This window comes from Desulfuromonas versatilis (genome assembly GCF_019704135.1).
GTDB classification, from domain to species: Bacteria; Desulfobacterota; Desulfuromonadia; order Desulfuromonadales; family NIT-T3; genus Desulfuromonas_A; species Desulfuromonas_A versatilis.
In genome coordinates, this window is record NZ_AP024355.1 from 3,424,818 (window position 1) to 3,538,603 (window position 113,786).

Sequence of the window (113,786 nt, forward strand, 5' to 3'; positions counted from 1 at the left end):
CCGCCGCCTTTGCCGGGGGAATCCGCGCGGTGATGCAGGGGACCATGCTCGAATTCAGTCTCGAGTACCCCTGCCACAGTCCGGTGCGCCCCTGCTGGTTCATGGGCCGGGTAACCCGCTTCTCGGATCAGGGGCCGATGCGCATCGTGGTGGCCCACGACAACGTCACCGAGTTGATGCAGGCCGAAAAGGCCATCCAGCAGCTGGCCTATTACGACCTGCTGACCGGCCTGCCCAACCGCCTGCTGCTGCAGGACCGCCTCGGCCAGGCGTTGGCCCAGGCCAAGCGCGAGCGGGAGATGCTGGCGGTTCTGTTCCTGGATCTCGACCGCTTCAAAATCATCAACGACACCCTCGGCCACGCGGCCGGCGACCGGCTGCTGAAAACCGTTGCCGAGCGGCTCAATGCCTGCGTCCGCAAAAGCGACACCGTGGCTCGCTTGGGGGGGGACGAGTTCGTGGTCATCCTGCCGGCGGTGGGGCACACCGAGGACCCCACGCTGATCGCCGAGAAGATTCTTCACACCCTCTCGCGCCCCTTCCACCTGGAGGGGCAGAAACTCTTCACCTCGACCAGCATCGGCATCGCCATGTATCCGGCCGACGGCCCCGATGCCGAGGCCCTGGTCAAAAATGCCGACCTGGCCATGTACCAGGCCAAGGAGGAGGGGCGCAACACCTTCCGCTTCTTCTCCGCCGAGCTCAACGACCGGGCCATGAGCCGGCTCTCCATGGAAACGGCCCTGCGCCGGTCCCTGGAGCGGGGTGAACTCGAGCTGCGCTTCCAGGAGCAGACCGACCTGAAGAGCGGCCGGGTCTGCGGGGTCGAGGCGCTGCTGCGCTGGCGACACCCGGAGCTGGGGCTGCTCACCCCGGCGGAGTTTCTCCCCCTGGCCGAGGAGACCGGGCAGATCATCGTCATCGGCGAGTGGGTGTTGTGCGCCGCCTGCAACATCGCCCTGTCCTGGCAGCGCTCCGGGCTGCCGCCGGTCCGCATCACCGTCAACATTTCCTCCCGGCAACTGCGTCACTACAACCTGGCCCAGGCCGTCGCCAGAATCCTCGAGGAGACCGGCCTCGATCCACACTGGCTGGAGCTTGAGCTGACCGAAGACGTGCTCATGCAGAGCGGCGCCGAGGCCCTTGAGCGAATCCGCCACCTCAAAGCCAACGGAGTCGGGCTGGCCATCGACGACTTCGGCACCGGCTTCTCCTCCCTCAATCTGCTGAAGAAAGCTCCCGTGGATCGCCTGAAGATCGACCATTCCTTCATCGCCGAGCTGGTATCCGGACCGGCCGACACCATGGTGGTCCGCACCATCATCGACATGGCCCACAACCTCGGCATGAAGGTCATCGCCGAAGGGGTCGAAACCGAGGAGCAGCGCGACTTTCTCATCGGCCACGGCTGCGACGAGGTACAGGGGTTTCATTTCCACCGCCCGGTCACCGAAACCGAGTTCCGCAAGCTGCTTGAATCCGGAGCACTCCCCCAGGGCAGGCCGTCCTGAATTCCCTCCGCACCCCCCAGGCAATTCTCACCACCCGCTCGCCGAGCTCGCTGAAGGACACGAAGGGCACGAAGAAGAGAAAAAAGCCTTTGGTTTCGAATTTCTCTTCGTGTCCTTCGTGCCCTTCGTGGTGAACCTTCTCAGGGTCATCCCCGGTCAAAGGGGAGAGCATTTTATCCGAATCAGAACAGCTCTTCGCGGTAATCGGGAATTTCGGCGTACCAGGCGGGATGGCGGCGGGCCTGGCCGATGGCGGTTGCGACTTCGTCGATGAGCCGCTGGCGGTCCTTGGGGTAGCTGCCGGCCAGGTTGAGGAAGTTGGAGACGTGGTTGGAGCGCAGGATGGTTTTCTGCGGGGCGAGATGGCTGACCATCTCCAGCGCCTCTTCGAGAATGTCGCCGCGGCTCAGGGGGGTGATGCTGCGCAGAAAATCGTCGTTGTGGCGCATGAACAGGGTGAGCAGCGAGAAATACTCGGGGGAGAGTTCGCTGATCCAGGCGGCGGTGGCGCGGGCGTGCTCCAGGCTGCGCTCCCGCCCGCCCAGGCCGAGGATGGCGGTGACCGAAAGCTTCATGCCCGCCTGCCGGGCCTTCCGGCAGAGCTCCAGCATCCGCTGCGGGGAAAAACCCTTGTTGACCGCTTCCAGGGTAACCGGATCGGCGCTCTCCAGGCCGAAATAGAGGATGCGCAGTTTCTTCTCGCGCAGCGCGGCAAGCTCCTCGGCGTTCTTGGTGGTCAGGCTGTTGGGCGAGGCGTAGACGCCGATGCGGGTCAGGTTGGGGAAGGTCGCGGCCAGGGCCTCGAGGATCTGTATCAGCCCGGCCTGGGGATAGACCAGGGCGTCGCCGTCGGCGAGAAACACCCGCTGCACGTAGGAGCGGTGGTGCTGCGGCACCGACGCGATCTCCCGCAGGATCTCGGCGACGGGGCGCACCCGGAACCGTTTGCCTTTATACATGCCGCAGAAGGTGCAGTGGTTCTGCGAGCAGCCGATGGTGATCTGGAAAATCAGGCTCTGCGCCTCGCTCGGCGGGCGGAACAGCGGTTCGTCGTAATCGAAATAGTAGTACATGGGAACCCTGCTTGTTGATGGTGTCTCCTTACTCCTTACTCCTCACTCCTCACCCGTCCTCTCCCAGCCGCTCGATGGCCCGCAGGTGCATGCGCGCCTCTTCGGCCAGCTCCTGCGATTTTGCCACATCCAACGCGGCGAGAAAATACTGGTAGGCGCTGGGGATGCAGCGCGGTTTGTGGATCAGCGCCTTGCCGGCGCCGAGAAACGCGCGGTCGAGCATGGGCGAGCGGGGGCGTTCGGCGATAAAGCGGCGGAACACCGCCAGGGCCCGGTCGTAGCCCCCGGCGCTCACCAGGTATTCACCGATGGCCAGCACCGCCTCATCCCCGACCTGCAGCCGTTCGGCCCGCTCGGGCAGGCTCTCGTAGAGAGCCGCGGCGCGGGGCAGCTCGCCGAGGCCCAGCAGGCGGGTGATGCGCCCGCCGAGCGAAGGCTCCTCGCCGTTTCCCCCCTCGCCCGCCTGGCCGCGAAATGCGGCCTGCGAGCGCCTGCGCTCCAGCAATCCCGGGGCCCGCTCCAGGGCCCAGGCCAGCCCCAGCCCACCGAAAAAACCGCCGATATGGGCGCCGTGGGCGACCCCGCTGCCGCCGCCCTGGGTGAGCAGAAAGGGGATGAGATTGTCCACCACCAGGTAAAAGCCGAGCACCATGCGGGCCGGGACCAGGAAGGTGTTCATCAGGATCGGGAACAGGAACACGAACACCTTCACGCGGTTGCGGGGGAACCAGATGAAATAGCAGCCGAGCACCCCGGAGATCGCCCCGGAAGCGCCCACCAGGGGGATGTTGGAGCCGGGGACGAACAGGGAAAAGAACAGGGTCGCGACGATCCCCGCTCCCAGGTAGGCCAGCAGGTAGTTGAGACGGCCGAGGCGGTGTTCGACGTTGTCGCCGAAGATACCCAGGAACAGCATATTGCCTGCCAGGTGCAGCCACCCGCCGTGGAGGAACAGGGAGGTGAACAGGGTCAGCAGCGAGGGGTCGGCGGGTCGGTAGCCGTAGCGGAACACCGCCAGGTCATAAGCCGAAACATGCTCGAGCACCGCATCCACGGGGATCGCGCCCCGCGCCCCCAGGGCGCGCAGGTATTCGAGCAGCAGCGGATCCGACAGGTCCGGCCGGGACATCATCATCGGCAGCGAGACGAGCAGAAAAACCGCGACGTTGACACCGATCAGCAGGTAGTTCAGCCAGGGGGTGCCGCGCGGATTGGGGGTGTCGCCGACTGGCAGGAGCATCTGAAGACCCTTTCGGTGGCCCCGGTACCCGGGCCGAATGACATTGGTGCCGCCGGAGCATCTTAGCACAGTCGGCCGGGTGGCTCACCCCGGATTGGGGAAATTAACAAGATCTTGCCTTTTGACCGCCATCTTAGTATTCTCCAGCGGATTGGAGGAACCCCCTTGAACCTGCTTTATTTCCTCGACCTGGTGGGGACAGCGGCCTTCGCCGCCTCGGGTGCCTGGGCCGCCGTGCGCAACCGCATGGACCTGTTCGGCGTGCTAGTGCTGGGCCTGGTGACGGCCACCGGCGGCGGAACCCTCCGCGATCTGCTGCTGGGCGACACCCCGCCCTTCTGCCTCAAGGACGAAAACTACCTCTACATCTCCTTCGGGGTGGCGCTGGCGGTATTCTTTCTGCACCCCTGGCTAAAAGCCCTGGCCCATCCGCTGCTCTATTTCGACGCCGTCGGCCTGGGTACTTTCGTAGTCATCGGCACCGGCAAGGCGCTCAGCTTTCACATGGGATTTCTGGGGGCGGTGATGATGGGAGTGATGACCGCCACCGCCGGCGGCATGGTGCGGGACGTGCTTTCCAACCAGGTGCCGCTGATCCTGCGCCGGGAGATCTACGCCTCGGCCTGCCTGGCCGGCGCCGCGCTGCTGGTGCTGCTTGACAAGACCCCCCTGCCCCAGCCGCTGGCCGCCCTGGCTGCGGCCCTGGTGGTGATCGCCCTGCGGCTGCTGGCCATCCGCTACAACTGGGCATTGCCGCGAGCCAGGGGCTGATCCTGGAGCGGGAAGAACAAACCACGGAGGATTGATCAGATGCATATCGTACGACTGCAAGGCACCAGCAAGACCTACCGGGTCGGAAAGGTTCTCTGCCTGGCCCGCAACTACAGCGAACACATCCGCGAACTGGGCAACGAGGTTCCGGAGAAGGCGGTGTTTTTCATCAAGCCGGCTACCAGCCTCATCGGCAACGGTGAACAGATCGTCATCCCCGCCTATTCCTCCGACTGTCACCATGAAGTGGAGCTGGCGGTGCTGATCAGCAAATTCGGCAAGAACATCCCGGCGGCCGAGGCCATGACCCACGTTGCCGGCTACGGCGTCGCCCTGGACATGACCCTGCGCGACGTGCAGTCCCAGCTCAAGGCCAAGGGGCTGCCCTGGGAGATTGCCAAGGGGTTCGATACTTCCTGCCCCCTGTCGGACTTCGTCCCCACGGCAAAAATCCCCGACCCGCACTCCCTGGCGATCTCCCTCAGCGTCAATGGCGAGCTGCGCCAGGACTCCACCACGGAGTTCATGATGCGCAGGATTCCGGAGATCATCGAGGAGGTATCGACGATTTTCTCCCTGGAGGAAGGGGACATCATCCTGACCGGCACCCCCGCCGGCGTCGGGCCCGTGCGCAGCGGCGACCGCCTGTGCGCGGCGATCAAAGGCGTGGGGACTCTGGAGGTGAGCGTCCAGTGAACAAGAGGGTCGTACTGATCGGACCCGGGAGGCTGGGCCAGGCAATCGGCAGACTGCTGGCCGAGGCCGGCTACGATATCCGGGCGGTCATCAGCCGGGACCAGGGCCGGGCGGTGGAGGCGGCCCGCTTCATCGGCTTCCGCCATGCGGCCACCACCGAGCTCGCCCGGGCCGCGGAGGGTGAGCTGGTATTGATCGCCCTGCCCGACGACCAGATCGGCGAGATGGCCGCGACCCTGCGCCGCGGCGGCCACCTGGCCGCCGGATCGGTACTGGTCCACTTCAGCGGCCTGCACCCGGCCTCGATCATGCTCGGCGAGCAGGGACCGCCTCTCGGGGCCCTGGCCATCCACCCCCTGCAGACCTTTGCCGACGCGGTGATGGGGGTAAGAAACCTCCCCGGCAGCCCCTGCTCGGTGGAAGGGGCGGCTGAGTTGCTGCCTTTGGCCGAGCAGTTCGTCGAGGACCTGGGCGGAACCCCCTTTCGCATTGCCGCCGAATGCAAACCCCTGTACCACGCGGCGGCCTGTTTCACCTCCAACTACCTGGTCAGCCTGGTCGCCGCCGCCTGCGAAATGCTCTGCGGCTGCGGACTGGAAAAAGCCGAGGCGACCCGCCTGTTGCTGCCCCTGCTGACTGGTACCTGCCACAACCTTTCGGTCCTCGGCCCGGAGCAGGCCCTCACCGGCCCCATCGCCCGCGGCGACCAGCGCACCGTCGGCAAGCACCTGCAGGCCCTCGGACAGATGCCCGCGGATCTGGGCGAGATCTACCGGGTTCTGGGCAGAAAAACCGTGGAGGTCGCCCAGCGCAAAGGGACCATCGATCCGCAGAAGGCAGCGGACCTGCTGAAGTTGCTCGCGGACCAATAGAAAAGGGGCGCCGCCGCGCCCCCTTGTTCACTCCTCACTCCTCACTCCTCACTGGCCATTTCAGCCAGATACTCCTTGCGCAGCCGATTGGTCAGATGGTGGGCCAGCCGGGTGGGCTCGGGCATGCGGTAGCGCCCGCAGCATTCCAGGGTCAGCTGCGCCGCGGTATCGATATCCACCAGGTGTCCAGGCGAAATGAACAGGGGCTTGACCCTGTCGCGGGTAGTCAGCACCACCCCCACCTGCTCGCCGCCCAGTTGCAGGGGCTGCCGGTCGCCGCGGGCCGGGCCGGGGGGCTCATACTCGCCGCACAGTCGGCTCTTGGCGCAGCCGACCGTCGGCAGCCCGAGCCAGAGCCCGAGATGACTGGCGACGCCCAGGCGCCGGGGATGGGCGATCCCCTGGCCGTCCACCAGGATGGCATCCGGAACCCTGTTCAGGTTCCGAAACGCCTCGATCACCACGGGGAGTTCGCGAAAGGAAAGGAACCCGGGCACATAGGGGAATTCCACCCGACCCCGGGCCGAGGCCTCCTCCACCACCCTCAGGCCCGGTCGTTCCAGCACCACCACCCCGGCGAAAAACAGCTCGCCGTGGGGCTGGTAGGAAACATCGACCCCGGCCACCAGCCGCACCGGCTGCGGGAGGCGGTTGACCAGCGTCACTTCGGCCGCCAGCTGCCGCTGCAGGGCTGCGGCTTCGGGGTAGGTCATGGACCAGTTGTGCAGGCAGGGTATTACCATCTGGGTTTCCGGAAGGCCGGGCCTTCCGGTCTCCAGGGCGGCGCACGACAAGTCACTGCTCACTTCCCGGGGGTTTTGCCTCCCGGAGCCGCATCGGGCTTTTCCTTGGCCGCCGGTTTCCCTGGCGATTCAGGATTGGAGCCTTTTTTCCCCTGGGTCTTCAATCTGCTTCGCAAGCGCTTTTCGCGGCGTTGCCTTCTTCGTTTGAGCTCCCTCCGCCGTTCGCTGATTGACATTGGCAACCTCCGGTAGCAGAAATGGTAGCAAACTGTATAGATTCTAACCCGAATCGGCTGGCTGGCAAATCGCCCAGGGGGAAAAGCCCGCTTTTATCCCCCCGCCCTCAGGTCTTGCAGCGCAGCAGCTTTTCCCCGGACTCGAACAGCACTTCGATCTTGTTGGCGCCGACAATCGCGCGAACGAATCCCAGTCCGAAGGCCGGGTGCTGCATGAGATCGCCGGAACGGAAGCTGCCGTTCATGTCATAGGGCCGGGCTTTTTCCGGATCGGCCCCGGCGCTCAGCTCCTGCCACTGGTTCCGGCCGGCGGAGCGAGCCGAGGAACGCGGGGCCCGAGGCGCCGCCGCCCCCCGCGCGGGACGTTCCACTTTTTCCTTCGCCGGTTTGGGTGCATGGTAGTTGTGAATCCCCTGGCAGGTGTTGCATTGCACGCGAACCACGCGCTCCTCGACCATGGCCACGATCGTGTGATTGGTCAGGTCCCGACAGCGGGTACATTTGGCGTCGATGAAATCGCCTGCGGACAGTCTTTTTTTGTTCATGAAAAATCCCCTTTTGACGCGAAAAGGCCACAGGAGAAACATCCCTGTGGCCATGTTCCGCTTTGTAGAGCGGCGATTTATATCATCAACCCCGGCGACTGTCAAGCGCCCAGGGCGGCCCCACTTCGCCGGTTCGGCCAAGCATTCGAAACTGCTGGCGGAGCGGCGAAAGGCGCTCAGTTCACGCGGTTTTGGGGCTGGCCGTCGAGATAGGCCTGCAGGTTCTCGACGGCGGTCAGCAGCAGCCTTTCCCGCGCGGCCCGGGTGGCCCAGGCGATGTGCGGGGTGATGAAGCAGTTGCGGGCGCTCAGCAGGGGGTTGTCCGCCGGCGGCGGCTCGCCGCACAGCACATCCAGGCCGGCTCCGGCGATTTTCTCACGGTTCAGCGCCTCGGCCAGGGCCGCCTCGTCCACCAGGGGGCCGCGGCCGGTGTTGATCAGAAAGGCGCCCGGCTTCATCGAAGCCAGCCGCGAGGCGTTGACCAGCCCTTCGGTCGCCGGGGTGAGGGGGCAATGGAGGCTGATCACGTCGCTCTCGCCGAACAGCCGCTCCAGCTCGACGAATTCGATCTGCGGATCGGCAACCTGCGCGCGGTATTTCTCCGGGTGGCCGGTATGCACCAGCACCCGCATGCCGAAAGCCCGGGCCAGCTGTGCTACCTGCCGGCCGATGGTGCCGAAACCGACCACCCCCATGGCCAGCCCGTCCAGCTCCACCAGCGGCCGGTCCCAGAAGCAGAAATCGGGACTGCGGCTCCAGGCGCCGTAACGCACCAGCCGGGCGTGGTGTCCAACCTGCTGGGTCATCTCCAGCAGCAGGGCGAAGACCATCTGCGCCACCGAGCGGGTGCCGTAGCCGGGCACGTTGGTGACCGTGATCCCCCGCTCCCCGGCCGCCTTGACGTCCACCACGTTGTAGCCGGTGGCGAGCACCCCGATGTACTGCAAATCCGGCAGCGCCTCGATGGCCGAGCGGTCGAGGACCGTCTTGTTGGTCAGCAGCACCTGCGCCCCCGCGGCGCGCGCCATGAGCTGCTCCCCGGGAGTTCGCTCATGCACCACCAGCTCCCCCAGCCCCTGCAAGCCATCCCAGCTCAGGTCGCCGGGATTCAAGGCATAGCCATCCAGCACCACGATTTTCATGAAGTCCTCCCTGTCGATACGCTGCGGCCTCGGACGCCAGACCCAACGCAAAAAGGATAGCAAACGGTAACTATTCAGCAATACTGCCTCAAGGTGCCGCCTGGGTGAGCTCCCGCCCCCTCGAGGGGGGGAAGATAAAAAACAACGGCCCCCGGCGGACGTTTTCGCCGGGGGCCGCATTCAGCACTGCGTAAAAAAGACTACTTTGTCAACTCGTCCTGAATCGCCGCGTGGGCGGCGGCCAGCCGGGCGATAGGCACCCGGTAGGGGGAGCAGGAAACGTAGTCGAGCCCGATCTTGTGGCAGAAGATGACGCTGGAGGCCTCGCCGCCATGCTCGCCGCAGATGCCAAGCTTGATCTCCGGCCGGGTCTGGCGGCCCTTCTCGCACCCCATCTTCACCAGTTGGCCGACCCCGGCCTGGTCGAGGGCGACAAAGGGGTCGTTGGGATAGATCTCGCGCTCGACGTAATAGGGGAGGAATTTCCCGGCGTCGTCGCGCGAGAGCCCGTAGGTGGTCTGGGTCAGGTCGTTGGTGCCGAAGGAGAAGAACTCGGCCTCGCGGGCGATCTCGTCGGCGGTCAGCGCGGCCCGGGGCAGCTCGATCATGGTGCCGATCAGGTATTTCACCTCGACGCCGTAGCGGCCGATCACCTCGTCGGCAACGCGGATGGCACTGGCCTTGAGGATGCCCAGCTCCTTCACTTCGCCCACCAGAGGGATCATGATCTCGGGGACGATCTGGAAGCCCTCCTCCTTGATCAGCTCGCAGGCCGCTTCCATGATGGCCTGCACCTGCATGTCGTAGATCTCGGGGAAGGTGATGCCGAGCCGGCAGCCGCGATGGCCGAGCATCGGGTTAAACTCGTGCAGGAATTCGACCTTGTTCTTCAGGGTCGCGGCCTGAACGTTCATGACCTTGGAGAGTTCTTCGATCTCCTTGTCGGTGTGCGGCAGAAACTCGTGCAGCGGCGGGTCGAGCAGGCGGATGGTCACCGGCAGCCCCTTCATCTCGCGGAAGATGCCGATGAAGTCCCCCTTCTGCATGGGCAGGATCTTGCCCAGGGCGCGTTTGCGCCCTTCGAGGTCGGCGGCCAGGATCATCTCGCGCACCGCCATGATCCGCTCGCCCTCGAAGAACATGTGCTCGGTGCGGCACAGGCCTATCCCCTCGGCGCCGAACTGGCGGGCGACCTTGGAGTCGTGGGGGGTGTCGGCGTTGGTGCGCACCTTCATGCGGCGGTACTTGTCGACCCATTCCATGATCTGGCCGAAATCGCCGGTGAGCTCAGGCTGCACCGTGGGGACCGAGCCGAGCATGACTTCGCCGGTGGAGCCGTCGAGGGTGACGATATCCCCCTTGCTGACCACCACCCCGTTTCTGGCGGTGAAGCGCTGCCCGGCGTACTCCACCTTGATGTCGCCGCAGCCGGAGACGCAGCATTTGCCCATGCCGCGGGCGACCACCGCGGCGTGGGAGGTCATGCCGCCGCGGGCGGTGAGAATCCCCTGGGCGGCATGCATGCCGTGGATGTCCTCGGGGCTGGTCTCGACCCGCACCAGGATGACCTTGAGGCCGATCTTGGCGGCTTCCTCGGCCTCGTCGGCGGAGAACACCACCTCCCCGCAGGCGGCGCCGGGAGAAGCCGGCAGGCCCTTGGCGATGACGTTCTTGGGCGCCTTGGGATCCAGGGAGGGGTGCAGCAGCTGGTCGAGCTGCTCGGGGGCGACGCGCAGGACCGCCTCGCGGTCGCTGATCAGCCCTTCCTTGACCATGTCGACGGCAATCTTCATCGCCGCGCGGGCGGTGCGCTTGCCGTTGCGGGTCTGCAGCATGTAGAGCTTGCTCTTCTCGATGGTGAACTCGATGTCCTGCATGTCGCGGTAATGCCGCTCCAGGGTGTCCTGGATCTGCATCAGCTGGCCGTAGCAGGCGGGCATCACCTCTTCCATCGAGGGGAGCGAACCGTCGCCGCCGGCCTTGTTGATCGGCTGCGGGGTGCGGATGCCGGCCACCACGTCCTCGCCCTGGGCGTTGACCAGGAACTCGCCGAAGAAGACTTTTTCGCCGGTGGAGGGGTTGCGGGTGAAGGCGACTCCGGTGGCGCAGTCATCGCCCATGTTGCCGTAGACCATCGACTGGACGTTGACCGCGGTCCCCCACTCGGCGGGGATGTTGTTGAGCTTGCGGTAAGTGATGGCCCGCGGGTTCATCCAGGAGCCGAACACGGCACCGATTGCGCCCCAGAGCTGCTCCTGGGGATCTTCGGGAAACTCGCGGCCGAGCTCTTCCTTGACCCTGGTCTTGAACAGGCTCACCAGCTGCTTGAGATCGTCGGCGCTGAGCTCCGTGTCGTTCCTGACCCCGCGCTGCTCCTTCATGTGCTCGAGGATGTCCTCGAGGATGTCGCCGTCGAGGTTGAGCACCACGTTGGAGTACATCTGGATGAAGCGGCGGTAGGAGTCGTAGGCAAAGCGGGGATCGCCGCTCTTGGCAATGACCCCCTGGACCGTCTGGTCATTGAGGCCGAGGTTGAGCACCGTGTCCATCATGCCGGGCATCGAGGCCCGGGCCCCGGAACGGACCGAAACCAGCAGAGGGTTGCCCGAATCGCCGAACTTGCGGCCCATCAGCTCCTCGACCTGCCGGAGTTGCTCCGCGACCTGCCCCTTGAGTTCGGCCGGGTAGTTGCGGTTGTTCTTGTAGAACTCGGTGCAGACCTCGGTGGTGATGGTGAAACCCGGGGGCACCGGCAGCCCGATGGCGGTCATTTCCGCCAAATTGGCGCCCTTGCCGCCGAGCAGGTTCTTCATGTCCCCCTTGCCTTCGGCCTTGCCGTTGCCGAAGAAGTACACGTACTTCGTTGCCATCAACCTATCTCCTCCTCAATTGGTTAGCGGGACGGGGAGATCCCTCGCTCCCCGGCCACGGCAGCTTGCGCCCGCGATCAGGCGGCGACTCTGGAAAAGTCCGCAATCCCCTTGAACAAACGGGCCACCCCGGTCAGCAGGGCCAGGCGGTTGTTGCGCACCGCCTCGTCCTTGGCCATGACCATGACCCCATCAAAAAATGCATCGACCGGGCTGCGCAAGGTGGCGATGGCCCGCAGCGCCCCGCCGTAGTCACCGGCGGCGACCTTGCCGTCCACCTCGGCCCGCAGCTTGTGCAGCGCTTCGCTCAGCGCCCCCTCGCAGGGGTTTTCGAACAACCCGGCGTCGACTTTCGCGTCAACCCCGTCCTTGATGATGTTGACCACCCGCTTGAAGGAGACCGCCAGCGGCTCGAAGTCCTCGCGGCCCTTGAGGTCGGCCAGGGCCTTGACCCGCTCCTGGGCGTCCACGGGATCGTCGAAGGAGGCGGCCAGCACCGCATCCACCACGTCGCCGGGGTGCTCCTGGGTGAGCATGTTGACGAAGCGCAGGCGGATGAACTCGACCACGTCGGATTTGACCTCGGCGGCCGGGCGGGTCAGCTTGGGTTCGAGCAGCGCCACGCTGTTGTCCACCAGTTGCGGCAGCGAGATGCGGAAGCCGCGCGCGAGGATGATGTTGAGGATGCCGATGGCGCTGCGCCGCAGGGCGTAGGGGTCGGCGGTCCCGGTGGGGATCAGGCCGACGCCGAAGCAGCCGCAGATGGTGTCGATCTTGTCGGCGATGGAGACGAAGGCGCCGACGTTGTCCGAAGGCAGCTCGCCGCCGGCCTGCACCGGCAGGTAGTGCTCGTGAATCGCCTTGGCCACCCGGGGGTCCTCCCCCTCGAGGCGGGCGTACTCGCGCCCCATCACCCCCTGCAGTTCGGGGAACTCGTAGACCATGCCGGTCTCCAGATCGCACTTGGCCAGGATCGCGGCCCGCTCGGTCAGCGCCCTGGTGGCCGGGTCGAGCTGCTCGGCCAGCCCCACCGCAAGCTCGCGGAAGCGCATGACCTTTTCGTAGCTGGTCCCCAGCTTGGCCTGGTAGACCACGTTCTTGAGGGCCTCGAGACGGGTTCCCAGCTTGACCTTCTGGTCTTCCTTCCAGAAGAACATGGCATCCGAGAGCCGCGCGCGCAGCACCCGCTCGTTGCCGCGGGCCACCACCGCCAGGTCCTCGGCGCGGGTGTTGGAGATGGTGATGAAGCGCGGCAGCAGCCGGCCGTCGCCGTCGACCAGGGTGAAGTAGCGCTGGTGCTCGCGCATGGTGGTGATCAGCAGCTCCTCGGGCAGCTCCAGGTACTTGTCCTCGAAACCGCCGCAGACCGCCGTGGGGTCCTCGACCAGGCAGGCGACCTCGTCGAGCAGTTCGGGATCGGGGTTGAGCCGGCCGCCGGCCTGGCGGGCGGTCTCCTCGAGCTGCCGGGCGATCAGCGCCTTGCGCTCGGCGGGGTCGGGCATGACGAAATGCTTGGCGGCCGCTTCGAGATAATCGGCGAGGCCGCTGACGGCGAACTCGCCGGGGGCCATGAAGCGGTGCCCCCGCGAGAGGTTGCCGCTTTGCAGGTTGCCGTAGGCGAAGGGGACCACCTGGCCGCCGAACAGGGCGACGATCCAGTGGATCGGCCGGGCGAAACGGATGTCGAGGTCCTTCCAGCGCATCGACTTCTTGAAAGGAATGCTGGCGATCACCCGGGGCAGCAGTTCGGGGAGCAGCTCGGCGGAGGGGCGCCCCTCCTCGACCTTGGAGATAAACAGGTACTCGCCCTTGTCGGTCTGCATGCGCGAGAGCTCGGAAACCTCGACGCCGTTGGCGCGGGCGAAGCCGATGGCGGCCTTGGTGGGGTTGCCCTCGGCGTCGAAGGCGACCTTGACCGAGGGGCCCGAGAGGGTCAGCTCCTGGCGCTGCTGCTCGGCGGCGACATCGGCGACGGCGATGGCCAGGCGGCGCGGCGTCGCCAGGGTGCGGATGGCGCCGAAGCCGATGCGGGCGTTGTCGAACTCCTTGCGCACCAGGCGCTCGAGATCGCGCATGGCGACGGGCAGGAACCCGGCGGGGATCTCTTCGGTACCGATTTCGAGAAAAAGTTCAGAGGACATTGGTTCTCCAATTTCATGTAGGGGCGCCGTCCCGGTGTCCAGTCAGGCGATTCGGGCGAAATGGCCCGGGCGGGGATACCCCGCCCCTACGGATTATTTTTTCAGCAGCGGAAATCCCATCTTCTCGCGCTGGGCGACATACCCCTCGGCGCACAGCCGGGCCAGGTTGCGTACCCGGCCGATGTAGCCGGCCCGTTCGGTGACCGAGATGGCGCCGCGGGCGTCGAGCAGGTTGAAGGCGTGGGAACACTTGAGCACGAAATCGTAAGCGGGAAACACCAGCTGCTGCTCGCCGAGGCGGATGCACTCCTTTTCGTACATGTCGAAAAGCTGGAAGAGCATCGCGGTGTCGGCTTCCTCGAAGTTGTAGGTGGAGAACTCGACCTCGGTCTGGTGATGCACGTCACCGTACTTGACCCCCTTGACCCACTCGAGGTCGTAGACGTTGTCCACCCCCTGCAGGTACATGGCGATGCGCTCGCAACCGTAGGTGATCTCGCCGGAAACGGGCTTGAGGTCGATGCCGCCGGCCTGCTGGAAATAGGTAAACTGGGTGATCTCCATGCCGTCGAGCCAGACCTCCCAGCCCAATCCCCAGGCGCCCAGGGTCGGCGACTCCCAGTCGTCCTCGACGAAGCGGATGTCGTGCTGCGAGGGGTTGATGCCGAAGCTCCTGAGCGAATCGAGGTAGAGCTCCTGGATGTTCATCGGCGAGGGCTTGAGGATCACCTGGAACTGGTAGTAATGCTGCAGGCGGTTGGGGTTTTCCCCGTAGCGGCCGTCGGTGGGACGGCGGGAGGGTTCGATGTAGGCCACCTTCCAGGGCTCGGGCCCGAGCACGCGCAGGAAAGTGGCTGGATTGAAGGTTCCGGCGCCCTTCTCCATGTCGTAGGGCTGCTGGATGATGCATCCCTGCTTGGCCCAGTAGCTCTGCAGGGAAAGGATCAGTTCTTGAAATGTCACGATGCCTCCAGGGGGTTATGGGACGCGATGGCGGCCGTCCGAAAACGGGCCGCCATCGTATACAGTATACAAAGATTATAGAGGGCAAATGCTAACCCGTTTAATCGGCCTTGTCAAGTTGGACAAGTGGGAAAAAACAGATATTTAGCGAAGTTTAAGGACAGCTTCAGCATGGCAAAACTTCTTCCAGGAACGGCCGCGAGCGAAGCGCTCCCGGCAGGTGCAGGGCGAGGGCCTGCCCGAGGATCGCCCCGCCTTCGGCCAGGGTGCGGGGGCTGAACCGGAAGCCGGCGAAGCGGGTCGGTTCGACCTTGAGCGAGCGGGCCAGGGAGCCCAGGGTCCCCAGGGCGACCCGGTGGGGCGGGCCGGCCCCGGCGCACGGATCGCACAGGCTGCCGCCGCGGGAGGCGTCGAAGGCCACCAGCTCGCCGCCGAAGCCGCCGCCGCATTCGGAGCAGTGCAGCAGGTGGGGGACGTAGCCGGACATGGCCAGCACCCGCAGCTCCACCAGCAGGCGGGCCTCCCCACCCGCGCCGGCGGCGGCCAGGTGGTCGAGGCAGGCCTGCAGAAAATCGAAAACCTCCCGGTGCCCCTGCTGTTCGCCGAGCAGCACATCGACCAGTTCGCAACTGTAGCCCGCCAGGGCGAAGGCGGCCAGGTCGCCGCGCAGCCCCGCCCGCAGGTCGACCAGTTCGGCCTCCTTGAGCGAAACCAGCTCCCCGGAGCGCGGCGCGCTCCAGTGCAGGCGGACGCTGGCGAAGGGTTCCAGGGCCGCGCCGAAACGCCTGCGGCTCTTGCGGGCGCTGCGCGCAAACCCTTTGAGCCGCCCCGGCTCCGGGGTCAGGAAGGTGACGATACGATCGGCCTCGCCATAGTCGATATGGCGCAGGATAATGGCTTCGCTGGCGTGGATATGCACAATTACACCCGATGCGGGGGGCGTGATTCATCGCGCCCCGGACTTCATGAATGGTGCCCCTACTGTCTAATTCTCAGCGCAGCAGATTGAGGAACATGGTCGCGGTGCCGAAATAGATGAGAATCCCCGTGATGTCGTTGGCGGTCTGCACGAAGGGGGTGGAGGCGATGGCCGGGTCGACACCGAAACGCTTGAAGAAGGCCGGTGCCAGCACCCCCATGGTGGCCGCCACGGTCATGGCGGTGACCATGGCGAGGCCAACCACGATCCCCAGGTAGGGGTTGTGGTGCCAGCCGTAGGCCACCAGGCCGATGGTCACCCCACAGACCACGCCCATGATCAGCCCGACCCGCAGCTCCTTGAGAAACACCTGGCGCAGGGTGGAAAAGTCGATGCGCCCGGTGGCGAAGCCGCGCACCACGATGGTCGCCGACTGGCCGCCGACGTTGCCCCCCATGCCGGTGATGACCGGGATGAAGGAGATCAGCGCCATGACTTCCTTGAGGGTGACCTTGAACCGCCACATCAGGTAGCCGGTGATCACCCCGCCGAACAGGTTGGTGATCAGCCAGGGCAGGCGCAGCCGGGCGATCTTGAAGGATTTGAAGCCATAGAGCAGCTCTTCGTCGCTGGAGCCGGCCATCTTGTAGATATCCTCGGTCGCCTCCTCGCGCAGAACGTCGATGACGTCGTCGACGGTGATGATCCCCATCAGCTTGTTCCCCTCGTCGACGACGGGCACCGCCAGGATGTTGTACTTGGCCACCATGTGGGCGACCTCTTCCTGGTCCATGTCGGTGCGCACGCTGATCACGTCGCGGGTCATGATGTTCTTGAGCTTGGTCGAGGCGGGCACTGTCAGCAGCTGGCGCAGCGAGAGCACCCCGACCAGGTGGTTGTGCTCGTTGGTGACGTAGAGATAGAAGACCATCTCCACGTCCTCGGCCTCCTGCAGGGCCTGGATCGCCTGGCCGCAGGTCTGGTCCTCGTCCATGGCGAAGTACTCGGTGACCATGATGCCGCCGGCGGTGTCCTCGCCGTACTTGAGCAGCTCCTCGATCTCCTCCGAGTCCTCGTCCTGCATGATCTGCAGGACCTCTTCGGCCAGCTCCTCGGGCATGTTGCGGATGATGTCGACGGCGTCGTCGTAGGGCATCTCCTGGAGGACCTCGGTGATGGTCTCCTTGTCGATCTGCTCGAGCAGCGCCGCGCCGGTGCCGTGGTCGAGTTCGGAGAGGACGTAGGCCGCGGTCTCCGGGTCCTCGATGAGGTTGAACAGGATCCGCTGCTCCTTCAGGTCGAGGTAGCGGAACAGGTGGGCGACGTCGGCGGGGTGGGACTTGGCGACGACCTTGGTGAGGTTGGGGTAGGCGCCCCGGCGGATCAGCTTGCGGACCGTATCGAGCAGCATCTGAAGTTTTTGTTCCATGACGGCCCTCCCCGGTCCCGGTGGCGTGGTGCGTTAAACAGGGCACTGTACCACCCGCCGCGGCGGACTGTCAACGAACGCGGACCTGCCCCAAAACAGAAAACCCCCGGGGTCGCCGGGGGCGTTTTAATCTATTAGCTATATCCGGCAAGGTGTACCTTGCCCACCCATTCAAATTCGCGGGAGGATCGAATGGGCAGTCCCCCAAAAAGCAGGCTGTAAAACCACGAAGGACACGAAGCGCACGAAGAAAACCCTCTCGAGCTCAAGTCTTTTAAGCCCTTCTTCGTGCCCTTCGTGTCCTTCAGCGAGCAACGCGAGCGGGTGGTGATTAACCCATGCCCGGACCGGAAGATTTCATTGCCTCAAGCCGCCAGGCGCGCCTCGTACTTTTCCACCAGCTTGCGGTAGCGCTCGGTGAAATCGGCCGGCGCGGCGGCCTCGGCCCGGGCGTAGGCCTCGACCATGGCCGGGCGCATCTCTTCGGGGAGCACTTTTTCGGCCAGCGGGTAGAGGATGTTGTCCTCCTTGTCGATGTGGTCGCGCAGCAGGGCGGCATAGCCCCGGGCATTCTCGGCGATCACCCCGAGCTGGCCGGACTCGCCGTCGAGGGCTTTCTGCGCGGCCTCTTCGATGGCCCGCACATGGGCGCGCCCCTGGTCGTGGGCCATGAGCATGGCGGCCACCGGCGAGTTCTGCTCGGGCATGCCGTTTTTCACCAGGGCCTTGAACAGCACGTCCTCCTCCTTGGCGTGGTGGAAGCGGTCGGCGTAGTGGCGGATGAAGTCGACCCCGTCGAGGAAGAACTGCCAGTCGCGGAACTTCCCCTCTTCCATCAGCGCGGTGTTGCTCTCGAGCAGCGCGATCATGCGCAGGATCAGCTGGTGCTCCTCGACCATGACCTTGGTGACGTCGGTTTTCATACTCAGCTCCTCCTCTGGCCGTCGATGCCGATCACGGCGATCTCCAGGGGGATGTCCTTGCCGCTGGCGGCCACCGCCTGCTGGGCCATCATCGCCAGGCCGCGGCAGCAGGGGACTTCCATGATGGTCACGGTGACCGACTGGATGTCGTTCTGGCGCAGGATCGCGGCCAGCTTCTCCACGTAGTTGCTGGTGTCGTCCAGTTTGGGGCAGGCGTTGACCAAGGTGCGCCCCTTGATGAAGTCGCGATGGTACTCGGCGTAGGCGAAAGGTGCGCAGTCGGCGGCGATCAGCAGGTGCGCGTTCTGCAGCCAGGGCGCGCTGGGCGGCACCAGGTGCAGCTGGGTCGGCCACTGGCGCAGCTCCGACTGCAGGCGCCCTTCGGGGGCGGCGGCGGTTTCGGTTTTCTCCACGGTGCGGACCATCGATCCGGGACATCCACAGGCGAGGTTTTTCATGATCGTTCTCCTTTATAATCGGTGACTGGTAACTCGTGACTGGTGACTGGTAAAAGCTCTTTATCTATCAGGCTGCCGTTTGCAGGTAGGCGTTGATCTCTTCTTCGATCTTCTTTTCGATTTCGTCGCCCAGGGCGTGGATGGAGACCACGTCCTTGAGCAGGCAGATCCCCACGCCGCAGGTGACGCAGCCGATTTCGTAGTGGTTCAGGATTTCGCCGATGCGCGGATGGGCTTCGATGACGTCCTTGATCTGCTGGTTGCCGAGATCGTTGTTCAGGTTCATGGCGGGTTCTCCTTCCGACTATGTGCAATCCGTTTGTTTTGTTCCGTTCCTCGATCGTGGTTGCAGAATACCGCCGCGGCACGGGGAAAAACATGATGCAGGTCAAAAAGGCCGGAAAAAGTCGCGGGAATGAAAAAAGAGGCCGGGAAGGGCCTCTTGGGGAGCGATGGCGAACCACGGGCGGGAAAGCGTCGAAGGGCCGCCAGGCGGTTTAGGGATTGCTGCCTGTCGGGGAGTTGATGATCCCCGGGAGGCTGGGAAGCGTGGGAGTACTACTGCCGGTGCCGGTATTGCTGCGCGAAGCGCTGGACTTGGTCTGGTCGTAGATGAACTCCCATTTCTGGTAGCTCTCGGCGTCGCGGAAATCCTCGTAGACCTTGTCGAAGCCGTCCGTTTTGAAGGGCTCCAGCTTGCTGGCGCTACGCACCCCCTTGATGCGCCCGCCCTGGTCCTTGACCAGTTCGAAATCCTCGCCGGTGAAGGGATCCTTGTAGAGCTTGCGGATATGGCGCACCACCTGGCTGGCCCGCTGGTCGCGCAGCAGGTCCTCGAGGCGGTTGGGATAAAGGGGGATGCCGGTGGGCACCGCCCTGATTGCGCCGGTCCCACCCGGCTCCCGGGGGTTGAAGGTGACGTAGCTCTCGATGGCCTTGCGGTACTGGTCGCCGACCCACAGCAGCTGCTCCTCGCGCTCCCGGTGCATCACCGAACTCCAGGTCGAGCCGGCGATCCCGGCGCTCAGGCCGAGGACCACCAGCATGACCAGGACCACCAGCAGGGTGACGCCACGTTCGTTGTTCAGGGGAGTCGAGAGAGTCATGGAGTCCGGCGAACCAGTTCGAGAAAAGGTGTCGTTGACGCGCCTCAATTTAACCCAATCCGCCGGCCGAGGCAAACACTACCTCGACCGGCGGCCCGCTTAGCCTGCGGCCGTTACCGGGAAGCGGGGATCATTTGCGCGACCAGCCGCCCCCGGGGCCTTCGATGTACCAGCCGCCCGAAGCCTGCTGGCGCCAGGAATCGGCGAAGATCGCCTGCACGTCGGCGGCCCGCTCCGGGAAGCCGTTGGCCCGGGCGATCTCCTGATAGAGCCGCTGGCGGTCGGCGTTTTCGGCGGCGACCAGGCGGTTGACCTCGCCCCGGGAGCGCAGGTCGAGGCCGTCGCTGCTGCGCACCTTGAGCAGGCCGTCGGCGCCGATGCCGACGTGCCCCGAATCGAGGAAGGGGAAGAGGCTCGTCGAGCGCTGCTTCATTGCCTCCTTGATGGCGCGGATCTCGGGGGTGCTGACGTTGATGTCCTGGGCATGCGCGGCGGCGGGGCCGAAATCGAGCCGATAGGAGCTGCCCGGGGGCTTGCTCTCCGCGGGCGGCGCCGCGGGAGGAGTCGCCGGCGGCTCGGCGCGCTCACCCCAGACCTCGTTGACGATCTTGTCCGCGGCGCTGCGCACCTCCTCGGCGGGGAAATAGATGTTGATGGTCACGCAGGCCACGACGCTCACTACGGCCAGCAGCGAAAGCAGACGAATCAATTTGCCCATGATCTCCTCCCGAAAGAAGTTTCCCACCCATTATAAAAGATATCGCGACAATCCGCGACCTTGTTGTCCTTGGTCCTTGGTCCTTTGCCCGCCTCACTCCTCACTCCTCACTCCTCACTCCTCACTCCTCACTCCTCACGCCTCACTTACTTGCCCCCCGTCCGGTCGATCCTCCCCAGCCGCTTGACCATCTCCTTGAAGGAGATGCTGCGCGCCGGGGCGACGATGTCGATGCGCGGCGGCAGCAGCGCGCCGTAAACCAGGTAGCGGTCCGAACCGGGCCGGGCCGTCCCCTGAAGCCGGAACACGTCGTTCTCCAGCGAGCAGACGATGCCGATGCGCCGGTAGCGATAGAAATCGATGAAGCGGTAGATCCCCCGGGAGAGCGCAGCGGAGAGCCCGCCCTGGCTGAGGATCGAGAGGTTGTTCAGGGCCTTGACGCTGATGTTGCGCCGGCCCTGGTCGCGGGTTTCGAGGCGCGCGGTGAAGTGCGAAGGGGTCTTGCCGAACAGCCGCAGGCCGCGCACGTAGCCGTCGACCACCCCGTTCATCTCGCCGAACTCGAAGGTGTGGGTCAGCTGCTGCAGGTCGATGCCGGTAAAGTCCACGTCCCCCTGGAGGATCGGGTAGGAGGAGAAGGGTTCGCGGAAGCGGATGTCGCGGATGCGGATCTCGCCGCCGAAGGCGCTGATCGCCGCCTCCCCCCCGGTCTCCAGCTCGCCGCCGGCGTAGCGGATCTGCCCCAGGTCGGCGGAGACCGCGCCGGTCATGGGCACCGCGCCCAGGTCGGCGGTGAGACGCTCCAGGTCGACATCGGCGATGCGGATCCGCGCCGTCGCCTCGGGCCCCTCCCCCGCCATCGCGATTTCGGCATCGGCGATCTCCAGCAGCCCCCCGGCGACATTGAACACCACCGGAGTCCTGATTGCGAAGCGGTTGGGCCGGACGAGGATCTCCAGGGGCTGCCGGCGCAGGGCGGCCGGCCCGGCCTGCAGGCTCTCGCAGCCCAAGGCTCCCAGCCTGCCGCCCGCATCCCCCGTCGCCATGGCCGAAGCGCCGCCGGCCAGGTCGAAGGGAATCAGCCCGCTGCAGCCCTGCGCTTCAAGGGGCGAGCCGGGCAGCGCGAAACCGAGCGCCGCCGGGCGGATTTCCCCCCGGGCCCGCCACTGCTCCGTGGTGTGGCGAAGCTCGAGATCTCCCGCCAGGGCTCCGCGCAGCCGCAGCTCCTTCAAGCCCGGCGCGGCGGCAGTCAGCAGGGCGCGGAGGTAGGGAGCCGCCGGACCGTCGAACTGGTCGAGGGCCCAGGCCGCCTCAAGCTGGGCACCCTGGGGGCCATGGCGCCCCCGGCCCTGCAGGGCGCCGATCCGGGCGGCCGAGAAGGTAAAGCTTTCGGCCACCAACTCACCGGCTTGCGGCTGGTAGGTCCCCTTCAAGGCGAGCCGCCCCTGCAGCGCCGAAATGTCGGCATAAAAAGCGCCATAAAGCACCTCGCCGGCGCCGAGGCCGGTGTCGGCGGCCAGCTCGAGGCGCTGCCCGTCCAGGCTCCCCGAAAGAGACACCCGCCCCTGCAAGTGCCCGCCGGACAGACCGGCCATGCCGTCGGCCGAGAGGTATTCGAGCCCCTCGGCGGCAATGTTCTCCAGAGAGACTTCAAAACCCTCTTTGCCCAGCAGCCCCTCTCCCCGTCCGAAGATCCGCGACGCCTGCAGGCCGGCCATTTCGGCTGCGGCGGAAAAGGCCGGCACGGAAAAACCGACACCGTCCGCCGCCGGCGCGGCCCGGCCTTCCAGGCGCAGGGAGCTGAAGCTCCCCTGGGCCAGGGCGACCCGGTCGGCATCCAGTTCGGCCTCGAGCTGCCAGCGCCCCTCGCCGGACAGGGTGAGAAGCCCCTTGCCGCGCAGCGCCTCGGCCTCCCGGACCGCCGCCGGCAGCAGGCCGGGGCCCGCGATCAGGCCCAGCTCGCCCCAGTTCAGCGGACCCGCCTCGAAGGCAAGCCGATCGGGACTGCCGGCGGCGCGCAGCAGCGGTCGCCCCTTGGCGGTTGCGCGCAGCTCAAGGCGGGTGCGGCCGCCCTTCACCCGGGCATCCACCGCCAGCGCCAGCGGCGCCAGGTCAAGCTGGTAATCGCCGGTACGCCCCGGGCGCCGCTTCCCCTGGAGGCTTCCCTGCAGGGCCAGTTCGCCCTGTGTCCAGGTGCCGGCCGCCTGCAGGGTCGCCGCACCGGCCAGTTTGAGCTGCTCTGCGCCAAGCAGCCTCTTCTGCAGCAGCGCGGGGTCGGGCAGCTCGAGGGACAGGCGCCCCTCCGCCCTCCCCTCGGCGTATTCCGCCCGCAGCCGGGTCGGGGCGGAATCGGCCAGGCGCACTCTGCCCTCCGCCTGCCAGGCCTGCTGCCTGCGGAGAAGGTCGATGCTCAGGTCGGCAAAGGGGATGACCAGAGAATCGCTGCGCCACTCCCCCCTGTTGGCCTGAACCAGGGCGGCGGGTCCCTGCGGCTCCAGCCGTCCCTGCACCCGAAGTCCGTCCAATTCCCCGCGCAGGGCGGCCGGCAGCCCCTCGGCCACCCCCAGGGCGGCGAGCAGCTGCCGCAGGTGCCCGTCGCCCAGGCGCTCAGCCCGCAGCTCGCCCTGCCAGACGCCCCCGGGAGCTGAGGCTTCGGCGTACAGGACCGCCGGGTCCTCCCCTGCTGTCGGGGAGGGGATGTCGAGGTTCAGGCCGCCGGCCGCTCCGGCCTCGCCCCAGAGCCCCTGCAGCCTGCCGGCAATGGCGTCACCAAGCCGAAAGCGCCCGGCGCCGGCCCAGCCCGCTTCCCCCCGGTTCAGCTCCAGGCGCAGCCCCCGCAGGGGGACCTCGAGGGTTTCGTTCCAGGCCCGGGCGCCCTGCGCCCCGAATGCCAGCGCCAGCCCGGCTTCGCCCAGGCGAAGCGATACATCGGCGCCCAGCACTTCGAACCGCCAGCCTTCGGGCAGCAGCGGCGGGCGCCCCAGCGCCGCCGCGATGTTCGCCAGGTCGGTGTCGTCGAAACGCTCCAGGCGCAGGGCGCCACCGGCGCTGGTCGTCTCCCCGAGGGTCAGATCGAGGGGGGCGGCCAGCAGGTCCCGTTCGCCCCAGCGCAGCTGGTCGAGGCTGAGGGCGATCGCCCCGTCCCAGTTGGCGCCGCCGCGCACCGCCAGGGCAATCCCTTCGCCGGCGCCGAAGCGTCCCCTGGCCTGGAAATGGGACTGGGCGGTCCCCTGGGCATCGGCATGAAGTTCACTGAGAAGGTAGCTGCGGCCGGCCGCATTGAGAGTCAGGATCCCGTCGGAGATCAGCAGCCGGTCGATTTCCAAAGGGGGGTGGGAGGGCGGCGGGGCGCGGGGCGCGGGCGGCCGTGGTTCGGTCGGGGCGGTCAGTTCGACGCTGGGGCTCAGCAGGCGCAGGGCGGAGAGCCGACGGCGCAGCAGCGACGCCAGGGTGAAATCGGCCTCGATGCCGGGCAGCTCGATGGAAAACTCACCCGGCCGCTGAAGGGAAAGGTTGGTCAGCCTCAACCCGGACGGGTCGAGGTCGATGCGCTCCAGGCTCACCCGGGCGTCGAGACGCTCGGCGGCCACCCGCACCAGCAGCGGCCGGGCAAAACCGTCGAGCAGCCGCTCAGAAAAAAGCCAACCCACCCCGACCAGCAGCAGCAAGGCCAGCGCCAGGCCCCCCAGCAGGTATGTGATGCGGGTTTTGCGCATGGCTCCGACCTCGGCGGGCGGCGATGAAAAAGCGGAATTAACCCCGAAGCTGGTCGATCAGCGTATCCTTGTCCCGCCACAGCTCGCCGACCCACTGCCCGAAGCGTTCGCGGACACCGGGGTCATCGGAGTACCCCGAGCGCGGCAGGTCGTCCGGGACCGCCAACCGGCGCACATCCACCCGCACCCTTTGCAGACGCCCGCGGAGAAAGTCCCAGAAGCTCGGCACCCCGTCGGGATAAACGATGGTCAGGTCGACCACCGCTTCGATTTTATCATCCAGGGCCCCCAGCGCCAGGGCGACGCCCCCCGCCTTGGGCTTGAGCAGGTGCCGGTAGGGGGACTGCTGGTCCTGGTGCTTGGCCGCGGTGAAGCGGGTCCCCTCGAGAAAGCTGACGATGGAGATCGGCCGCCCCCGGTGCGCCGTGAATGCCCGCCGGGCCGCCTCCAGATCGCGCCCTCGCAGCTCCGGATGTTTTTCGAGGACTTCCTTGGGATAGCGGCGCATCAGCGGGAATTCCAGCGCCCACAGGGCCACCCCCAGCAGGGGGACCCAGAGCATCTGTTGCTTGGCGAAAATCTTGGGAAAGGAGATGCGCCGCCCCAGCACCATCAGCAGCACGATCAGGTCGACCCAGCTCTGGTGGTTGGCCACCACCAGATACCAGTTCTTCCGCTCGATCCCCGCATCGCAGCGCACCTGCCAGTCGATGGACTGGGTCAGCCGGGTGATGAGCCGGGTGCCGCCGATCCAGCCGTCGGCCAGCCACAGCAGACCGGCGCTGCAACGCCCCTGCCAGGCGGGGCCGCGCAGCAGCGCCTTGGCCAGGGCCAGGGCGTAAATGGGCAGGCACCAGAAAACCGTGTTCAACAGGTAGACCCCGTACACGGTGGCCCCACGCAGGGATTCGAGGATGGTTTTCAACATGGTAGCTTCAGTTTAACAGGCGAAGGTGGTCGAGAAAAATGACCACCGGCTGTTCCAGTTTCGCGGCGAACAACCCCACCCCCTGCACCTGGGACAGGTCGAGTTCGCGGTCGCGGGGCGCACGGCGCACCTCGGCGAGGGAGACACGGATGGGGTTCCAGCCCGGCTGCAGGATGAAGCGGGTATTGAAACGGTCGCTGTAGCGGCTGCGGTTGCCCAGGTGAGCCCGGTCGTGGATGCGGAAATGCAGTTCCAGGGGCTCCTTGCCAGGGTTGAAGACCTCCAGGCCCAGCTGCTCGAAGCCGCGCCAGTCGCCGGGAAAGTGCTTCAGGTAGACGCCCGAGTAGCGGTCGGTGTTCAGTTCCACCCGCAGCGCCCCGCGGCCGTGGGCAGTGGTGCCCAGCTCGACGCGGTAGCGGGAGTTGCCCCACATGCGCCCCGATTCGAAGGGGGTCTCGAAATCGGCCAGTACAGGGAACTGCTTCAGGGCGAGCAACTCGTCCGCCAGCGCCTTGGCCATCGGCCAGGCGCTGGCCAGCAGCACCAGCAGCACCCCGGCCTGCAGGGATCGCCGCAACGGGAGCGGAATCCTCCGGCGGCCGGGGACAAAAAACGCCAGCGCGGTCAGGCCGCCGAGCAGGTCGCGGGCCACGTCCTGCAGATCCGGCGAGCGGCCCACCCCGCCCTGGAGCACTTCGGTCAGTCCGCCCAAAAACAGGCAGAGCACCAGGGTGACCAGCAGCTGCCGCCGCCAGCCCCAGGCCGCCGCCCGTTTCCAGAGGGTCAGCAGCAGGCGCGTCCAGAGCAGAAAGCAAAGCACATGGCCGAGGTTCCAGGCCAGGCGCAGCGAGCGCGGGGTGAAATCCCCCGGTCCGCCGACGAACAGCAGCACCAGGCAGGCGAGCGCACCGCAAAGAAGGATGAAGTCTTGGATCTTCAAAGGGTTGGCACCTGTTTAGTATTCAAACCAAGGCAGAGGGAAAACCCGGTCGCGGCCGCATGGAATCCGTCGGATCCGACGCGGCCGCAATCTTCCCGCCCCCACGGTCCACGGTCCACGGTCCACGGTCCACGGTCCACGGTCCACGGTCCACGGTCCACGGTCCACGGTCCTAATGCGCCTCGCGCCAGTTCTTCCCCACGCCCATATCGACCACCAGCGGCACGTCGAGCTCCACCGCCCCCTCCATCTCTTTTTTCACCAGGGCCTTGACCTGTTCCAGCTCGGCCTCGGGCACATCGAACACCAGTTCGTCGTGCACCTGCAGCACCATGCGGGTCTTGAGCTTTTCCTGCTGCAGGCGCTCGTGGATGCGGACCATGGCGACTTTGATGATGTCGGCCGCCGAGCCCTGGATGGGGTAGTTGATGGCGTTGCGCTCGGCGTAGCCGCGCACCGCGCCGTTGCGGCTGTGGATCTCGGGGATCGCGCAGTGGCGCCCGAGCAGGGTGGTGACGTAGGCCTGCTCCCGGGCCTGCTCCTTCATCTGCTCCATGAAGCCGGAGACCTTGGGATAGCGGGCGAAGTAGTTCTCGATGTACTGCTTGGCCTCCTTGTTGCCGATCCCCAGGGCCTTGGCCAGGCCGAAGGCGCCCATGCCGTAGAGCACGCCGAAGTTGATGGTCTTGGCCTGGCGGCGCATCTCGGCGGTGACCATATCGGGGAACACCCCGAAAATCTCGCTGGCGGTGCGCCGGTGGATGTCCTCGCCGCGCTCGAAGCTCTCGCGCAGCACCTCCTCGCCGGCCATGTGCGCCAGGATGCGCAGTTCGACCTGGGAGTAGTCGGCCGAGAGCAGCAGGTTCCCTTGGGCGGGGATGAAGGCCTCGCGGATGCGGCTCCCCTCCTCGGTGCGAATGGGGATGTTCTGCAGGTTCGGCTCGCTCGAGGAGAGCCTGCCGGTGGCGGTCACCGTCTGGTTGAAGGAGGTGTGGATGCGCCCGGTATCGGGGTGCACCAGCTTGGGCAGGGCATCGCTGTAGGTGCTCTTGAGCTTGGCCAGCGAGCGGAAGTCGAGGATGCGCGCGGCGATCTCATGCTCTTCGGCCAGCTTGTTGAGCACCTCGACGTCGGTGGACCAGCCGGTCTTGGTCTTCTTGCCCCGCGGCAGCCCCAAACGCTCGAAGAGCACCTCGCCCAGCTGCTTGGGCGAGCCGATGTTGAATGAGCCGCCGGCCAGCTGGTGGATCTCTTTTTCCAGGGCGGCGAGCTTGACCTCCATCTCGGCGGAGAGTTTTTCCAGGAAACCTGCGTCGATGCGCACACCGTCCCATTCCATGTCGGCCAGCACCGCCACCAGGGGCATCTCCACCTCGGCGAAGAGCTGCTGCTGGCCGCTCTCTTCAACCATCGGCGCCAGTTTCTCGGCCAGGCGCAGGGTGATGTCGGCATCCTCGGCGGCGTAGACCACCGCCTTTTCCACCTCGACCTCGTCGAAGCCGATCTGGCTGCGGCCGCTGCCGGTCACCTCGGAATAGCTGATGGTCTTGTAGCTGAGCAGTTCGGCGGCCAGGTTGTCCATGCCGTGGGATTTGGCGGCCGGGTTGGCGAGGTAGGAGGCGACCATGGTGTCGAAGGCGATGCCGCGCACTTCGACCCCGGCTCGGCGCATCACCAGCACGTCGTACTTGATGTTCTGGCCGACCTTGGGCAGCGCCTGGTCCTCGAAGAGCGGCCGCAGCCTGTCGAGCACCAGCCGGCGCTCGAGCTGCTCGGGCGCCCCCAGGTAGCGGTGGGCCAGGGGGATGTACCAGGCTTCGCCGGGCGTGACGGCGAAGGAGATGCCGACCAGATCGGCGCGGGTCGGGTCGAGGCTGGTGGTTTCGGTATCGAAGGCGATGCGCGGCGCCTTTTTCAGCGTCGCCACCAGGGCATCGAGCTCGGCTTCGCTGAGCACGGCGCGATACCCCTCGCCGGTGGCCCGCTCGTCGCTGGAGAATTCCTGGATCAGCTTGTGGAATTCCATCTCCTTGAAAATGGCGGTCAGCGCCCCGCGATCCGGTTCCGAAAGCACGAAGCTGTCGTAATCGACCTCCAGCTGCACATCGTCCCTGAGGGTGACCAGCTCTCTGGAGAGCCGCGCCTGCTCGGCGAAATCGCGCAGGTTCTCCTGGCGCTTCTTCCCCTTGACCTTGTCGATATTCGCCAGCAGGTGCTCGACGCTGCCGAACTCGGCGATCAGGTCCCGGGCGGTCTTTTCGCCGATCCCCGGCACCCCCGGCACGTTGTCCGAGCTGTCGCCGGCCAGGGCCTGCACCTCCACCACCTTGTCGGGGGTGCCGCCGAAGCGCTCGGCGACCTCCTCGAGGCCGAAGACCTTGTCCTTCATGGTGTCGAGCAGCCGCACCCGGTCGGAGACGATCTGCATCAGGTCCTTGTCGCCGGTGACCACGGTGATCTCCATCCCCTCGGCGGCAAACTTCTTCGCCAGGGTGGCGATGATGTCGTCGGCCTCGTAACCGACCAGCTCCAGCGCCGGCATGTTGAAGGCCCGCACCAGGTTCTTGATGACCGGAATCTGCGGCACCAGGTCCTCGGGCATGGCGCTGCGGTTGGCCTTGTATTCGGGGTAGAGCTCCTTGCGAAAGGACGGACCCTTGGCGTCAAATACCACGGCCAGGTGATCGGGGGCGTGCTCGCGCACCACCTTGAGCAGCATGTTGGTGAAACCGAACACCGCGTTGGTCGCCTCCCCCTTGGAGTTGGAGAGGTGGCGAATAGCGAAGTAGGCACGATAAATGTAAGAAGAGCCGTCGATCAGGAACAGCCGCTTGGCTTGCCGGGTCATGAAACACCTTTCGGTTAAACGGAACGGGGTCGGGCCGCGCCATTATTCCACAGTCGCCCGGGAATTGAAAGTATCCATAAGGGACCCGCAAACCACCCCGTGGCGCCCCCGCCCCGGCATCCCGCCAAGGGGATGCCGGACGGAAGACCGCCGTGCCGGCAAAGGCACCGGCCCGGGCTGCCGAATTTGGGGAAAGACCTTGCATTTTTACCTGTCTGCCCATATCCTTTTAGCTTGATTAATCACACTGTCCCCTGGGGCCCGCCGCCGACCATCCGGCTCTGCCAACGGATTAACGATGCTTTCCTTCATCCAGAGATATTTCCGAGGGATCTACCTGCTGCTGTTCAGCCTGCTCGGCCTCTCCCTGGGGGGACTGACCGCCACCGGACTGGGGGTGCTGCTGAGCCCGCCGATCCGCTTCGACGAAGGGACGGTCCGCGAGGCGCCGGCCCCGACCCGCAAGGCCTCGCTGAGCGATTACCAGGTGGTCCTGCAGCGCAACATCTTCGACTCGACCGGCCAGGGCGTCCAGTCCCTCGCGCCGGCCCCCCAGCCTGACCAGCCCGCCGAAAGGAGCGCCGGTCCCCGGACCAGTCTGACCCTGCTCGGCACGGTGGCCGCGGGCCCGGATTCCCTGGCCCTGATCCGCGCCGGCAACGAAGGGGCCATTTACCGGTTGGAGGATGAGGTTCCCGGTGGGGGGAAGGTTTCCGAAATCACCCGCAGCCTGGTGAAGATCCAATACCCCGACGGCAGCGTCGAGGTGCTCCAGCTCTTCGAACCAGCCGGCGGCAGCGCCCCCGGCGCCGCCTCCGCCCCTGGCCCGACGGGCGCCGCGGAGTCGGGGGAGGGGATCCGCGAGGTGGGTGAAAACCGCTGGGAAATCGCCCAGTCCGAGGTGGAAAAAGCCCGCGGCAACATCAACGAACTGCTCAAGCAGGCGCGCATGGAGCCGAACATCGTCGACGGCCGGACCGAGGGGTTCGTGGTGCGCATGATCCAGCGCAACTCGCTTCTGGCCAAACTGGGCATTCGTCGGGGCGACGTGGTCATGCAGGTCAACGGGGTGGAACTCGACAGCCCCGAAAAGGCCCTGCAGATCTTCCAGCAACTGCGCGAGGCCCGCAACATCTCCATCGGCCTGACCCGCAATGGCGAGCCGATGAATTTCGAGTATGATATCAACTAGTTTCCGGCCGTTTTTGTCTGGCTGGACGTCCCTTTGAGTACCAGGAACCAAGGAGGCCATCCCCGGTGATGATCCGCACTCTAAAAAGCCTGGGCGCCGCCATGCTGCTGGCCGCGCTCTGCCTTCACCCGACCAATCTGGCTGCCCAGCAGCCGGCTACCGCGCCCGCCGTCGCCGACGGGAAGGTGACCCTCGATTTTCGCGACATCGAGCTCACCGACCTGATCAAGACCATCAGCGAGCTGACCGGCAAAAACTTCATCTACGACGACACGGTGCGGGGCAAGGTGACCATCATTTCCCCGCAGAGCATGAGCCTCGACGAGGCTTACCAGCTGTTTCTCACCGTGCTCAACGTGCGCGATTTCACCGTGGTCCCTTCGGGGAACGTCAACAAGATCGTCGCCAACAAAAACGCCAAGGAGAGCAATCTCCCCACGCTGACCGACGGTCCGGCTCGGGCTGGTGAAAACTACGTCACCAGGCTCGTGCCGCTGTCGAATATCGACGCCAACCTGCTGGCCACCTCGGTGCTGACCCCGCTGGTTCCCAAGACCAGCAGCATCGTCGCCTTCTCCCCGTCCAACACCCTGGTGATCACCGACAGCGGCGCCAACATCGACCGGCTGGTGCGCATCATCAAGCAGCTCGACGTCCCCAGCGGGCTCGAAGCACTGGAGGTGATCACCCTGGATTTCGCCAGCGCTGAGGAGGTGGCCAGCATCGCCTCCCAGGTCCTCACCCAGACGCTGGCCACCCCCAGGCGCGGTCGGGCCGCGGCCAACGTGCAGACCGCCGGCACCTCGGAGATGAGCAAGATCATCCCCTATTCGCGCACCAACGCCCTGGTGATCATGGCCACGGCCGACGACCTGGCGACGATCCGCGGCCTGGTGGCCAAGCTCGACCAGAAGCAGCCGGAGAAACGCTCCAACATCAACGTCTACTACCTGGAGAACGCCGACGCCGAGACCCTGGCCAAGACCCTCAACGAAATTCTTACCGGCATCAAGGCCCAGGCCCGCACCACCCCTCGGCAGACTGCCCAGGCCGCGGCCGGCGCGGCCCAGCAGGTGGCGCTGGTCAGCGAGGCGGTGAGCATCACCGCCGACAAGCCGACCAACTCGCTGATCATCAACGCCACCCCCGAAGACTACGAGATTCTCCGCGGCATCATCGGCCAGCTCGACATCAAGCGCAAGCAGGTCTTCGTCGAGGCGCTGATCCTCGAGCTCTCCATGGACGCCACCCAGAACCTCGGTGCCTCCCTGCAGGGGGCCCTCGACGTGGGGAGCGACAGCGTGGTGTTCGGCACCAGCAACCTCAATACCGGCCCGGCCGGCCTCTCCGACCTCGCTTCCAGCACCGGCGAGGACGGCGGCCTTCCCACGCTGCTCAGCCGGACCATCAACGGCATCCTGCTCGGCGGCCTGTTCAACCCGATCACCGTGGTCGGCCCCGACGGCAACACCATCAGCGTACCGGCCCTCTCGGCCCTCATCGACCTGTCGCGCACCGACTCCAACGTCAACATTCTCTCGGCGCCGCGCCTGCTGACTTCGGACAACGAAGAGGCCGAAATCATCGTCGGCTCCAACGTGCCGATCATCACCCAGCGACTCACCGACACCGGCGGCAGCGCCGGGCTGGCGCAGAGCGTGGCGGTGGAGCGCCAGGACGTGGCGCTGACCCTGCGCTTCACCCCCCAGGTCACCGAGGGGGACTTGGTGCGCCTCAACGTTTTCCAGGAGATCACCGACATCGCCACCAACAGCGTCGGCGACGTCGACCAGGTGGGCCCCACCTTGACCAAGCGCGCCCTGCGCAACACGGTGCTGGCCGAAAACGGCAAGACCGTGGTGCTCGGCGGCCTGATCGGCACCAACGTCCAGGAGACCATCAGCAAGGTGCCGTTCCTCGGCGACCTGCCGCTGCTCGGTTGGCTGTTCCGCAGCGAGGGGACCCAGGAGCGCAAGACCAACCTGCTGATCTTCATCACCCCGCGCATCGTGCGCAACGCCGAGGACCTGGCCGCCGTTACCCGGCGCAGCCGCGACAGCATGTACAATTTTCAGCAGGAGCAGATGCGCTCCAGCCTGAGCAGCGACTACATGGAGTCGTTCCGGGACAACCTGATCGGCATCCCCATGCAGGATGCCCCCCCGGGCAACTGACCCCATGAGTGCCTGGAAACCCCTCGGGGAGATACTTCGGGAAAGCTACCAGATCCCCGCCGAACGCATCGAGGTCGCCCTCGCCGCCCAGGCGGAGAAAAAGCTGCGGCTCGGCGAAATCCTGCTCGGCATGAAGGCCCTGAGCAGCGAAGTGCTGGCGCGGGCTCTCGCCGAACAACAGCAGATCCCCTTTCTCGACAGGGTCGTCGCCGACGCCTCGGTCAACGAACTGCTCGGCCAGGTGCCGATCACCTTCGCCAAGGAGTACCGGGTCTTCCCCCTGGAACGGCGCGAAGGGGTCCTGCGGGTCGCCGTGGCCGACCCCCTCGACACCCGCCCGCTCAACGACCTGGCCGCCCTGACCCGGGAGATCATCGAGGTCTGCGTTGCCCAGCCCGAGGAGATCCTGCGCGCCATCAACCGCAGCTACGAGGACCGCGCCGGCGAGGCCCAGGAGTTCGTCGAGGAGATCGAGGGCCAGGGGGCCGAAGGGCTGGCCCGGGGCCTGGAGCCCGCCGACCTGCTCGACGCCTCGGACGAGGCGCCGATCATCCGCTTCGTCAACAGCCTGATCACCCAGGGCTACCGCGAGCGGGCCAGCGACATCCACATCGAGCCCTTCGAAAACGCCCTCATCGTGCGCTACCGCATCGACGGCGTGCTCTACGAGGTGCTGCGGCCGCCGCACAAGGCTCAGGCCAGCATCACCTCGCGCATCAAGATCATGTCCGGGCTCAACATCGCCGAGAAGCGCTTGCCCCAGGACGGCCGCTTCCGCGTGCGCATCGCTGGCAAGGACCTCGACGTGCGCGTCTCGACCCTGCCCACCGCCTTCGGCGAGCGGGTGGTCATGCGTCTGCTCGAGCAGTCCTCGAGCGTGCTGACCCTCGAGGACGTGGGGATGGAGTCCGAGCTGCTGGCCCAGGTCAACCGGATGATCCACAAGAGCCACGGCATCTTCCTGGTCACCGGCCCCACCGGTTCGGGCAAGACCACCACCCTCTATGCAGCCCTGACCCGGCTCAACAGCCGCGAGAAGAACATCATCACCGTCGAGGACCCCATCGAGTACCAGCTCTCCGGGGTCGGTCAGATTCAGGTCAACCCCAAGATCAACCTGACCTTCGCCAACGGCCTGCGCTCCATCCTGCGCCAGGACCCGGACATCATCATGGTCGGCGAGATCCGCGACGGCGAAACCGCCGAGATCGCCGTGCAGTCGGCGCTGACCGGCCACATGGTCTTCTCGACCCTGCACACCAACGACGCCGCCGGGGCCCTGACCCGCCTGGTCGAGATGGGGATCGAGCCGTTTCTGGCCGCCTCCTCCATCGTCGGCATCCTCGCCCAGCGCCTGGTGCGGCGCATCTGCCCCGACTGCCGCGAGGCCTACCACCCCGCCCCCGAGCTGATCCGCGAGATGGGGCTGGAAGGCGCGGTCCCCGCCGGGGCCGCCTTCTACCGCGGCAAGGGCTGCCCGAGCTGCATGGATATCGGCTACCGCGGCCGCACCGGCATCTACGAGCTGCTGACGGTGGACGAGCAGATCCGCGACCTGCTGCTGCAGAACAAGGACTCCTCCTCCATCAAGGCCTCGGCCATGCGCCGCGGCATGCAGCCGCTGCGCGAGTCGGGGCTGGCCAGGGCCCTCAAGGGCGAGACCACCCTCGAGGAAGTCGTGCGCGTCACCCAGGAGGAGGTATAAACCTTGCCCTTGTTCGAGTACAGCGGCCTGAATGCCCAGGGCAAGAAGGTTTCGGGAGTCGTCGAGGGCTCGGGCAGAAAGGCGGTCATCCAGAAACTGCGCGGCGAGGGGGTTTACCCCACGGAGCTGCGCGAGGAGAAGGCCGCCGGCGCCAAGCGTGCCCTGTTCAAGCGGGAGTTTCGCCGCCGGGTGCCGGTGGCGGAGCTGGCCGCGGCCACCCGCCAGCTGGCGACCCTGCTCGGCGCCGGCCTCTCCCTCGACGAAGCCCTCGGCACCGTGGCCGGACAGCTGGAGCAACCCACCCTGGCCCGCGCCATGGGCACGGTGCGCGACGAGGTGATCCAGGGCGAGTCCCTGCACGCCTCGCTGGAGAAGCACCCGCGGATCTTCGCCCCCCTGTACGTCAACATGGTGCAGGTCGGCGAAAACACCGGCACCCTCGACCAGGTGCTGCAGCGGCTGGCGGATTTTCTCGAAGACCAGGCCCGCCTTAAGTCACGCATCACCGCGGCCATGGCCTATCCGCTGCTGATGGCGCTGATCGGCGCCGGGGTGCTGTTCTTCCTGTTCACCTTCGTGGTGCCCAAGGTCACCCGGATGCTCGAGGACCTCGGCCAGGCCCTGCCCTGGCCGACCCGCATGCTGATCGCCGGTAGCGACCTGCTCGGCCAATGGTGGTGGGTCGGCGTGCTGCTGCTGGCTGGGGCCCTGTTTTTGCTGCGCCGCTACGCCGCCACCGAGGCCGGGCGCATGCACCTCGACCGGCTGGCCCTGCGGGCGCCGCTGTTCGGCCGGCTCAACCTGCTGCTGGCCACCGCCCGACTGACCCGCACCCTGGCCACCCTGCTGCGTAGCGGGGTGCCCCTGCTCAAGGCCCTGGACATCGCCCGGAACCTGCTGCAGAACCGGGTGCTGCGCAAGGCCATCGAAGATACCGCGGTAGCGGTGCGCGAAGGCGAGGGGCTGGCCCCTCCCCTGCGCCGCTCTGGGGTTTTCCCGCCCATGGTGGCGCAGATGGCCGCCGTCGGCGAGCGCAGCGGCGAGCTCGAGGAGATGCTGCTGCGGGTCTCCGAATCCTACGAGCACCAGGTCGATATGTCCATCGCGGGGATGCTCTCGCTGCTCGAGCCGGTCATGATCCTGTTCATGGGCGGCGCCGTCGGCTTCATCGTCATGGCCATCCTGCTGCCGATCTTCCAGGCCAGCCAGGGGATGGGGTGAAAGGCAGTAATTCGTCGTAATGCGTGATAAGTAATTAGTAACTGGTAAAAGCCCCAAGGCGTTCTCTGCGGGCTCTATTGAGCGCAGCGAACGGGCGAGAGGCGGATCTTAAAAGGAGCAATAGATAAAATGCGCAAATCGATTCTACGCAGCAACAGGGGTTTCACCCTGATCGAGATCATGGTCGTGGTGGTCATCCTCGGCATCCTCGCCGCCATCGTCGTCCCAAGGCTGCTGGAGCGGCCCGAGGAGGCACGGCGGGTCAAGGCGGCCGCCGACATCAAGGGGCTCGAGGAGGCGATCGGGCTGTTCAAGCTCGACAACGGCTTCTACCCCTCCACCGACCAGGGGCTGCAGGCCCTGGTCAGCAAGCCCGAGACCGGCCGTATCCCCACCAAATACCACGAGGGCGGCTACCTGAAGAACCTGCCCAAGGACCCCTGGGGCAGCGACTATGTCTACCTCTCCCCGGGTATCCACGGCGAGTACGACATCATCTCCTATGGCGGCGACGGCGAGCCCGGCGGCGAGGGGAACAGCGCGGATGTCAACAGCTGGGAAATCGAATAGGGGCTTCACCCTCGTCGAGCTGGCCCTGGTGCTGCTGCTGATCGGCCTGTTCGCCGGGCTGACCGTGCCGCTGCTCACCGGGGTCGGCGAGGACAGCCTCGGCTCCTCGGCCCGGCGCATCGCCGGTACGGTCAAGTACTATTACAACGAGGCGGCGCTCAAGCAGACCCCCTTTCGGCTGGTCTACGACATCGACAATGGGACCTTCAGGGTCAAGCAGCTGGAGCGCGACGGCGAACTGGTCGATGCCGAAGGGGTCGGCCGCCTGCAGCGGCTCAAGGGGGATGTGCGGTTCAAGGATCTGGACATCGCCGGGCGCGGCAAACGCAGCAGCGGCGAGGTGGTCACCGAAATCCTCCCCATCGGCTGGATGGAGGGGACGGTCATCCACCTGGCGGAAGGCTCGCGCAACCTGACCCTGCGCATCAACCCCTTTACCGGGCAGACGGAAGTTTTCGATGGGTATCGGGAATTTTGAACCCGTGATTGGTGACTGGTGACTGGTAACGGCAAAGGCTTTACGCTGCTCGAGGTCATGATCGCCCTGGCGATCGCCGGGATCGCCCTGATCACCCTGCTGTCGCTGGGCAATCGCTCCCTGGGCACCCACACCCGGCTGCAGAAGATCACCCAGGCGACCCTGCTGGCCCAGGAGCGGATGACCGAGATCGAGGCCTCCGCCGAGGCGCGCACCCTGAACTACGCCGACGACGCGGAGCCCTTCGAAGACCCCTTTGGGGAATTCCGCTGGAGCGTTCACTTCGAGGATACCCCCATCCCCTCGGTGCGCATGGTGACCGTCAAGGTGCTCTGGGGCGAAGAGGCGAAAAACGAGCTGGTCGAGCTCAGTTCGTTCCTGTTCTGATGAGGAATTTGTTGGGCCTGAACCCAAAAAGCATAAAACCCATTTCAGGGGTCGCGCCCCCTGGCGGCTTCACCCTCGTCGAGGTGCTGGTCGCCGTCACCATCACCAGCTTGCTGCTGCTCTCGGTCTACGGCGTGTTCACCTCGGTGAGCCGCACCAAGCAGCGGCTGGAGAGCGACGGTGAAGGCTACCACCAGGCCCGGGTGCTGTTCGACCGCATCGGGCGCGAGGTGCGCGGCGCGTTTTTCAGTTCCGGCTCGCCGGGGACGCTGTTCAAGGGCGGCGAGAACGCCGACCGCAACAAGTACCTCGAGCTGACCACCACCGCCGTCACCCCCCAGGGGAGCGGCGGGGCCGGGATCGCGGTGGTGCAGTACGAACTGGCCCTGGATCGCGAGGGGCAGCAGGAGCGCCGGGTGCTACTGCGCCGCGAATATTCCCTGTCCGACAGCGAGGGGCCCGAGCGGCTCCCCTACCGCCTGGCCACCGGCATCGAGTCGATGCAGTTGCGTTTTTACAGCGGCAGCGACTGGTTCGAGGAATGGGATGCGGCAAGCCAGGGGCTGCCGCACATGGTGGAGGTGACCCTTTCGGTACGGGTCGGCGAGCAGCCGGTCCCCTTCCGCACCATCCTCGAAGTGCCGAGGATTTAGGTCGTCATGAAGAGCCTGCGCCAGGAAAAAGGGATGGTCCTGCTGCTGGTCCTGGTGGTGGTGGCCCTGCTCGCCTCGCTGCTGACCGAGCTGGCGTTTTCGACCCTGGTCGACCTGCGGCTGACCGAGACCTTCCGCGACAGCACCCGCGCCTACTACCTGGCCAAAGGGGGGGTGCGGGTCGGGCGGATCATCCTGCAGGAGGACAGCAACGAATACGACGCCCGCAACGACCCCAGTGAACTCTGGAGCCTGGGCCTGGCCAATTACCCGGTGGGCGACGGGGTGGTTTCGGTGACCGTCGAGGACCAGGGGGGCAAGCTCGACGTCAATCGACTGGTGCGAGACGTCCAGGGCCAACCGCGGGTCAACGTCGACCCGGACTTCAAGGGTTATTTTTACCGGTTCTTCCGGGACGTGCTGGGACTCGCCAACGGGGAGGAGCTCACCGCCGCGCTGATCGACTGGATCGACGAGGATGACACGCCCTACGTCGACCCTGACACGGGCGCGACCCTCGGTACCGAAAGCGATTATTACCTGCGGCTCGACAAGCCCTATCCGTGCAAAAACGGGCCCTTCGACACCCTGGAGGAACTGGCCCTGGTGCGCGGCTTCACCCCCGAGGTGATGAAGCTGATCCGCGACCATGTTACCGTGCACGGCAGCGGCAAGATCAACATCAACACAGCCACGGCGGAGGTGCTGATGAGCCTTTCGGACGACCCGGTCATCGACCGGGCCGCCGCCGAGGACATCATCGCCATCCGCGAACGCGAACCCTACAAATCCGCGGCGGATCTTCAGACCGTCAACAACCTGCCGGGCATGTCGAACCTGGACCGACGGCACTTCGTTCTCAAGAGTGAGACCTTCCACATCTGGGCCCGGGGCGAGGTCGGCGACGGAGCCAGGGAGGTGGAGGCCTTCGTGCTGAAAGCCGGGGACAAGCTGCTTTATTTCAAGGTAAACTGACCATCATGGCCAAACGACTGATTGGAATCGATATCGACCGCGACCAGGTGCGCATCGCCGTGGTCAGCGAGGAGAAGGGCGTCTACACCCTGAGTGCCCTGGAGCGGGCCGGCTTCGCCACTGCGCAGGAGCTGGCCGCGGCTATCCGCGAGGCGCTGCAGGGAGAAGCCCGCTACGGCGACCGCATGGCCGCCGCCCTGCCTGCCGGGGAGGCCTTCGTGCGCTGGCTGCAGTTCCCCTTCAGCGACGGCAAAAAGATCGAGGCGGCGCTCCCCTTCGAGCTCTCCGCCCAGCTCCCGGTGCCCGTCGAGGATTCGGTACTCAGCTTCCAGAAACCGGTCGCCTCGGGGGAGAAGTTCCAGGTCGCCGCCGCGGCGGTACGCCAGGAGGTGGTGCGCGAGTTCCTGCTCCCCTTCGACCAGGCAGCCATCCCCCTCAATTTCCTCGACGTCGCCCCCTTCGCCTTCGCCGGCGGACTGCGCGAGAGCTGCCCCGACGGGATCCTGCTGCTGCTCCGCGCCGCGGAGGTGACCGTGGCCCGCCTGGCCGAGGGGCGCGTGGCCGACTACCTGCTGCTGCCCGCCGCCCCGAAGGACGAAGCGGGGCTGGTCCGCAGGCTGCAGCGGGAAATCGCCCTGCTGCAGCGCAAGGCCGGGCTCTCGGAGCTGCCCGTGCTGCTCGCCGGAGCGGGAGCCACCCCGGGCCTGGCCGAGAGCCTGCGCCAGGCCGACATTCAGGCCGAACTGCCGCGGCTGCCTTTCGGCGGCGAATCGCTCGAGGCCGAGTTCATTCCGGCAGCGGCCCTCGCCCTGCGCGCGGGAATTCCCGAGAAGGAGCATGAATTCAACCTGCGCAGCGGCCCCTTCGCCATGAAAAGCGAGTGGGCTTCGCTGAAGCGGGGGCTGGTCACCGCCGCCGGGCTGCTGCTGCTGACCAGCGCCGCGCTGACCGCTTCGGCCTGGCTCAACTACAACCACAAGGCCGGCCGCGCCGAGGCGCTGCAGCAGGAGATGGTCAGGATCTACCGCCAGACCTTCCCGGGCGCCCGCGCCATTGTCGATGTCCCCCTGCAGATGCGCAGCGGCATCACCGAGCTCGAGAAGCGCGGGCGGCTGATCGGGGCCGGGGTCCAGGGGACCGCTCTCGGGGTGCTGCGTGAGGTCTCGGCGACCCTGCCCGAGGATGTCACCCTGGATGTCCGCGACCTGACCTACGGTCCCGATTCGGTGCGCCTCGAGGGGTACACCACCAGCTTCGACGCCATCAACCGCATGGCCCGCAGCCTGGAGAAATCGCCCCTGTTCAAAGAGGCGCAGATCTCCGACGCCAAGATGAGCCTCGACGGCAGCCGCGTCGATTTCCGCATGAACCTGACTTTCAGCGAGGAGCAGCAAGCCCGATGATCGGCAATCTGAGTCAACGCGAGCGCATCGCCCTGGTCCTCGGAGCCCTGGCGGTCCTGGTGACCCTGGTGTTCTTCGCCGTGGTATCCCCTTACCGGGAGGCCCTCGACCGGCTCGACCGGCAAATCGCCTCGCGCCAGAAACAGGTCTACGAGGTCCAGTCCCTGCGCCGCCAGTACCTGTCCCTGCAGCAGCAGCTCAACGAGGCCGAGAGGCGCCTCGCCCGGGGCGAAGCTTTCTCCCTGTTCTCCTTCGTCGAGTCCCTGGCCACCCGGGTGGCCAGCAAGGAGAACCTGGTCTACATGCGCCCCCAGCCCACCTCGGTCAAAGAGGGGTTCCGGGAGGATTCGGTGGAGATCAAGCTCGACAAAATCCGCCTCAATCAACTGGTTCAGCTGCTCTATGAACTGGAGACCACCGACGCCGTGCTGCAGGTGAAGAACCTGCGCCTCAAGATTCGGTTCGAGGACCGCACCCTGCTCGACGCGGTGCTCACCGTGTCGTCCTTCGGGAGGAGTGCATGAAACGCTTCCGTCTGCCGAGTCTTCCGCCTCTTCTCCGCCGCCGGCCCGTTGCCTCTCCGGGTGCGGTCCCCGACGCCGTTTCCGCCCCGAACCGCAGCGACCGCTCGCGGCTGAGGCTCTACAGCGGCGCCGCCCTGCTGTTGGCGGGGTGCCTGGTGCTCGGTTTCTACCTGTTTTTCCCCGCCGGGGAACTGAAGAACCGCATCGAATTCGAAGTGACCACCCGCACTCCGGCGCGCCTGGAAATGGAGCATCTCTCCCTGCGTTTCCCCCCGGCCCTGAGGGCGCAACAAGTCAATGTCACCCAGCCCGGGCAGGAGCTGAAGCTGACCCTGGACAGCCTGACCCTGAAGCCTCTCTGGCATTCGCTGTTCGGCAGCAACCCGGGCGTGGCCTTCGCCTCGCAGCTGCTCGGCGGCAACGCCTGGGGCAACCTGCGCCGCGACGGCGCCGTGGAAGCGCAGGTCGAAGAATTGACCTTCAGCGCTCCCTTGGCCGCCGGCTCTTCCCTGGGGATCTCCGGGGTGGTCAGCCGGGGAAGCCTGGCGGGCGCCTGGCCGCTGCGGCCCGAGACCGAGACCAGCCTGGCCCTCGAGGTCAACCAGGCACGCCTGACCGGCCTCGAGGCAATCGGCGCCACCACCCCCAACCTCTCCCTGGGGACGCTCACCCTGGCCGGCTCGGGCCGGGGCACCGCCCTGCGCATCGACAAGCTGGAAAACCAGGGGGGCGACCTGCAGGTCAGCGGCACCGGCACCCTGCTGCTGAGCGAGCCGCCGGAGAACAGCCGGGTCAACCTCTCGCTGACCCTGAACCGCTCCCCGAGCCTCGACCAGGCGCTGGTCGAACTGCTCGACCTGTTCATCAAACCCGGTCCCGACGGCACCTATCGCATCCGGGTGACCGGCACCCTGGGCAACCCGCGGATGAGGTAGTCAAAGGACCTGCGCCGCGTCTGACAAGTCCGACTCGTCGGGTCCGACGCGGCCCAACCTCCAGTCTCCAGCCCTCAGCCCCTGCCCAGCCAGCCTGGTTCGCAACGTGCACCGGGTTGAGCCCAACGTTCACCCCCAGCCAGGCTTTCGTCATGACCCGACTACTGCACGCCCTCTGCGCCGCACTGCTGTGCGCCTCTTTGCTGCCGCTCCCCGCCTTCGCCCTCGAGCTCTATCCCCTGGGCACCAGCAACCAGAGCCCCCTGGTACAGCTCTTCGGCCTGCCCTACCCCGAGACCTCCCGGGTACTCGACCAGGGCCGGTTCGCCGCCGCCCTCACCCTGGACGCCGCCAGCAATTTCACGGAAAGCCAGACGGCGACCGAGGAGATCGTCCTGGACGGCGAAACCTACCGCTACACCCTGGCCCTGCGCTACGGGCTGGGCGGCCGCGCCGAGTTGGGGCTGGACATCCCTTACCTCAGCCAGAGCGGGGGCTTTCTGGACGGCTTCATCGAGGACTGGCATTCCACCTTCAGCCTCCCTCAGGGCGGGCGCAGCGAGGCCGAGGACGACCAGTTGAACTTTACCTACCGCGAGGCGGGCGTCACCGCCTTCAGCCGCACCGAAGCCGCCGACGGCCTGGGCGATATCCGCCTGAGCGGCGCGCTGCAGCTGACCCGCCAGGACTGGGGCAGCCCCGCCACCAGCGCCCTGCGATTGAGCCTCAAGCTGCCCACCGGCGACAGTGACCGCCTTTTCGGCAGCGGTGGATACGACCTCTCCCTGGCCATTTCCGGCCAGAAGCTTCTGTCCCCGGGCGACGGCGGCCTGGGCCTGTTCGGCACCCTCGGGGCCATGGCCATGAGCGAAGGCGACGTGCTCGGCGACAAGCAGCGCCGGGTCGCCGGTTTCGCCAACCTCGGCCTGGCCTGGGCGGCGCTCGACTGGCTGCATCTGAAACTGCAGCTCGACGGCCACACGGCGTTTTTCGGGGACAGCGACCTGGACGAGATCGCCGCCGACTCGGCGCAGCTGGTGATGGGCGGGACCCTGGCCCTCACCGATGCCACCGGTCTCGACCTGGCCGTGGTCGAGGACATCGTCGTCGACAGCGCCCCCGACGTGGTCTTTCACCTGGCCCTTCGCCACTGGTTCTAGTGCACTGTGCGGCTAATCCTGTCCTATAATTCCGGCCCTTTTGACCGCTGTCTTCGTTGTGCCTCCTTGGTTTAGCGCATGGCTAGGCCTGCGTCGGCAGCGCCTTGACAGCGATCAAAATGACTCGGAATTAACTGACACGATTAACCAAACAGTACACTAGGCGCCGAAGCCGCCGACGGTTGACATCCGCCCCGGCGATGATTAATTTTTCCGGGACAACCACCACCAGGAGCCGTATCCCATGAACGACGAACAGACCCCGGAAATCGACCAGGACTCACCCGCCAACGGCAACCACCAGCCGAGCCCCGCCGAAGAGGGGCTGGTGCTGGCCACGGAAGTACTCCCGGCCGGCCTGCCGATCATCCCGCTTCGCCCCCGCCCGGTCTTCCCCGGGCTGATGATCCCCCTGGCCGTCTCCGGCCCGTCCCGGGTCGCCGCCGTCAAAAAGGCGCTGCAGACGCCCACCCAGGCCCTGGGCCTGGTTCTGGTGCAAAATCCCGAGGGCGACGACACCCCGGCCAATCTTCACCATGTCGGCGTAGCCGGACGCATCCTCAAGCTCATCCATGAGGATGATGAAAACATGCAGTTTCTCTTCAACTGCATGGAGCGCTTTTCCATCGAGGAGCTCAAGGAGGGCGGCGACGGCCTCTACGCCTGGGTCAAGTACCACTATAGCGCCGAACTCTCGGTCAACCCCGAGCTCAAGGCTTATTCCATGGCCATCATCTCCACCCTCAAGGAGCTGATCAAGATCAACCCCCTGTACACCGAGGAGATCAAGATGTTCCTCGGCCGCTCGAGCCTTGACGATCCGGGGCGGCTGGCCGATTTCGCCGCCAACCTGACCAGCGCCGACGGCCAGGAGCTGCAGACCATCCTCGAGACCTTCGACGTGCGCAAGCGCATCGACCGGGTGCTGGTGCTGCTGAAAAAGGAACTCGAGGTCTCGCGGATGCAGACCAAGATCAGCAGGCAGATCGAGGAGAAGGTTTCCGCCCACCAGCGCGAGTTTTTCCTCAAGGAGCAGCTCAAGGCGATCAAGAAGGAGCTGGGCCTCGAGAAGGAAGGGAAGACCGCCGAGATCGAAAAATTCGAGGAGCGCCTGCAGGGGCTCGAGCTCAACCCCGAGGCGCAGAAAGCCGTCGAGGAGGAGTTGGAGAAATTCCGCCTGCTCGAGCCCTCCTCCCCCGAGTACAACGTCTCGCGCAACTACCTCGACTGGCTGACCATCCTGCCCTGGGGCAGGCACAGCCGCGACTCCTTCAACCTGGCCAAGGCCCGGCGGGTGCTGGACCGCGACCATTACGGCCTCGACGACGTCAAGGAGCGCATCCTCGAGTTCATCGCCGTGGGCAAGATGAAGGGGGACATCTCCGGCTCGATCCTCTGCCTGGTCGGCCCCCCGGGGGTCGGCAAGACCTCCATTGGCAAGAGCATCGCCGGCGCCCTGGGGCGCCGGTTCTACCGTTTCTCGCTGGGCGGGATGCGCGACGAGGCCGAGATCAAGGGGCACCGGCGCACCTACATCGGCGCCATGCCCGGCAAGTTCGTCCAGGCGATGAAGAGCGCCGGCACCGCCAACCCGGTGCTGATGCTCGACGAGATCGACAAGATCGGCGCCTCCTTCCAGGGCGACCCGGCCTCGGCGCTGCTCGAGGTGCTCGACCCCGAACAGAACAGCAGCTTTCGCGACCACTACCTGGATGTCCCCTTCGACCTGTCCAACGTGCTGTTCGTGGCCACCGCCAACCAGCTCGACACCATCCCGGGGCCGCTGCTCGACCGCATGGAGGTGATCCGCCTTTCGGGGTACATCCTCGAGGAGAAGGTGGAGATCGCCCGGCGCTACCTGATCCCCAAGGCGCTGGAGAACCACGGGCTGGCCAAGGGGCAGGTGAGCATCGGCAAAGCTGCGCTGACCCGCATCGTCGACCAGTACGCCCGCGAGGCCGGGGTGCGCAACCTGGAGAACCGCATCAAGAAGATCATGCGCAAGGCGGCCATGGAGTTCGCCCAGGGGCGGACGGGGAAAATCAGCATCGGCGCCGCCGACCTCGAGGCCTACCTGGGCAAGCCGGTCTTCACCCCCGACGAGGTCTTCGAGGATGTTCCCGGGGTGGTCACCGGCCTGGCCTGGACCAGCATGGGCGGGGCCACCCTGCAGATCGAAGCCACCGCCATGGCCAGCAGGGGCAAGGGCTTCAAGCAGACCGGCCAGCTCGGCAAGGTGATGGTGGAGAGCTCGGAGATCGCCTACTCCTACGTCATGGCCCACCTCGAGCGCTTCGGTGCCGCGCCCGACTACTTCGACAAGCATTTCGTGCACCTGCACGTGCCGGCGGGCGCCACCCCCAAGGACGGCCCCTCGGCCGGGGTGACCATGACCACGGCGCTGCTCTCGATGATTACCGGCCGGCCGGTGAAAAAGAAGCTCGGCATGACCGGCGAGCTGACCCTGACCGGCCGGGTGCTGCCCATCGGCGGGGTCAAGGAGAAGACCATCGCCGCCCGTCGCATCGGGCTCAAGACGCTGATCTTCCCCGCCGCCAACCGCAGCGACTTCGAGGAGCTGCCCGAGTACCTCAAGGAGGGAATCGAAGTGCATTTCGTCAAGGATTACGAGGAGGTGTACAAGGTGGCGCTCGGCGGGGGGAAAAAGGCGAAGGCGCCTCGCGCCAGGTGAACAGGCGCCGGCCGCGACTGGTCCGACCGATCGGTCCGATCCGGCGGATCAGTCGGATCAAAGGCGGCCGGAGCCAAGCCCAGTCCACAATTTTTTTCTTTTAATTTCATCCACCCTGGGTTAACCTGCGCGCCAGTAATTAATCCAAGGAGAAGGAAAAAACCATGACCGTGGAAGAACTTAAAACGGCCCTGTTCGCCCTGGAACCCGAGCAGAAGAAGGCCTTCATCCTCGATATCCTCCCCCCGCTCGCCAACGACGCCATGAAGGACCCGGCTTTTTTGATGCAGCTGATGCCGGTTTTTCTCGGCATGCTCAAGGAGAAGGGGATCGAACTGCAGCAGCTGGTGCAGCTGGCCGCCATGTTCGGCGGCAAGCCCGGGGGCGGCAACCCCTGAAATCGGTTTGGCGAAAACGCGCCCCACGTAGGCGGGGCGGGCTCCCGCCTTCCCTGGAAAAACAGAACGGCCCCCGGTGACGGGGGCCGTTCTGTTTTTCAGGCGGTTTGCCTTGGATCAAGGCCTGGTGGCGGCGACCGCGGCGCCCGCCACGGAGTTGTTGAGGATGCCGTCATCCAGGTCGTCGGTGGAGTCGTAGGCGGTCTGCAGGACATAGCGGTAATTGTGCATGTCGCCGCAGGGGTCCTGGTTGGAGTGGAAATTGTAGGCCGCCGCCAGCAGCTTGTCGTCGAAGGCCGAGTAGCGGGTGGTTTCGTCGGCATCGACAATGCCGTTGTTGTTGTCGTCGACGAACCAGTAAGGGTAGCTGCCGGGTGCATAGGCGATCGGCGTGCCTACCACGGTCTCGGCATAGTTGCGGATGGCCGCCAGCAGCAGCGCCTCCATGCCGTCGATCTCGGCCTGGAAGCTCTCGCCGAGGCCGTCGCCGTCGTAGTCGACATCGACCGCACCGAAGGGCAGCCCCAGGTTCTCGAAGCTGGTCAGAACGCCGGGGAAGGCGGTGCCGCTGTCCACGTGGCAGTTCTGGCAGCGGGCCAAATCCGGAGCGAAGGTGTGGTTGGCGGTCCCCTCCTGCAGATGGCACTCGATGCAGGTGGTCAGCGAAGCGGGGTGCCCCGGATAGGTGTTCTCACCCAGGTAGGTGCGGCCGGCGTACTCGAAGCCGGCATCCACGTCGGTGCCGAAGCGGATCGCCGCGGCGGCGAAGTAGTGCCGATTGAGGAAGCGGTGCGGGCCGCCGGGGGTGGTGGCGATGGCGTTGGCCACGGTCAGGCCCGACTCGCGCCCCTGGTGGCACTCGGCGCAGAGGTTGCTGGCGTCGCCCAGCGTCCGGACGGCGCCCGAGGGGAAGGTGACCTGGTTGACGGTCCGGGTGGCGCCGAGTTCGAACTCGCCCGCGGCATTCTTGGCCATTAAGTCGTGGCAGGCCACGCAGGCGATGACCCGGGGGCCGCCGGCCAGTGCGAGGTCTTCCTCGGCCACGCCCTGGACGAAGCGGGCGTACTCGGTCCCCGAGTGGCACTTCATGCAGGCGCCGTCGGAGAACTCGTGGGTGAAGGGTTCGCCCAGGTAGTCGGCGTGCCCCGAGGCGGCCCACTGGGTGGCGATCTCCGCGGCGTTGGCCTGGGCGAAGATGGTGGTGGCGTGGACCTCGTGGCAGTTCAGGCAGGCCTGGTCGTCGGCGGCGTTGATGTTGTAGCCGGGGATCAGCACGGTAACCCCGTCGGCGGGATCGAGGAAGCGGAAATGGGTGTCGACAATGGTCCGACCGCGACTGTCAATCCGGGGGTCGTTCACGTCCCCATGATGCGGGACATCGTTCGCCTCGGGGTTGGCGGGATCGTAGAATAAGGTGTATTCAAACACGCCCAGAGCCGCATTGAAGGTCTCGTCGAGGAAGGCCTGGTGACAGGCGGTGCAGAGGTTGAACTGGCTGGAGAAGGCCGTTTGATAGATGCGGTTTCCGTCCGCATCGGTACCGATGCGCACCTGTTCCTCGGCCACCCGCAGAGTGCCGGTTCGGTGCTGATCGTGGCAGGTGCGGCACTGAATCGGGGCGTCACCCACCGGGCCTTCGGCTGCCAGAGCCACCTCGAGATTTTCATCATCGAGGCCGCGGGTCCCGTCGACAAACTGGCGGAAACCGATGTCGGAATGGCAACGGAAGCAGGGTGCCGAAGTTCTCGCCGCGTCGGCGTGGGCGCTCTGCCGGTAGTTCTCGATGATGTTGAGCCCCGCCGGGTGGAAGCCGGGGACATTGGGCAGGGCCATGTGGCACTTGCCGCAGACCTCGAAATCGGGGCTGAAGGTGGGGACCGGGCCGACCCCGAAATGCTCGCCGCCCGGGCCGTGGCAGTTCTCGCAACCGACCGCCGCCAGCCCCTGGGCCGGCACGTTGGCCGGATCGATCAGCCCTTCGATTCCCCGACCGTCACCGATCGGGTCGTGGCAGGCCAGGCAGGATGCCGGAGAGGCCGCGTTGATGTTGGTCGAGTGGATGACGTGGCGGCTTTCCAGAAATCCCTGCACCGCCTCCGCGCTGAAGGATAACCCTTCGTGGCAGTTGATGCAGGTGGCGGACCCCACAAAAGCGATGCCGGTGGCCGGATCGGTCCCCAGGGCCGTACCGGCGGTGGTCTGGTCTCCACCCGAATCGCGGTTGCTGCCACAGCCGCCCAGCATCATCGCCAGGGCCGCCGCCAATACCAAAGTGATCAACCTCTTCTGTCGCATGCCAACCTCCTTTTGCGGGTTAAAAACCAATCGCTGTGCTTAGTGACATTTCCGGCAGGTCCTGCTGTCGCTGGCCCGGTCGAGTCTCCCCTTGATGTCGTCCCAGTCGCTGGGATGGGGATTGACCCGCAAACCGCTCCTGGCGCTGTGGCACCTGAGACAGACGTCCCCCTCGGGATGGCAGGCCTGGCAGGTGGCCAGGTTTTTGCGCGCCTCGCGAGCATGCTGGCTGGACCACTCGTGGGTCGGCAGCACCGAGTTGGGATGGCAGATCTGGCACTGACTCTCGTTGAACTGCTCGTGGGGCGTACCGGAAACGGTGATGTTGCGGAAACCCCGGCGATGCGAGACCACCGACAGATCCTCCGGTGCGAAATTATCGTGGCAGTCGAGGCAGAAACGGTTCTCGTGGCAGCTTGAGCAGAGCTGGGGGTCGGTGCGGGCGGCGATGGGATGGGTGACGTGGAAATCGCTGCGGTGCACGTTGATCATGTTGTTGCTGAAGGCCCCCTGCTCATCGGCGAAGCCGGATTTGTGACATTCCAGGCAATCGAACTGCTGGTGACAGGCGTAGCAGTCGTAGGTATTGCCCTTGGCGAAGGGGCGATGGTTGAGGGGCCACACCGGCCCGTGAGTCTTCAGCCCGGGCAGCTTGACCTCCTTGACGAACGCCTCGTCGTGGCAGTCGAGACAGACGGCCTGGTCGGGTTGGATGGTTTTCGCGTCTTCGCGGTGGCAGGTGGTGCAGGGCTCATCCGGCAGATAGGTCAGATGGGCGGCATGGTCGAAATCCGCCCCCAGGGCCGGAACCGCCCCCAGGATGCAAATGACGAGCGCGGCAAGCAGACTGCGGATCATATCGAGGCTCCTTTATCAAAAGAGAATGTTCAACCGGACGCGACCGCGGTAATACTCATCCCAGAGGTCGCTCTCTACTCTCTCCACCTTCCCCTGGACGTTGACCTTCCTGGTGAAGTAGACGGTCGCGTCCGCCCAGAGCCGCGAACTGGTGGTCTCGTCATCCTCCTCCAAGCGCCGCTCGAGAACATCTACATGGGCTCCGACCCCGGCATCGAAGTACTGGTTGAACAGCCAGGAGAGATACGCCTTGAAACCGTACAGGTCCTGGCCCTCGCCGTCGTCTCGCACGGTGCCGGTCAGGTAGCCGGAGAGGCGGGCGGTACGGATCTTTTCGATGCCCGCCTCGTAGACGTTGGCGTCGTCGACCGACTCGTAGAGCTCGCGGGCGTAGCGGGCGAAGGCGCGCAGACCGGTGTCGATGTTGTAGCCCAGCTCGCCCATCACCTCCTGGTATTCATCGACCGCGAACACCGAATAGATGGAGGTCGCCGAGAACACCGGGAGCGAATAGAGGTATTCCGCCCGCAGGCTCCACTTGGGGCTGCGGTGGTACTTGAAGCCGGCCAGAAAGTAGGTGATCTCTTCGGTCAGCCAGCTGTACTGGGTCTCGTTGTAGAGGTTGAGCAGGTTACGGAAATCGTAGTCGAGGTCAAAGCCGATCAGCTCATGGGAGAGATCGCCCCCCTCCCATTTCTGCAGGTAGGAAAGCCCGAGGTCCAGGCTCTGCAGGAAGCGGCCGGAAAGCTCGGTTCCGGCGATGAGGTCATCGGCGTTGTAGCCTTCGTAATAGGTTACGTCGCCGCCGCCAAACAGGCTCAGCCGGTAGTTGCCGAGGAACCCGTAGTCGAGCTTGAGCCCGTCCATCAGCGAAGCGCCGGCGGTGGTGGATATGAACTGCCGCCCCAGGCGGAAATCCAGGTTGTCCAGGATCCCCTTCTTTTCGAGATAGGCATAGTAAAGTTCACTGTCGACGTCGACCTCGTCGGCAAGATCGTCGGCCAGGCGGCCGTAGCCCCTGAAGTTGAGCCCCTTCCCATCGATGTCCTTCACATTCAGCAGAAGGTACTCGTAGATGGGGACGGCCGTGTCCTCCTGGGCATCGTCAAACCATTCCAGGACCGTGCTGGAGCGGCCCGAAACCGAGGCGCCAAACGCGCTGCCGGCCAGTCCGCAGACCAGCATGGCAACGGCCACGCAGATCGACATCCGCTGCAGAATCTTCATGTTGCCTCCTTGACATGACGGCTTTACCAACCATTCAAAATCGACCGGAGCCGGTGCGAACACCGGTGGCAGACAAACCGATCGATACCTCCCGCATGGATGGCCGTGGCGAGCTAAGGCACACGGCCGGGTTGGCGCTTCCGGACAGGAAGGGGATTTACCAACTAAGGTTTCAGTCTAAGGGTGAATGCCGGCTTGTCAATTGAAGGGAAAGAAAATTTTCATATTGGAGTTGTGGCCGGCTGAAGCCGCCCCCTTCTTTCCCCGTTGACGAACAGGGCCGGAACTGCTAGGTTAACCGGTCGAAAAAGAGGACAGCCCGGGATTTTACGCTTCAGGCCGCGGGGCGGTGGCGGGCCCCTTCGGCGACCGGCCATCGGCCACCGGAGGCCCTAGCGGCCGCGGTCGGCAAAGCGCCGGTTTTTTATCCCCTCAACGCCCCACGACCCCGCCGAGCAAGCCCCCCCAAGCAGGGGCCGTCGATACGAATCAACCCTGACGAGGTGACAGATATGCGCATCCTTTCCGGCATCCAGCCCTCCGGCTCCCTGCATCTGGGGAACTACTTCGGCATGATGAAGAAGATGATCGAGTACCAGGAGCAGCAGGAGCTGTTCTGCTTCATCGCCAACTACCATGCCATGACCTCCCTTTCCGACGGCAAGGCCCTGGCCAGGGGGACCATCGAGGCGGCGGCCAACTTCCTGGCGCTGGGGATGGATCCGGAGAAAAGCATCTTCTGGGTCCAGTCCGACCTGCCCGAGGTGCAGGAGCTGACCTGGGTGCTCTCCAACTTCACCCCCATGGGGCTGCTCGAGCGCTGCCACAGCTACAAGGACAAAGTCGCCCGGGGGGTCCACCCCAACCACGGTTTGTTCGCCTACCCGGTGCTGATGACCGCCGACATCCTGCTGTTCCAGAGCGAGCGGGTGCCGGTGGGCAAGGACCAGAAGCAGCACCTCGAGGTCGCCCGGGACATCGCCATCAAGTTCAACAACGAATACGGAGAGGTGTTCACCGTCCCCGAAGCGGAGATCGACGAGCAGGTCGCCACCGTGCCCGGCATCGACGGCCAGAAGATGAGCAAGAGCTACGGCAACGCCATCGACCTGTTTCTCGAGGAGAAGGCCCTGCGCAAGCAGGTGATGCGCATCGTCACCGACCCCACTCCCGTCGAGGAGCCCAAGGACCCGGACAAGTGCAACGTCTTCCAGATCTACCGGCTGTTCCTCGACAAGGAGCAGGAGGCCACCCTGCGCCGGCGCTATACCGCAGGCGGTCTGGCCTACGGCGAAGTCAAGCAGGAGCTGTTCGAGACCATCCGCGACTTTTTCGCCCCCTACGCCGAACGGCGCAAAGAGCTGCTCGCCAACCCTGAAGGCATCCGCGCGATACTCGCCCAGGGGGCCGAAAAAGCCCGCTACGCCGGGCTCAAAACCCTGCGCAAAGTGCGCAAGAAGACGGGGTTGAGTTACTAAGGGGTTCGAGGTTCGGGCCCTGGGACCAGGGCCCACGAGTCACGAGTCACGAGTCACGAGTCACGAGCTATCGTGGCTCGGCTTGCGGATACTGGGGGGGCTGTCATACTTGACAGGCAGGCTTTTCTAACCGGAAATCTCTCGGGAGGAGGTTCGATGAGCACCTACCGCAAGTGGTACTGCACCTGCACCGGCAAACCCCTCGAACTCGAATACCAGGTCGCCGGGGAGGACGAACCCGAAGAGCCGGTCTGCCGGCGCTGCGGCGCCAGCCGCTCCTCCGACCCCCGCCGGACCATCATCTACCGGGAGGTGGAGGACTGGGAGGATTGACCCCGTGAGGCGTGAGGCGTGAGGCGTGAGGCGTGAGGCGTGAGGCGTGAGGCGTGAGGCGCCATGATTTCGGAGAAGAAGCCATTGAATCAAGAGCTTTTCGCTTTTCCACCTCACTCATTACTAATTACCCATCACTGTCTTTCCCCACCTCCCGGGTAAACAACACAAACGCCATCGCCGGGCGTTTGCTGGCCTCGCGCATGGCGAACTGGATGCCGTCGAGCACCCAGCCCTGCCCGACGTATTCGTTGAGGATCTTTTCCAGGCTCTCGTCGGTGACGACGCTGGTTTCCACCACCTTGTACTGATTCATTCCATGCCATCCCGGTAAATTGGAGGAGCGTTCGTGGCCATCTCAGGCAGCCCCAAAAAAATGGCCCAGGATATCGCCGACGGCTTCCTGAGCCTCTCGCCCCCCATGCTCAAGCCCTACACCGCGGCGGACCTCAAGACCATCCTCGCCAACCTGGCCATGGTCGCACGCGAGCTGCGCCAGGAGCAGATCCCCCAGGAAGACGTCATGGCCCTCAAGGCCAAGAACATGAAACTCTCCCGCCTCAATCAGGCCGAAGTCGTCATTCGCGCCTACGCCAAGAAAAAGCGCCTGCCGGTTTGAAAATCCGCGATTCGTGACTCGTGATTCGTGACTCGTGATTCGTGACTCGTGATTCGTGACTCGTGATTCGTGACTCGTGATTCGTGACTCGTGATTCGTGACTGGCTCACTCCTCACTCCTCACTCCTCACTCCTCAACCCTTGCAGATCCATGGAATGCAAGGTAGCACAGAGGGGGATTTACCGCCAGCATCCCGCTTCCGGCAAAACGTAAAACCCCGTTGATCTCCCACATATCAAACGATTTCCCCAATCAGTTAGACATCCTTAAACCACAACATCCGATATTTTTTGCCCCGTCCAAATACCGGCATTTTCTGATGTTTTATTCGATTCGCCCCGCGAACCGCGAATTTCATGGAAAGTTTTGGGTTGACATGTTTTTAGAACAACGTATTATGTTGCGAAAATTCAGGCACAACATAAGACAAAAATTACCAGCCCACCTAGAAATCTACCAAGCTTATCAAAAAATGTTTGATCTATTTCAACCCTCGGCAACGCCCTTCCCTCGGGGACGCCGATGCGGTGAGAGGAGGTGAACCCGGCAGGATTCCGTATACACACCAAAGGGCGAACCCCATCGGGTCCGCATATTTTTTTGCATTGCCATTCCCTTATGTGGTTTTTGTTGAGAGAGAGAAGAGAAAATTTTTGATCAAAAGGAGTGACGATTATGGGACACGGACCCGCAGTAAAGCTCGGCAAGGATAACGCAGCCGGCTACAAGACCAAACTCGGTATTGGAATGTTCATTGTCTACACCCTGGTTTATTTCGGCTTCGTGGTGATCAACGCCACCAAGCCTTCGCTCATGCAGGAAATCGTCTTCGGTCAGACCCTCGCGGTCGTCTACGGCCTGGGTCTGCTCTTCTTCGCCCTGGTGCTCGCCGTCATCTACAACCAGCTCTGCACCAACGCAGAAGCCCGTTTGAATAAATAAGGAGGGGCCACCAATGATCTACCAGACTTCACCGCTGGCCATCGGCCTCTTTTTCGCCTTCGTCGCCTTCGTCCTGGGCCTCTCCTTCTACCTGGCCCGCCGCACCACCTCTTCCGAGGGGTACTACGCGGCCGGCGGCAACATTCACTGGTTCACCAACGGCATCGCCTTCGCCGGCGACTACCTCTCGGCCGCCAGCTTCCTGGGGATCTGCGGCATGATCGCCACCGCCGGCTACGACGGCTGGATGTACGCCATCGGCTACCTGGCGGGCTGGATGGTCGCCCTGTTCCTGGTCGCCGAGCCGATGAAGCGCCTCGGCAAGTACACCTTCACCGACGCCCTCGACTCCAAGTTCAACTCCAAAGGGATCCAGCTGATGGCCGCCATCTCCACCCTGGTAGTCTCGGTCTTCTACCTGATCCCGCAGATGGTCGGCGCCGGGGTACTGGTCAAGCCCCTGCTCGGCATGCCCCACTGGGTCGGCGTCTGCATCGTCGGCGTGGTCGTTACCCTGATCGTCGCCACCGCCGGCATGGCCTCGACCACCTACGTGCAGTTCTTCAAGGGCGCCCTGCTGCTGATCGTCTCCACCGTGGTGGTGGTCTCGCTGCTCACCCGCGGCCTCTCCACCGAGCCCAAGGGCCTCGACGGTCAGGAGCACCACAAGTTCCACTCCCTGACCGCCACCCTGGCCGCCGACGGGTCCCTCGAAGCTGAAGGCTACGTAGCCGCCGCCGGCTGGAAGGACAGCGAATTCGGCCAGGCCGGCTTCGTCAAGCTGAGCAAAGACGGCGTCGAGACCATCTGGCATGTCCAGGAAGGCGCCGCCGGCACCTATACCCTGGAAGAGACCCTGTTCGTCACCACTACCGCCAATGGCGAAAAGCTCTACAACGGCAGCCAGAAGGAAGAAGGCAAGTTCTTTCCCGTCGGCCACCTGAAGGAGATCAAGATCAACGGCCAGCAGGTTGCCCAGACCGGCGCCCTCGGCCCCCTGGCCTTCCTCTCCGCGGTCAAGGACTCCACCGTCGTCCTCTGGGGCAAGAAATACGTCGTGGAAGGCGCCAACAAGTACGAAATCTTCTACCAGAAGCCGACCCCCGGCGCCCGCGTGTTGCGCCCCGGCCTGAAGTTCAAGGTCGACAACGCCACCGGCACCGAGAAGTTCAACTTCATCTCGCTGATGATCGCCCTGTTCTGCGGCACCGCGGCCCTGCCCCACATCCTGATCCGCTACTACACCGTGCCCAGCCAGGCCGCCGCGCGTAAGTCGACCATCGTCGCCATCGCCGCCATCGGCTTCTTCTACCTGCTCACCCTGTTCCTCGGGATCGGCGCCATGACCAACGGCGTCATCAACCTCACCGACAACAACATGAGCGCGCCGCTGCTGGCCCTCTCCTTCGGCGTGGTGCTGTTCGCGGTCATCTCGTCGCTGGCCTTCGCCACCGTGCTCGGCACCGTCTCGGGCCTGATCGTCGCCGCCTCCGGCGCCGTGGCCCACGACCTGATGGACAACTTCCTCGGCCTGAAGATGACCGATGCCGGCAAGGTCAAGGCCGGCAAGATCGCCGCCGTCGTGGTCGGCCTTATCGCCATCTACCTGGGGATCGTCTTCGAGGGGATGAACGTCTCCTTCCTGGTCGGCTGGGCCTTCGCCGTGGCCGCCTCGGCCAACCTGCCGGCGATCCTGATGCTGCTGTTCTGGAAAAAGACCACCGCCCAGGGCGTGGCCGCCTCGATCCTGGTCGGCCTGGTGTCGGCCCTCGGCCTGATCCTCATCTCCCCGGACATGTGGGTGCGCTACGGCCTGCTGCCGGGCGACGCGCCGGTCCAGTTCAACAGCCCCGCGGCGATCTCCATCCCGCTCTCGGTCATCGCCCTGGTGGTCGTCTCGCTGATGACCCAGAAGGATGCGGTCACCGCCGACGCCACCGAGACCGCCGGCGCCTGATCGGGGTTGCCACCATCCAACTGATCTGCAATACTATGGGCCGCCGCGAGGCGGCCCTGTTTTTTTCATGCCCTCCATAGCAAGGTATCCCATGAACCGCTTCCGCTTCACCCTGCTTGCCGTCTGCCTGGTGCTGGTGTACCTGGGCTACGCTGACGTCTCGCTGTTTTTGCGCAACCGAGCCCCCCTGCCCATCACCATGGAACAGCTCGCAAGCGATGGCGCACCCCGCGAATGGCTGCACATCCAGGGCGCCGTGGAAGACCTCGAGCACGCCATCAGCACCTCGGGCAGCATCGAGCTCTCGGCCCTGCTGGTGCCGCTGAAAAGCTCCGCCGACCAGGAGGGGTTCAGCGTATTGCTCGAAACCCGCAACCCCGAGCTGCTCGAGCCGTTCAAGACCTACCATTTCCTGCTCGACTCCGCCCTGGAAAAAGAGCGCTACCTCGAGGAGCATAAGGAGCGCTTCCAGCACCGCCGCGACGTCACCGGTATGCTGGTCACCGGCCTGATCGCCACCGGCAACCGCGACAAGCTCATGACCCTGGCCCGCGAGCTCGGCATGCAGGTTTCCGACGAGGTTATTTTTGTCAGCGAAGGCAAAGAGCCCGCCCGCTGGCGGGGTTTCTTCTTCCTGGCCATGGCCCTGGGCGGCCTGTTCAAGTTTGCGAGGATGGGCAAAAAACCCGTAATGCGTGATGCGTAATCCGTAATTGGAAAACCCTTCACGCCTTACGCCTTACGATTTACGGACTCTATGGACATTCGTCGTCTCGAAGTATTCTGCGCCGTCGTCGAACTGAAAAGCTTCACCAAGGGAGCCGAATCGGTCTGCCTGTCGCAGCCCTCGGTCAGCGAGCATATCCGGATCCTCGAGGAGATGCTCGGCGACAAGCTGCTCGACCGTCTCGGCCGCGAGGTGCTGCCCACCGTCGCCGGCCAGATCCTCTACCAGTACGCCCGGCGCATCATCCGCCTGCGCGACGAGGCGATCCAGGCCATCGAGAACCAGAAGGGCAACCTCTCCGGCCAACTGGTGGTAGGCGCCAGCACCATCCCCGGCACCTACATCCTGCCTCGACTGGTCCACGATTTCAGAAACCGCCATCCCGAAATCCGCGTCACCCTGAAAATCGCCAGCACCAGCCAGGTCGCCGAGGGGATTCTGCAGGGGGAGATCGAACTGGGAGTGATCGGCGCACGCTGGAAGGACAACCTGCTGCAGTGCAGCGAAATGTTTTCCGACGAGCTGGTGCTCACCGTCTACCCCGAGCACCCCTGGGCCGGACGCCAGTCGGTGGAACTGGACGAGTTGCCCAGCCAGCCCTTCATCCTGCGCGAGCGCGGCTCCGGCACCCGCCAGGTGATGGCCGACGCGCTCAAGGAGGCCGGTTTCGACATCGCCGCCCTCGATGCGATAGCGGAGATGGGCACCACCGAGGCGGTGCGCCAGGGGGTCAAATCAAGACTGGGGATCTCCATCCTCTCGGCCCGCGCGGTGCAGGAGGACGTGGAGCGCGGCGCCCTGCAGACCCTGCCCGTCGCCGGGCTCAACCTCTCGCGCCCCTTCTACCTCGCCACCCGCCGCAACCGCCAGGCAACCCCGCTGGCCCAGGCGTTTCTGGAGTTTTTGGGCGGAGGTGGGGGGCGGTAAACTTCAAAACCTGAAAGGCAATGGCACGCGGATCAAGTCTGAAAAGGCCTGATAAGGGCGGATAACAACAGAGAAGGCGGAGCCGTTCGGCGCCGCCTTTTTACAATGGTCTGTGTTTTTATATTTGCCTCTAATCCCCCTCCCCTTCAAGGGGAGGGTCGGGGTGGGGATGGGCCCCGGTTTCCTGCACGGCCAGCCAAATTTTCTCTTTTACCGCCTCGATATCCAGAAGCACCTCGTTATTCCAGAACCTCAATACACAAAAACCCGCATCCTGCAGATGCCGTGTCCGGATTTCGTCATAATCCGTCTGCTCTCCGTGTTGCCCCCCATCGACCTCAATGACCAGCCGGTTTTCCAAACAGACAAAGTCAAGGACATAGTCCCCAAAGGGATGTTGGCGGCGAAACTTGAGCCTGGAGATCTGACGCCCGCGCAGTACCTGCCACAATGCCTTTTCGGCATCTGTCATGCCCCTGCGCAGCTCTCGCTGCAGCCTGTTTGGCCGTATCTTTTTGCTGGTCTGGCCGATCAAAAAGCTAGCCCATCCCCACCCTAGCCCTCCCCTTGAAAGGGAGGGAACATAAAAAACCCTGCAGCGTCACTGCCGCCTCCTTACTCAGAACTTCGCATTCCCCGGCGTGCGCGGGAAGGGGATCAGGTCGCGGATGTTCTCCATGCCGGTGGCGTACATCAGGAACCGCTCGAATCCCAGGCCGAAGCCGGCGTGGGGGCAGCTGCCCCAGCGGCGGATGTCGAGGTACCAGGGGAGGCTCTCGGGGGCGATGCCGCACTCGACCATGCGCCGGGTCAGCACGTCGTGGCGCTCCTCGCGTTGGCTGCCGCCGATGATCTCGCCGACCCGCGGCAGCAGCAGGTCCATGGCCGCCACGGTCTTTTCGTCGTCGTTGAGGCGCATGTAGAAGGCCTTGATGTCCTTGGGGTAGTCGGTGACGAAAACCGGCCCGCCGACGACCTTCTCGGTCAGGTAACGCTCGTGCTCCGACTGCAGGTCGCACCCCCACTCCACCGGAAATTCGAAGCTCTGCCCCGATTTCTGCAGCGCTGCCACCGCTTCGGTGTAGCTCATGGTGGCGAAGCTGGCCTCGGCCACCTGCTCGAGCTTGTCGATCAGCCCCTTTTCGACGTGATCGTTGAAAAAGGCCAGGTCCTCCCCGCACTGGTCCAGGGCGTAGCGCACCAGGTAGCGGATGAAGTCCTCGCCCAGCCGGCAGTCCTCGGCCAAATCGGCGAAGGCCATCTCCGGCTCGATCATCCAGAACTCGGCGGCGTGGCGGCTGGTGTTGGAGTTCTCGGCGCGGAAGGTCGGGCCGAAGGTGTAGACGTCGCCGAAAGCGGTGGCGAACAACTCGGCCTGCAGCTGGCCGCTCACCGTCAGGCCGGTGGCCTCGCCGAAAAAGTCCTCCTTCCAGTCGACTTGGCCGCCCACCAGCGGCGGCTTGGCGGGGTTCAGGGTGGTGACGCGGAACATCTCGCCGGCCCCCTCGCAGTCGTTGGCGGTGATGATCGGGGTCTGCACGTAGAGAAAGCCGCGCTCCTGGAAAAAGCGGTGGATGGCGAAGGACAGCGAGCTGCGCATGCGGAACACCGCGCCGAAGGTGTTCGAGCGCGGCCGCAGGTGGGCGATGGTGCGCAGGTACTCGAAGCTGTGCCGCTTTTTCTGCAGAGGGTATTCCGGGTCGGCATCGCCGAGCACCCCGACCGCCGCCGCTTTCAGCTCCCAGGACTGGCCCTGGGCCGGCGAAGCGACCAGGGCGCCGGTCACCTCGACGCAGGCGCCGGTGCCGATGCGGGCCAGCTCGTCGAAACCGGGCAGGCTCGCCTCGAGCACCACCTGCAGCGAAGCGAAGCAGGAACCGTCGTTGACCGCCAGAAAGGCGACATCCTTGCTGCGCCGCACCGTGCGCACCCACCCCTTGACACACAGGGAGTCGACGGGGACGGCGCTGGCCATGGCATCCTTGATGCGGGTTCTGTTTCGGGGGGACTGGGCGCGGGTCATATGGGGAAGGCCTCCTGAAAAAAGTTCGGGGTGGTCAAACTTCGGCGGATATTATCCGCCATCCCGGAACAAAGTTCAACCGGCAAGCAATCATCCGCCCGGTCCCCTTTTACAAACCGGACCGCGATTGTTATTATTTCTGCACCACTAGGAGCGTTTCAGGGTCGGGCGATGCCATCAGCGGAAATTGAAAAACCTCAACCGGGCCTTCTCGAGGCCCTGAGGCGCAAGATCGTCCTGTATTCCCTGGCCTATACGCTGGCGGCCCTGCTGACGATCTCGCTGCTGAGCATTCTACCCATGATCGGGCACCTGAAGCGCTCCGAGGACGCCCACCTGCTCCAGGCGGCCCGGGCCAAGGCCCTGGCGGTCAACGAGAACCTCGCCCGGATCAGCGACATCACCCGGCAGATCACCAGCCGCAGCGCCATCCGCGAACAGCTCGCCGAATTCCGCCGCGGCCGGATCGACCGCGCCTCCCTGCAGCAGTTCACCGCCCCCAAGCTGGCCGACGCCCTGATCCAGTCCGAAGAGGTGGCCGGCATCACCCGCCTCGACCCGGAGGGAGGAATCCTGGTCGAGGTCGGCACCCCGATCCCCGAAGCCTTCCGGCAGGCCCCCGGCCCCGAGAGCCGCGACGTCCATCTCTCCGCCCCGCTGGAGATCGACGGCAGGCTCTACCTGCTCACCGGCAGCCCCATCCTCGACCCCGAACTGGGGCGCATCGGCACCGACCTGGTGCTGTTCGCCACGATGCAGCTGCAGCGCATCCTGCACGACTGGACCGCCCTGGGGGAAACCGGCGACTGCCTGCTCGGCCGGATGAGCGACGGCGAACCCGAAATCTTTTTCCCCGGCCGGCGCGGCCGGGTGCAGAACTACGCCCAGCTGGCCGCCGCCCAGTCCCTGAGAAAAGCCTTCAGCGACGCCTATGCCCAGGGCAGCGGCACGGTGCGCTGCCTGGAAGAGAGCCCCGAGGCCCCCGCGCTGCTGGCCTACGCCCCCATCGAGGAAACCGGCTGGGCGCTGGTGGTCAGCATGAGCCAGGACGAACTCTACCACCCGGTCTACCGCCTGCTCTCGCCGGTCGCCGGGACGGTGCTGCTGCTGACCATGCTGTGCGGCGCCGGCATGCTGCTGCTGCTTCGCCCCCTGACCGGCCAAGTGCTGGTCTATTCCAGCTCCCTGGAGCAGCTCAACCGTGCCCTGCGCGACGAGGTCACCGAGCGGCGCCGGGCGGTGGAGAAGCTGCGGCGCAGCGAGCACGAATGGACCCAGACCTTCGAAGCCATCGCCGACGCCGTCGCCATCCTCGACACCGGCGGCAACCTGCTGCGCATGAACCGGGCGGCGGCGGCATTCTTCGGGCACCAGGGGCTTCACCAGAAAAGTGAGGCCGCCTGCCGGATGTTCTTCGGCCTGGAGCGCCCGCAGAAAGCCTGCCCCTTTCACCGGATGCTCGAATCCGGCCAGACCGAATACGGCGAGCTGTACGAACCGCACACCGAGCGCTATTTCCAGATCGCCTGCTACCCGCTGACCGACGAGCAGGGCGAGCTGTGGGGCGGGGTGCACGTCGCCCAGGACATCACCGAACAAAAGCGCATGGAGCACGCCAAGGACGAGATGCTCTCGGCGGTCAGCCACGAGATGCGCACCCCGCTGACCGCCATGCTCGGCTTCACCGAGTTTCTGATCGAAAACGAAGTCGAGCGCGAGCAGCAGCTCGACTTTCTCGGCACGGTCCTCAAGGAGACCGAGCGCCTCAACGAGCTGATCACCAACTTCCTCGACCTGCAGCGGCTGCAGAGCGAGCTGGAGACCTACCACTTCGAAGCCCTGGAGGTCGGCGGCATGCTGCAGGAGGTGGCCCACCTGTTCGCCGTCGCCTCGAAAAAGCACCGCATCACCCTCGACTGCCCCGCCAGCCTTCCCGCGGTGCGCGGCGACCTCAAGCGCCTCGAGCAGGTGCTGAAGAACCTGCTCTCCAACGCCATCAAGTATTCGCCCCGCGGCGGCACGGTCCACCTGCGGGCCCGCGTCCAGCACGACTGCGTGCTGCTCTCGGTCAGCGACGAGGGGATCGGCATTCCGCCCCAGGCCCTCAACAAGATCTTCACCCGCTTCTACCGGGTGGACGACAGCGACCGGCGCATCCCCGGCGGCATCGGCCTCGGCCTGGCCCTGGTCAAGGAGGTGGTCACCGCCCACCGCGGCCGGGTCTGGGCCGAAAGCACCCTGGGCGCCGGCAGCACCTTCTACTTCACCCTGCCGATCTGGCTGGACAAGGCGGCCTAACAGAAAAGCCGGCATTTCTGCCGGCTTTTCTTATCGTAATGCGTAATAGGTAATTCGTGATCGGTGGCTGGTTTTAAATGCGGTTGCGGCCGCGGGTCAGATCCGTCGGATCGGACGCGGCCGCAAGCCTTTGTCCCAAGCTTTTGCCCACGGTCCACGGTCCACGGTGTTAATTATGCTCCCGCGTCTTGTGGAACTGCACCTGCGGCCACTGCTCGGCGGTGTGCCCCAGGCGCCACTCGCTCGAGGCCAGGTAGGCCAGGTTCCCCTCGGCGTCCAGCGCCAGGTTGGCCTGGTTCTTCTTCTCGAACTCCTCGAGCTTCTTCCGGTCCTCGCAGCCGATCCAGCGCGCGGTGGCGTAGTCGATCCCCTCGTAGATGGCATCCACCCCGTACTCGTTCTTGAGCCGGCTCATGATCACGTCGAACTGCAGCACCCCCACAGCGCCGAGGATGTAGTCGGTGTTGATCACCGGGCGGAACAGCTGCACCGCCCCTTCCTCGGCGAGCTGGATCAGCCCCTTTTCCAGCTGCTTGGTCTTCAGCGGGTTCTTCAGCCGCACCCGGCGGAAATGCTCCGGGGCGAAGCTGGGGATGCCGGTGAACTTGAGCGGCTCCTTGTCGGTGAAGGTGTCGCCGATCTTGATGGTGCCGTGGTTGTGAATGCCGATGATGTCGCCGGGGTAGGCCTCTTCGACGTTGGTGCGGTCCTGGGCCATGAAGATGGTGGCATTCGAGACGTTGATGTCCTTGCCGATGCGGTGGTGGCGCAGCTTCATCCCCCGGGTGAACTTGCCCGAGCAGATGCGCATGAAGGCGATGCGGTCGCGGTGGGCCGGGTCCATGTTCGCCTGAATCTTGAAGACGAAGCCGCTGAAGGGCTCTTCGTAGGGGCTCACCTCGCGGCTGGTGGTCTCCCGCGGGCTCGGCGGCGGCGCCAGCTCGACAAAGGCGTCGAGCATCTCCTGCACGCCGAAGTTGTTGATGGCGCTGCCGAAGAAGACCGGGGTCTGGTTTCCCTTCAGATACTCCTCGAGCTCGAAGGGGTTGGCCGCCCCCTCGAGCAGCTCGATATCGGCGCGCAGCTCGTCGGCCTGGCTGCCGAGCAGCTCGTCGAGCCGCGGGTCGTTCAGATCGTCGATGACCACCCCGTCCTTCAGGCGGGTCTCCTGGCCCGGGGTGAACAGGTGCAGCTGCTTGCGGTAGAGGTTGTAGGTCCCCTTGAAGCGCTTGCCCATGCCGATGGGCCAGGAGAGCGGCGCGCACTCGATCTGCAGCGTCTCCTCGATGTCCGAGAGCAACTCCAGCGGCTCCTTGCCCTCGCGGTCGAGCTTGTTGATGAAGGTGATGATGGGGGTGTTGCGCATGCGGCACACCTCCATCAGCTTGCGGGTCTGGGTCTCGACCCCCTTGGCGCTGTCGATGACCATCAGCGCGCTGTCCACCGCGGTCAGCACCCGGTAGGTGTCCTCGGAAAAATCCTGGTGGCCCGGGGTGTCGAGCAGGTTGACCTCGTAGTCGCGGTAGTTGAACTTCATCACCGAGCTGGTGACCGAGATGCCCCTCTCCTGCTCCATCGCCATCCAGTCGCTGGTGGCATGGCGGGCCGCCTTGCGCGCTTTGACCGCGCCGGCCATCTGGATCGCCCCGCCGTACAGCAACAGCTTCTCGGTCAGGGTGGTCTTGCCCGCGTCGGGGTGGCTGATGATGCCGAAGGTGCGGCGGCGCTCGACTTCTTTCTGGTTATGCTTGCTCACTGCTGAAAACCTCGATGCGATGATCTGCTGCAGACGAAAAAAAAGCGGGCCGGTCGGCGGGCCCGTCAAACTCTCGTATATTAGCCCAGAACCCGAGCTCAGGTCAATGGCGAGGGGCGGCTACACGGGAAGAGGATTTTCTCCAGGCCCCCAAAATCATCCCCAATGAAAATCATCTAGGAACCAAACTTGCATTAGTGTATCCTATTCGGCGAACATGCCATCCCAGGGAAGCGCCCGTCCGAGGCCCGGCCTCATACCCCGGCGACAGCGCATTTGCCCTCAGTAGCCATGCTCCTTCGAGGAGGACAGAACCATGCCTACCAATAATGATCAGCCCCGCGTTTTGGTGGTCGACGACGAACCGCTCGTCCGCGCCACCCTCGCCCAGGCCCTACACGACGAAGGGTTCAGCGTCGCCCAGGCAAACGGCCCCGAGCAGGCCCTCGAACTGTTCAAGAGCCAGCCCTTCCCCGTAGTCTTCGCCGACGCGGTCATGCCCGGCATCAGCGGCATCGGGCTGCTGCAGAAGATCAAGGAGGCCGACCCCGACACCCAGGTCATCCTGATGGCCGGGCAAGGCTCCCTCGACACCGCGATCATGGCCCTGCGCTTCGGTGCCAACGAATACGTGATGAAGCCCTTCGACAACATCACCCAGGTGGCGGACATGGCCCGGCAGAGCCTCGACAAGCTGCAGCAGATCCGCGAAAACGAGCTGCAGATCGCCGAGCTCCAGCGCCAGATCGTCCAGCTCGAGGCCGCCAACCGCGAATTCAAGGAGCTCTCCATCCGCGACGGCCTCACCGGCCTCTTCAACCACCGCTACCTGCTGGCCAGCCTGGCCGTCGAGGTCTCCAGGGCCGAGCGCCACGGCCGCGAATTCTCCGTCATCTTCCTCGACCTGGACCACTTCAAGCAGTACAACGACAGCCACGGGCATCCCCAGGGCGACCAGCTGCTGAAAACGCTCGGCCTCATCATCCGCGAGCGCCTGCGCACCGCCGACATCCTCGCCCGCTACGGCGGCGAGGAATTCACCGTCATCCTCCCCGAAACCCCCAAGGCCGACGCCGTCAAGGTGGCCCGTTCGATCCGCTCGCTCATCGAATGCTACCCCTTCCCCGGCTGCGAGACCCAGCCCGGCGGCAACGTCACCGCCAGCCTCGGCGTAGCCAGTTTCCCCAGCGACGGCACCGACTCCAAATCTCTGCTGGAAATGGCCGACAAGGCCCTGTACCGGGCCAAGCAGGAAGGCCGCAACCGGGTCTGCGTGGCCGGGCAGTAGACAGCGCCGGTCACGGCTGATCGAGCGGGCTGCGCACGCCCCTGCCACCCTTGTTCAGTACATGGGTGTCAACTTACGGCCCTTGCCGTCGCGCACCATAATTTGGCCCTGAGAAAAATCAATATCCTTGACCCGCAGCCGCAGACACTCCATGGCATGAAGGCCACTGCCATACAACAATCCCACCATGAGCGCCGGTGTCCCCGTGAGGCAGGCAAAAAGCGCAACAGTCTCCTCCCGCGAAAGAACCACAGGCAGACGTTTCGGTTTTTTGGCTCGAGCAAAATCGCCAAGCTCTCCCAATGTTTGCTTTAGAACCTGGTCATAGAGAAAAACGAGAGCGTTCAAAGCCTGCTTCTGAGTATTTGCTGAGACGTCCCGGTTTTCGACCAGATATTCCAGATACGCTTTTACCGCCTCGGCCCCCATTTCTTTCGGGTGCCGATAGCGATGGAAAGTCAAAAACCGCCTTACCCAATGCTGGTAGGTTTGTTCGGTCCGGGGGGAGTAGTGGCGCAGTCGGATCTCTGTTCGCATAGCATCCAAAACCTCCTGAATTACCGAAGGCATCTTCTCATCGTTCAGGCGGTCTTTAAAGAGCACTCCGGCAGCATGTTTTTTGGCCGGCAAGGATTTCTCGCAGCAGGCACTTCCAACCCCCTCCGGGAGATCCCCACCGCGAATCCACGGTTCAGCCCAGGCAAGGGATAAAACATCCCGATAGAGTATTTGCAAAGCTTCTGAAGCCTGAGCGATCTGCCAAGGCTGAATATTATCTTGATTTTCCAGGTTCTGTAAAAAGACATTCACATGGTCAGGAGAACGCTCGCGAAGAGGGACCCGGGAACCGATCGGGCAAACTGCTGAGCCCACCCAAGATGCCACTTCACCCTGCCTTCGGGGATTCCCGATCGTAATGCCATCTCCGCGAAAAACGACCAGAAATCATTGTTTTTTGTACCATTTGTCTTGACAACCCCACCGGCATTTTCCAAAATGAGACCTCCTTCTTGGAGCTTTTTCACGGGCGCCTGCCAATGATATCCGAAGGGGATATTAATAAATACTATCGAACTTCGCAGGCAAGAGGCAAGGGGTCAGGCTTGACAAATGGGGATTTCACAATAAGGTCACACCATGCCTAGAAAACCTCGTATTCATTTTCCCGGCGCTGTCTATCATGTCATACTCCGAGGCAATGCGGGCCAGGAAGTCTTTCTCGACGAGGCGGACCGCAGTCGCTTCTACCTCCTCCTGCAAGAGGGGACCGAACGGTTTGGCCATCGGATCCATGCCTTTTGCCTGATGAGCAACCACCTGCACCTCATTGTCCAGGTCAATGATGTGCCACTTTCCCGAATCATGCAGAATCTTGGCTTCCGCTATACCCAATTCTGCAACCGAAAGCGGAAGAAGGCCGGGCACCTCTTTCAGGGCCGATACAAGGCCTTGCTGATCGATGCCGACAGCTATTTGCTTGAATTGGTGCGCTACATTCATCTCAATCCGGTCCGGGCCGGCATGGTTGTCCACCCGCACAAATATCCCTGGTCGGGACACCGCGCCTACCTCGGCCTTGAGGTCCTCCCTTGGCTGACCACCGACTGGGTTTACTCCTGCTTCGCTCCAAACCGTGAAGAGGCCCTCAGGCACTACAACTATTTCATCACCGGTGGTTTGCAGGAAGATTATCGAGAAGAATTCCATCGTGGTTCCTTTCAAGGGCGAGCCCTTGGGGATGACGTTTTTATTGATAAGGCACTGGCCCAGGCCGAAGAGGCGTTTAACCGCCCGCCGGCTATCGAAACGGTAATCCAGGCAGTCTGTTCGATCTACGCTCTGACTACTGCCGAGATGGCCAGCCGAGGCAGAGCACGTCCGATCTCTGAAGCAAGGGCCGTGGCTGCTCTGCTGATACGGGAAACCGACGGGTTGTCGCTTAGGGATCTGGGTAAGGCTCTTAACCAGGATTTGTCGAGTTTAAGCCAAGCCGCCAGGCGGCTGGAAATACGTATCCAGGAAAACCCAGGCTTAAAAGAAAAACTTGAAGCCGTGAAGAGAAATATCCCCACTTGTCAAGCCTGACCCCCCTTTTTCCTCCAGGATTTTAGATAAATAAAAAAGAACTTCCACTGACACCTGACACTTACCGCACAACATGAAACGGCCCAACCCTTTTGACTCAGGTTGGGCCGCTTCATGTTGCAGATGTTGAACTGAGCGATTCGGCCGTTTCCTGCCGAGCAAACTCGGCGGCAGGGCGTTTCGGGCCAATCGTATTTACATTTTGTCGAACCAGGTCCGGTGACACTCGCTGCAGACGGGTGCTTTCCTTGTGTGTTCCGCATGGCACGCAAGACAGCTTGCGCCCTGGTTGTAGTGGACGCTTTTGTGCGGGTTCGCCTCCGGCATTTTCAGATGTTTAGTGATCTCAATATCATTGATTTGGCCGTGACAGTCGACACAGGCTGCGTCGGTCACCTGTTTTTTGGGTGAGCCCGGGTGGCAGTAGTTACAGCCTTCCTCATACAGCGACTTATGGTAACTCCGCCCTTCTGTATTGCCCTTTATGGTGACCAAATCGCCCGCCTGGGCAGTGACAACCATAGCCAAAGCAAGGGCAAGACTCATAATTAGCTTTTTCATCCAGTTCTCCTTACGCGTTGGCTTTGATGGCTTCTGAAATAATGAAGCCCATGGTCAATGTCTCCAGGCAGGAGCAAGAACTCAAGCGGGTTTGGCCATGCACCCCTCCGGTGACTTCACCAGCAGCATAGAAGTTCTTGATCGGGCTCATCGTCCGAGCATCCAGCACCCGACCATCTGCGTCTGTTTTCAGTCCGCCCATGCAGTAGTGTACCTTCGGCCAGATACGGGATACGACGAAGGGCGCTTTTAACACCTTGGCCGTATCCATCTTGCGCCCGAAATCGGGATCCGTGCCTTGCGCGACATGCTCGTTATACTCCTTGACGGTCTTTTTCAACGCATCGAGGGGCACATTGAACTTGCTGGCCAACTGCTCAAGGCTATCGACTTTCCAAGCCATTTCGTCGCGCAACGCGCGTACCACGCGGTCATCATCAGGGTGATCGTTGTAGTTGAAAAACACCAATGGATAGGCGGGGCTGCCATCGGAGTAGCGATTATTCATAATGGCGGTGGAAGCCGTCAGGCGATCGGTTCGCTCGTCCATATAGCGTTTGCCGCTGAGAACGCTGACCGAAATACCTTCGTGCCAGCCGATCGAAAGCAGAGCATTGGACCAGCCGAAGCCGCCTTCATCGGGGGAACCCCAGTGGCCGGTCTGGATCATGTTGAGGTGAATAGGCAGGGCTCCGTTAGCCGCGGCGGACAGCATCACCTCACCTGTAGCCCCCAGGTGGTTGGTGCAATCCAGCGTTGGATCCAATGACGGATCGACGACAGCGCGCAGCTTCATATCGCGGGCAAAACCGCCAGAAGCGCAGATGACGGCCTTATTGGCCTTAATGCGGACCAACTCCCCGGTGCCCTGGTCAGGGAAGCGGTAACCACGGCGCACGACGACGCCTTCGATTTTGTCACCGACCCGGACAAAATCTTCGATGTAATGCTGCAGACGGTACTCGACCCCTTCGCGGCGCCCGGCTTCATACAGCTTGGTCGTAATGTCGCCGCCAGTGCCATGCTTGGTTCGAATGGCACGCGCCTTATTGTGACCTCCGACCTGGATGTTAAAGTCTTTCCGAAATTCCACACCGGCATCGATGCACATCTGGTAGGCATCCAGCGCACGGTTGGCGACTTTGGTCAGAATCTCTTTGTTGGCCATCCCTCGCCCGGCGATCATCTGATCATTGACCAACTCTTCCGGGCTGTCGTCAAGAATTCCCTGCGAGAGCTGGATGGGGTTCTTGGGAACCGCAAACCAGCCGCCGTTGATGGCGGAATTCCCGCCAATGACCTGCATTTTTTCCAAAACCAGAATGGAGCCCAACTTCTTGCGCTTGGCATTCAGCGCCGCTGACAGCCCGGCAAAACCGGAGCCGATGACAATTACATCGACAGTCTCGTCCCAGGCGGTTTCATCGCTTGGATGCGCCGCTGCAGTCTTTGGCAGGCTTGCTACGGCCAATCCACCGATTGCCGCACCAGCACCAAGCTTTAGGAATTTTCTCCTGCTTTGCATTGCCACTCCTTACTGTTCAATAATTTGCACTTCCGGGATCGTGCCGACGGCACTATGAATCACCCATCCCAATGGTCCCGCGCCACATTTGCGCTTTTTATAGCGATGCCGAATTGCGCCAGCGATTAAATTTTATCCATCCAGCATCTCCCTGGCTCGGATATTTTACCCGCATGGAGTTCGGTTTTGTTTTTAGCAGCCATCAGGCGTCTTGGTTTATTTACATAAACCGCAACTCGGTTGTCAAGGCAATTTTTAACTATGCCCTACCCTATAGTAACTAAACATGAGACGCCCCCTCCGAAAAGCGTCAGAAAAAAATGCAAGCCACCAAAAACATCTTTTATTTCCGGGATGTTAACTTCTGCCACAAAAGGGCCCGATGGGAAGGATTGGCACTGCCCCCAGAGAGAGGCTGACAAAATGCCTGATGCTACGGAGGATTGAATTTTAGCTTTACTTAAAAGAATGCAAAAAGTAAAATAGTTTAGAAAACAAAACCATAAATAAAGGGGTTTGTCCCACCATCAAGGATAAAGCAGTGATTCACCAAGTGATCAAAAAACTCGAAGGGACAAAACACAGGATCATCGCCAGCACCTTCGTTTTACTGCTTGGCCTGTTTGTGCTTTTTGCACTATTTGACCTGAAAAATAGATTCTCCGACTACAAATATTTCTCCTTAGAAATCAACAACCACGTCGAAAAGGCCTACAACAGTGAGCTAATTTATTTAAATACCAGAATAATAAACTACTTGAACAGAGTCATAAAAGAAAATAATTTAGCTGAAATGACTATCAGGCGGGATTTGGATGGGATAAAAACCCTCATAGATCCTCTTCTCCGGGATTTTGGCAACAGATATGTACCGGTATTTTTTATTTCTGTCGTTGATATAAACAATAAAGAAATCTATCAAGCAGTTGATGGTTCTTTTGAATATATGAATGCCCTCCCTTCTCCGGCAACAAAAGAGGCTCTCGACAAAAACAAGCCTACTCATGGCTTTGAGTTTCATGGACTGCCTTTCCACTACAACATATCCATACCGATTGTTACCGAAAATGATAAGAAAATCTGCGGTGCTGTCGAATTAGCCCTCAACCCATCCTGGTTCGATTTTAAACTGCGTTGGTTCCTGGAGGAGATAAGAGTAGCAATTTACACCGTGGATCAGCAGCCTGTGGAAGATTTCGGCTTCAATAGGGACCGTTTCTATCCTCTTCCCCCTGACTATGGAAATAAAAGGGCGACAGATAAGGCGTTTTTCCAATCGATCATCAAGGATATCGATGTCCAAAAAAAGTCGATTGAAGTTAAAGGCAAAAGTGGCCATTACATGATCAGTTCATTCCCCCTGCTTGGGCATGATCAAAAAGAGGTCGGCAGGCTGTTGGTCGCTTCCAGCATGTCGAAACTGAGAGACAGGCAATGGGACTACTTCTCTATCTGGATACTATGCTTTATCTGCACTATCGGCTTGATGTTGATCATCAGCCTAATCGGTTTTAGAAAGTATGAGAAGATTATCGTCGATCAGGAAAAAAAAATAGCCCATCACTCAAAGCGTTGCGCGCAAGCTGAGATGCTCAGCTATATCGGCCACCAATGGCGTCAACCATTGAATACGTTGTCGATGGCCATTCAGAACTTGGAACTGCAGAATCAACTCGGCAAGCTAAACAAAGATCTTTTTGAGAAACAAATCATCCTTGCGAACAAAAACGTGGATTATTTGACCCACGTGATCGAAGACTGGCGAGCATTGTTGACTGCTGGCGCCACACGTCAACCAATTGATCTCGCAAAATCCGTCAACCGTGCAATCGACATAGTTCGGCCGACCTTGGACCATAGCCGGATACTCATCGAAAACCGGATCGAGGGTTCTTACAAAACCAAGGGGTTTGCAAATGATATCGTTCAAATCACTGTAAATGTTCTGCTTAATGCCAAAGACGCCCTGGCCGGGCATGACGGCAACCGCATCATTATGCTTTCCAGCAGCGAAGAAAATGGACTCGTTACGGTTCGTTTCCAAGATAGCGGTGGAGGGATGCCCCCAACCCTGCTACAGCGGGTTTTTGAAGCCTATCTGACAACCAAGGACGATTCAGTCGGTACCGGGCTAGGCCTTTACCTCTGCAGGCAGTTGGCAGAGAATCTTGAAAACGGTAAAGTCTGGGCTGAAAATCAAGAATTCGGATTCGATGGCCAGCGATATTACGGTGCCTGCATCTACCTGCAATTTCGGGCAATAAACGAAGGGGTGTCACCTTGAATATTGAAGCATTAAAAAACATGCGGGTCGTCTGCGTTGACGATGAGCCTGAAGCCCTGGATCAAATACATCTGGCCCTGAATAGTTTCTGCAAGACGACAAATTGTGTGAGCAGCACCGACAAAGCCCTGCAGGCCATCGCGGAGGAACCGCCGGATATCATCTTAACCGATGTCAGAATGCCCGGCGCATCCGGCCTTGAACTCCTAAAAACTGTAAAAAAACAATATCCGTCCATTGCCGTCGTTATCGTTTCGGCACATTCGGAATCGGAATACCTCATCGATGCGATCAAGCTCAAGGCTGATGGCTACCTGCTCAAACCGCTCAATCTCCGTGATATGCTTGAACTGCTCTCCGATATAGCGACCCAGAAAATCATGCAAGAAGAGTTGGACCAAAAAAACTTTCTCCTGAACCTGCTTAATTCTATCGGGGGGAAAAGGGTGCAAATCATCGAGTACATCATCAATCATCTGGATGATGACTTGATGTTTTTCGGAACCTACGATGAAATTGCCATGGCCTTAAACGCCAGCAAGCCGACAGTCGTAAATGCTTTTCAGGTTTTACTAGAGAACAACATACTGACCAGAATAAAGAATGGGGCATACAAGATGAATATGTCCGTGAAGTCGTCGGGGTGAGTAACAGTAGAGGGGGCAGATATTTCTTGCTTTAATGTGGAGGTTGATTTTTTCTCAATTGAAACCTGCCAACGCCCCTGACATCGGCAGCCGCCGGCATCACCCTGTGCCCGACGGACCGCGCCCCATTACCGGGAGAGTTGCAACATGAGCCGATTTACCGAAGCGTTGGTGGTTTCGCCCCTGGCGGATGGGGATACCTGGGTGCTGCTGAGTCCGCTCAGCTACGAGGTGGGCGAGCTGGGCAGCGGCGAGGTGCTCACCGCGCCGCCCGGGTTCATGACCGACTTCGCCTCGGTGCCGCGCCTGTTGTGGTGGGTTCTGCCCAAGTGGGGCAAGTACGGCAACGCCGCGGTGCTGCACGACTGGCTCTACTGGGAGCAGGTGCGAAACCGCCCGGAGGCCGACCGGATCATGCTCGAGGCGATGGAGGTGCTCGAGGTCCCCGCCTGGCAGAGGTGGCCCATCTACCTGGGGGTGAGGGCCTTCGGCGCCCTGGCCTGGCTGCGCAACCAGTGGGACAGGCAGGCGGGGTTCAACCGGGTGCAGGATTACAAACAGATCAAGGCGGTGGAGACTTCCGGGCGGCCCGGCCTGCTGCAGCGCGCCTGGCAGCGACTTCAGGAACAAAAGAGCTAGCGGGCCTGGGGGAGCACCCTGGATTTTTTGATTCACTTCTACAGGCCAAGCACTTACACTCTTTTTTCGACCCAACCCACGGATGCAGAGCATAGAAAGCAGAGCCTCATGGAGCCCAATTTCTTCTCCCGCAATCTCCGGAAGAAACCCTTCCGGATCGCCACCTTCATCTACGGCCTGGTCTTTTTCAACATCGGCGCGGTGCTCCTCTACGAGAAGTTCACCAAGGGCGGATTCAGTTTCGACTCGGAGGTCCGCTACGGTCTGGTGTTCCTCGCCATGGGGCTGTTCGCCCTTGTCGCCCTGGCGCGCAGCCGCAACCCCTGAGCGGCCGCCAGGGGCAGGCAGCGAAGGGCTCAGCCCAGGGACCCGGCCGGGATCTGTTCGATGAGCAGGTTGCTCCAGTAGATCATGGCCGCGGCCAGGCCGAGAAACGACAGCCCGAGCAGCGAGAGGGTGAGGGCGTGCTTTTTGCGGTTGACCCGCAGGCAGAGCGTGGCGAGCAGCAGGCAGAGCAGCCCCGCGGGTATGGAGAGGATGATGATCATAGGCGTCAGGGGGAAAGCAGGTGGATGTCAGGGGGCGATGGTAACACGGGCCGGCCTTCGAGGTCCATCCCCGGCCGATGAATCGGGGCCGGTCGCAGCCGGACCGGGAACAGGCGCGGCAGAATGAGAAAACTTCGCACCTTCAGCTTTAACGAGGGACCGCTGGCGGGACTGCTGAAGGGGCTGCTGGAAGGCGGGGGCGTGCGCTGCGTGATCCGCAACGAGCGGCTCTTCACGGCCATCGGCGAAATCCCCTTCACCGAATGCTACCCCGAGCTCTGGGTGCTCGACGACGAGGATTTCGAACTGGCGCGGCGGATCCTCGCCCCCTGGGACGAGCCGCCTCCCGTCGATCCGCCCCCCTGGGTCTGCGCCGGCTGCGGTGAAACCGTCGACGGCCACCTCCAGCGCTGCTGGAATTGCGGCAGCTGGGCTTGAGGCGTATGCGCCGGCCAAGTCATTGAGTCGCCCGCTCGCTGTGCCCCCTCTCCCTCAGGGAGAGGGCCAGGGTGAGGGTGGCCCTCTTGGCGACCAGGCCAACCTCTCGCCCCCTCACACCCCCGCGAAGAATAAGCCCCCCTGCCCGCAGACAGGTGGGCTTTTTTATCGCCAGACGCCCGGCATTCAGCCGATCCGCTCGGGAGTGCAGAGCATGTCGGGGTTTTCGGCGGGGCGGCCGCAGGTGCCGCACTCATACTCGAGGCTTCTGCTCATCGGGCCGCAGACCGGCCCGGCCTCTTCCACCGGCTGTCCGCAGTAGTCCTGCTTTCCCGCCATGGCGTGGGGGCTGCACAGGTGCTCGCGATCCTCGGAAATCACGCCGCAATGGGAACATTTATAGCTTTTTTTCATAGCCGTTCTCCTTCCGCAGGCAAAGGACCCACACGGGTCCCGGGATCTCTCCTAAGCGCATTTTAGCACACCCACTGCGCTCTTTTCTTTGTCCCCGGCTCCAGCTATACTGGATCGGCGTCCGCCTCCGCTCGGTGCTCAGGACGCCTTCCCCAACCCTGCTCGCGAGCCTCCCGGGACCCTATGGCCTCACTCTCCCCCAACGAAACCACCCTCTTCCTGCTTGCCCTCGGGGTGCTGCTGGCCGGCGCCCGCATCCTGGGCGAAGTCGCCCGGCGCTGCAACCAGCCCGCGGTGCTCGGCGAGATCGCCGCCGGCATCCTGCTGGGTCCCACGGTGCTGGGCAACCTGGCGCCGCAGCTCAGCGCCGCCCTGTTCCCGCGCAGCGGCGGGGGCGCGGTGGCCCTCGATGCCCTGATGACCCTGGCGATCACCCTGTTTCTGCTGGTTGCGGGGATGGAGATCAACCTCTCCAGCGTCTGGCGGCAGGGCAAGATGGCCCTGAGCGTCGGGATCGCCGGCATCGTCGGCCCGTTTGCCGCCGGCTTCGCTGCCGCCTGGTGGATGCCCGGACTGCTCGGCCTGGAGCCGGGCTCGGACAAGCTGATCTTCGCCCTGTTTCTCGGCACGGCCCTGTCGATCTCGGCGCTGCCGGTGATCGCCAAGACCCTGATGGACCTCAACCTCTACCGCAGCGATCTGGGCATGATGCTGATCGCCGCGGCGGTCTTCAACGACCTGGTGGGATGGATCGTCTTCGCGGTGATCCTGGGGTTGATGGGGACGGTGGGCGCGGGACACCCCGATATCGGCCTGACCATCTTCTGCGTGGTGGCCTTCGCCCTGCTCATGCTGACGGTGGTGCGCTGGCTGCTGCACCGCATCCTGCCCTGGATCCAGGCCCACACCAGCTGGCCCGGCGGGGTGCTCGGCTTTGCCCTGGCGCTGGCCCTGGTGTGCGCGGCCTTCACCGAATGGGTGGGGGTGCACGCGATCTTCGGCTCGTTTCTGGCCGGGGTGGCCCTGGGCGACTCGACGCACCTGCGGCAGCGCACCCGAGCCACCATCACCCAGTTCGTCTCCTTCATCTTCGCCCCGCTGTTCTTCGCCGGCATCGGGCTGAAGGTCGATTTCATCGCCCATTTCTCGCTGCTGCCGGTGCTGCTGGTGCTGGCCATCGCCTGCTTGGGCAAAATCGCCGGCTGCGGGCTGGGGGCGCGGCTGGCCGGCCTGCCGAAACGGGAGGCCTGGGCCCTGGGCCTGGGGATGAACGCCCGCGGGGCGATGGAGATCATCCTCGGCCTGCTGGCGCTGCAGTACGGGGTGATCAACGAGCGGCTGTTCGTCGCCCTGGTGGTGATGGCGCTGGTCACCTCGCTGATCAGCGGGCCGGCCATCCAGGCGGTGCTGCGGCTGCGCAAGCCGCGGCGCTTCATCAACTATCTCAAGGCCCGGGCCTTCATCCCCCGCCTGCAGGCCTCCAACCGCGAGGCGGCGATCCGCGAGCTGACCCAGGTGCTGGCACCGCTGGCGGCCCTGCCCCCCGAAGAGGTGGCGCAGGCGGTGCTGGCCCGCGAGGCGCTCATGCCCACCGGCATCGGCCATGGGGTGGCGGTGCCCCACGCCCGCCTCGACAACCTGGCGACCCCCCTGCTGGGGGTGGGCATCAGCTGCGCGGGCATCGATTTCGACGCTCCCGACGGGCGCCCGGCCTCGCTGGTCTTTCTGCTGCTGACCCCGCGGGAGGACGACGGCGCCCAGTTGGAGATCCTGGCCGACATCTCGCGCACCTTCCGCGACAAGCCGATGCGCGACCAGGCCCTGGAGGCCTGCGGCGCCACCGAGTTCTTCGCCCTGGTCCGGGCCGGCCAGGAGGAGCACTGAGCCGCGCCGGGCGATTGAATATTTCTGTACACTTTTTCCGGAATTTGCCTTAAAATCAGCTTTATCGACAGACAACGGATCGGGCCGGGCTCACCGGCGCGAGGTCTTTGCAGACACCGCAGTTTTTCGCCCCGTCCCGCGACCGCACCACGGTCGCCGGCGCGGGGTTTTTTCGTGGGGGAACTGGCTCCCCCGCCGGCTCGTTTTTTCCTTCGGAGTGGCCCTTGAACCTGCCCTGCCTTCGTCAACGCCTCAAGTCCCTGGCGAGAAGCCGCTACCTGGTGTTTCTGCTGCTGGTGCTGGCTGCCACCCGCATCGTGCAGCAGTGCGGCGGGCTGCCCTGGCCGCTACCGGCCTGGCGCCTGGAGATCCCGCTGCTGCTCTACCTGTACCTGCTGGGGAACCTGGCCACCCGTCCCTCAAGGCTGCAGCCGGTGATCGCGGCGCTGCCGATTCTGCTGCTCTACGCCGTGTTCGACCTCTACTACCTGCAGTTCGGCCGCCTGCTGCGCATCACCGAGGTGAACGAGATCCCGGAGATGCTGCAGGTGCTGCCCTGGGGGGTAAAAATCCTCGGCGGCCTGGCCTTGGGCCTGCCCCTGGGGGCCTTTGCCCTGAGCCTCGCCCCGCGCCGCCTCGGCCGCGCCGCGCTGGCGGGCCTGCCCCTGCTGGCGTTGCTGGTGGCCGTCAAGGCGACCCCCGAGGGGTTCATGACGGGCTTTGAAAAGACCCAGAAGGAGATCGTCTTCTTCTCCGACGCCCTGAGCGCCGGCAACAACGGGCGGCTCTCCATGGTGCTCTACAACGAGGCCCGCCGCGGCAGCTACCTGGCCGAGACCGTCGACTTCCGCGAAGCCGCGGAGCCGTTGAAGAGCTTCGAGGAGGCCGTCGCCCAGGTCAAGGCCCAGCGCAGCAAGCGCAACGTCCACCTGATCGTGCTGGAGAGCTTCCTCGATCCGGAACTGCTGCGCGGAGCGCATTTCTCGCGCAGCCCGGTCCACCCCGATTTCGCCAAGCTGGTGGGGGGCAAGGGGAGCCTTTCGATCTCCCCGGTGTTCGGCGGGGGCACCGCTCAGGCCGAATTCGAGGTGCTGTGCGGGGTCCCGGCGCTGCGGGAGCTCTCGGGGATCGAGTTCGACCTGTTCACCGGCGCCAAGACCCTCTGCCTGCCCCACATCCTCGAACAGGGGGGCTACCAGGCCATCGCCACCAACGCCTTCGTCCCCGACTTCTTCAACTCGACCAACGCCTACGAGGGGATGGGCTTCGACCAGATCTACTACCCCCGCGAGTACGCCCCCGGCCTGCAGAGCTACCTGAGCGCCGGCGACGTCAGCGGCGAGACCTACATGTTCGATGGCGACCTGCTCTCGCAGAACCTGGAGTTCGTCCAACGCCAGCTCAAGGAGAACCGTGGCGAGCCGCTCTTCAACTACGTGATCAGCATGTACGGCCACCTGCCCCACGACATCAACCTCGACAAGAGGCCGCTGCTCATCGCGGTGGCCGGGGACCTGCACGACGAGCAGCTGGTGCGCGCGGTCAACCAGCATTACTACCGCACCCAGGCGCTGGCCGCGTTCATCAAGGGGCTGCAGCGCATCGACCCCAAGAGCCTCATCGTGCTGGTCAGCGACCACCTGCCGCCGCTGACCTACGGTCCCAACACCTACCGCGACCTCGGCTACCTCGACGGCGCCGAGAACTACATGCACCTCAACCGGGTGTATTTCATCGAAAACGGCAAACCCGTCCAGTACCAGCGGATCCACCACTTCGACATCCCCAAGATCGTCCTGAACTACGTCTCGCGGGGCGCCTACTGCCGCGACCAGGCCTGCGGCTTCACCCGCCGCGACGAGGCCGTGGACAAGACAGTCTACCGCGACGGCTACATGGCGATCATGGCGCGAGCCATGATGTGACACGCCCGCCGCGCCGAAGCTGGTGTGCGGCGCTCGGGACAAATTGCTCTGCCGCAAAAGCAAACAGGCCTCTTTCCGCGAAAGAGGCCTGTTTGCTTTTTTACCGATTGAAAATGCGCTGCGGGTCAGGGGACCGCGCCGGCAAAATACTGCTCCGATCCCTTGGTCAGCTCCAGGGCCTGCTCGAAGGTGAAGCCGATCGGCTTCATCAGGAACACGGCCATGATGCCGATAATCAGCAAGGCCGCGGTCCAGTTGAGCAGCGCGGTCAGAAACGGCCAGTCGGCCTGGGGCTTGGCGACCTGCTCGCTCTTTTTCGCCTCCTGCTCGTCGCGGGCCATGACCCGGGCGGCCTTGCGCATGATGCGCCCGGAACTGAGGAACAGGACCGCGGAGATGATGAATTGAGGCATGAGCTCGGTGGAGAGTTGGCCGGTGCCGAGCATCAGGCCGTAGAAGATCATGGCGCAGATCCCCAGCAGGGTCATGTGCTGGCTCAGCTTGGCGTTCATGTCGGTTCTCCTTGGCGAGCCGGAAAATAACGTCGGTTTGACTCTCCCGGCCGAGGCCGGATGCAAACTGCGAGGACCCCGTTCCAAACTGATTCGAGACCATGTTCTAAACTTACCCGGCGTTTGCCAGGATGTCAACAGAAAGTGGCGGGCGGCCCGGCCGGATAAGCTACCGGCGGAGGGGGGGAGATGAGGTGGGGGGCGCGGGGCAGCTCAGGCGCTCCGCCGGGATTGCTCGAGCCGGGCCTGGTGACGGGCCGGCAGCCTGCGGCGGGTCTTGGCCAGCCCCCAGGCGCTTGCCGCCAGGCCCCCGGCGATGCCGTGGAAACAGGCGATGCGCGCCAGCAGTTCGCTCCCGGCCAGGCCGGCCCCGGCGAGCAGGAACAGCAGCACCACCAGCAGGGCGAAGGTCGCCGGCAAAACCCTGCTGCGGCCGAGGGTTCCCAGCAGCAGCACGGCGGAAAACATCCCCCACATGCCCAGGTAGGCGGCCAGGGTGCCGGCCTGCGGCGCCTGGCCCAGGCCCGCCTCGGGCAGGATGGTCTGGGAAATCAGCGAGAGCCAGAAAACCCCCAGGCAGCCGAGGGTGGCGGCGCCGAAGGCCTGGCGCTTTTTCCAGTGGATAAAGCCCAGCGCGACCTGCCATACCCCCAGGTAGAACAGGCCTAGGGCGGCGACCGGCGCGCTGCCCAGGTAGCCAGCCCGGAAGAGGCTGAAGACCAGCATCGCCATGCCCAGGGCGAGCACTCCCCAGGGGGAGATAAACGGCTGCTCCAGGGGCGCAGCGGGCAGCGGTGGGCGGGAAGAGCTGCCCAGGTCTTGGGGATGCAAAATCGCCCCGAGAGTCTCAATCCCCGGGCCGCTGGGGTCGGCGGGGACCTCGGCGGCGCAAAGCCGCTCGGCAAGTTCGCGGTACTTGGCGCAGGCGCGGAAATTGGCGGAACAGTGGCGGATGATCATCGCCGCGTCGTGGGAGGAGATGTAGCCGCAACCCACGTCGCAGTACTCATCGTCTTTGGCGTAAAAAGGGCAAATGATTTCCTGGGCCATGAATCCATCCAGAAATCGTTCGGCTCGGCGGGAGGGGCACGGGGGAGTGACGCAGCTCGTCCCTCAACGATCTGCGCCACTCCCGTACCGATAAGGAGTAACGATGCTCAAGAAAAGAGCAACGGGCATGCCAAAAGCCGACGGCGCCGGGATGAAACAGAAATCATCTTTTATATCAAGCACTTGGATCATGGCGGCGGGCTTCGAGAAACGTCCGAACCGCCCCCCTGCCCTGCCCGGATGCAAAATCGCCGGCCCGGCCCGGCTGCCCTCCCCCGGAGGAATGGCCGCAGACAGGAAATCGATCCATTAATTTCGGTATCTTAGCTAAGCGGGAAGACGATGTGAGGGTATTTTGCAGCCGTGCAAATCCGCCGACGGCTTTTTCGCAGAACTGCAATGGATTAGTGGAAGTCGTCCTTGTTGATGTCGTATTTTTTCAGTTTGCGGTAGATGGTGGCCATGTTCATGCCGGCCTCGCGGGCCGCCTGTTCCACGTTGCCCCCGGCCTTTTGCAGCAGGCACCTGATATAGTCGATCTCGAAACGGGCCAGGGCGCTGGAGTAGTCGTTCTCCCCTCCCCGGCCGGCCGCCTGCCCCTCCTCCACCTCGATGAACTGGGCGAGGACCGGCATGCCGATGGTGTCCTCGCTCTCGATGGCCATGGTGGCCTCGATCAGGTTGCGCAGTTGGCGGATGTTGCCCGGCCAGGGGTAGTTCATGGCCGCCTCGAGGGCCTCGGGGGAAAAGCCGGTGATGGCGGTGCCGAACTTCTCGTTCTGCTGTTGGATGAAATGCTTGGCCAGCAGGGGGATGTCCTCGCGGCGCTGGCGCAGCGGCGGCAGATGCAGGTTGACCACGTTGAGCCGGTAGTAGAGGTCCTCGCGGAAGCTCCCCTCCTTGACCGCGGCCATCAGGTCCGAGTTGGTGGCCGAGAGGATGCGCACGTCGACCTTGGTCGGCTTGGTCTCGCCGATGCGCAGGAACTCCTTCTCCTGCAAAAAGCGCAGCAGGGTCTTCTGCACGTTCATCGGCAGGTTGCCGACCTCGTCGAGAAACAGGGTGCCGCCGTCGGCGGCCTCGAGCAGCCCCTGGCGGTTTTCCGTGGCGCCGGTGAAGGCCCCCTTGCGGGAGCCGAACAGCTCGCTCTCCAGGATCGACTCGGGCAGCGCCCCGCAGTTGATGGCGACGAAACGCTTGGCCTTGCGCGGCGAGTTGTAATGGATGGCCTGGGCGATCAGCTCCTTGCCGGTGCCCGATTCGCCGGTGATCAGCACCGAGGTGTCGCGGATGGCCACCTTCTCGACCTTGTCGAGCACCGCCTTGAGGCCGCTGGCGGCGCCGATGATGTTGTCGAAACGGAACTTGCCGACCAGCTCCTCGCGCAGCTCGCGGTTCTCCTCGAGCAGCTGGCTGTGCTTGAGGGCGTTTTTCACCCGGTAGAGCAGCTCCTCGGGCTCGAAGGGCTTGGTCAGCATGTCGTAAGCCCCCTTGCGCAGGGCCTGGATCGACATGTCGACGGTGGCGTGGGCGGTGATCATGATCACCGGCAGGGCCGGCGACCTGGCCTTGAGCCGGTCGAGCACCTCGATGCCGTCCATCCCCGGCATCTTGATGTCGGAGATGGCCAGGTCGTAATCGCCGTGGCGGTATTGCTCCACCGCCTCGAAGGAGCGGGTGTAGGGCCTGACCTGGTAGCCGTTGTCGGTCAGGACCGCATCCATCATCCGGCACATGCCTTCTTCGTCATCGATCAGCAAAATGCGCTTGGCAGGGCTCATAATTGGTAATCCTCGCGTTTGACCGGCAGCCGGACGGTGATCGAAGTGCCTTTGCCGACGGTGCTTTCCAGTTCGATGCGGCCATGGTGCATGTCGATAATCTGCTTGGTGATGGCCAGCCCCAGCCCGGTGCCCCGGGTCTTGGTGGTGAAAAAGGGCTCGAAGATGCGTTCCTGGAGGTCTTCGGGAATCCCTGAGCCGTTGTCGCCAAAGACGATGTCGACAAATCCGGCGGGGTCGAGCCGGGTGGTCACCTCGAGCCGCCCCCCCTCGCTCATGGCGTTGCCCGCGTTGAGGATCAGGTTGATGGCTACCTGGCGCAGCTGGTCCGGGTCGACCAGGATCGGCGGCAGCTCGCGGCAGAAATCCTTGACCACCGCGACATGGTGCATGTCGGTGTGGTTGGCCGCAAAGTCGACGATCTGGCCGAGCAGGGCGTTGATGTCGGTCTCCTCGAGGGTCGGCTTGGGGGTGCGGGCGTAGCTGAGCAGGTCCTGGACGATCTTCTTGCAGCGCTTGCTCTCCCGCTTGATTTCGTGGATGTATTTGAAGTTGGGGTCTTCGGGGTCGATCTTCTTCTCCAGGTACCCGGCGTAGCCGAGGATCACCCCCAGCGGGTTGTTGATCTCGTGGGCCACCCCCGAGGAGAGGATCCCCAGCGAGGCCATCTTCCCCTGCTGGGCCAGGGCCGCCTCCATCTCCCGGTTGTGCTGGATGATCTCGGTCATGCGGTTGAAGGCCGCGGCCAGCTCGCCGAGCTCGTCCCGGGTGTCGACCTTCATCTTGTGGTCCAGCCGCCCCCTCTTGACCTGGCGGATCACCCCGATCATGTGGTTGATCGGGTCGGTGAAGATCTTCGCGGCCAGCGAGACCATCCCGGTGGCGAGCAGCCACACCAGCAGGGTGATCACCATCATGCTGGCGAGGATGCGGCCGCGGATCAGGTTGGCCTCGTGGTAGAACTCGTCCTCGTAGGCGCCCACCGCCACGATCCAGTCCCATGGCTGAAAGTAGCGGTAGCGCACCAGCTTCATGCGCGGCTCGGCCTCGCCCGGTGCCTTCCAGGGATAACGGATCCAGCCGTCCTTGCGCACCGTCATCTCGCGGATGAACTGCTTGCCGTCCTGGGCGGTGGCGTCGATGATCATCTGCCCTTCCGAGTCGGGATGGACGGTGAGGGTGCCGAGCCGGTCGACGCAGAAGATGTAGCCGCTGCGGCCCACCTTCTTGCTCTTGATCTTGCTCTTCAGCTCTTCGAAGGAGCGGCGCTCGAAGGCCAGGTCCTCGGTGGTCTCATCCAGGTACCCCCCCACCGCGATGATCCAGTCCCAGGCGGGAAAGTAGCGGTAGGCGACGATCTTGCGCCGGGGGAAGCGGTCGCCCAGAATTTCGTTGCGCCAGGGGTAGACGATATACAGCACCTCTCCCGGAGCCGAGGCAAGGGCCGCCCGGCACATGCTGCGGATGAAATAGCGGCCGTCCTCGTCCTTTTCATCGTAGATGTTTTCTCCCTCGCGGGCCAGGTGCACGGCCAGCGTCCCCTTGCTGGTCAGGGCGTAGATGTAGCCGGTCTCGCCGATGTTGACCCGCTTGAGGGCCCGGCGGGCTTCGCTTTTCGCCGTCGCGGGATCGGCCTGGCCGCTGAGGACCTGGCTCTGCTGGGCCTCGACCAGCGAATAGGCGAGGTTGGCCAGGGTGGCCAGCTCCTCCTGGATGGTTTTCTGCTTGTCCTGCTTGTAGACCTGGAACTGCTGGTAGTGGGCGTCGAGCAGGTCGGTGGTGAAGCGGGCCATGTGCTCCAGATCGTCCTTGCTGGTCTGTGTGATGCCGCGGTAGGCCTGTTGGTTGGCGATGTAGCCGATGATCCCCGCCACCAGGAACAGCGGCAGGGTCACCAGGGGCAGCACCACCACCAGCATTTTCCAGCGCAGCTTGAGGTCGTTGACGAATCTGAAGAGGAATCTGCTCATGCTCCGGTTCAGGCAGGGGTGAGAATTGGGGAATTATCATGTATACGGCGGGTCGAAGTCAAGCTCCGCGGCCGCAAGCGGGGGGAAACCGGCGCCCCCCGGCGTTCAGGAATAGCGCTCGCGCTCCCCGGAGGTGTCCGGCAGGGAAAAAGCGCGCCGGTAGTTGCGGACCTCGGCCAGGGCGATCTTGATGATGCTCGCGACCGGCACGCCGATGATCATCCCCAGCACCCCATAGAGCTTGCCGCCCATGATGATGGCGATAATGACCCACAGCGGGTGCAGGTTGGCGAACCGGGAGATGAGGATGGGGATCAGGATGAAGTTGTCGACGATGACCTGGGCGATGAGGAAATAGACGATGACGATCCACCAGAACTGGGCGCCGATGCCCAGGTCGACGGCTGCGATGACGATGCCGGGGATCATCCCGACGATCGGGCCGATATAGGGGATCAGGTTGGTCACCCCGGCGAACAGCCCGAGGATGGGGGCGTAGCGGATGTCGGTGAAGGAGAGCCCCAGCGCCACCACCAGGCCGACGATGAACGCTTCGATGATGCGCCCGCGGATGAAGTGGGTCATCTGGTTGCTGATGTGGTAGTACAGGTCGTGCGCCATCTCGAAGTAGCGGTTGGGTACCATGGCGATGCAACTGCGCACCGTGCGGCTGCCGTCGCGCAGGAAGAAAAAGGAGAACAGCGGCACCAGGATCATCAGGCTGCCCAGGCGCAGGGCCGACTTGGGGGTCTGGACCAGGATCTCGGCCAGGATGTGCTCGGCCAGGTTGCGGGCCCTGCCGGGCAGATCGTAGTTTTCGACGAAGGGGAAGCGGTTCTGCAGGTTGGCCTGGGCGTCCTTGAGAAAACCGACGAAGCGCGCCATGTAGCGCGGCAGATCGGTGCGCAGCGAGGTCCACATCTCCTGCCAGTGGGGGCTGAGCCAGGTCGCCAGCAGCACCAGCAGCACCGCAACCAGCAGAAAGATGATGAAGATGCTGGTGGTGCGGCTGATCTCCTCGCGTTCGACGAAGGTCACCATGGGATCGAGCAGCAGGGTGACGATCAGCGAGAGCAGCACGGGCAGAAACAGCCCGGCGGTGGCCGTCCGGATCAGCGAGATGATGGTCGAGGCCGAACTGAAGATGGCCAGTCCGGTGGCGATGGCGGCGGTCAGCACCAGGAAAAGAACCAGGATCTGGGCGCGGGTCAGGCCCTTCACGGTGGTGCGCCGGTCGGGTTTCATGGCTTATCGGCGGCCGGCTGGGGGAGCCCGCCGAGTTGGGACTTGAGACGGTGGATTTCCTGCCCGGCGGCCTGCAGGCGTTCGCTGACCACCCGGGTGAGCCCGAGCAGGATGGCGTTGGCGATGTTCGGGTGTTTCTGCGCGGTTTCCAGCAGGTCGGCGCGAAACAGCCCGACCAGTTCGGTGGTGTCGAGGGTGCGGGCGATGGCGGTGCGGGTGGCGGGGGCGGTCAGCGTGGTTTCGCCGAAAAAATCCCCCGGGCCGAGGACGGCCAGCTCATCCTCCGTCCCCTGGGGGCCGCGGGCATAGATGCCGACCCGGCCGCTGCGGATGACGTACATGCCCGATCCGGGGTCCCCCTCCTCGAAGACGACCTCCTTGGGGGCGTAGCGGCGGATGTGCACCAGGGACTCGAGAAAGACCAGTTCGCGTTTGCCGAGCTCGGCGAAAACCGGAACGGTCCCGAGAAAAAAGGCCAGCGAATCCTCGTCAGGTTTTTTGCGGAAGATGTTGCTCCAGATCGGGTTCACAGCTCGGCTCCTGGACGGCGGCCTGAAAGAAAAACGGAGCGGACATTTATAGCAGCCCGGAAAGAAAAAATCAGCAAAACCAGCCGGTTACTTCCTGGGATCGGAGATTCTCAGGGCGCGCGCCGCCGCTCCCGGGCGAAGCGCCGGAACCGGCAGCGGCTCAGCGCACCTGCATCTGCTGGAGAACCTCCGCCGGCAGCGGCGCATTGAGCTTGTAGTCGGAGAAGCTGACGGTGATGGTCTCGTTTCGGCCCGGTCGGACGATGGTGCGCACCTGCTGCACCGGCAGCCAGAACCCCTTGACCTCGGCAAAAGTGGTGGTCAGGTGGTCGTCGATGCGGCCGTCGGGGGTGGTGACATGCACCTCCCTGGGCACCTGCCCCCCCTCCATCAGGCGATGGCGCAGCTCCACCACCTGCAGTTGGCCGTCCGCCAGGGTGATCTCCAGCCGCTTGAGGATCCTGCTGTCCGGATCCAGGTCGAAGACCAGGCCGGCGACCCCCTGCTGGGGCAGGTCGAGCCCGGCGCCGTAAAAGGCGCCATGGAGGTCGGCAGGCGCCTCGAAACGGATGTCCACCGTCAGCGTGCGGCTGTCGCCGAGCCGGGTTTCCGAGGATACGACCTTGGCCCGCCCGAGGGCCTGGCGGCGCTTTTCGGCTTCCTGCAGGGGCAGGAACAGGGTGCGCAGGTCGACGGCCAGCTCAGCCGAGAGCCGCCCCACCATCTCCTGCATGTAGGGAAAGACGTTCTGCCCCTCGGCGCGGATGAGCGACGCCCCCAACTCGCGGGAGACGTATTTTTTCAGCACCGGCTGCGCCGGCCGGGGAAGGTTGGCCGGCATGGACGCGGTCATCTGTTCGAGCATCCGGCCGAATTTACTGGTCTGCACCGTGACCTGGAAGGTGTTCAGCCCCGGCTGGGTCGCCGCGTAGGTCTGCGATACGGCCTCCAGCGCCGCGCCCCCCGACTCCGCTGCCGCGGCCGCGGGAAGGGCCAGAATGACTGCCAGCAGGATTGCCAGATATCTCACTTCGCACTCCTCGAAGGTTCAAAGTTTCTCTCCCCCTGGCACCGTACCCCCCGGAGCGGCGGGGACAGGAGGGACCGCTAGGATTATATCCCAATGCCCGCCAACAACAAGGAATTTCTGCGGCCTGTCGGCCATGTTGACAGGAATTTTCCCCCTTGCTATTCTCATTATGCCCTGCGTCCAAAACCCTTTTCCGGATGGACGCAGGGTGGCCCGCGAGGCCGGGCAGGACCGTTCGCCCCCGCGGGCCACCTGACAAGGAGTCCCCCCTGATGAATGTGTATCGTTGCCGCATCTGCGGCGATGCCTCTATGGAGTCGGAAAAGCCGACCCACTGCCCGTTTTGCGGTGCTCACCAGAAACACACCACCGAAGCGGCCGAGTTCGTCCCGCTGGGCACCGGCGAGCTGGCGAAAAAGAGCCGGGAAAACCTGCTGCGGGCCCTGGAGCTGCAAACCGGCAACAGCGCCTTCTACCGCGGCGCCTCCAAGGTCGCCGACACCCCGCAGGGCAAGGCCCTGTTTTCCGCGCTGGCCCGGATCGCCGCGGTGCACGCCGAGATCACCTGCCGCATCCTCGGCGCCGCGCGCCCGGAGGAGCTCTACGAGACCGGCGCCTGCTCCCCGTCGCACAAGGAAAACCTGGCCGAGTGCCACAAGCGCAAGGAGCGGGCCCTGCATCTCTACCGGCGGTTTCTCGACGAGGCCACCGAGGAGCGGGTGCGTCAGGTTCTCGAGGCCTTCATCGAAATCGAGGCCGATCACCTGGCCCTGGTCGGGTAATTCCGGCAAGCCGGTGCAATGCGCGAAGCCAGGGGTGACCCTGGCTTTTTTGCTGAACGATCCCCCCGCGGAGCCGAGCCTTTGCAGGATGTCGATCTGAAAAAATTTCCCACCGCACCCGGGGTGTACCTGATGCGGGGTGCGGACCAGGCGGTCCTCTACGTGGGCAAGGCCAAGAACCTGCGCAGTCGGCTGCGCAGCTACTTCTCCGCCGCCGGGGACGGCCGCTCGCAGATCCGCTTTCTGATGAACCGGGTGCAAGGGGTCGAGACTATCGTCACCGACACCGAGAAAGAGGCGCTGATCCTCGAGAACACCCTGATCAAGAAGTACCGCCCCCGCTACAACATCAACCTGCGCGACGACAAGACCTACGTGTCGGTGCGGCTCGACCCCCGCGAGGAGTTTCCGGCCCTGCAGGTGGTGCGCCGGGTGCGCCGCGACGGCGCCCTGTATTTCGGTCCCTTCTCCTCAGCCGGCGCAGTGCGGGAAACCCTCAAGGAAATCTACCGCATCTTTCCCCTGCGCCATTACCCCATGGAAACCTGCAGGCGGCGCGGGCGCCCCTGCCTGTTCTTCCAGATCGGCCAATGCAGCGCGCCCTGTCACGGCAAAATCAGCAGCGAGCGCTACCGGGAACTGGTCAAAGGGGTGGTGGCACTGCTCTCGGGGCGCGAAAGCGAGGTGCTCGGCCAGCTGCACCAGCGCATGCAGGACGCCGCCGCGCAGATGCGCTACGAGGAGGCGGCCCGGCTGCGCGACCAGATCCGAGCCATCGAACAGACCGTGGAGCGGCAGAAGGTGGTGGCCGCCGCCGGCGGCGACCAGGACGTGGTCGGCCTGCACCGCGAGGGGGGCGAGGTGGAGATCGCCGTGCTGTTCGTGCGCCAGGGCAAACTCATCGGCCGCCGCAGCTACCCGGTGGACTGGCGCCTCGACGAAGGGGAGCTGCTCTCGGGATTTCTGCAACAGTTCTATGGACGGGATATCTTCATCCCGGAGCAGGTGCTGCTCCCCTTTCTCCCCCCGGATGCCGAGACGCTGGGCGACTGGCTGGGCGAGCGCAAGGGGAAAAAGGTCGCGGTGCTCGCCCCGCTGCGGGGGGAAAAGCTCGCCCTGGTGGAGATGGCCGCCAGCAACGCCCGGGAGGCCTACCGCGAGCGGGGCAGCCGCCGCGAGGCCCGCGAGGGCGTGCTGGAGGAGATCCGCCAGCGCCTGCACCTGGCCCGGCTGCCGCGGCGCATGGAATGCTTCGACATCTCCAACGTGCAGGGGAGCCTGAGCGTCGGCAGCATGGTGGTGTTCAGCGACGGCGAGCCCGATAAGGCCGAGTACCGGCATTTCCGCATCCGCACCGTGACCGGCGCCGACGACTTCGCCTCGCTGGGCGAAGTGCTCGGCAGGCGCCTGAAACGGGGGCTCGAGGAGGGGCTGCTGCCCGACCTCATCCTCATCGACGGCGGCAAGGGGCAGCTCGGCGCCGTGGTCGCGGTGCTCGAGGAGCTGGGGCTTGCCGGGCGACTCGACGTGGCCGGCATCGCCAAGAGCCGGGTGCTGGCCAACGTGCGCGGCAAGGCCGTCGAACGCAGCGAAGAGCGGTTTTTCCTTCCCGGGCGCAAAAACCCGGTGCTGCTGCGCCAGGGTTCGCCGGCCCTGTTCATGCTCGAGCGGCTGCGCGACGAGGCCCACCGCTTCGCCATCACCCACCATCGCAAGCTGCGCGGCAAGGCGACCCTGCACTCGGCCCTCGAAGAGGTGCCCGGGGTCGGGCCGACCAGGCGCAAAGCCCTGCTCCGGCACTTCGGCAGCCTGAAGAAGGTGCGGGAGGCGCCCCTGGAGGAATTGCAGGCGATGCCGGGGCTGCCCGGGGGGGTGGCCGAGGCGATCTTCGAGTATTTCCGGCGGGAGGGGGTTGAATAGGCCTTGGGTTGAGCAAGCTTTGGCGGCCGCGTCAGATCCGACGGATCGGACTGATCTGACCGATCCGTCGGATCCGAGGCGGCCGATTTTTTTTCAGTCTTATCCGATTTGATCAGAATTGATCCGCGGCCAATTGCCTTTAGGGTTTTCAGCCCTTGCCCGTCAGCCGCACGTTGCGCAAAAAAAAAAAAGCCCCCTCGCCTTGCGGCGCGGGGGCTTTCGTGTTTTTCAGGCTTTAGCGAGGATTACTCGATGTTCACCTGGGCGTCTTCGAGGATGATGTCGTACTTGTAGCCGTAGCCGAAGTCCTTGTCGGTGGTCAGCTTGCCGGTCACCAGGACGGTGTCGCCTACCTTGGCCACAGCGCTGGTGGTAACGGTCAGGTCGTTGGTCCCCTCGCCCCCGGTGCCGTCCTGGATGTGGATCCAGTTCTTGCCCATGATCTCGGGGCTGAACTTGACGACCTTGCCGCGCAGGGTGATTTCCTTGCCCGAGAGATCGCCCTTGCCGGCGAAAACCTCCGCCACGGTCTGGCCGCCTTCGGCCTTGGCGATGCCGGAGAGGTCGACCTGGGCCTGGCCGCCGGCGCTGCCGTTGATCGGCGGGTGGCCTTCGGGCATCTGCATGTCGCTGCCCATGCCTGCGGGCGCGGCTGCGGCGGGCGCGGCGCCGCCGACCATGACGGCCGGGACGAAGTAGACCATGTCGAAGGTGCGGTCCAGGGTCTTGCTGTGGTAGTCGACCATCGGCATGCCTTCGGGCACCGCCACCGGATCGCCCACCTGCACGACGAATTCGGGGGCCGCGGCCCAGAACTGCTCGGAGCCGGTGTCAACCTTGACATAGGTGTAGCCGCCCGAGTTCATGGTTTCGACGACCTTGCCGCTCTTGCCGGGCGAAGCCGCGGGCTGGGCGGCGGGCTGCTGCTGGGCGGCCGGTTCGGGAGCCGGGGCGGTCTTGGGAGCTTCGTCTTTGCAGCCTGCAGCAAGGGCCAGGGCGGCCATGCCGGCCAACATGAGAGAAAAACGTTTTTTCACAGCGATCCTCCGGATTGGTTTAATGGGACCTTCTGATGGACGGTTGCGTTGCCTGTTCGAAATACTCAATTTGCCAAATTACCATATCTTACAGCGAGGTTACAAGTGGTTTTGCTCCCGGGAGAGATGTGGTGACGACCAGCGGCCGTATACCTCGGCCAGGGCCCGCAGGCCCTTCTGCCGTTCCCCGGTGAAGGCGCCGGGCAGCAGCCGCCATCCCCAGTTGCCCCGCGACTTGCCGGGGGTGTTCATCCGCGCCTGCTCCTCGAGCCCGAGCACGTCCTGCAGGGGAAAGATGCACAGGTCGGCGACGCTGGCCATGGCCAGCCGCATCAGCTCGTGGGCGATGTCCCGACAATCGCTGCCGAGGTAGCCGCGCACCCCTTCCCGCTCCGCCCGGCTGAGCCCCTGCCACCAGCCTGCCGTGGTGTTGTTGTCGTGGGTGCCGGTATAGACCACGCAATGCCGCGGCAGGTTGTGCGGCAGGTAGGGGTTGCCCGCACCGGAGCCGAAGGCGAACTGCAGAATCTTCATCCCCGGCAAAGCGAAGCGCTCGCGCAGGGCCTCCACCTCGGGGGTGATCACCCCCAGGTCCTCCGCGACGATGGGGGCATCGCCCAGCGCGGCGGCCAGCGCGGTAAACAGCTCCGCCCCCGGGGCCGGCATCCAGCTCCCGCGCACGGCGGTCTGCTCCGCGGCGGGAATCGCCCAGCAGGCCTCGAACCCCCGGAAATGGTCCACCCGGACCATGTCGGCCTGGGCCAGGTTCCAGCGGAAGCGCGCCAGCCACCACGACCAGTCTTGCGCGGCCATCGCTTCCCAGCGGTACAGGGGGTTGCCCCAGCGCTGGCCGGTGGCACTGAAATAGTCCGGGGGAACCCCCGCCACCAGGGTCGGCTGACCCGTCTCGTCGAGATGGAAGAGCGTCGGGTTGGCCCAGACGTCCGCCGAGTCGAGGGCGACGAAAATGGGGATGTCCCCCAGGATCTTCACCCCCCGCCGGTTGGCGAAGGCCTTCAGGGCGAACCACTGCTCGAAGAATATGAACTGGGCATACTGATGGCAGCGGATCGGTTCGGCCAGTTTCTCCCCCCAGGAGCGCAGGGCTTCCGGTTCGCGCCGGCGGATCGGCTCCGGCCAGCGGTACCACGGGGCATCCTCGAAATGTTTGCGCAGGGCCTGGAACAGGGCGTAATCCTGCACCCAGTACCCCTGCTCGCAGCAGAAGCGGTCGAAGGCCTCGCGGCGCTCCGCGCCCGCCTCGCGAAAAAACCTCTGCGCCGCCTTGTGCAGCAACCGCCCCTTGAAGCCGTGGGCAAAACCGAAGTTGCATTCCCCCTCGGGCATCGCCACCCCGGCCAGGTCCTCCGCTTCGAGCTCCCCCTCTTCCACCAGCCGCTCCAGGCAGATCAGCAGCGGGTTGCCGGCAAAAGCGGAGAAGCAGCTGTAGGGCGAGTCTCCATACCCGGTGGGCCCCAGGGGGAGAATCTGCCAGACCGACTGCCCGGCCCCGCTCAGCAGGTCGATGAACCGGTAGGCTTCAATGCCCAGCGAGCCTATGCCGAAAGGCCCCGGGAGCGAGGTGGGATGCAGCAGTATGCCGCTGGAGCGCTTCAGTTTCATAGCGTGAGGTCTCTGTTCCGGCCAGCTGCGCTCATTATCGCCTCTGGCCCTGGGTAAATAAAGGGGTTAAACCCCGAATTGCCGCTGCGGATCTGCGCAGTCCGCAAGTTCGCCAACATGCGCCCCGCCACTGGGCAGGGGGCTTTGCGGGCCCACGCTGCCGCGGGCTCAGTCCGGCCAGTACTGTTTCAGGCAGTCGGGGCAGAGGCTGTGGGTAAAGGCCGATTCGGAACGCTCGGTGATGTATTTTTCCAGAATCTCCCAGTCCCCGGCGCCGTTGCGAATCTTTTTGCAGGCCGAACAGATCGGCAACAGGCCGCTGAGCACCTTGAGTTGCTGCGATTGGGAGTATACCAGGCGCGTGGCGCGCCGCATCAATAGCAGCAGCACGCCGAACACCACCCCCAGGGTCAGGGCGACGATCACGATGGCCGAGGCCACCACCCGCTTCATTTCGGCCCGGTAGGCGGAAACATCCAGGTAGATCTCGAACACCCCGATGCTGCGGCCGAGCGCGTCGAGGACCGGCAGATAGGTTTCCACCATGTCGCCGGCGATCCGCTGCTCCAGGTTGAGGTCCCAGAGCTCCTCGCCCTTTTCCAGCCGGGAACTCACCTGGCCGCCCAGCGCCTCCTTCAGATGGCTGTTTTCCAGGTCGGCCTGGCCGATGATCGAGCCGTCGGTGCTGTAGAGGATGCGCTGGTCGGGTGCATAGATCTTGATCTTGGGGATGTTGTACAGGACGAGGCTGTGGCGGATCTTCCGATCGAATTCGGCCAGGCCCCGCTCGGGGATCTCCAGGGGGAGCGGCGCCGCCCCTTCGCCGTGAATGAACGCGCCCAGGTGCTCCTGCACCAGGGCCTGGCCGATTTTGACGGCGTCGTCCTCGGCGCTGCGGACGATGTGGCGGCTGAAGACCAGGTAGATCCCGCTGCCGATCAGCAGCAGAATCAGGAGCATGGAGACCAGGGCCGAGTAGGTGAACAGCTGCAGCAGTTTCAGGTCCTGGCCGCTGGCGTAAACGTGTCCGTCGGAAATGTGGCGAGGCTCTTTCATGGTGACCGCGGGCAGGTGATTTTGACAGTTCGGGGCTCAGCCAGTCCGGATTTGCAAAAGTTCGGCCAACCTTGAACCCCGGACCCCGTTCAGGGCCCCCGCCGGCAGCAGGGCAATCCCCACCCACGGTCACAGCACCTGCCGCACCTGGCGTTCATCAACTCGGGCACAGGAAACCATCGGGCAACGGCGAGGGACCGCAGCGCCTGCGCCCCGGAGGACCGGAAGTGTAGGATGGGATCTAGAGCCAGGCCGGGTTCAGCCGCCCGTCGGGACCGCGCAGGTAGGGCGCCCAGGCCAGGCCGACGAAATGCACGTGAATGTCGGCGGTTTTCGGCCGCAGGCGGAATTCGGTCAGCTGTTCGGCCTGGGCGTCGAACCCGCTGTTGAGGGTGGCGACCTCGCGCTCGAACTCGGCCGCCAGCTCCTCGAGCTGGTGCTGCAGGGCCTCCACGTTCTCCTCGGCCCGTTCGACGTCAGCCGCCTCCTTGCCGATGCGCCCGGCCCCGCGCATGGCGGTGCCCACCCGCGAGGCGGTGCCGGCGCCCCCGCGCTTGCGGCCCAGAAACGCCCCGAGCAGGGCGGTGCCGAAGGAGATGGCCGTGTCGAGCTTGCTGCGGCGGGCCTGGTCCTGCTCCCGCGACAGCGCCTGCTCGGCCTTGCGCAGGCGCTCCTCCAGGGCGGCGGTGCGTTCGGCGTACTTTTCGCGCAGCTTCGCCACCGCCTCGTCGCGCTGCTCGTTGGCCTGCTGCTGCACGCGGATGCGGAAATCCCGTTCACTCTCGCCGACCGCCGAAACGGTCTTGAAGCCAGGGCTCTGCCAGAGGACCAGTTCGCAGCCGCTGCGGATCCAGCGGGTGAACAGCCTCTCCCACTCCTTGAAATTCTTCGCCTCGTGTACCGGCGCCGGACAGGGGGCGAAGCTGGCGCCGGAAGCCGGTTCGCCGGCCAGGTCGGCGGGGTCGAGTTCCAGCTGCTCGGCGTATTGCCACTCCACCGGCAGCGGGCTGTCGCTCGGCTCGCAGGCCAGCAGATAGCGGCGGGTGGCATCCAGCGGGGGGCGGCTGCTGAGGTAATGCACGTCGGCGGCCCCGACCACCCGGGGGTGGTACACCACCTCGGCGCCCGCTCCTGCGCCGCGGCGCAGGGGGAGGTAATACTGGGTCACCCCGGCGGGGAGCAGGGGCGGTCCCGTTTCCACCGGGCGGGCGGGCGGGGGTGTGGGTGCAGCCTCCGCGGCGGCCGCTTCGGGCTGGCGGCCGGCCATCAGGGTGCGGATCTGGTCGCGGGTCAGGGGCCCCGGCAGGTAGCTGAGGGCCCAGCGGGTGCCGAACACCACCGGCTGGTCCTCGTGGACGTTGTGCAGCAGAAAACGACGCTTGCCCAGCCCGGCGAGGATCTGCTCCATGCGCTGGCGATCGAAGCTGCCGGCACCTGCGGCCCCTTCCAGCCCCTCCATCAGCCGGGCCTTGTCCCGCTCGGTCTGCAGCCGGCCGATGAACCAGGTGCCGGTGTTGGAGAGCGCCTTGTAGTCGAGATCGACGGGGTTCTGGGTGGCCAGCACCAGCCCCAGGCCGAAGGCCCGGGCCTGCTTGAGCAGGGTCAGGAAGAGCTTTTTCGACGGCGGGTTGGCCGAGGGCGGCAGGTAGCCGAAGATCTCGTCCATGTAGAGGATCGCCCGCAGGCTGCCGGTACCCGGCTGGCTGCGCATCCAGCCCAGCACCTCGTTGAGCAGCATGCAGACGAAGAACATCCGCTCGCTCTCGGCCAGATGGGCGATGGAGAGGATCGACACCCGGGGCTTGCCGGTGGCGGTGTAGAGCAGATCCGCCGCACTCAGCGGGGCCCCTTCCATCCAGGCGCCGAAGCCCGGCGAGGCGAGCAGGTTGTTGAGCTTCATGGCCAGCGCGAAGCGCTCCTTGGCCGGGTAGAAGGCATCGAGGCCCATGACCCCGATCTGCTGAAGCGGCGGATCCTGGATGGCGCCGATCAGGCCGGCGACGTCGAGGCTCAGCCCCGCGCGCCAGAAATGCTCGAGCAGGTTGGCGATCAGGATGTGCTCGCGGCTGGTGATCGGGTCGGCGCTGACCCCCATCAGGGCGAGGATGCCGGTGGCGGTGGACTGGATGCGCTCGCGCAGCAGGTCCGGATCGTCCTGGATGGCGGGCGGCGGCGCATTGAAGCTGCGCAGCACCGAAACCGGCAGGCCCGCCGAACTGCCGGGGGTGTAGATGACCAGCTCGGCCGAGTCGCGCAGTTTGCGGATGCGCTCCGGGCCCTGGCCCCAGTCGGCCAGTCCCTTGCGCCAGAGTTCGGCCTGGCGGCGGGCGTATTCGGCGACATCCACCCCTTTTTCCGCCGCTTCGCGCGGATCGACCCAGGGTTTGAAGTCCTCGGGCTTAAGCTCGGGGAAGCTGAGCAAAAGGTTGCCCAGGTCCCCCTTGGGGTCGATGGCGATGACCGGGATATGGTCGATGGCGGCCTCTTCGAGCAACCCGATGCCGAGGCCGGTCTTGCCGCTGCCGGTCATGCCGATGATCACCGCGTGGGTGGTGAGATCCCGCGAGTCGTAGAGCACCAGTTCGTCGGTCAGGCGCTCCTGCTGCAGGTCGAAGGTCTTGCCCAGGTAGAAGGCTCCGAGCTTTTCATAATCGTCCATGGGGCCTGGTCCTCGGGTCGGCTGGGAAAAGCAGGGAAAATCGCGCGGGATTACGGCTAAAGCTTAGCAGCCCGGCGGCGGCTGGCAAGGCTAGTCAGGGCCCCGGGACGGCCAGCAACGCGCCAACTCTCACGCCTTACGCCTCACGCCTCACGCCTCACGCCTCACGCCTCACGCCTCACGCCTCACGCCTCACGCCTCACGCCTCACGCCTCACGCCTCACGCCTCACGCCCCACGCCCCACGCCCCACGAGTCACGAGTCACGAGTCCCTAAACCCTGCCAAGGGCTGCGGCGAAGCGATCGCGGACCTGGCCGAGCAGGTTCTGCAGGGCCGGGTCGGCGTCTCTGCCGAGGGTGGCCGCTGGTTCCAGGGCCATGACCGTGGTGTGATTGTGGTCCTCTTCGTAGACGATGACGTTGCAGGGGAGCAGCAGGCCCAGGGATGGTTCGAGGGTCAGGGCCTTGAGCGCGACCTGCGGAATGCAGGTGCCGAGGATGGTGTAGCGGCGGAAGTCGAGATCGAGTTTCTCGCGAAAGGCCGAGCGCACGTCGATCTCGGTGAAGATCGAAAATCCCTGCTCCCGCAAAGCGGCAGTCACCCGCTCCACGGCCCTTTCGAAGGTGATTTCCAGAGTCCTGCCAAAACCGTAGGGACGAACTTTTTCCATGGGCCCCCCCGTCGTCTGGTCCTGCTCTGTACAAAAATAAAATACAGATAATTAGTATAGCAATATTATAAAAAATGCAAGAAATGGTTTAAACGATCCGTTTCGTGGGAAAGGGTGGGCCCGCTGTGGGGTTCAGGGCCGGGGCAGCAGTTCGATCTCGAACAGGGCCGGCCACAGCTTGCCGGTCACGAACAGCCGCCTGCCCTTCGCATCGTAGGCGATGCCGTTGAGCACGTCCGTGTTCCCTCTGCGCAGGGCGGGGGGCAGCAGACCGGCCAGGTCGATCCAGCCGGTCACCTCCCCGGTCTGCGGATCGATGCGCGCGATGCGGTCGGTCTGCCAGACGTTGGCGAAGATTTCGCCTTCGACGAACTCCAGTTCGTTGAGCCGCTCGACAGGTCTGCCCCGGTCATGAATGGCGACCCGGCCGCTTTCGGCAAAGGTCTGCGGATCGAGAAAACGCAGCACGCTGGTGCCGTCGCTGACGATCAGCCGCTGCCCGTCGTGGGTGATCCCCCACCCCTCGCGGGGGTAGGGGTGGGTGGCGAGCAACCGGAAGGAGGCGCGGTCGTATACCAGCAGCAGGCGGTTGCGGTAGGTGAGCTGGATCAGCTTGTCCCCCCAGGCGGCGATCCCCTCGCCGAACAGGGTCCCGGCCAGGCGCTGGAGCTGCTCGACCCGACCGGACTCCAGGTCGACCCGGCGCAGGGACGAGGAGCCCTGCAGCCCGGTCCCCTCGTAGAGAACGCCCTCGAGGTAGACCAGCCCCTGGGTGAAGGCGCCGGGGTCGTGGGGGTAGCTGTTGACGATGCGGTAGCCGTAGACCGGCGCCGCGGCCATGGCGGCGGGGACGGACAGGAGCAGGAGGAGGAGAAGGAGAAAAAATTTTCGGCTCATATTGTCTACCCGTTTAAGCCCCCTTCCTGCCGCCCCCCGCTGGGGGAGGCAGGAAGGGGGCGTTTGGCTATGCCGCGGCTACCAGTCTCCCCAGGATCTCGTCCATGTGGTTCACCGGTAGGGAAAAGTGCCCCTCGTCAGGCAGGAAGCGTGCGCGGCAGCCGGGGATCTCCCGGGCGAGCCAGCGCCCCATGGCGACCGGGACGGTGGCGTCGGCCTCGCCGTGCCACAGCTGCACCGGCAGGCGGATGCCCGCCAGGGGCACAGCCCAGGGCCGGGCCAACAGCTCGAGGTCGCGAAGGGCGCCGGCCGGCCCGTGGCGGAAGGCTTCGGCGATGGAGGCATGCAGGATCCCTCCCACCTCCGGGCGACGCAGGGCGCGGCGGTCGGCGGCGGGTGCCGCCACGGTCAGCAGGGCCAGGGCCGTGCCGGGGAAGCGGCGCGCGCTGCCGCCGGCCAGCCGCCCGTAGAGAAGACGCAGCAGGGCGGGCGAGCGGCGGGCGAGCAAAAAGGCGAGCCTGGCAGGCAGGCGCATGGCGGCAAACCCCTCCACCGCCAGCGGCGGAGCGACCCCGGCGACCAGGCCGACGGCGCTCAGCCGCTCGGGGAAAAGCGCCGCAAAGGCGGCGGCATAGGGCACTCCGCCGGAGACCCCGAGCAGGGCGAAGCGCCCCAGGCCCAGGGCATCGGCCAGCTGCAGCAGGTCGGCGGGCCAGTCGCCCAGCGTGCGGCCGGGCCAATCGTCCGAGAGCCCGTAGCCCGGGCGATCCGCCGCGATGACGCGGATTCCCAGGCGCCTCGCCGCCGCATCGGTGAGCCCCGCCTCGAGGCGCGAACCCGGCAGGCCGTGGCAGTACAGCAGCGGCCGGCCGGCCGGGTCGCCAAACTCGCTCCAGCCGAGCAGGCGGCCCTCGTCCAGCGCTATTTGCCGGGCCTGGCTATGCGGCATGGGTTAGCCTGCCTGCTTGTCCCCGGTGCCCGGAACCTCCGGGATGGGCTTGCGCAGGTGCACCGGTTCGGGGCGGGCCTTGCGCATCTTGAGGTTAAGCATCTCCACGCAGACCGAGAAGGCCATGGCGAAGTAGATGTACCCTTTGGGGATGTGGAAGTCGAGCCCCTCGGCCACCAGGGCGACCCCGACCAGGATCAGAAAGCTGAGCGCCAGCATCTTGATGGTCGGGTGGCGATCGACGAAGTCGCCGATGGCGCCGGCAGCCAGCATCATCACCCCGACGGCGATGACGATGGCGATGATCATCACCGGCAGGTGCTTGGCCATCCCCACCGCGGTGATGACCGAGTCGAGGGAGAAGATGATGTCGAGCACCGCGATCTGCAGCAGCACCCCGGCGAAGCCCGCGGTCGCCGCGGCGGCCCTGTGCTCCTCACCCTCGAGGCTGTTGTGGATCTCGAAGGTGCTCTTGACCAGCAGAAACAGGCCGCCGCCGAGCAGGATCAGGTCGCGCCCCGAAATCTCCTGGCCGAGAACGCTGAACAGGGGGCGGGTCAAGGTCATCACCCAGGCCAGCGACAACAGCAGGGCGATGCGCATCAGCATGGCCATGCCCAGGCCGATGGTGCGGGCCCTCTGCCGCTGGTGTTCGGGAAGCCTTCCGACCAGGATGGAGATGAAGATGATGTTGTCGATGCCCAGGACGATCTCCAGGGCAGTGAGGGTGGCCAGCGCCACCCAGGCTTCGGGTTCGGATATCCAGGCCATGCGGGGTGCTCCGTTTCACGGTTGAGGGCGAGGGCCGCCTCGGGCGGCGGACATATCCGATAGTGTGCCTGAATTCAACGTGGCTTGCAACGCCGGGAAATCTTGGCGGAACCGGTTTCGTTCCCCGGTTCGCGGTATACTCATTGACCCGGCCGGGGCCGCTGTGGCATGCTCCTGCCGACCTGCCGCCCCGTTGCCGGGCAGGGTGAGGAAGCCGGCCATGAAACTGCTGCAGACAACCCAGCTCGACGAGCCCTCCCCCTGCCCCTATCTGCCCGGGAGGCAAAAGCGTTACGAATATTTCCTCGGCGCCGGGCTGAGCGCCGAGGAACTGGGGCGGCTGCTGGCCGAGGGGTGGCGCAAGTTCGGGCTCTACTATTTTCGGGTCCGCTGCGAGGGCTGCTTCCAGTGCATCCCCCTGCGGGTGCCGGTGGCGGACTTCGTCCCTTCGCGCAGCCAGCGCCGCGTGCTGGCCGCGGGTCGCGCGCTGCAGATCAGCTTCGGCCCCTTGAGCTACGATCCGCGGGCCTTCGAAATCTACCGCGACCACTCCCGGGAGCGCTTCGGCGACGAAGTCGCCCTCGATGACTTTCTCTACAATTTCTACCTCCCTTCCTGCCCCTGCCTGCAGAGCGAGATTCACCTCGACGGCAAGATGATCGGCATCGGTTTTCTCGACCGGGGGGCCGACTGCCTGAGCAGCGTCTACTTCTGCTTCGACCCGCGCTACGCCCACCTGAACCTGGGGACCTTCAGCGCCCTGCAGGAGATCGCCCATGCCCGCAGCCAGGGCCTGGATTACTACTACCTGGGCTATTACGTCCCGGGCTGCGGGCGGATGGCCTACAAGGACCGTTTTCGCCCCCGGGAACATTTCGACTGGAGCAGTCGTCTCTGGATTCCCGCGGCCGGATGCTGAATCGGTTTTGTCGCTCCCGGCGACCCGGGCAGGGCCCGCAAACCCAGGTGGAAGGCCCCTTTATTTTGCCCTATTGACAATTCCCTGGAGTGGGAGTATATGATTGCTCGATCGATAGTGGGCTGAAGGGGTATACGCCTTCTGCCCAGGCGGGAGAATCGTTTTTCAGCCCTCTCCAAGACAGGTTGCAGCGGCCATGCCCACGGGCCCTTCGGGCCAAGATTTTTAAATAACTGACATTTCTAATGTTCATGCCCTTCCCGTCCGAGGAGGGGCATTTGTCGTTTATGGGCAAAAATCGGACACCACCTCTGTCTTTAAAGGAAAACTACAGAGTATGAGAAAAACCGGAATATTTATCGTCCTGCTCGTGGTTCTGGCCAACCTGGGTATCTGGGCCTACGCCAACCAACCCAAGGAGGCGCGCGACTGGCGCGGGGAGATCCGCGGATTCTCCTTCAGCCCCTTCGGCAAGGACCAGGACCCCTTTGAAAAGAAATACCCGAGCGTTGCGGATATCGACCGCGACCTGACCCTGCTCGCCACCAAAGCGAACCGGGTGCGCTCCTACTCCTCGGCCGAAGGCCAGGAGCATATCCCCGCCGTCGCCCAGGCCCACGGCCTCAAGGTGACCGCCGGGGCCTGGCTCGACAGGGATCTGGACAAAAACCGGATGGAGATCGAGCAGCTGATCGTCAACACCAACAGCTATCACAGCGTCGAGCGGGCCATGGTGGGCAACGAGGTCATCCTGCGCGGGGATCTCAGCGTGGCCGAACTGGGCGAGTACATCGCCGAGGTCCGTGCGGCGACCAAGGTCCCGGTGGGGACCGCCGAGCCCTGGCACGTCTGGCTCAAGCACCCCGAGCTGGCCGGCCTGGTCGACTTCATCGCCATCCACATCCTCCCCTACTGGGAAGGGGTGCCCGCGGACAAGGCCATCGCCTGGACCCAGGACTGCTACGACCAGGTGGCGCGGGCCTTCCCCGGCAAGCCGGTGATCATCGGCGAGGTCGGCTGGCCGAGCGCCGGGCCGCGCTGGGAGAAGTCCGAACCCTCGGTGGTGAACCAGGCCCGTTTCGTGCGCGAATTCCTCAACCTGGCGGCGGAGAAGAATTACGACTACTTCCTCATGGAGGCCATCGACCAGCCCTGGAAAAAGGCCCTTGAAGGCCGGGCCGGGGCCCACTGGGGGATGTTCGACGCCGACCGCCAACCCAAGTACCCGCTGATCGGCGAGGTGGTCGAGCAGCCGTTGTGGCCCTGGCAGTTCGCCGTCGCCACCCTGCTTGCCCTGTGCCCGATGGTGCTGTTCCTGCGCAATTGGGACAACCTCAAGCGGCGCGGCCAGCTGTTTTTCGCCGTGCTGATCCAGGTGGCCGCTTCGATGTTCGCCTGGACCGCGTTTTTGCCCATCACCACCGCCATGACCCCCGCCGGGCTGACCGTCTGGGGCGTGCTGCTGCCGGCCCAGGCCGCCCTGCTGCTGGTGGTGTTGACCAACGGCCTGGAGATGTCCGAAATCCTCTGGGTGCAGCGCTGGCGGCGCCGTTTCCTCCCCGTCGAGGAAAAGTCCGGCGGACCCCAGCCCAAGGTGTCGATCCACCTGGCCATCTACAACGAGCCGCCCGAGTTGGTCTTCCAGACCCTCGACGGGCTTTCCCGCCTCGACTACCCCGACTTCGAGGTGCTGGTCATCGACAACAACACCGCCCGCGAAGAAGTCTGGCGGCCGGTGGAGGAATACTGCGCGCGGCTCGGCGAGCGCTTCCGCTTCTTCCACCTGCCCAAGTGGCCCGGCTACAAGGCCGGTGCCCTGAACTTCGGCATGAGCCAGACCCATCCCGATGCCGCCATCGTCGGCGTCATCGACAGCGACTACGTGGTCAGCCCCGACTGGCTGAGCAAGCTGGTCCCCTACTTCGATCGCCCCGAGGTCGGCTTCGTGCAGGCCCCGCAGGATAACCGCGAGTGGCAGGGCGATTTGTTCAAGACCATGATCAACTGGGAGTACAACGGCTTTTTCCAGATCGGCATGGTGCACCGCAACGAGCGCAACGCCATTATCCAGCACGGCACCATGACCCTGGTGCGCCGCACGGCCCTCAACGAGGTCGGCAACTGGGGCGAATGGTGCATCTGCGAGGACGCCGAGCTCGGCCTGCGCCTTTTCGAGGCCGGCTACGAGTCGGTCTACGTCAACCACGACTTCGGCCACGGCGTGGTTCCCACCAGCTTCGCCGGCTACAAGGGGCAGCGCTTCCGCTGGACCTACGGTGCGGTGCAGATCCTGCGCCGCCACTGGCGCGCGCTGCTGCCCTGGAACAAGTCGGGCCTGACCCTGGGGCAGAAGTTCCACTTCGCCACCGGCTGGCTCCCCTGGTTCACCGACGCCATGCACCTGCTGTTCACCTTCGCCGGGGTGTTCTGGACCGTGGGGATGCTGCTGCTGCCCCACGAGTTCGAAATCCCCCTGCAGGTCTTCCTGGTGCCGACCCTGGGGCTGTTCGTCTTCAAGGTCATGCACGCGCTGGTGCTCTACCGGGCCCGGGTGCGCTGCACCTTCTGGCAGAGCGTCGGGGCCGCCATCGCCGGCATGGGTCTGACCCACACCATCGCCCGGGCCATCTTCAACGGGCTGTGGACCTCGAGCAAACCCTTCCTGCGCACCCCCAAGGGCGAAGGGCGCCCCGCCGTGTTCCAGGGGGTGGCCATGGCCTGGGAGGAGACCCAGATCATGTTGCTGCTGTGGCTGACCGCGGTGGCCAGCCTCTGGTTCTTCGGCCTCGACAACGTCGAGGGGCTGCTCTGGGCAGCGCTGTTGCTGGTCCAGTCGATCCCCTACGCCTCGGCGCTGCTCACCTCGCTGGCCAGCACCCTGCCCCGGGTGCACCTGGTGCTGCCGCGCTTCGGCTCCGGGCTGCTGCGGATGCTGTGGAATCCCCGGCCGCGGCGCACCCCGATGGGGTAAGGCCGGCTGAACAAAGCACAAAAAAAGAGGCGGGAGCGATTCCGCCTCTTTTTTTGTGCCCATGGACCCGGTGCGCCCTTTTTTCCCCGCGCCGCAACCAGCCGCGGCGGCTTTGTTGCACCCCAGGCAGGCGCCCTCCCTCCTTTTGCAAAAAGGCTGACGCAAACAAAAAAGGCCCCGCCGAAGCGGGGCCAGAAGATAACTAACACGGAACGGGAATCAGTCGGCCTTCTGCAGGGCCAGTTCCTCGTCCTCCAGCTCCTGGGCCACGGGCACCGTAGCGGGAGCCTCGGCCTTGCGGGTACGCAGGGAGAGCGAGAGCATGGCGCCGACCAGCAGCAGCACGCCGGCGGCGGCGAAGGACGTGGTGAACCCTCCGGTCTTGACCTTGAGCATCTCCGAAACGCGGACCAGGACGAAGGCGCCGATGCCCCAGGCGCTGAACAGCATGCCGTAGTTCATGCCGAAGTTCTTCATCCCCCAGTAGTCCTTGGCGAAGGCGGGGAACAGGGCCAGGTTGGTGCCGTAGTTGAAGACCATGAAGGTGACCAGCAGGGTGACCAGGACCGGGTTGCCTTTGCCGCTGAGCATGGGGATCGCGGCGAACATCAACGCCCCCTGGAAGACCAGCATGAAGGTCAGGGTGTTGGCCCGCCCCAGCTTATCGGAGACCACCCCGGCCACCAGGCGGCCGGCGGCGTTGCCGATGGACATGATGGCCACCACCAGGAAGGCCATCTCGCCCAGGCTGGCCTTGGCCAGGCCCTTGGCGCTGCCGATGACCATCAGGCCGGCGCCGGCGCCGATGAAAAAGCAGACCCACAGGGTATAGAACTTGGCCTGGCTGAACAGCTGGGTGGGCGTGAAATCGATCGAGGGAGCGGCTTTCTTGGCAGCCTGCTTGGCCGCGGGGGCCGGCACATACCCAGCGGGGGGGTTGCTGATCAGCATCGCCAGGGCACAGACCACGATGGTAAAGGCGACCCCAAAGTAAAGCATCGACTGCTGCAGGCCGTGGACGCCGAGCAGGTAGGTGGCCAGCGGAGCGATGTAGACCGAGGCCAGCCCGAAGCCGGAGACCACGATCCCGGCGATGAGGCCGGTTTTGGCGGGGGAAAACCATTTGAGCGCCGGGGGAGTGGCCGCCGAATAGCCGAAGCCGATCCCCATGCCGGCCAGCACGCCGAAGCCCATGATCCACGACCAGTAGGCGGTGGTCTGGGAGACCCAGACGAAACCGGCGCCGACCAGCAGGCCGCCGATGATGCAGGTGACCCGCGGGCCGAACTTGTCCTGGACCTTGCCGGCGATGATCATGGCGGCGGAGAAGACCAGGCAGGCCACGGCGTAAGGGTCGTTGATCGAAGCGGGATCCCAGTTGAAGGGTCCGCCGGCCTTGATGGAGTCGGAGATGGCGCCTTTGAAGATACTCCAGGTGTACAAAATGCCCAGCGCCAGATTGATGCCGGTACCTGCCAGGGCGACGATCCACCCTCTGCTGCTCGATGCCTGTTGTTGGGTCATTGCTCTCTCCTCCTTGGATTGATAAGAGTTCTGGTAATAAGTGCCCGATACGTAGCGCATTTGGTAAGGGAGCGGCCAACGGGCCTTGAACGGTCTGACCACCGGTCGGCCGGGGTGCGGACGGGAGTTTCCGGGGGCGTCCCCTTCCCTGTCCCGGGGAGCCTCCTCAACCGGCCGCTTGCGGCCCCCGCTCGCCTGGTCGGGAAACCTCGAGGCCAGCTCCTGGTATCTGCTGCAGTCGGCAAAACGGCAGTTGCAGTGGCTGACCATCATCCTGGCATCGTGGGGGGAGATATAGCCGCACCCCACGTCGCAGTAGTCTTCGTTTTTGCGAAAGAAGGGACAAAGCTGCATGCCTTCCATAACTTTCCTCGCCAGGATGGGGTTAGCTGATGCCTTCCCTGTTGCGTATACAGTAAGAGCAACGGGCATACCAATGTTTTATCGTGTTGACAAAACCTGGCTTTTCAATCTGTTTTCAAGCAGTTACCAATAGATTCAGCGCCAGGACCCACACTCGCGGATTCGCAGTTATGCGAATCTGGGGAGGCTGGTCGGAGTCGGCAGAGGGCAGGTCAGAGGGTGGGGCCAAGGGTAGCGGTGGCAGCGGCAGGCCAGCCAGTCAGGCGCTTTGAGGATGGATTCGGCAATTGCAAAACGGGGTTTTGCATCCATGCAAAGCCCCAGGAGAATGGATTTCGCAAATCTGCAAAATAAAAAGCCGCCCTGGTGGGGGCGGCTTTGGCGGGGCGCTTCAAGAGGGTCGCGGGGCGCTCAGGCCCGGGAGACGAAGCGGCATTCGCGGGTGTCGATCTTGATTTTCTCGCCCGACTCCAGGTAACCGGGGACCTGGATGCGCAAACCGGTCTCCAGGAGCGCCTCCTTGGTCTGGGCGGTTGCGGTGGCGTTCTTGATCGCCGGGGCGGTCTCGGTCACGGTCAGCTCCACGGTCATGGGCGGATCGACGCTGACCACCTGCCCTTGGAACACCCCGAGCTGTACTTCGGCCCCCTCGAGCAGATAGCCTTGGATCGGTTCGTACATGTCGGGGCCGAGTTCGTACTGCTCGTAGCTCTCCAGGTCCATGAAGACCCCGCCGTCGCCCGAGGCATAGAGGAACTGCCCTTTGCGCCGTTCGAAGTCGGCCGCATCGACCCTTTCGCCGGCTTTGAAAGTCTTCTCCAACACCTGGCCGGTGAGCAGGTTGCGGTACTTGGTCTTGACCAGGGTGCTGCCGCCCCGGGCGGAAGGGGACTGGGTGGTGAAGTCCAGAACCAGGCAGGGCGCGTTGTCGAGCTGCATGACAAAGCCGCGTTTCAGATCTGCGGTGGTGCTCATGATGGTCATCTCCTGACGGAATAGGTTTTGATTTGCCGGAATTTACCATAATCGCCCCCCCGCTGGCAATCGTCATCCGGTCAATTTTTCAGTGACAAGGAAGCGAATTCTGTGGTTAAATGACGCGTTTTACCGACCACCGACGATTCGCTGAAAATACATACAAGGAGATTGCCCCATGTACAGCTGCGCCGACCTGAAGAAAGGTCTCAAATTGATGATCGACGGCGAACCCCACGTCATCGTCCAGTTCGATTTCACCAAGCCCGGCAAGGGCCAGGCGCTCTACAAGTGCAAGCTGCGCAACATGATCACCGGCTCGCTGTTCGACCGCACCTACCGCAGTGGCGAGTCCTTCGAGCCGGCCAGCCTCGAAGAGCGGGAAATGCAATACCTCTACCAGGATGAGACCGGCTACGTCTTCATGGACAACCGCAACTTCGAGCAGGTCACCATGAGCGCCGACACCCTGGGCGACGACAAGTACTTCCTGGTCGACAACATGGAGGTCAAGATCCTGCTGTTCAACGGCCAGGGAATCGGCATCACCCTGCCCAACTTCGTCAACCTGCGCGTCACCCAGGCCGACCCCTGGGTCAAGGGCGACACCGCCGCCGGCAACAACAAGCCGGCCACCGTCGAGACCGGCTACAGCCTGCAGGTCCCCTCCTTCGTCGAGCAGGACACGCTGATCCAGATCGACACCCGCACCGGCGAGTACGTGACCCGCGTCAAGGAATAAGCCGGCATGGAACCGAACTGGGCGCTGGCGCGAAAGCGCCCCGCCCTGGAAAAACGGGCCCGGATCCTTCAAGGGATCCGGGCCTTTTTCGTAGCGCGGGAATTTCTCGAAGTGGAGACCCCGCAGCGCATCCCCGCCAACGCCCCCGAGTTCCACATCGATGCGGTAGGCAGCGAGGGGTGGTTTCTGCACACCTCGCCCGAGCTGTGCATGAAGCGCCTGCTCGCCGCCGGCTACCCGCGCCTGTTCCAGCTCTGCCGCTGCTGGCGCCAGGGGGAGCGCGGCAGCCGGCACCTGCCCGAGTTCACCATGCTCGAATGGTACCGGGCCGAGGCCGACTACCGGGCCCTGATGGATGACTGCGAGGCGCTGCTGCAGGCGCTGCTCCCGCAAGGGCGGCTCACCTGGCAGGGACAGGCCATCGACCTGGCGCCCCCCTGGGAGCGGCTCAGCGTGCGCGAGGCCTTTGCCCGCTACGCCTCCATCGGCCTGGACGAGGCTCTGGGCGGCGGCCGCTTCGACGAGATCATCGCCCTGGAGGTCGAGCCGCACCTGGGGCTGCAGACCCCGACCTTTCTCATCGACTACCCAGTCCAGCTGGCCGCTCTGGCCCGGGCCAAGCCCGCCGATCCCCGAGTCGCCGAGCGCTTCGAACTCTACATCGCCGGGCTCGAGTTGGCCAACGCCTTCTCCGAGCTGACCGACCCCGTCGAGCAGCGCCAGCGCTTCGCCCGGGACGAGGCCGAGCGGCGCGCTGCCGGCAAGCCCCCCTACCCCTCGCCGGAGAAGTTTCTCGACGAGCTCGCCGCCATGCCCCCCGCCGCCGGCATCGCCCTGGGGGTCGACCGGCTGGTGCAGCTACTGTGCGACGCCGCGACCATCGACCAGGTGGTGGCCTTCACCCCGGAGGAGCTCTGAGGGGCGCAGGCTGCGCCGACCAGGCAAATAAAGGGGTCAACAATGCCCAGGATACGGCAAAGGCCGGAGCGTTTCGCTCCGGCCTTTGCCGTTTGACCTCAGTCGCCGTTGGGATAGACGATGCGCTCGCCGTCAGGGGCCCGCAGCAGGGCGCTCTCGCCCAGGCGCTCCAGATAGCCCGGGACCAGCGGCACCTTGCCCTTGCCCCCCGGCAGATCGACCACGTACTGGGGAATGGCCATCCCCGAAACCTCGCCGCCCAGCGCGGCGAGGATCTCCAGCCCCCTTTCGAGGCGGCTGCGGAAATGCCCGGTGCCGGCGGTCAGATCCATCTGGTGCAGATAATAGGGGCGCACCCGAATCCGCATCAGCCCCCGCACCAGCTCGGCCATCACCGCCGGCTCGTCGTTGACCCCGGCCAGCAGCACCGTCTGGTTGCCCAGGGCGATACCGGCGTCGGCCAGCCGCCCGCAGGCCTCGGCGGCTGCGGCGGTGAGCTCGGCGGGGTGGTTGAAGTGGGTATTGAGATAGAGGGGATGGAACTGCCGGAGGGTGCGGCAGAGCTCCTCGGTGATCCGCTCGGGCAGGGTGACGGGGACCCGGCTGCCGATGCGGATGACCTCCACGTGGGGGATCCTGCGCAGCCGCGCCAGGATGTCGCCGAGCATGCGGTCGGACATCAGCAGCGGGTCGCCCCCGGAGAGCAGCACGTCCTTGATCCGCGGGTTGCGGCCGATGTAGTCGATGCCGTCGAGGATCTCGCCGAAGGAGACCGAGTGGCCGCCGCAGCCGACCTTGCGCTTGCGGGTGCAGAAGCGGCAGTAGGCGGCGCAGACGTTGGAGACCAGAAACAGGGCCCGGTCGGGGTAACGGTGGACGATGCTCGGGACCGGCGACAGGTGTTCCTCGTTGAGCGGGTCGGCGGGCAGGCCGTCGGCCAGCAGTTCGGCCGGGTCGGGGACGCACTGTTTCCAGATCGGGTCGCCGATTTCGCGGATCAGCCCCAGGTAGTGGGGGGTGATGCGCATGGGGTAGCGCTCGACCACCGCCTCGAGCGCCGCCACGTCGACAGGGAAATGCTCGGCGAGTTGCGCCGGGGTGGTGATGCACTGCTTGAGCTGCTGCTGCCAGAGTTCCATAAAAAACCTGTGCGATAGACTGCGAAAAACCTGCCTACCGAAAGCGGGCCGTAGATTAACGCAGAAAATACCGGATTGAAATACTCACTTGTTACCGAGCGGACTCAAGCAGGCTAAAGCCTGCAGAGTCATTAATTCAAAGAGTCCTGAATAACAGGGATGAACAGGATAAATGGGATTAAGGCCAAACCCTCAAACTTTTTCTTTGGCTCTATTCCCTTCATCCCCTTTATCCCTGTGAAAAATTTCCCGGATTGCTGCAGTCAAGGCGTCAAGCCTGAGCGAGGCGGACAGAGCCCCAAGGTCTATTCCCCTCATTTCTCATCGGGCGGGAAAAACCAGGCATGATTGGAGGTGAACAGGGGCGGGGTCCGGTTGACGATCTCGCGGATGGCCGGCGACCCGAGCAGCCGCTGCTTCAGGAAGCGGCGCGCCTCGGCCCTCCCCCAGCCGCCTGAGGGCTCGAAGGAGCGGTACAGCCCGAGGTCCCCCGCGGCGCCCAGCCCGGCGGAATGGCGGATACCGGCGGCTTGCGGCTCGGCCAGCAGCCCCGACTCGCGGGGCAGGTTCATGATGGCGAGGTTCAGAAAGTCGATCTCCCCGGCATGGGCCTCGAGAAACCTCAGGGTCTGCTCGGCGTCGGCTTCGCTCTCCCCCGGGGTGCCGAGCATGATGTAGACGTAGCTGGCGATCCCCGCTCGGCGCAGGTTGCCGAGGATCCGCGCCGCGGCCTCCAGGCGGATCCCCTTGCCGAGCCGGTCGAGCACTGCCTGGGAGCCGCTCTCCAGACCAAGCTGCAGCAGGCGGCAGCCGGCGGCGGCCAGCCCGTCGACCAGGGGCTGCTCGAGCAGCGCCGGCTCGAAGCGGACGAAGCCGTGCCAGTTGAGCCCCCCGAGATCCCCCGCCCGGCGGGCCAGGGCCCGCAGCACCCCGAGCGGCACGGCGTTGTCGGTCAGGTGGAAGTGCCGCACCCGGTAGCGCGCGGCCAGCTCGAGCAGCAGGTCCGGGAACGCCTCGGCCGGCGCCGAGCTGTAGGGGTGGGTCGGCGCGCTGGCTTCGGGGCAGAACTGGCAGCGCCGCCAGTAACAGCCGCGGCTGGCGCTCAGCTGCAGGGTCGCCCGGGGCGATAAATAGTCCCCCAGGGGGGCGAATCCGTAGTCGGGGAGCAGCCCGACCCGCGCGCCGTCCTCGAGAAAATAGCTGCCGCCCCCCGCGCCGCGGGCCAGGCGCTCCAGGGAGAGTTCGCCGGGGCCGAAAACGATGCGGGAAAAACAGGAAAACCCGTGGCCGCGCTCCAGCAGGGGCCCTTTCCAGGAGCTGAACATGCCCCCCCCGCCGATTACCTCCAGGGCGGGGAACTCGCGCCGCAGCAGCCCGGCCAGGGCGAAGGCGGGCACCACCTGGTGGCGGTAGTTGACCGAAAGCCCCACCAGGCGCGGCCCCAGCTGCGCCACCCGGGGCAGGAGCCGCTGGCGGAAATAGTCGTCGAAAATCGTCGCCAGACCTCCGCGCGCCAGTCTTTCCAGGGCGACGGGATCGAACTCGCTGCAGCCGCCGTGCTGGTAGTCCCCCAGGGTCAGCCGCTCGGCGCCGCCCTCCCCCCGCCAGAGGCCCAGCGCCCGGTTGAGGTGTTCCACCGCGGTGGCGTAGCGGGCACTCGAGCGTGCCCCTTCCGCCGAGCGCAGCAGCTCCAGGGACTTTGCCGCGTGGCGCAGGGCCCGGCGCAGGGCGGTGGAAGGCTGGTCGCCGGCTGCCGTCCGCAGCCGCTCGGGATCGAGCAGGTGAAGGTAGGCCTCGAGGTTGGCGTCAACGGCCTCGGTGGCGACCCCCTGGCCGCGCAGGTGGGCGAGCAGCACCGCGACCCCCAGCGGAGCCTCGGCGGGCTTGGCGGCGGGGGGATGAATCAGCAGCACGTCCACGGGGGTCAGGTGGGGAGCCGGCCCCGCAACCGGTAGGTGAGAAACACCAGGATCATGATCCCGGCGTCGCGGGCCAGGGCGGCCCAGGCGCTGGTGTGCCCTTCGCCGCCGGGATCGAAGCAGCCGCAGTCGATCTCCATGCCCCGGGCCACCACCGAAGCCAGGGCCACCATGAAGACAGCGGTCAGGCCGCCGAGCAGCAAGGCCGCGGGACGCACCTTGCGATTGCAGACCAGCAGCAGCCCGGCGACCGCCTCCACGTAGGGAAGGGTGGCGGCCACCAGGTAGTTCCAGGCATAGGGGAGGATCTGGTAATTGGCCACGTCGCCGGCGAAAGCGGTGATATCGCTGGCCTTGATGGCCCCGGCGTAGAGGAACAACCCGCCCAGCAGCAGCCTGCTCAGATGGTAGAGATATCGGCCTGCCCGGCTCATGGTTCTCCCTTTTCCACGTTCAGGCCCGCGTCGCGCCACTCGGGGAAGCCCCCCTCGTAAACCCGCACGTCCTCATACCCCTCGGTCAGCAGCCTGACTCCGAGGTCGAAGGAGTCGGGGCAGCCGAAGCCGCTGCAGTAGATCACCAGGACCGCATCCCGGGGCACCTTGGCGGCGAACCCCGCCAGGGCGCTGTCGACCTCGCCCAAAGGCAGGGACCAGGCTCCGGGCAGGTGCCCCTCGAGGTAAACTTCCCAGGCCCGGGCGTCCACGGCGATCGCCCCGCCGGCCAGCAGTTCGCGGACCTGGGCGAGCTCCACCGGGATCGGGAAGCGCAGGGCGTTTGGATTCCCCTCGTCGGCGGGCGGCTCCTGGACCAGGCGCAGCGGCGCCTTGACCTTGCCGGAGAAGGCATCCATCACCAGCTGGGTGTTGAAGGAGAGGCCCAGCACCACGCCGAGCACGAAGATGACGACGGCCTCCAGGGCTATGCGGCGAAATTCGGCGGACAAGGCGGTCTCACTCGTCGGGGGACTCGGGGAGGCTGGGCGCCAGGGCCCGGAGCATCTCCATGACCATGCGGTTTTCCCGTTCGAGGCGGGCGAGGCGCCGGTCGCACTCGACGACCACCTCGTTCAGTTCCTCGACCAGGTTGGACTGGTGGGCGTAGCGAATTTCCAGCTCGTTCAGGCGCTCTTCAAGGCTGCTCAAGGTTGCACTCCGGATGACTCCTGGGATTTTTTCCCATGCTAGCAGAACCACCCGTTTTCTGCAACGCTCCCGCCGCCCTCGCCAGCGCCGCCGAGACGCGTTGCAAAATGGCGCGAAGATGTTATGATTGCTCGGATATTTCGTTCGCCTGCCAGCTGCGGCGGCACGCATTAATTTATCCCTGAATCCATGCAGGAGGGTCCGATGATTCAAGCCACCACGCCCTCCCCCCTCGCCCGCGCGCTGCTCCCCGCGCTCCCCTGCGTCTGGTTGCTGGCGGCCCTGGCCTTTGCCCTGGTCCCGGCAGCTTCGCTGGGCGGGGTGCAGCCGGCCGGGCCATCCCCGATCGGAGTCGAAGAGCGCCTTGGGGAGAGCATCCCCCTCGATCTGAGCTTTACCGACGAGGAGGGGCGACGGGTGCTGCTCAAGGAGCTGATCAGCCGGCCGACCATCATCGCCCCGGTCTATTACCGCTGCTCCAACGTCTGCAATTTTCTGCAGGTGGGGCTGGCCCGCTCCCTGCCCGAGCTGAAACTGAAACCCGGGGAAGACTTCCAGGTCCTCTCGATCAGCTTCGACGAAACCGAGACGCCCCACTGGGCGCGCAACATAAAGCGCATCCACATGGCCGCCATGGGGGGGAAGTTTCCCGAGCAGAGCTGGCGCTTTCTGACCGGAGAGCTCGAGGACATCCAACGCCTGACCGAGGCCGCCGGCTACCGCTACCAGCGCCAGGGGGTCGACTTTCTCCACCCGGTGGCGGTCTTCGTGGTCACCGCCGACGGCAAGATCGTCCGCTACCTCTACGGGACGTCGTATCTGCCGATGGACCTGACCCTGTCGCTGATGGAGGCGGCCGAGGGGCGCGTCGGCCCCACCATCCGCAAGGTGGTGGAATTCTGTTTCAGCTACGACCCGGCCAACAAGACCTACGTCTTCAACCTGTTGCGGGTGTCGGGAACCATTGTCTTTCTGACCGCGGCGGGGCTGCTGACCTTCCTGGTCGTCACCGGCCGCAGGAAAAACCTTCACTGAGGATTCTATGGCAGAGACACACCTTCAGGCTACGGCACCGGACCGGGGCTTTCTGACCCCGCGGGAGGACTACTCGGGACTCTTCTCGTGGATTTTCTCCACCGACCACAAACGGATCGGCCTGCTCTACTTCTGGTCCATCGTCACCTTTTTCCTCACCGGGGTCACCCTCGGGCTGCTGATCCGCCTGGAGCTGTTTCTGCCGGGCAAGACCATCGTCGAGGCCCAGACCTACAACGCCATGTTCACCCTGCACGGGGTGATCATGATCTTCCTGTTCATCATCCCCGGCATCCCGGCGGCCTTCGGCAACCTGGTGCTGCCGATCCAGATCGGCGCCAAGGACGTGGCCTTCCCGCGGCTGAACCTGCTCTCCTGGTGGCTCTACGCCATCGGCGCGGCCATGGCCCTGGGCTCGCTGTTCAGCGGCGGCGGGGCCCCCGACACCGGCTGGACCTTCTACGTCCCCTTCAGCGTGCAGACCACCACCAACGTCTCGCTGGCCGCCTTCGCCGTGTTCATCCTCGGCTTCTCCTCGATCCTCACCGGCCTCAACTTCATCACCACCATCCACCGGATGCGCGCCCCGGGGATGAGCTGGGGGCGCCTGCCGCTGTTCATCTGGTCGCTCTACGCCACCGCCTGGGTCCAGGTGCTGGCCACCCCCATCCTCGGCATCACCCTGGCGCTGGTGCTGGTCGAGCGGCTGCTCGGCACCGGCCTGTTCGACCCCACCCGGGGGGGCGACCCGATCATGTTCCAGCACCTGTTCTGGATCTATTCCCACCCGGCGGTCTACATCATGGTGCTGCCCGGCATGGGGGTGATCTCGGACATCATCCCGGTGTTCGCCCGCAAGCCGGCCTTCGGCTACAAGGCCATCGCCGTCTCCTCCATCGCCATCGCCGCGGCCGGTTCCCTGGTCTGGGGGCACCACATGTTCACCAGCGGCATGAGCGACATGGCGGTGCTGGTCTTTTCGTTGCTGACCTTCGTCGTCGCCATCCCCTCGGCGGTCAAGGTCTTCAACTGGGTCGCCACCCTCTACAAGGGGTCGATCTCCCTCGACCCGCCGCTGCTCTTCGCCCTCTCCTTCATCCTGCTGTTCGCCATCGGCGGCCTGACCGGCCTGGTGCTGGGCGCCCCGGCCACCGACGTGCACGTGCACGACACCCATTTCGTGGTCGGCCACTTCCACTACACCATGTTCGGCGGCACCGGCATGGCCTTTTTCGCCGCCATGCACTACTGGCTGCCGAAGATCTACGGCCGCATGTACAACAAGCGCATCGCCACCATCGCCTGGGGCCTGATCTTCGTCGGCTTCAACGTGCTCTACCTGTCGATGAAGGTCGTCGGCATGCAGGGGATGCCGCGCCGCTACTACGACTACATCCCCGAATTCACCCGTCTCAACCAGCTGGCCACGGTCGGCTCCTGGATTCTCGGCATCGGGGTGTTTCTCATGTTCTTCAACCTGATCCGCGGCACCTTCCGCGGCCAGCCGGTCGGTGACAACCCCTGGGGGGGCGCCACCCTGGAATGGACCACCTCTTCACCGCCGCCGACGGAGAACTTCGAGGTCGACCCGGTGGTGACCCACGGCCCCTACGATTTCAAAGCAGCGGGGATCCTATGAGCGAGGTGCACAAGGACTACGCCGGCGCCAAGTTCGGCATGTGGCTGTTTCTGTTCACCGAGCTGCTGCTGTTCGGCGGCTTGTTCATCCTCTACGGGGTCTACCTGCACCGCTACCCCGAGGAGTTCGTCAAGGCCGGCGGCGAGCTCAACGTGGTGTTCGGCGCGGTCAACACCCTGGTGCTGCTGACCAGCAGCCTGGCGGTGGCCATGTCGATCACCGCTCTGCAGAAGGGCAACCGCAGGTTGACCCTGGTGCTGCTGGCGGTCACCATCGCCTCGGCGCTGATCTTTCTGGTCAACAAGTACTTCGAATGGAGCGCCAAGATCCACCACGGCCTCTACCCCGACTCGCCCCACCTCAAGGAGCTGGCCCCGGGGGAGAGCGTCTTTTTCGGGCTCTACTACGTGACCACCGGCCTGCACGGGCTGCACGTGGTGATCGGCGGGGCCCTGCTGGCCTGGGTATTCGTCCAGGTGCGCTCCGGGCGGGTACATGCCGAGGATTTCGTGGCCCTGGAAAATTCCGGGCTCTACTGGCACCTGGTCGACCTGATCTGGATCTTCATCTTCCCGCTGTATTATTTGATTCTTTAGTGGTCAGTGGTCAAAAATTTCGACCGCCGGGGGTCCAGAAACACATACATCTTTTCGGGTGAATTTATGGCTGAACAAGAGCATGGACATATCGTGGGCTACAGCACCTTCGTCGCCGTCTGGCTGGCGTTGCTGGTGCTGACGGCGATCACCGTGGCGGTGTCCCGCATCCACCTCGGGCCGCTCAACATCTGGGTGGCGCTGGGAATCGCCTCGGTGAAGTCGGGGCTGGTGATCGCTTTTTTCATGCACATGAAATACGAGGGGAGGCTGCTGCGGCTGAGCCTGTTCGCGGCCCTGGTGACCCTGGCCATCTTCATCGGGTTCACTTTTTTCGACGTACTCTACAGGTGAGGCAAAGCGCGTGAATCCTCAAATCGTTTCGACCACGGAAACCGTCGACTTCGTCTTTTTCTTCATCTTCGGCATCTCGGCGATCATGCTGCTGGGCATCACCGCGGCGATGGTCTATTTCGTGGTCCGC

At 64.5% G+C, this 113,786-nt stretch carries 101 protein-coding genes (2 of these 101 cut by a window edge); 48 read left to right on the top strand and 53 right to left on the bottom strand.

Annotated elements, in window-relative coordinates; genetic code table 11:
- A protein-coding gene (locus tag DESUT3_RS15345; RefSeq protein WP_221249345.1) for a putative bifunctional diguanylate cyclase/phosphodiesterase crosses the window boundary here: on the top strand, positions 1-1,511 show its 3' portion. 619 nt of this gene lie to the left of the window's left edge; the window shows 1,511 of its 2,130 coding nt (coding positions 620-2,130); the start codon falls outside the window, past its left edge; it ends in the stop codon at positions 1,509-1,511.
- 182 nt (positions 1,512-1,693) lie between these two features.
- Here DESUT3_RS15345 and DESUT3_RS15350 read toward each other — a convergent pair whose 3' ends face one another.
- Positions 1,694-2,584 carry a radical SAM protein gene (locus DESUT3_RS15350; RefSeq protein WP_221249346.1) on the bottom strand — a complete coding sequence of 297 codons (891 nt, stop codon included), beginning with the start codon at positions 2,582-2,584 and terminating at the stop codon, positions 1,694-1,696.
- A 49-nt stretch (positions 2,585-2,633) separates the two neighbouring features.
- Complete coding sequence (locus DESUT3_RS15355) at positions 2,634-3,824, bottom strand: rhomboid family intramembrane serine protease (protein ID WP_221249347.1); 1,191 nt, start codon at positions 3,822-3,824, stop codon at positions 2,634-2,636.
- 165 nt (positions 3,825-3,989) lie between these two features.
- Here DESUT3_RS15355 and DESUT3_RS15360 point away from each other — a divergent pair, with 165 nt between their 5' ends.
- From DESUT3_RS15360 to DESUT3_RS15370, 3 genes are read left to right on the top strand one after another with little or no spacing between them, the layout of a single operon-like run.
- Positions 3,990-4,595, top strand: coding sequence for a trimeric intracellular cation channel family protein (locus DESUT3_RS15360; RefSeq protein ID WP_221249348.1), 606 nt, complete (start codon positions 3,990-3,992; stop codon positions 4,593-4,595).
- A 39-nt stretch (positions 4,596-4,634) separates the two neighbouring features.
- Positions 4,635-5,291 carry a fumarylacetoacetate hydrolase family protein gene (locus tag DESUT3_RS15365; RefSeq protein WP_221249349.1) on the top strand — a complete coding sequence of 219 codons (657 nt, stop codon included), beginning with the start codon at positions 4,635-4,637 and terminating at the stop codon, positions 5,289-5,291.
- Positions 5,288-6,163 carry a Rossmann-like and DUF2520 domain-containing protein gene (locus tag DESUT3_RS15370; RefSeq protein WP_221249350.1) on the top strand — a complete coding sequence of 292 codons (876 nt, stop codon included), beginning with the start codon at positions 5,288-5,290 and terminating at the stop codon, positions 6,161-6,163. Before DESUT3_RS15365 ends, DESUT3_RS15370 begins: the two co-directional genes overlap by 4 nt.
- A gap of 41 nt (positions 6,164-6,204) precedes the next feature.
- On the opposite strand, the gene nfi is transcribed toward DESUT3_RS15370, so the two are convergent.
- The 17 genes from nfi to polA form a co-directional block, all read right to left on the bottom strand.
- On the bottom strand, positions 6,205-6,906 hold the full coding sequence (nfi, locus tag DESUT3_RS15375; protein WP_221249351.1) for a deoxyribonuclease V: 702 nt from the start codon (positions 6,904-6,906) through the stop codon (positions 6,205-6,207).
- Positions 6,907-7,249: 343 nt separating this feature from the next.
- Entirely contained in the window at positions 7,250-7,687 is a 438-nt protein-coding gene (locus tag DESUT3_RS15380) for a hypothetical protein (RefSeq protein ID WP_221249352.1), read from the bottom strand.
- Between the two features lie 176 nt (positions 7,688-7,863).
- Positions 7,864-8,829, bottom strand: a complete 966-nt coding sequence (locus DESUT3_RS15385) for a D-2-hydroxyacid dehydrogenase (RefSeq protein ID WP_221249353.1) — start codon at positions 8,827-8,829, stop codon at positions 7,864-7,866.
- 200 nt (positions 8,830-9,029) lie between these two features.
- The gene (gene ppdK / locus DESUT3_RS15390; RefSeq protein WP_221249354.1) at positions 9,030-11,699 is read right to left on the bottom strand and encodes a pyruvate, phosphate dikinase; all 2,670 of its coding nucleotides are present in this window, start codon (positions 11,697-11,699) and stop codon (positions 9,030-9,032) included.
- 77 nt (positions 11,700-11,776) lie between these two features.
- Entirely contained in the window at positions 11,777-13,840 is a 2,064-nt protein-coding gene (gene glyS / locus DESUT3_RS15395; RefSeq protein WP_221249355.1) for a glycine--tRNA ligase subunit beta, read from the bottom strand.
- Positions 13,841-13,933: 93 nt separating this feature from the next.
- A complete protein-coding gene (gene glyQ, locus DESUT3_RS15400) occupies positions 13,934-14,803 on the bottom strand; it encodes a glycine--tRNA ligase subunit alpha (protein WP_225911530.1) in 870 nt (289 codons plus the stop codon).
- Positions 14,804-14,969: 166 nt separating this feature from the next.
- Positions 14,970-15,722, bottom strand: coding sequence for a DNA repair protein RecO (gene recO, locus DESUT3_RS15405; RefSeq protein ID WP_221249356.1), 753 nt, complete (start codon positions 15,720-15,722; stop codon positions 14,970-14,972).
- A 73-nt stretch (positions 15,723-15,795) separates the two neighbouring features.
- Positions 15,796-17,151: a magnesium transporter gene (mgtE, locus tag DESUT3_RS15410; protein ID WP_221249357.1), complete on the bottom strand. Its 1,356-nt coding sequence runs from the start codon at positions 17,149-17,151 to the stop codon at positions 15,796-15,798.
- 365 nt (positions 17,152-17,516) lie between these two features.
- On the bottom strand, positions 17,517-18,074 hold the full coding sequence (locus DESUT3_RS15415) for a hemerythrin domain-containing protein (RefSeq protein ID WP_221249358.1): 558 nt from the start codon (positions 18,072-18,074) through the stop codon (positions 17,517-17,519).
- Positions 18,075-18,076: 2 nt separating this feature from the next.
- Complete coding sequence (locus tag DESUT3_RS15420) at positions 18,077-18,532, bottom strand: iron-sulfur cluster-binding oxidoreductase (protein ID WP_221249359.1); 456 nt, start codon at positions 18,530-18,532, stop codon at positions 18,077-18,079.
- Between the two features lie 67 nt (positions 18,533-18,599).
- Positions 18,600-18,818, bottom strand: coding sequence for a hypothetical protein (locus tag DESUT3_RS15425; RefSeq protein ID WP_221249360.1), 219 nt, complete (start codon positions 18,816-18,818; stop codon positions 18,600-18,602).
- Between the two features lie 211 nt (positions 18,819-19,029).
- Positions 19,030-19,638: a peptidase M16 family protein gene (locus DESUT3_RS15430; RefSeq protein ID WP_221249361.1), complete on the bottom strand. Its 609-nt coding sequence runs from the start codon at positions 19,636-19,638 to the stop codon at positions 19,030-19,032.
- A 130-nt stretch (positions 19,639-19,768) separates the two neighbouring features.
- Positions 19,769-20,356 (bottom strand): YdbL family protein, encoded by a 588-nt coding sequence (locus DESUT3_RS15435; RefSeq protein WP_221249362.1) that lies wholly within the window; start codon positions 20,354-20,356, stop codon positions 19,769-19,771.
- A 146-nt stretch (positions 20,357-20,502) separates the two neighbouring features.
- Positions 20,503-24,072 carry a translocation/assembly module TamB domain-containing protein gene (locus tag DESUT3_RS15440; RefSeq protein WP_221249363.1) on the bottom strand — a complete coding sequence of 1,190 codons (3,570 nt, stop codon included), beginning with the start codon at positions 24,070-24,072 and terminating at the stop codon, positions 20,503-20,505.
- Positions 24,073-24,109: 37 nt separating this feature from the next.
- Complete coding sequence (locus DESUT3_RS15445; protein WP_221249364.1) at positions 24,110-25,000, bottom strand: acyltransferase; 891 nt, start codon at positions 24,998-25,000, stop codon at positions 24,110-24,112.
- 7 nt (positions 25,001-25,007) lie between these two features.
- Positions 25,008-25,940 (bottom strand): VanZ family protein, encoded by a 933-nt coding sequence (locus tag DESUT3_RS15450; RefSeq protein ID WP_221249365.1) that lies wholly within the window; start codon positions 25,938-25,940, stop codon positions 25,008-25,010.
- Positions 25,941-26,112: 172 nt separating this feature from the next.
- The gene (polA, locus tag DESUT3_RS15455) at positions 26,113-28,788 is read right to left on the bottom strand and encodes a DNA polymerase I (RefSeq protein WP_221249366.1); all 2,676 of its coding nucleotides are present in this window, start codon (positions 28,786-28,788) and stop codon (positions 26,113-26,115) included.
- Between the two features lie 298 nt (positions 28,789-29,086).
- On the opposite strand from polA, the gene gspC reads away from it, so the two are divergent.
- The 15 genes from gspC (at position 29,087) to DESUT3_RS15530 (ending at position 45,255) form a co-directional block, all read left to right on the top strand.
- Positions 29,087-29,980, top strand: a complete 894-nt coding sequence (gene gspC, locus DESUT3_RS15460; RefSeq protein WP_221249367.1) for a type II secretion system protein GspC — start codon at positions 29,087-29,089, stop codon at positions 29,978-29,980.
- Between the two features lie 68 nt (positions 29,981-30,048).
- Positions 30,049-32,154 (top strand): type II secretion system secretin GspD, encoded by a 2,106-nt coding sequence (gene gspD, locus DESUT3_RS15465; protein WP_221249368.1) that lies wholly within the window; start codon positions 30,049-30,051, stop codon positions 32,152-32,154.
- Positions 32,155-32,158: 4 nt separating this feature from the next.
- A complete protein-coding gene (gspE, locus tag DESUT3_RS15470; RefSeq protein ID WP_221249369.1) occupies positions 32,159-33,859 on the top strand; it encodes a type II secretion system ATPase GspE in 1,701 nt (566 codons plus the stop codon).
- Between the two features lie 3 nt (positions 33,860-33,862).
- On the top strand, positions 33,863-35,080 hold the full coding sequence (gene gspF / locus DESUT3_RS15475; RefSeq protein WP_221249370.1) for a type II secretion system inner membrane protein GspF: 1,218 nt from the start codon (positions 33,863-33,865) through the stop codon (positions 35,078-35,080).
- A gap of 129 nt (positions 35,081-35,209) precedes the next feature.
- Positions 35,210-35,650 carry a type II secretion system major pseudopilin GspG gene (gene gspG / locus DESUT3_RS15480; protein WP_221249371.1) on the top strand — a complete coding sequence of 147 codons (441 nt, stop codon included), beginning with the start codon at positions 35,210-35,212 and terminating at the stop codon, positions 35,648-35,650.
- Positions 35,625-36,128, top strand: a complete 504-nt coding sequence (locus DESUT3_RS15485; RefSeq protein WP_221249372.1) for a prepilin-type N-terminal cleavage/methylation domain-containing protein — start codon at positions 35,625-35,627, stop codon at positions 36,126-36,128. Before gspG ends, DESUT3_RS15485 begins: the two co-directional genes overlap by 26 nt.
- A gap of 18 nt (positions 36,129-36,146) precedes the next feature.
- Entirely contained in the window at positions 36,147-36,515 is a 369-nt protein-coding gene (gene gspI / locus DESUT3_RS15490; protein ID WP_221249373.1) for a type II secretion system minor pseudopilin GspI, read from the top strand.
- Positions 36,516-36,526: 11 nt separating this feature from the next.
- Positions 36,527-37,168 (top strand): type II secretion system protein GspJ, encoded by a 642-nt coding sequence (locus DESUT3_RS15495; protein ID WP_221249374.1) that lies wholly within the window; start codon positions 36,527-36,529, stop codon positions 37,166-37,168.
- A gap of 6 nt (positions 37,169-37,174) precedes the next feature.
- Complete coding sequence (gspK, locus tag DESUT3_RS15500; RefSeq protein WP_221249375.1) at positions 37,175-38,143, top strand: type II secretion system minor pseudopilin GspK; 969 nt, start codon at positions 37,175-37,177, stop codon at positions 38,141-38,143.
- 5 nt (positions 38,144-38,148) lie between these two features.
- Positions 38,149-39,546 (top strand): type II secretion system protein GspL, encoded by a 1,398-nt coding sequence (gene gspL, locus DESUT3_RS15505; RefSeq protein ID WP_221249376.1) that lies wholly within the window; start codon positions 38,149-38,151, stop codon positions 39,544-39,546.
- Positions 39,543-40,070 (top strand): type II secretion system protein GspM, encoded by a 528-nt coding sequence (gene gspM, locus DESUT3_RS15510; RefSeq protein ID WP_221249377.1) that lies wholly within the window; start codon positions 39,543-39,545, stop codon positions 40,068-40,070. Before gspL ends, gspM begins: the two co-directional genes overlap by 4 nt.
- On the top strand, positions 40,067-41,005 hold the full coding sequence (gspN, locus tag DESUT3_RS15515) for a type II secretion system protein GspN (RefSeq protein ID WP_221249378.1): 939 nt from the start codon (positions 40,067-40,069) through the stop codon (positions 41,003-41,005). The genes gspM and gspN overlap by 4 nt, the downstream gene beginning before the upstream one ends.
- Positions 41,006-41,157: 152 nt before the next feature.
- The gene (locus tag DESUT3_RS15520) at positions 41,158-42,165 is read left to right on the top strand and encodes a DUF3187 family protein (protein ID WP_221249379.1); all 1,008 of its coding nucleotides are present in this window, start codon (positions 41,158-41,160) and stop codon (positions 42,163-42,165) included.
- A 244-nt stretch (positions 42,166-42,409) separates the two neighbouring features.
- Positions 42,410-44,857: an endopeptidase La gene (lon, locus tag DESUT3_RS15525; protein ID WP_221249380.1), complete on the top strand. Its 2,448-nt coding sequence runs from the start codon at positions 42,410-42,412 to the stop codon at positions 44,855-44,857.
- Positions 44,858-45,021: 164 nt separating this feature from the next.
- Positions 45,022-45,255 (top strand): hypothetical protein, encoded by a 234-nt coding sequence (locus DESUT3_RS15530; protein ID WP_221249381.1) that lies wholly within the window; start codon positions 45,022-45,024, stop codon positions 45,253-45,255.
- A 117-nt stretch (positions 45,256-45,372) separates the two neighbouring features.
- Here DESUT3_RS15530 and DESUT3_RS15535 read toward each other — a convergent pair whose 3' ends face one another.
- The 3 genes from DESUT3_RS15535 to DESUT3_RS15545 are packed head-to-tail and all read right to left on the bottom strand — an operon-like array spanning position 45,373 to position 49,635.
- Positions 45,373-47,550 carry a hypothetical protein gene (locus DESUT3_RS15535; RefSeq protein ID WP_221249382.1) on the bottom strand — a complete coding sequence of 726 codons (2,178 nt, stop codon included), beginning with the start codon at positions 47,548-47,550 and terminating at the stop codon, positions 45,373-45,375.
- A gap of 39 nt (positions 47,551-47,589) precedes the next feature.
- Positions 47,590-48,408: a cytochrome C gene (locus DESUT3_RS15540; protein ID WP_221249383.1), complete on the bottom strand. Its 819-nt coding sequence runs from the start codon at positions 48,406-48,408 to the stop codon at positions 47,590-47,592.
- Between the two features lie 15 nt (positions 48,409-48,423).
- Complete coding sequence (locus DESUT3_RS15545) at positions 48,424-49,635, bottom strand: hypothetical protein (protein ID WP_221249384.1); 1,212 nt, start codon at positions 49,633-49,635, stop codon at positions 48,424-48,426.
- A 512-nt stretch (positions 49,636-50,147) separates the two neighbouring features.
- Between DESUT3_RS15545 and trpS the strand changes: the two genes are divergently transcribed.
- Positions 50,148-51,113 (top strand): tryptophan--tRNA ligase, encoded by a 966-nt coding sequence (trpS, locus tag DESUT3_RS15550; RefSeq protein ID WP_221249385.1) that lies wholly within the window; start codon positions 50,148-50,150, stop codon positions 51,111-51,113.
- A 156-nt stretch (positions 51,114-51,269) separates the two neighbouring features.
- Positions 51,270-51,446 (top strand): hypothetical protein, encoded by a 177-nt coding sequence (locus DESUT3_RS15555; protein WP_221249386.1) that lies wholly within the window; start codon positions 51,270-51,272, stop codon positions 51,444-51,446.
- 127 nt (positions 51,447-51,573) lie between these two features.
- On the opposite strand, the gene DESUT3_RS15560 is transcribed toward DESUT3_RS15555, so the two are convergent.
- Positions 51,574-51,762: a DUF4177 domain-containing protein gene (locus DESUT3_RS15560; RefSeq protein ID WP_221249387.1), complete on the bottom strand. Its 189-nt coding sequence runs from the start codon at positions 51,760-51,762 to the stop codon at positions 51,574-51,576.
- A gap of 33 nt (positions 51,763-51,795) precedes the next feature.
- On the opposite strand from DESUT3_RS15560, the gene DESUT3_RS15565 reads away from it, so the two are divergent.
- The 5 genes from DESUT3_RS15565 (at position 51,796) to DESUT3_RS15585 (ending at position 56,619) form a co-directional block, all read left to right on the top strand.
- Positions 51,796-52,065 carry a hypothetical protein gene (locus DESUT3_RS15565; protein ID WP_221249388.1) on the top strand — a complete coding sequence of 90 codons (270 nt, stop codon included), beginning with the start codon at positions 51,796-51,798 and terminating at the stop codon, positions 52,063-52,065.
- Positions 52,066-52,741: 676 nt separating this feature from the next.
- The gene (locus tag DESUT3_RS15570) at positions 52,742-53,008 is read left to right on the top strand and encodes a DUF485 domain-containing protein (protein WP_221249389.1); all 267 of its coding nucleotides are present in this window, start codon (positions 52,742-52,744) and stop codon (positions 53,006-53,008) included.
- Between the two features lie 13 nt (positions 53,009-53,021).
- Positions 53,022-54,965: a sodium/solute symporter gene (locus DESUT3_RS15575; RefSeq protein ID WP_221249390.1), complete on the top strand. Its 1,944-nt coding sequence runs from the start codon at positions 53,022-53,024 to the stop codon at positions 54,963-54,965.
- 91 nt (positions 54,966-55,056) lie between these two features.
- Positions 55,057-55,671, top strand: a complete 615-nt coding sequence (locus DESUT3_RS15580; protein ID WP_221249391.1) for a hypothetical protein — start codon at positions 55,057-55,059, stop codon at positions 55,669-55,671.
- Positions 55,672-55,722: 51 nt separating this feature from the next.
- The gene (locus tag DESUT3_RS15585; protein WP_221249392.1) at positions 55,723-56,619 is read left to right on the top strand and encodes a selenium metabolism-associated LysR family transcriptional regulator; all 897 of its coding nucleotides are present in this window, start codon (positions 55,723-55,725) and stop codon (positions 56,617-56,619) included.
- A 130-nt stretch (positions 56,620-56,749) separates the two neighbouring features.
- Here the strand turns inward: DESUT3_RS15585 and DESUT3_RS15590 are convergent, their stop codons facing one another.
- On the bottom strand, positions 56,750-57,154 hold the full coding sequence (locus DESUT3_RS15590; protein WP_225911531.1) for an endonuclease domain-containing protein: 405 nt from the start codon (positions 57,152-57,154) through the stop codon (positions 56,750-56,752).
- 84 nt (positions 57,155-57,238) lie between these two features.
- Positions 57,239-58,642 (bottom strand): asparagine--tRNA ligase, encoded by a 1,404-nt coding sequence (gene asnS, locus DESUT3_RS15595; protein WP_221249393.1) that lies wholly within the window; start codon positions 58,640-58,642, stop codon positions 57,239-57,241.
- Positions 58,643-58,813: 171 nt separating this feature from the next.
- Here asnS and DESUT3_RS15600 point away from each other — a divergent pair, with 171 nt between their 5' ends.
- Positions 58,814-60,940 (top strand): ATP-binding protein, encoded by a 2,127-nt coding sequence (locus DESUT3_RS15600; protein ID WP_221249394.1) that lies wholly within the window; start codon positions 58,814-58,816, stop codon positions 60,938-60,940.
- A gap of 169 nt (positions 60,941-61,109) precedes the next feature.
- Here DESUT3_RS15600 and DESUT3_RS15605 read toward each other — a convergent pair whose 3' ends face one another.
- Positions 61,110-62,696, bottom strand: coding sequence for a peptide chain release factor 3 (locus DESUT3_RS15605; RefSeq protein ID WP_221249395.1), 1,587 nt, complete (start codon positions 62,694-62,696; stop codon positions 61,110-61,112).
- Between the two features lie 316 nt (positions 62,697-63,012).
- Here DESUT3_RS15605 and DESUT3_RS15610 point away from each other — a divergent pair, with 316 nt between their 5' ends.
- On the top strand, positions 63,013-63,984 hold the full coding sequence (locus DESUT3_RS15610) for a GGDEF domain-containing response regulator (RefSeq protein WP_221249396.1): 972 nt from the start codon (positions 63,013-63,015) through the stop codon (positions 63,982-63,984).
- Positions 63,985-64,038: 54 nt separating this feature from the next.
- On the opposite strand, the gene DESUT3_RS15615 is transcribed toward DESUT3_RS15610, so the two are convergent.
- Positions 64,039-64,869, bottom strand: coding sequence for a phage integrase N-terminal SAM-like domain-containing protein (locus tag DESUT3_RS15615; RefSeq protein WP_221249397.1), 831 nt, complete (start codon positions 64,867-64,869; stop codon positions 64,039-64,041).
- A gap of 252 nt (positions 64,870-65,121) precedes the next feature.
- Between DESUT3_RS15615 and DESUT3_RS15620 the strand changes: the two genes are divergently transcribed.
- Positions 65,122-66,069: a transposase gene (locus DESUT3_RS15620; RefSeq protein WP_221249398.1), complete on the top strand. Its 948-nt coding sequence runs from the start codon at positions 65,122-65,124 to the stop codon at positions 66,067-66,069.
- Between the two features lie 195 nt (positions 66,070-66,264).
- Here the strand turns inward: DESUT3_RS15620 and DESUT3_RS15625 are convergent, their stop codons facing one another.
- Together DESUT3_RS15625 and DESUT3_RS15630 are read right to left on the bottom strand one after the other, a co-directional pair.
- Entirely contained in the window at positions 66,265-66,630 is a 366-nt protein-coding gene (locus DESUT3_RS15625; protein WP_221249399.1) for a cytochrome c3 family protein, read from the bottom strand.
- A gap of 10 nt (positions 66,631-66,640) precedes the next feature.
- Positions 66,641-68,155, bottom strand: coding sequence for a flavocytochrome c (locus DESUT3_RS15630; RefSeq protein WP_221249400.1), 1,515 nt, complete (start codon positions 68,153-68,155; stop codon positions 66,641-66,643).
- A 541-nt stretch (positions 68,156-68,696) separates the two neighbouring features.
- On the opposite strand from DESUT3_RS15630, the gene DESUT3_RS15635 reads away from it, so the two are divergent.
- From DESUT3_RS15635 to DESUT3_RS15650, 4 genes are all read left to right on the top strand, one after another.
- A complete protein-coding gene (locus DESUT3_RS15635; protein WP_225911532.1) occupies positions 68,697-70,439 on the top strand; it encodes a sensor histidine kinase in 1,743 nt (580 codons plus the stop codon).
- A complete protein-coding gene (locus DESUT3_RS15640) occupies positions 70,436-71,086 on the top strand; it encodes a response regulator (RefSeq protein WP_221249401.1) in 651 nt (216 codons plus the stop codon). The genes DESUT3_RS15635 and DESUT3_RS15640 overlap by 4 nt, the downstream gene beginning before the upstream one ends.
- A 147-nt stretch (positions 71,087-71,233) precedes the next feature.
- A complete protein-coding gene (locus tag DESUT3_RS15645) occupies positions 71,234-71,725 on the top strand; it encodes a DUF1353 domain-containing protein (protein WP_221249402.1) in 492 nt (163 codons plus the stop codon).
- Positions 71,726-71,833: 108 nt separating this feature from the next.
- On the top strand, positions 71,834-72,052 hold the full coding sequence (locus tag DESUT3_RS15650; RefSeq protein ID WP_221249403.1) for a hypothetical protein: 219 nt from the start codon (positions 71,834-71,836) through the stop codon (positions 72,050-72,052).
- Positions 72,053-72,081: 29 nt separating this feature from the next.
- On the opposite strand, the gene DESUT3_RS15655 is transcribed toward DESUT3_RS15650, so the two are convergent.
- Positions 72,082-72,273, bottom strand: coding sequence for a hypothetical protein (locus DESUT3_RS15655; protein ID WP_221249404.1), 192 nt, complete (start codon positions 72,271-72,273; stop codon positions 72,082-72,084).
- 123 nt (positions 72,274-72,396) lie between these two features.
- On the opposite strand from DESUT3_RS15655, the gene DESUT3_RS15660 reads away from it, so the two are divergent.
- Positions 72,397-72,711 carry a putative signal transducing protein gene (locus tag DESUT3_RS15660; RefSeq protein WP_221249405.1) on the top strand — a complete coding sequence of 105 codons (315 nt, stop codon included), beginning with the start codon at positions 72,397-72,399 and terminating at the stop codon, positions 72,709-72,711.
- Positions 72,712-72,897: 186 nt separating this feature from the next.
- Here DESUT3_RS15660 and DESUT3_RS15665 read toward each other — a convergent pair whose 3' ends face one another.
- Complete coding sequence (locus tag DESUT3_RS15665) at positions 72,898-73,125, bottom strand: hypothetical protein (RefSeq protein ID WP_221249406.1); 228 nt, start codon at positions 73,123-73,125, stop codon at positions 72,898-72,900.
- 183 nt (positions 73,126-73,308) lie between these two features.
- Between DESUT3_RS15665 and DESUT3_RS15670 the strand changes: the two genes are divergently transcribed.
- Positions 73,309-75,009, top strand: coding sequence for a cation:proton antiporter domain-containing protein (locus DESUT3_RS15670; RefSeq protein WP_221249407.1), 1,701 nt, complete (start codon positions 73,309-73,311; stop codon positions 75,007-75,009).
- A gap of 224 nt (positions 75,010-75,233) precedes the next feature.
- Entirely contained in the window at positions 75,234-76,934 is a 1,701-nt protein-coding gene (locus DESUT3_RS15675) for an LTA synthase family protein (RefSeq protein ID WP_221249408.1), read from the top strand.
- A gap of 125 nt (positions 76,935-77,059) precedes the next feature.
- Here the strand turns inward: DESUT3_RS15675 and DESUT3_RS15680 are convergent, their stop codons facing one another.
- Both DESUT3_RS15680 and DESUT3_RS15685 read right to left on the bottom strand, forming a co-directional pair.
- On the bottom strand, positions 77,060-77,446 hold the full coding sequence (locus DESUT3_RS15680; RefSeq protein WP_221249409.1) for a hypothetical protein: 387 nt from the start codon (positions 77,444-77,446) through the stop codon (positions 77,060-77,062).
- Between the two features lie 213 nt (positions 77,447-77,659).
- The gene (locus tag DESUT3_RS15685; RefSeq protein WP_221249410.1) at positions 77,660-78,496 is read right to left on the bottom strand and encodes an acetate uptake transporter; all 837 of its coding nucleotides are present in this window, start codon (positions 78,494-78,496) and stop codon (positions 77,660-77,662) included.
- Between the two features lie 103 nt (positions 78,497-78,599).
- Between DESUT3_RS15685 and DESUT3_RS15690 the strand changes: the two genes are divergently transcribed.
- Positions 78,600-78,809 (top strand): hypothetical protein, encoded by a 210-nt coding sequence (locus DESUT3_RS15690; RefSeq protein ID WP_221249411.1) that lies wholly within the window; start codon positions 78,600-78,602, stop codon positions 78,807-78,809.
- A gap of 91 nt (positions 78,810-78,900) precedes the next feature.
- On the opposite strand, the gene DESUT3_RS15695 is transcribed toward DESUT3_RS15690, so the two are convergent.
- The 5 genes from DESUT3_RS15695 to DESUT3_RS15715 all read right to left on the bottom strand — a co-directional run bounded on the left by DESUT3_RS15695 (position 78,901) and on the right by DESUT3_RS15715 (position 85,052).
- Positions 78,901-80,277: a sigma-54-dependent transcriptional regulator gene (locus tag DESUT3_RS15695; protein ID WP_221249412.1), complete on the bottom strand. Its 1,377-nt coding sequence runs from the start codon at positions 80,275-80,277 to the stop codon at positions 78,901-78,903.
- A complete protein-coding gene (locus DESUT3_RS15700; RefSeq protein ID WP_221249413.1) occupies positions 80,274-82,247 on the bottom strand; it encodes a cache domain-containing protein in 1,974 nt (657 codons plus the stop codon). Before DESUT3_RS15700 ends, DESUT3_RS15695 begins: the two co-directional genes overlap by 4 nt.
- A gap of 105 nt (positions 82,248-82,352) precedes the next feature.
- On the bottom strand, positions 82,353-83,492 hold the full coding sequence (locus DESUT3_RS15705) for an AI-2E family transporter (RefSeq protein ID WP_221249414.1): 1,140 nt from the start codon (positions 83,490-83,492) through the stop codon (positions 82,353-82,355).
- Entirely contained in the window at positions 83,489-84,022 is a 534-nt protein-coding gene (locus DESUT3_RS15710) for a Crp/Fnr family transcriptional regulator (RefSeq protein WP_221249415.1), read from the bottom strand. Before DESUT3_RS15710 ends, DESUT3_RS15705 begins: the two co-directional genes overlap by 4 nt.
- A gap of 160 nt (positions 84,023-84,182) precedes the next feature.
- On the bottom strand, positions 84,183-85,052 hold the full coding sequence (locus DESUT3_RS15715) for a hypothetical protein (protein ID WP_221249416.1): 870 nt from the start codon (positions 85,050-85,052) through the stop codon (positions 84,183-84,185).
- A gap of 272 nt (positions 85,053-85,324) precedes the next feature.
- Between DESUT3_RS15715 and DESUT3_RS15720 the strand changes: the two genes are divergently transcribed.
- Both DESUT3_RS15720 and uvrC read left to right on the top strand, forming a co-directional pair.
- Positions 85,325-85,834, top strand: coding sequence for a ferritin family protein (locus DESUT3_RS15720; protein ID WP_221249417.1), 510 nt, complete (start codon positions 85,325-85,327; stop codon positions 85,832-85,834).
- 132 nt (positions 85,835-85,966) lie between these two features.
- Positions 85,967-87,754, top strand: coding sequence for an excinuclease ABC subunit UvrC (gene uvrC / locus DESUT3_RS15725; protein WP_404827051.1), 1,788 nt, complete (start codon positions 85,967-85,969; stop codon positions 87,752-87,754).
- Positions 87,755-87,999: 245 nt separating this feature from the next.
- Here uvrC and DESUT3_RS15730 read toward each other — a convergent pair whose 3' ends face one another.
- The 8 genes from DESUT3_RS15730 to DESUT3_RS15765 all read right to left on the bottom strand — a co-directional run bounded on the left by DESUT3_RS15730 (position 88,000) and on the right by DESUT3_RS15765 (position 97,417).
- On the bottom strand, positions 88,000-88,791 hold the full coding sequence (locus DESUT3_RS15730; protein ID WP_221249419.1) for a DNA-binding protein: 792 nt from the start codon (positions 88,789-88,791) through the stop codon (positions 88,000-88,002).
- Between the two features lie 99 nt (positions 88,792-88,890).
- Positions 88,891-90,414, bottom strand: coding sequence for a 4-alpha-glucanotransferase (gene malQ, locus DESUT3_RS15735; protein WP_221249420.1), 1,524 nt, complete (start codon positions 90,412-90,414; stop codon positions 88,891-88,893).
- A gap of 168 nt (positions 90,415-90,582) precedes the next feature.
- Positions 90,583-91,470, bottom strand: coding sequence for a hypothetical protein (locus DESUT3_RS15740; protein WP_221249421.1), 888 nt, complete (start codon positions 91,468-91,470; stop codon positions 90,583-90,585).
- A 241-nt stretch (positions 91,471-91,711) separates the two neighbouring features.
- On the bottom strand, positions 91,712-94,129 hold the full coding sequence (locus tag DESUT3_RS15745; RefSeq protein WP_221249422.1) for an ATP-binding protein: 2,418 nt from the start codon (positions 94,127-94,129) through the stop codon (positions 91,712-91,714).
- Between the two features lie 272 nt (positions 94,130-94,401).
- Positions 94,402-94,800 carry a DUF302 domain-containing protein gene (locus DESUT3_RS15750; protein ID WP_221249423.1) on the bottom strand — a complete coding sequence of 133 codons (399 nt, stop codon included), beginning with the start codon at positions 94,798-94,800 and terminating at the stop codon, positions 94,402-94,404.
- Positions 94,801-94,932: 132 nt separating this feature from the next.
- The gene (locus DESUT3_RS15755) at positions 94,933-95,697 is read right to left on the bottom strand and encodes a glutaminyl-peptide cyclotransferase (protein ID WP_221249424.1); all 765 of its coding nucleotides are present in this window, start codon (positions 95,695-95,697) and stop codon (positions 94,933-94,935) included.
- Positions 95,698-95,764: 67 nt separating this feature from the next.
- Positions 95,765-96,646 carry an alpha/beta fold hydrolase gene (locus tag DESUT3_RS15760; RefSeq protein WP_221249425.1) on the bottom strand — a complete coding sequence of 294 codons (882 nt, stop codon included), beginning with the start codon at positions 96,644-96,646 and terminating at the stop codon, positions 95,765-95,767.
- A 3-nt stretch (positions 96,647-96,649) separates the two neighbouring features.
- On the bottom strand, positions 96,650-97,417 hold the full coding sequence (locus DESUT3_RS15765; protein WP_221249426.1) for a TerC family protein: 768 nt from the start codon (positions 97,415-97,417) through the stop codon (positions 96,650-96,652).
- Between the two features lie 220 nt (positions 97,418-97,637).
- Here DESUT3_RS15765 and DESUT3_RS15770 point away from each other — a divergent pair, with 220 nt between their 5' ends.
- Positions 97,638-98,336, top strand: a complete 699-nt coding sequence (locus DESUT3_RS15770) for an arginyltransferase (RefSeq protein ID WP_221249427.1) — start codon at positions 97,638-97,640, stop codon at positions 98,334-98,336.
- A 337-nt stretch (positions 98,337-98,673) separates the two neighbouring features.
- The gene (locus DESUT3_RS15775; RefSeq protein ID WP_221249428.1) at positions 98,674-101,307 is read left to right on the top strand and encodes a glycosyltransferase; all 2,634 of its coding nucleotides are present in this window, start codon (positions 98,674-98,676) and stop codon (positions 101,305-101,307) included.
- 219 nt (positions 101,308-101,526) lie between these two features.
- On the opposite strand, the gene DESUT3_RS15780 is transcribed toward DESUT3_RS15775, so the two are convergent.
- On the bottom strand, positions 101,527-103,194 hold the full coding sequence (locus tag DESUT3_RS15780; RefSeq protein ID WP_225911534.1) for an L-lactate MFS transporter: 1,668 nt from the start codon (positions 103,192-103,194) through the stop codon (positions 101,527-101,529).
- A gap of 411 nt (positions 103,195-103,605) precedes the next feature.
- Complete coding sequence (locus tag DESUT3_RS15785; RefSeq protein WP_221249429.1) at positions 103,606-104,169, bottom strand: elongation factor P; 564 nt, start codon at positions 104,167-104,169, stop codon at positions 103,606-103,608.
- A gap of 178 nt (positions 104,170-104,347) precedes the next feature.
- Between DESUT3_RS15785 and efp the strand changes: the two genes are divergently transcribed.
- A complete protein-coding gene (gene efp / locus DESUT3_RS15790; protein ID WP_221249430.1) occupies positions 104,348-104,911 on the top strand; it encodes an elongation factor P in 564 nt (187 codons plus the stop codon).
- A 6-nt stretch (positions 104,912-104,917) separates the two neighbouring features.
- Positions 104,918-105,829, top strand: a complete 912-nt coding sequence (locus tag DESUT3_RS15795) for an EF-P lysine aminoacylase GenX (protein WP_221249431.1) — start codon at positions 104,918-104,920, stop codon at positions 105,827-105,829.
- A gap of 98 nt (positions 105,830-105,927) precedes the next feature.
- Here the strand turns inward: DESUT3_RS15795 and DESUT3_RS15800 are convergent, their stop codons facing one another.
- The 5 genes from DESUT3_RS15800 to DESUT3_RS15820 form a co-directional block, all read right to left on the bottom strand.
- A complete protein-coding gene (locus DESUT3_RS15800) occupies positions 105,928-106,968 on the bottom strand; it encodes a KamA family radical SAM protein (RefSeq protein WP_221249432.1) in 1,041 nt (346 codons plus the stop codon).
- Positions 106,969-107,282: 314 nt separating this feature from the next.
- Positions 107,283-108,887, bottom strand: coding sequence for a B12-binding domain-containing radical SAM protein (locus DESUT3_RS15805; protein WP_221249433.1), 1,605 nt, complete (start codon positions 108,885-108,887; stop codon positions 107,283-107,285).
- A 5-nt stretch (positions 108,888-108,892) separates the two neighbouring features.
- Complete coding sequence (locus tag DESUT3_RS15810) at positions 108,893-109,321, bottom strand: MauE/DoxX family redox-associated membrane protein (RefSeq protein WP_221249434.1); 429 nt, start codon at positions 109,319-109,321, stop codon at positions 108,893-108,895.
- Positions 109,318-109,833 carry a rhodanese-like domain-containing protein gene (locus DESUT3_RS15815; protein WP_221249435.1) on the bottom strand — a complete coding sequence of 172 codons (516 nt, stop codon included), beginning with the start codon at positions 109,831-109,833 and terminating at the stop codon, positions 109,318-109,320. The genes DESUT3_RS15810 and DESUT3_RS15815 overlap by 4 nt, the downstream gene beginning before the upstream one ends.
- Positions 109,834-109,840: 7 nt before the next feature.
- The gene (locus tag DESUT3_RS15820) at positions 109,841-110,032 is read right to left on the bottom strand and encodes a SlyX family protein (RefSeq protein ID WP_221249436.1); all 192 of its coding nucleotides are present in this window, start codon (positions 110,030-110,032) and stop codon (positions 109,841-109,843) included.
- Positions 110,033-110,236: 204 nt separating this feature from the next.
- On the opposite strand from DESUT3_RS15820, the gene DESUT3_RS15825 reads away from it, so the two are divergent.
- The 5 genes from DESUT3_RS15825 to coxB all read left to right on the top strand — a co-directional run.
- Positions 110,237-111,067, top strand: coding sequence for an SCO family protein (locus DESUT3_RS15825; protein WP_221249437.1), 831 nt, complete (start codon positions 110,237-110,239; stop codon positions 111,065-111,067).
- A 7-nt stretch (positions 111,068-111,074) separates the two neighbouring features.
- Positions 111,075-112,706, top strand: a complete 1,632-nt coding sequence (gene ctaD / locus DESUT3_RS15830; protein WP_221249438.1) for a cytochrome c oxidase subunit I — start codon at positions 111,075-111,077, stop codon at positions 112,704-112,706.
- Complete coding sequence (locus DESUT3_RS15835; RefSeq protein ID WP_221249439.1) at positions 112,703-113,302, top strand: cytochrome c oxidase subunit 3 family protein; 600 nt, start codon at positions 112,703-112,705, stop codon at positions 113,300-113,302. Before ctaD ends, DESUT3_RS15835 begins: the two co-directional genes overlap by 4 nt.
- Before the next feature lie 66 nt (positions 113,303-113,368).
- A complete protein-coding gene (locus DESUT3_RS15840) occupies positions 113,369-113,656 on the top strand; it encodes a cytochrome C oxidase subunit IV family protein (protein ID WP_221249440.1) in 288 nt (95 codons plus the stop codon).
- A 10-nt stretch (positions 113,657-113,666) separates the two neighbouring features.
- On the top strand, positions 113,667-113,786 hold the beginning of the coding sequence (gene coxB, locus DESUT3_RS15845) for a cytochrome c oxidase subunit II (protein ID WP_221249441.1). The gene runs 1,095 nt beyond the window's last position; the window shows 120 of its 1,215 coding nt (coding positions 1-120); it begins with the start codon at positions 113,667-113,669; the stop codon falls past the right edge of the window.

Excerpts from the sequence above, each read along its gene's own strand:
- DESUT3_RS15610 (WP_221249396.1), top strand. The coding sequence starts at position 63,013 with ATGCCTACCAATAATGATCAGCCCCGCGTTTTGGTGGTCGACGACGAA.
- DESUT3_RS15795 (WP_221249431.1), top strand. The coding sequence starts at position 104,918 with ATGGAACCGAACTGGGCGCTGGCGCGAAAGCGCCCCGCCCTGGAAAAA.
- DESUT3_RS15690 (WP_221249411.1), top strand. The coding sequence starts at position 78,600 with ATGCTCAAGAAAAGAGCAACGGGCATGCCAAAAGCCGACGGCGCCGGG.
- gspN (WP_221249378.1), top strand. The coding sequence starts at position 40,067 with ATGAAACGCTTCCGTCTGCCGAGTCTTCCGCCTCTTCTCCGCCGCCGG.
- DESUT3_RS15680 (WP_221249409.1), bottom strand. The coding sequence starts at position 77,446 with ATGAACGCCAAGCTGAGCCAGCACATGACCCTGCTGGGGATCTGCGCC.
- DESUT3_RS15540 (WP_221249383.1), bottom strand. The coding sequence starts at position 48,408 with ATGATCCGCAGTCTGCTTGCCGCGCTCGTCATTTGCATCCTGGGGGCG.
- DESUT3_RS15620 (WP_221249398.1), top strand. The coding sequence starts at position 65,122 with ATGCCTAGAAAACCTCGTATTCATTTTCCCGGCGCTGTCTATCATGTC.
- DESUT3_RS15625 (WP_221249399.1), bottom strand. The coding sequence starts at position 66,630 with ATGAAAAAGCTAATTATGAGTCTTGCCCTTGCTTTGGCTATGGTTGTC.
- DESUT3_RS15530 (WP_221249381.1), top strand. The coding sequence starts at position 45,022 with ATGACCGTGGAAGAACTTAAAACGGCCCTGTTCGCCCTGGAACCCGAG.
- DESUT3_RS15700 (WP_221249413.1), bottom strand. The coding sequence starts at position 82,247 with ATGAGCAGATTCCTCTTCAGATTCGTCAACGACCTCAAGCTGCGCTGG.
- DESUT3_RS15825 (WP_221249437.1), top strand. The coding sequence starts at position 110,237 with ATGATTCAAGCCACCACGCCCTCCCCCCTCGCCCGCGCGCTGCTCCCC.
- DESUT3_RS15365 (WP_221249349.1), top strand. The coding sequence starts at position 4,635 with ATGCATATCGTACGACTGCAAGGCACCAGCAAGACCTACCGGGTCGGA.
- DESUT3_RS15380 (WP_221249352.1), bottom strand. The coding sequence starts at position 7,687 with ATGAACAAAAAAAGACTGTCCGCAGGCGATTTCATCGACGCCAAATGT.
- DESUT3_RS15445 (WP_221249364.1), bottom strand. The coding sequence starts at position 25,000 with ATGTTGAAAACCATCCTCGAATCCCTGCGTGGGGCCACCGTGTACGGG.
- ppdK (WP_221249354.1), bottom strand. The coding sequence starts at position 11,699 with ATGGCAACGAAGTACGTGTACTTCTTCGGCAACGGCAAGGCCGAAGGC.
- DESUT3_RS15720 (WP_221249417.1), top strand. The coding sequence starts at position 85,325 with ATGAATGTGTATCGTTGCCGCATCTGCGGCGATGCCTCTATGGAGTCG.
- DESUT3_RS15780 (WP_225911534.1), bottom strand. The coding sequence starts at position 103,194 with ATGGAAGGCATGCAGCTTTGTCCCTTCTTTCGCAAAAACGAAGACTAC.
- DESUT3_RS15560 (WP_221249387.1), bottom strand. The coding sequence starts at position 51,762 with ATGAATCAGTACAAGGTGGTGGAAACCAGCGTCGTCACCGACGAGAGC.
- glyS (WP_221249355.1), bottom strand. The coding sequence starts at position 13,840 with ATGTCCTCTGAACTTTTTCTCGAAATCGGTACCGAAGAGATCCCCGCC.
- DESUT3_RS15385 (WP_221249353.1), bottom strand. The coding sequence starts at position 8,829 with ATGAAAATCGTGGTGCTGGATGGCTATGCCTTGAATCCCGGCGACCTG.
- gspC (WP_221249367.1), top strand. The coding sequence starts at position 29,087 with ATGCTTTCCTTCATCCAGAGATATTTCCGAGGGATCTACCTGCTGCTG.
- DESUT3_RS15580 (WP_221249391.1), top strand. The coding sequence starts at position 55,057 with ATGAACCGCTTCCGCTTCACCCTGCTTGCCGTCTGCCTGGTGCTGGTG.
- DESUT3_RS15420 (WP_221249359.1), bottom strand. The coding sequence starts at position 18,532 with ATGAAAAACCTCGCCTGTGGATGTCCCGGATCGATGGTCCGCACCGTG.
- DESUT3_RS15585 (WP_221249392.1), top strand. The coding sequence starts at position 55,723 with ATGGACATTCGTCGTCTCGAAGTATTCTGCGCCGTCGTCGAACTGAAA.
- DESUT3_RS15645 (WP_221249402.1), top strand. The coding sequence starts at position 71,234 with ATGAGCCGATTTACCGAAGCGTTGGTGGTTTCGCCCCTGGCGGATGGG.
- malQ (WP_221249420.1), bottom strand. The coding sequence starts at position 90,414 with ATGAAACTGAAGCGCTCCAGCGGCATACTGCTGCATCCCACCTCGCTC.
- gspD (WP_221249368.1), top strand. The coding sequence starts at position 30,049 with ATGATCCGCACTCTAAAAAGCCTGGGCGCCGCCATGCTGCTGGCCGCG.
- DESUT3_RS15485 (WP_221249372.1), top strand. The coding sequence starts at position 35,625 with ATGTCAACAGCTGGGAAATCGAATAGGGGCTTCACCCTCGTCGAGCTG.
- DESUT3_RS15435 (WP_221249362.1), bottom strand. The coding sequence starts at position 20,356 with ATGGGCAAATTGATTCGTCTGCTTTCGCTGCTGGCCGTAGTGAGCGTC.
- DESUT3_RS15765 (WP_221249426.1), bottom strand. The coding sequence starts at position 97,417 with ATGGCCTGGATATCCGAACCCGAAGCCTGGGTGGCGCTGGCCACCCTC.
- DESUT3_RS15535 (WP_221249382.1), bottom strand. The coding sequence starts at position 47,550 with ATGCGACAGAAGAGGTTGATCACTTTGGTATTGGCGGCGGCCCTGGCG.
- DESUT3_RS15695 (WP_221249412.1), bottom strand. The coding sequence starts at position 80,277 with ATGAGCCCTGCCAAGCGCATTTTGCTGATCGATGACGAAGAAGGCATG.
- gspE (WP_221249369.1), top strand. The coding sequence starts at position 32,159 with ATGAGTGCCTGGAAACCCCTCGGGGAGATACTTCGGGAAAGCTACCAG.
- ctaD (WP_221249438.1), top strand. The coding sequence starts at position 111,075 with ATGGCAGAGACACACCTTCAGGCTACGGCACCGGACCGGGGCTTTCTG.
- DESUT3_RS15650 (WP_221249403.1), top strand. The coding sequence starts at position 71,834 with ATGGAGCCCAATTTCTTCTCCCGCAATCTCCGGAAGAAACCCTTCCGG.
- DESUT3_RS15755 (WP_221249424.1), bottom strand. The coding sequence starts at position 95,697 with ATGAGCCGAAAATTTTTTCTCCTTCTCCTCCTCCTGCTCCTGTCCGTC.
- DESUT3_RS15840 (WP_221249440.1), top strand. The coding sequence starts at position 113,369 with ATGGCTGAACAAGAGCATGGACATATCGTGGGCTACAGCACCTTCGTC.
- DESUT3_RS15630 (WP_221249400.1), bottom strand. The coding sequence starts at position 68,155 with ATGCAAAGCAGGAGAAAATTCCTAAAGCTTGGTGCTGGTGCGGCAATC.
- DESUT3_RS15655 (WP_221249404.1), bottom strand. The coding sequence starts at position 72,273 with ATGATCATCATCCTCTCCATACCCGCGGGGCTGCTCTGCCTGCTGCTC.
- trpS (WP_221249385.1), top strand. The coding sequence starts at position 50,148 with ATGCGCATCCTTTCCGGCATCCAGCCCTCCGGCTCCCTGCATCTGGGG.
- polA (WP_221249366.1), bottom strand. The coding sequence starts at position 28,788 with ATGACCCGGCAAGCCAAGCGGCTGTTCCTGATCGACGGCTCTTCTTAC.
- DESUT3_RS15600 (WP_221249394.1), top strand. The coding sequence starts at position 58,814 with ATGCCATCAGCGGAAATTGAAAAACCTCAACCGGGCCTTCTCGAGGCC.
- DESUT3_RS15415 (WP_221249358.1), bottom strand. The coding sequence starts at position 18,074 with ATGAAAACCGACGTCACCAAGGTCATGGTCGAGGAGCACCAGCTGATC.
- DESUT3_RS15785 (WP_221249429.1), bottom strand. The coding sequence starts at position 104,169 with ATGAGCACCACCGCAGATCTGAAACGCGGCTTTGTCATGCAGCTCGAC.
- DESUT3_RS15685 (WP_221249410.1), bottom strand. The coding sequence starts at position 78,496 with ATGGCCCAGGAAATCATTTGCCCTTTTTACGCCAAAGACGATGAGTAC.
- DESUT3_RS15355 (WP_221249347.1), bottom strand. The coding sequence starts at position 3,824 with ATGCTCCTGCCAGTCGGCGACACCCCCAATCCGCGCGGCACCCCCTGG.
- DESUT3_RS15545 (WP_221249384.1), bottom strand. The coding sequence starts at position 49,635 with ATGAAGATTCTGCAGCGGATGTCGATCTGCGTGGCCGTTGCCATGCTG.
- nfi (WP_221249351.1), bottom strand. The coding sequence starts at position 6,906 with ATGGTAATACCCTGCCTGCACAACTGGTCCATGACCTACCCCGAAGCC.
- uvrC (WP_404827051.1), top strand. The coding sequence starts at position 85,967 with ATGCGGGGTGCGGACCAGGCGGTCCTCTACGTGGGCAAGGCCAAGAAC.
- DESUT3_RS15750 (WP_221249423.1), bottom strand. The coding sequence starts at position 94,800 with ATGGAAAAAGTTCGTCCCTACGGTTTTGGCAGGACTCTGGAAATCACC.
- DESUT3_RS15350 (WP_221249346.1), bottom strand. The coding sequence starts at position 2,584 with ATGTACTACTATTTCGATTACGACGAACCGCTGTTCCGCCCGCCGAGC.
- DESUT3_RS15570 (WP_221249389.1), top strand. The coding sequence starts at position 52,742 with ATGGGACACGGACCCGCAGTAAAGCTCGGCAAGGATAACGCAGCCGGC.
- DESUT3_RS15705 (WP_221249414.1), bottom strand. The coding sequence starts at position 83,492 with ATGAAACCCGACCGGCGCACCACCGTGAAGGGCCTGACCCGCGCCCAG.
- DESUT3_RS15775 (WP_221249428.1), top strand. The coding sequence starts at position 98,674 with ATGAGAAAAACCGGAATATTTATCGTCCTGCTCGTGGTTCTGGCCAAC.
- DESUT3_RS15835 (WP_221249439.1), top strand. The coding sequence starts at position 112,703 with ATGAGCGAGGTGCACAAGGACTACGCCGGCGCCAAGTTCGGCATGTGG.
- DESUT3_RS15800 (WP_221249432.1), bottom strand. The coding sequence starts at position 106,968 with ATGGAACTCTGGCAGCAGCAGCTCAAGCAGTGCATCACCACCCCGGCG.
- DESUT3_RS15670 (WP_221249407.1), top strand. The coding sequence starts at position 73,309 with ATGGCCTCACTCTCCCCCAACGAAACCACCCTCTTCCTGCTTGCCCTC.
- DESUT3_RS15660 (WP_221249405.1), top strand. The coding sequence starts at position 72,397 with ATGAGAAAACTTCGCACCTTCAGCTTTAACGAGGGACCGCTGGCGGGA.
- gspL (WP_221249376.1), top strand. The coding sequence starts at position 38,149 with ATGGCCAAACGACTGATTGGAATCGATATCGACCGCGACCAGGTGCGC.
- DESUT3_RS15810 (WP_221249434.1), bottom strand. The coding sequence starts at position 109,321 with ATGAGCCGGGCAGGCCGATATCTCTACCATCTGAGCAGGCTGCTGCTG.
- asnS (WP_221249393.1), bottom strand. The coding sequence starts at position 58,642 with ATGACCCGCGCCCAGTCCCCCCGAAACAGAACCCGCATCAAGGATGCC.
- DESUT3_RS15745 (WP_221249422.1), bottom strand. The coding sequence starts at position 94,129 with ATGGACGATTATGAAAAGCTCGGAGCCTTCTACCTGGGCAAGACCTTC.
- DESUT3_RS15430 (WP_221249361.1), bottom strand. The coding sequence starts at position 19,638 with ATGACTCTCTCGACTCCCCTGAACAACGAACGTGGCGTCACCCTGCTG.
- gspM (WP_221249377.1), top strand. The coding sequence starts at position 39,543 with ATGATCGGCAATCTGAGTCAACGCGAGCGCATCGCCCTGGTCCTCGGA.
- DESUT3_RS15760 (WP_221249425.1), bottom strand. The coding sequence starts at position 96,646 with ATGCCGCATAGCCAGGCCCGGCAAATAGCGCTGGACGAGGGCCGCCTG.
- DESUT3_RS15665 (WP_221249406.1), bottom strand. The coding sequence starts at position 73,125 with ATGAAAAAAAGCTATAAATGTTCCCATTGCGGCGTGATTTCCGAGGAT.
- DESUT3_RS15770 (WP_221249427.1), top strand. The coding sequence starts at position 97,638 with ATGAAACTGCTGCAGACAACCCAGCTCGACGAGCCCTCCCCCTGCCCC.
- DESUT3_RS15740 (WP_221249421.1), bottom strand. The coding sequence starts at position 91,470 with ATGAAAGAGCCTCGCCACATTTCCGACGGACACGTTTACGCCAGCGGC.
- efp (WP_221249430.1), top strand. The coding sequence starts at position 104,348 with ATGTACAGCTGCGCCGACCTGAAGAAAGGTCTCAAATTGATGATCGAC.
- DESUT3_RS15555 (WP_221249386.1), top strand. The coding sequence starts at position 51,270 with ATGAGCACCTACCGCAAGTGGTACTGCACCTGCACCGGCAAACCCCTC.
- DESUT3_RS15520 (WP_221249379.1), top strand. The coding sequence starts at position 41,158 with ATGACCCGACTACTGCACGCCCTCTGCGCCGCACTGCTGTGCGCCTCT.
- DESUT3_RS15440 (WP_221249363.1), bottom strand. The coding sequence starts at position 24,072 with ATGCGCAAAACCCGCATCACATACCTGCTGGGGGGCCTGGCGCTGGCC.
- mgtE (WP_221249357.1), bottom strand. The coding sequence starts at position 17,151 with ATGGAACAAAAACTTCAGATGCTGCTCGATACGGTCCGCAAGCTGATC.
- DESUT3_RS15575 (WP_221249390.1), top strand. The coding sequence starts at position 53,022 with ATGATCTACCAGACTTCACCGCTGGCCATCGGCCTCTTTTTCGCCTTC.
- DESUT3_RS15425 (WP_221249360.1), bottom strand. The coding sequence starts at position 18,818 with ATGAACCTGAACAACGATCTCGGCAACCAGCAGATCAAGGACGTCATC.
- lon (WP_221249380.1), top strand. The coding sequence starts at position 42,410 with ATGAACGACGAACAGACCCCGGAAATCGACCAGGACTCACCCGCCAAC.
- gspK (WP_221249375.1), top strand. The coding sequence starts at position 37,175 with ATGAAGAGCCTGCGCCAGGAAAAAGGGATGGTCCTGCTGCTGGTCCTG.
- gspG (WP_221249371.1), top strand. The coding sequence starts at position 35,210 with ATGCGCAAATCGATTCTACGCAGCAACAGGGGTTTCACCCTGATCGAG.